A 115,343-nucleotide genomic window follows, 5' to 3' on the forward strand; every position below is an offset into this window, starting at 1 on the left:
TGGCAGGACATCCGGGATCTTCTGCGCGAGGCCGCAGGATGTCGCCCAATGGGCGACACTCGGCGCCAGTTTCTTTATCCTGGCCAGCGACACGATGTTTCTGGGGGCTGGCGCTGCCGCCGGCAAAGCCGGCGCGGATGCTGAGCTGGGCGGTAGCGGCCGCAGCTAGCGCTATCGAAGGTTTGCCAGGCGCCGTCGCCGCCAACTTTTTAAGCTTAAAACTTTTGCCTTGAAAACTGCCGCGGTTTGGATAAGCATTCCTCGATCGATGGCGACTGCCGTTCCGGACGGGCTTGCCGGACATCCATCGTGGTGCATCGGGTGGGATCAAAGGGTTTCAGTCCTTGTCGTTCATGCTGCCCCCAGTCATCCTCCGACACGCGCCATGCGTGCGATGGCGTGCGCGCGCCAGATCCGCGATCCGCATACCGAGAGCATCGCCAACCTTGCCTTCCCGCCCATGTGCGTCTGCCGCGACCGGACAGCGCCCGACCGTATGGCGGCGAGCATGAATTGACGCCCCGCTGGGAGGTGGGGCGGCAAGAAACCGTGCGGGCATCAGCCCGCCCGATCAACAACCAGAGGGAACACCCCAGAGGGACCAACAATGAGCCTGACCCGTCGCAATCTCATCCTCCTCGCGGCCGCCATCGGCATCGCCGCCGGACCGGCAACCGCCTATGCCGCCGATGTGCTCAATGTCGGCGCCTACCCGACCAACCCTCCGTTCGAGTACAAGAACGAGAGCGGCACTTTCGAGGGCTTTGAAGTCGACATCGTCAACGAAGCGGCAAAGCGCGTCGGCATGACCACCGACATCGCCGATCTCGGCTTCCAGGCGCTGTTCGCCGCCACCACCTCGAAGCGCATCGATGTCGCCATCTCGTCGATCACCATCACGCCGGAGCGGCTGAAGTCGCAGTCGTTCACGCAGCCTTACTATGATTCCGACATGGGCATCGCCACCAAGACCGACAGCCCGATCAAGGCCGAGGCCGACCTCAAGGGCAAGATCGTCGGCGTGCTGTCCGGCTCGACCGGCGAGACCTGGGTCAAGGCGCATCAGGAGGCCGATGGCCTCAGCGACGTAAAGGGCTATGACACACAGCAGAACCTTTTGCTCGACCTCAGCGCCGGGCGCATCGACGCGGCTGTCAGCGACATTCCGGGCATGCAGTACTCCTTCACCAAGATGAAGGATCTCACCGTCAAGGAACGCATCAAGACCGGCGAACAGTACGGGCTGATGATGACCAAGGACCACCCGCTGCTCGGCAAGCTCAACGACGCGCTGACGGCAATGAAGAAGGACGGCACGCTGGCCGCGATCCACAAGAAGTGGTTCGGCAGCGACGCGCCCGCCGATTCCTCGACCGCCAAGGAAATGCCGGTGCCGAAGGCCTGAGCGGCGGCCGCCAAGGAGAACGTGCCGGCTCGAAAGGCCGGCACGTTCCGTTTGATACATAGTCTCCCGGAACCAGCGCGGCGCGGCAAAACCGCTTTCGCTGTTCCGGACCTCTGCTCCGGCGTCAAGGGACGCCAAACGGTTCGGGAAAGCCTCCCATGTCGCTGCTCGATACCTTCTTCAACGCCGACGTCATCGCGTCCAGTCTGCCGGCGCTGCTGCGCGGGTTTCTCAACACGCTGCTGCTCGGCCTGCTCAGCATCGGCATCGGCATCCCCATCGGCCTGGTGATCAGCCTGTTGCGGCTTTATGCGCCGAAGCCGCTCCGGTGGCTGGCGGTCGGCTACACCGATATCTTCCGCGCGCTGCCGGTGCTGGTCGTGCTGATCCTGATCTATTATGCGCTGCCCTTCCTCGGCATCCGCCTGTCGTCCTGGGCTTCCGCCGTAACGGCCTTCGCCATCATCATGTCGGCCTATTCGGCGGAAGTGTTCCGCTCCGGCATCGAAAGCATTCCGCGCGGCCAGTTCGAGGCGTCGCAGGCGCTCGGCCTGCCGTTCCTTTTGACCTTGCGCAAGGTGGTGCTGCCGCAGGCGGTGCGCGTGGTCATCCCGCCGATGACCAGCAACTGCGTCTCGATGTTCAAGGACACCTCGCTCGCCTCCACCGTGGCGCTGCCGGAACTTTTGAAAGAAGCGACCAATGCGCAGTCGCTCTACGCCAACCCCTCGCCGCTGATCGGCGCAGCCCTGGTCTATCTCATCTTCCTGTGGCCGATGGTTCGCCTCGTCAGCCTGCTTGAAGGCCGTTTCAAAACCGAGAAGACGCGCTGACCGCGCCTTCAACTTCCCCTCTACCGAGCACTTCGCAGGAGACGACCATGAACAAGCATCAAGCCGCCAATGCGACCGGCACTTCCGGCGCATTCCCTGTTGAAAGAATCCGGGCGATGTTTCCGGCCTTGCAGCGGGCAGGCGACTTCATCTTCCTGGACAACGCCGCCGGCGCGCAGATTCCGCAGAGCGTGCTCGATGCGGTGACCAACCATCTGGTATCGCACAATGTGCAGCGCGGCGGCCGCTATGGCCGCAGCGTCACCGTTGACCAATCGGTCGCCGATGCGCGGACAAGCGTGGCACTGCTGATCAATGCCTACAGCCCATCCGAGATCTGCTTCGGCATGAACGCCACCTCGTTCATCCGCCTGGTCAGCCTCGGCATCGGCCAGATGCTTGGAGAGCGCGACGAGATCGTCGTCACCGACATGGACCACGACGCCAACATCGCGACATGGCTGGCGCTCGAATCCGCCGGCGCCAAGTTCAAGTGGTGGCGCATGCGCGAGGACGGCAATTTGCATGTCGACGATTTGCGCCCGCTGGTTTCAGAACGCACCCGGCTTGTCGCCTGCACGGTGACGGCGCATTCCATCGGCTCGATCGTCGACGTGGCTTCAGTGGCGGGGATTGCCCACGCCGCCGGCGCCGAAGTGTTCCTCGACTGCGTGCATTACGGGCCGCATGGGCTGATCGACGTGCAGGCCTGGGGTTGCGACTATCTCGTCTGTTCCGGCTACAAGAATTTCTCGCCGCATATGGGTTTCCTGTGGGGCCGCTTCGAAACGCTGAAGCGACTGCCGACCTTCCGCGAGGACTTCATCCCCGACGAGCCGCCCTACAAGGTCGAGGCCGGCACCTTCATTTACGAGAACGTGTCGGGCATGGATGCGGCCGTGCAGTATCTCGAGCTCATCGGCCGCAATCTTGCTCCGTCCAACAACCGCTCGCGGCGCGAAAACATCGTCGCCGGCATGGGCGCCATCCGCGACTACGAGCTGGTGCTGGCGCGCGAGATGCTGGCTGTGCTGAAGAGCTGCGGGGCAACAATCTACGGCGTTTCCGAGGAGGCCCGGATCAACGAACGCGTGCCGACCTTCTGTTTCAACATCGGCAAATTGTCGCCGCAGCGGATCGTCGAGGAAATGGCCGAGATGCAGATCGGCATTCGCGACGGCCACATGTACGCCCCGCGCCTGATGAAGCGCCTCAACCTGTCGATGGACAGCGGCGCCATCCGCGCCTCGCTGGTGCACTACAACACGGTGGAGGAGGTCAGGCGCTTCGGCGAGGCGCTGCGCGCCATCATCGCCAAGCTGTCGTGATCTGGCGTCTAGAGAAGCGGCCATTCGGCTACGCGTTTCGGAACGGCGGGAACGGGGCCGTATGCTGTTAGGCAGCTTTCGTCGTCCCGACATCGACAGCAGACGTTCAGCTCGATGGATGCTTGGCCGCCGCATCGCCGCTGTTCTTCTTCGCACTTGATTCGTGCTGCAGCTACCGACTCTTGTCATAACTAGAACTCCAACGCGGATTGATCTTGCCCTTCGTCTGAACGCTCGTTATTCATCACAGCCTTGATATTGCTGGCTTTCGGGGGTTTGGTATGGCCGAGTATGACGGAATAACTGAAGAGCCCGAACCGCTTGCCGTTGGCAAGAGCGTTGTTCCAGCGGGAACCTCCGATAAGCAGATTGAGAAGCACTTCGAGACCGGACGGCTTCGGGTCGTTCAGGAGAAGAATGACATCTTCCTCTCCCACGTGATGACATTCATTAGCGGGACGGGCAATCTATGGAGCAACCTGCAGCCCGAATACCAGCGCCGCCTGCGGTGGGACAACAAGAAGAAATCTCGCCTTATCGAGAGCTTCATTATGAACGTGCCGGTCCCGCCGGTCTTTCTCTATGAGAAGGAGCTTGGACGATTCGAAGTAATGGACGGCCAGCAGCGCCTCAATGCAATTTCTGATTTTTTGGCCGGCGGCTTTGTCCTTGAAGGTCTGGCTATTTGGCCGGCGTTGAACGGCCGCAACTACAGCACCCTGCCGCCATTGGTGCGCCGAGGGCTGGATCGAGCGAAGATTTCAGCCATCACGCTTATGTCCGACAATAACTCGGCTGCGGAAGATAGCTTGGACCTTCGAGCCCAAGTGTTCGAGCGGCTAAATACCGGTGGCGAGAGACTTAATCAGCAGGAACTCCGCAATTCGCTTTACTCCGGCGACTTCAATGCGCTTCTTATCGAGCTGTCCAGGACCCGGGTATTCACCGATGCCTGGGAAATCCCGAACCATGAGGATAACACCCGGGCGGACGGCACCCCAAGCGCCGTTCTCGCCGCGAACACCCTCTTCAAGCGCATGACCGACGTGGAAATCGTGCTGCGCTTCTTTGCTTTCAGGGAGGCAGACAAGTTGTCCGGCTCGGTGCGGTCGATGCTGGACGGCACGATGAAGCGCCTTCGTAGACCGGATGAGGTCACGCTTCAGGCTTTGCGGCAGGACTTCATGGACGCAATTGGCCTATGCACAGAGGTCTTTGGTCCCCACACCTTCCGGCTTCCTCCGGTTGACAACAAGCCAGGCAAGATATCGCGCCCGCTCTATGACGCCGAGATGGTGGCGATATTCAACCTTCGCGCTCGTCGGAATGATTTGCTCAGCAACCGCCAAATCATCAGAGATCGGATACTTGATATGGCGGCACCCGATGCCGACACCTACGACCTGATGGTAGGTCGCGGTAATACGGCGGCCGCCATCGCTGGGCGCATCGCCGCGGTTCGAGAATTGCTCCAAGAGATCATCAATGCCTAAGCTGGACGCCGCAAAATATCTTGCGGATTCCTACCTTGATGAAATTGCTGCCACGATTGAAATCCGCCAGTCGTACACGAATATAGTTGTTGGGATGGCCGGTCGCCTCATGGGGGCGCTCGGGCAAGATGGTGCCGCCAAGGCAACAGTGCAACAGGCGCTGAAGCACAAGGCTGTTGATCCAAGCGCCTTTTACAAGCCGCTCATGGTCCAAGTGAACGGTGTATTTGAGAATTACATCCGCTCCTTGACCAAGGCGATTGTGGAAGAGCGGTTCGAGACGGTTGAACTCTATACCAATCTGGAACAGGGCTTCCGCAACGACCACATCACCCACGCAGCACGCGTCCTCACCTATGTCAAAGCGGGGTCGGTGATGGGCGTCGCCTACAGTTTCGATAATCTCCTCACAAATCTGGGAAAAGGTCTGTCAGGACAAAAGGGATACAAGCTCAACCCCGAGATTTATACGAAGCTCATGGGCAACTGCACAGCAGAGCGGATGGAGAAGCTGTTCTCCGCCCTCATGCTACCCGAGCCGTTCTCAGAGAAACTAGGTCAGAATGCTCAGCTCAAGGCCTATTTCGCTGATAGGGCAAAAGGGCGTGTTGCGGATAGGGCACGCGAACAGTTGGACGAGCAACTTAACCTTAGAAATGACATCGTGCATGGCGATCTCACGCGCACAGTGGACTTGACGGAGCTACAAGACACGCTGGGCTTCTTCCGCGCCCTGATTTCCAGCTTGGACCAACTCGTGCGGACTTAACCATGCAACGCGCGTTCGATCTGACATCAGCCGCCCTCTTCCTTGCCGCGAACCCGAAGGCCGAGCCGTTCATCAAGGCCGTCCGAAAATTCCAATCAACTATTTCGGTCAGCACGGACCTTGCCGAGGTGAAGAAGTCGGTCGAAGAGCTTCAGACCATGCGCGAGGACCTCGGTGACAGGTGGCATATCGCCCGTGCGCTCCTGACCCATGCCGTCGTGGTCTATTGCCGCGCGAGCCATACCAAGGCCGTCGAACGATATGACGTTGGGGTCATAGGCGCATACTCACCCGAACAGCGGGAGGCCCATAAGCTCATCGTCAATCTGTGGGACAAGGTGCTTGCTCACTTCGGCCCAGGTAAAGGATGGCATGAGGAACGCGTGCTCTATCTGGAACAGGACCACGGAGACGCCATTACGGCAATACACCACCGCGTCAACAGCGACAGCATGGTTTTCGATATCCTTGAGAACCTACTTGAGACGGCCATTCCCTACGTTAAGGCAAAGGAAGTTGACCGCGCCAACGAGATTGACGCCGAGCTGACCAAGGCTCCCGAGTTGTTCAAAGTAATCGACCTGACGCCGTTCAACGTTGACGAATTCTACAAGGGCGTACCGGGTGGCATCGAGAATTTTTGGGGCCCGATGGCCTTCATGGCCCAACGGACGGTTAAGAAAACCACCAGAAATTAAGACCCTACGCAAGAGCCTTCAACGATGTGAGGGGGCGCGAGGTTTATGCTTTCAAGGCCGCTTCTGGCGCAAACGTGCCGCCTCACCTGATCGCCCGGCTGTCCACTGGGAATGTAGCTGTAGTCCGCCCAACGGCGGACATGAGGCGCAAAGCGGTCGTCCAGGTCTTGGCAAACGTAAGCCGTCTTTGGGTAAAACTCGGTCGTTCAGAGTAGTTGTGTTTTGACTCTAGAGCTTTGATTTAGCGGCGGATTCAGATTTCAGGTCGATTCGACCTGAAATCCTCCGACTCTAGGCCGCCTTCTTCTTCGCCAACCTCGCCTTGATGCTGGCCACATCGGCGCGCGGCGTCGCTGCGAACAGCGTCCTGGTGTAGCTGTGCTTGGGGTCTGAAAAGACCTCGTCGCGCGAGCCGTATTCGACCGCCTCGCCGAAATACATCACCATCACGTCGTCGGCGATGTAGCGCACCACGGAGAGATCGTGGCTGATGAAGACATAGGTCAGCTGGAATTCGTCCTGCAGGTCGGCGAGCAGGTTGAGCACCTGTGCCTGCACCGAAAGATCGAGCGCCGAGACCGGCTCGTCCAGCACCAGAAGGCTCGGGTTCAGCATCAGCGCACGGGCGATGGCGATGCGCTGGCGCTGGCCGCCCGAGAACATGTGCGGATAGCGGTTGTAGTGCTCGTGACCGAGGCCGACCTTCTTCAGCATCTTCATGGCGAGGTCGCGCCGCTCGGCGGCCGTCTTGTCGGTGTTGATCAGCAGCGGCTCGCCCAGCACGTCGCCGATCTTCTGGCGCGGGTTGAGCGATCCGTAGGGGTTCTGGAAGACGATCTGCACCTTGCGGCGCATCTCCTTGGTCAATCCGCCCCTGGCGATGTCGACCTTGTTGCCGTCGATGAACAGTTCGCCCGATGTCGCCGGATCGATGAGCGTGATGATGCGGGCGAGCGTGGACTTGCCGCAGCCGCTTTCGCCGACGATGGCGAGCGTCTTGCCCTTGTCCACGGTGAACGAGACGCCCTTGACCGCGTGCACCGTGCGCGGCCCGCTGAACAGGCCGCCGCCGATATGGTAGTCGCGAACGATGTTCTTGCCTTCGAGGACGGTGGTGCTCATGCGGAGGCTCCCGCGGCCGAGGGCGCCGGCTCGAACAGCATGTCGGAAACGGTCGGCAGCCGGTCGCCGACCGCGTTCTCCGGCAGCGCCGACAGCAGCGCGCGCGTGTAGTTGCTTTTCGGGCTCTCGAACAGCGACAGCACGTCGGCCTCTTCCATCTTGCGGCCCTTGTACTGGACGATGACGCGGTCGGCTGTCTCGGCCACCACGCCCATATTGTGGGTGATCATGATCAGGCCCATGCCGTATTTGGCCTGCAGCGAAACCAGGAGATCAAGGATCTGCTTCTGGATGGTGACATCGAGCGCGGTGGTCGGCTCGTCCGCGATCAAGAGCTTCGGATTGCAGGCGATGGCGATGGCGATCATGACGCGCTGGCACTGGCCGCCCGACATCTGGTGCGGAAACGAGCTCAGCCGTTCTTCCGGATCGGCAATGCCGACGAGCTTCATCAATTCGATGGCGCGCGCGCGGCGCTGGGCGCGGTCCATGCCCATGTGGAAGCGCAGCACCTCCTCGATCTGGAAGCCGACGGTGAAGCACGGGTTGAGGCTGGCGATCGGCTCCTGGAAGATCATGGAGATATCCTTGCCGACGATCTTGCGCCGCTCGGACGGGCTGAGCTTCAGCAGATCGACGCCGTCGAAGGCCATGCGGTCGGCCTTGACGGTCGCGGTGTTGGGCAGCAGCCCCATCACCGCCAGCATCGCCACCGACTTGCCGGAACCGGATTCGCCGACGATCGCCAGCACCTCGCGCGGCTCGATCGACAGGTCTATGCCCTGCACGGCCATGAACGGACCGGCGGCGGTGTCGAAGGAAACGGTGAGGTTCTTGATCTCGAGCAGGGACATGCTCACGACCTCTTCAGCTTGGGGTCGAGCGCGTCGCGCAGGCCGTCGCCGATCAGGTTAATGGCAAAGACGGTGATCAGGATGGCGAGGCCGGGGAAGGTCACCACCCACCAGGCGCGCAGGATGAACTCGCGTGCTTCGGCCAGCATCGTGCCCCATTCCGGCGTCGGCGGCTGCGCGCCCATGCCGAGGAAGCCGAGGGCGGCGGCCTCGAGGATGGCGTTGGAGAAGGACAGCGTCGCCTGCACGATCAGCGGCGCGATGCAGTTGGGCAGGATGGTGACCAGCATCAGCCTGAAATGGCTGGCGCCCGCGACCTTGGCCGAGATGACATATTCGCGGTTCTTCTCCGCCATCACGGCGGCGCGGGTGAGCCGGGCGAAGTGCGGCTGCAGCACGAAGGCAATGGCGATCATGGCGTTGACCAGCCCAGGTCCGAGAACGGCGACCAGCACCAGCGCCAGCAGCAGCGACGGGAAGGCCAGGATGATGTCCATGATGCGCATGATGAGCGTATCCACCCAGCCGCGGCAGTAGCCGGCGAGCAGGCCGAGGATGACGCCGGAGATCAGCGCCGTGGTGACGACGACGAAGCCGATGGCGAGCGAGAAGCGCGAGCCGTAGATCAGGCGCGAGAGAATGTCGCGGCCGACGGCGTCGGTACCGAGCAGGAACTGGACGTTGCCGCCCGCCTGCCAGGCCGGCGGCGTCAGGAAGAAGTCGCGGAACTGGTCGTCCGGCGAATGCGGGGCGAGCAGCGGCGCGAAGACGGCGATCAGGATCAGCAGCGCGAAGACGAAGAGGCCGATCACCGCGCCCTTGTTGATCGAGAAATAGTGCCAGAACTCGGCGAACATCTGCAGCCGGGCGTCCTGCGGCCTGACGACGGTCGCGGCTTCGATTGTGGCAGGGCCTTCGTTGGTCATGTCAATTCGCCCGGATACGCGGGTTGATGACGGCATAGAGCACGTCGACGATGAGGTTCACCGACATGACGATGAGCGCGATCAAAAGCAACCCGCCTTGCACGGTGAAATAGTCGCGCTTGGAAATAGCGTCGATCATCCATTTGCCGATGCCTGGCCACGAAAAAATGCTCTCGGTCAGGATGGCGCCGGTCAGGAGCGTGCCGACCTGCAGGCCAATGGTGGTGACGACCGGGATCAGCGCATTGCGGAAAGCGTGCAGCCCGATGACGCGGCGAGGCGCCAGGCCCTTGGCGCGCGCGGTGCGCACATAGTCCTCGCCGAGGACCTCGAGCATGGCCGACCGCGTCTGCCTGGCGATGACGGCAAGCGGAATGGTGCCGAGCACGATGGTGGGCAGGACGAGGTGCGACAGGGCCGAGCGGAATGCACCCTTCTGTCCGGAGATCAGGGAATCGATGGTCATGAAGCCGGTTACCGGCTTGAAGAAATAGAGAAGGTCGATGCGGCCGGAAACCGGCGTCCAGTGCAGCATGCCGGAGAACACGATGATCAGCAGCAGCCCCCACCAGAAGATCGGCATGGAATAGCCCGCCAGCGCCGTTCCCATGGTCAGTTGGTCGAACCAGGAGCCGCGGCGGATCGCGGCGAAGATGCCGAAGGCGACGCCGATGACGATGGCGAAGATCATGGCGAAGATGGCAAGTTCGACCGTCGCCGGGAACCGCACCAGGAAATCCTTGAGCACCGGCGTCTTGGTGGAAAACGAGGTGCCGAAATCACCGCTGAGGATATTGGCCAGATAGGTCAGGTACTGTCGCCAGATCGGCAGGTCGAAGCCGAACTGGTGCATCAGCGCAGCGTGACGTTCGGGCGACAGGCCGCGTTCGCCCGCGAGCACCAGCACCGGATCACCGGGCAGGATGCGCACGAAGCCGAAGGCGAGGATGGTTATCCCGATGAAGGTCGGGACGATGAGGGCGAGCTTGCCGAGGATATAACGCAGCATGGCGGGCGAGGTGGGACGGCGCTGTGGCGCCGCCCCGTTTCGCGAACCTTATTCGGCGATATCGACGCCGTCGAAGCGATGGATGCCGAGCGGATCCATCGCAAAGCCGGAGACGGTCTTCTGCATCGGCATGAACACCTTGGAGTGTGCGAGCGTCGCCCACGGTGCCTGTTCCTTGAAGATGACCTGCGCCTGTTCGTAGAGCTTGGTGCGCTCGGCCTGGTCGGAAACCGTCTTGGCCTTGTTGATGAGCGCATCGAAGTCCTTGTTGCACCATTCCGCGCGGTTGTTCGAACCGACGGAAGCGCAGCTCAAGAGTACACCGAGGAAGTTGTCCGGATCGCCATTGTCACCGGTCCAGCCGACGATGACGGCGCCGTCGTGATCGACCGCCGAAGCGCGCTTGAGGTATTCACCCCAATCGTAGCTGACGATGTTGACTGTGACGCCGACCTTGGCGAAGTCGGCCTGGATCAGCTCGGCGGTGCGGCGCGCGTTCGGCATGTAGGGGCGCGACACAGGCATGGCCCAGACATTCATCTTGAGGTCCTTGACGCCGGCCTCTTCGAGCATCTTCTTGGCCGCATCCGGATCGTACGGATCGTCCTTCACGTCCTTGTTGTAGGACCACATGGTCGGCGGGATCGGGTTGACGGCCACCTGGCCGGCGCCCTGGAAGACCGCGTCGATGATAGCCTTCTTGTTGATGGCCATGTTGAGCGCCTTGCGCACGCGCACGTCGTCGAACGGCTTCTGCTGGGTGTTGTACATCAGCGCACCGACATTGAGGCCTTCCTGCTCGTCGACCTTCAGGTTCGGATCGGCCTGCAGGCCGGCGATGTCGGCCGGCGCCGGGTAGGACATGATGTTGCATTCGCCGGCCTTCAGCTTCTGCGCACGGACCGCCGGATCGGTGGTGATGGCGAAGACAAGGTCGTCGATCTTCTGCTTGCCGCCCCAATAGTCGGGGTTGGCCTTGTAGCGGATGGCAGCGTCGGTCTGGTAATCGACGAAGATGAACGGGCCGGTGCCAATCGGCTTCTGGTTGAACAGTTCAGGCGTCTTGTCCGCCTGCAGCTTGTCGGCATATTCCTTGGAAACGATTGAGGCGAAGTCCATGCCCAGCGTCGGGATCAAAGTGATCGCCGGCTCCTTGAGGGTGAACTTCACCGTCAGGTCGTCGACCTTCTCGACCTTGGTGATGTTGTCGCCGAACTGGTCATTGTAATACTGGTAGGCAATGCCCGGTATGTACTGGAACCAGGGGCCGTTCTTGTCGACCTGACGCTGGAACGAGAACACCACGTCGTCGGCGTTGAAGTCGCGCGTCGGGGTGAAATAGTCGGTAGCGGCGAACTTCACACCCTTGCGAAGCTTGAACGTGTATTCCTTGCCATCGTCGGAAATGGACCAGCTTTCGGCCAGGCCCGGCGAGACCGTTGTCTTGCCATGATCGAATTCGACGAGGCGGTTGAAGACCGTACGCGAAGACGCATCGAACGTCTGTCCCGCGGTGTAGGGCGCCGGGTCAAAGCCTTCCGGCGAAGCTTCGGCGCAGTAGACCAAGGTTTTTGCGTTGGCCACGCCGCCCAGGACGCTTGCAGCCAGCAACGCGGCTGCAAAAGTCAGTTTCTTCCTCATTGAGCACTCCCTGATGTTTTTCCAAGCCCCTCTATCAGGCTCGCGAAGCGCGCATATAAGCACCGTTTCTCCGGCTTTGGAACACCCAGTTTGCCTACCCCATGGTAAGCGGGAAAAAAATCCTCCCTCCCGCGAAAAAATGGAAAAATTCAGTATTTTTTTCTATTCACAACATTATTAACGACCGCATTTTTTTATTGATCACCAATCTCACGAGATCGACGTCGCGCCCGCTTTCATATGACCGGGGACGCCGGACGATGCAGGGCCGCTGCGCCCATGGCGAGAAAGATTTTCGGCGGCAAATCTTTCGACGGCTTGCCGCTTGGGCAAGGCTTGCACGCCCGCCGATAGAGGCCATACATAGACAAGGCACCAGCGGCAGCGGGGGACGCCTCTGTTGTCAGGAGGCGAGCGCGGCAGGGACGAACAAAACAGGGAGGGACGGTTGGCAAAAGCATCGAACAGGACGGCTCCGCCGAAGACGGCCAAGGCGACCCTGAAGCCGGCCGCGGGCGCCGACAAGCAGCCAACGCCCCCTGCCAAGAACACAAAGGGCGCAAAGGCAAGGGCCGCAGGGAAACCTTCCGCCGGCAAGGCGGACGCTGTTGTCAAACCGGCCACGAAGCCGGCGGCCAAAGCCGTCCCCGCAAAGACGTCGGCGAAGGCCGGAACTGCTAAAACCGGGGCGACAAAGACCAGTTTGACCAAGGCCGGGACGACGAAGACTGGCGCGAGCAAGACCGGGGCGACCCGGACTAGCAAGACTGGGGCCGCACAAGCCGCATCCGTGGCCAAGCCGGCACCGGCGGCCTCGAAACCGGCGGCCGCCAAGCGATTGCCGAAAGCGCTCACCGCCCTGGCCGCAGGCTTGCCGGAAAAACCGTGGCTGGAAAGCTACCCGAAGAACATGCCGGCCGAGATCGGCGCCCTGCCCTACAGCTCCATCGGCGATTTCCTCGTTGCCGCCTGCAAGCAATTTGCAGGCCAGCCGGCCTTCACCTGCATGGGCAAGTCGATCACCTATGCGGAACTCGAACGGCTTTCGGCGGCGTTCGGCGCCTACCTTCAATCGACCGGGTTGCCCAAAGGCGCACGCGTCGCCCTGATGATGCCGAACGTGCTGCAATATCCGGTGGCGATGATGGCGGTGGCGCGCGCCGGCTACACGGTGGTCAACGTCAACCCTCTCTACACGCCGCGCGAGCTGGAACACCAGCTCAAGGATTCCGGGGCACAAGCGATCATCATCCTGGAGAACTTCGCCAGCACCTTGCAAGCGGTGATCGCCAGGACGTCGGTCAAGCACGTCGTCGTCGCGGCCATGGGCGACATGCTCGGCGGGCTCAAGGGAAGCATCGTCAATCTGGTGGTGCGCCGCGTCAAGAAGATGGTGCCGGCCTGGTCATTGCCCGGCCATGTCAAGTTCAACGCGGCGCTGAAGGTGGGCAGCGGCATGGGTTTCAAGCCGGCCAAGGTGGCGGCCGACGATATCGCGTTCCTGCAATATACCGGCGGCACCACGGGAATCTCGAAGGGTGCTATCCTGCTGCACAGCAACGTGCTGGCCAATGTCGCGCAGAATTCGCTGTGGCTGCAGGACGCCTACACGGTCAAGCCAAAACCCGCCCATCTCAACCTCATCTGCGCACTGCCGCTCTATCATATCTTCGCGCTGACCGTGAATGCGCTGATGGGCATGCAAATGGGTGGACAGAACATACTGATCCCCAATCCGCGCGACATCCCCGGCTTCGTCAAGGAAATAGGCAAGTATCCGATCCATATCTTTCCAGGCCTCAACACGCTGTTCAACGCGCTGCTCAACAATGAGGATTTCCGCAAGCTCGACTTCAAGCCGCTGCTCCTGACGCTGGGCGGCGGCATGGCGGTGCAAAAGGGCGTCGCCGAGCGCTGGAAGGCGCTGACGGGCTGCCCGGTCAGTGAAGGCTACGGCCTGTCGGAGACGTCGCCCGTGGCAACGGCCAACAAATTCAGCTCCGGCGAATTCACCGGCACGATCGGCCTGCCGCTGCCGTCTACCGAGATCGCCATCCGCGACGAGGAGGACAACAATTTGCCGCTCGGCGAGGTCGGCGAAATCTGCATCAAGGGGCCGCAGGTGATGGCGGGCTACTGGAACCGGCCTGACGAGACCGCCAAGGTGATGACCAAGGACGGCTTCTTCAAGTCGGGCGACATGGGCTTCATGGACGAGCGCGGCTACACCAAGATCGTCGACCGCAAGAAGGACATGATCCTCGTTTCCGGCTTCAACGTCTATCCGACCGAGCTCGAGGAAGTCGTGGCGCTGCATCCCGGCGTGCTCGAAGTGGCGGCAATCGGCGTGCCGGACGAGCATTCGGGCGAAGTGCCGAAACTGTTCATCGTCAAGAAAGACCAGGCGCTGACCGCCGAGGCCATCACCGCCTATTGCCGTGAGAACCTGACCGGGTACAAGCGGCCCAGATACATCGAATTCAGGACAGAACTGCCGAAGACGCCGGTCGGAAAGATCCTGCGGCGCGCATTGCGCGAATAGGAGCCGGCTTGGACCACGATCTTGCCGGCGCCGATGCCCAGGACCGGTGCCCGCGCCTCGACCCGGCCGAGTTCATCAAGGCCAAGATGCGCCTTGTCCCTGCGCCTGCGCTTCCAGAAATCCGGTTTTACACGGCGCACCCCAGCAGCGGATTGAGACGGCTCGTCGAGCCCGAAGGCGATGCGGAAGACGCACCGGAGCCACAACCGCCCTACTGGGCCTACGCATGGGCCGGCGGCACCGTGCTCGCGCGCTATGTCCTCGACCATCCGACGACCGTGGGGGGACGCCGCGTGCTCGACCTTGGTGCCGGTTCCGGCATTGTCGGCATCGCTGCCGCGAAGGCCGGGGCCCGCGAAGTGATCGCCGCCGAGATCGACCGAAACGGCGTCGCCGCGCTCGGTCTCAATGCAAAAGACAACGGCGTCACGATCTCGGTGATCTGCAAAGACATTACCACCGGTCCGCCACCAGCGGTCGACCTTGTGCTGGCTGGCGACGTGTTCTACGGACCCGATGTCACCCAACGCATGATCCCCTTCCTCGACCGCTGCCTTGCCGCTGGCGTCGAGGTCCTGATCGGCGACCCGCGCCGCGCCGATCTACCATTGTCGCGGCTCAGGCTGCTCGCCGAATATCAGGTGCCGGATTTCGGCGACGCGAAGGGCGCCGCAAGCAGGCCGAGCGGCGTCTTTTCCTTCGAAGCCGAGACGCCGCTAGCGACGAGATCAGATCGTCTCCTTGACCCGCGCTGAAAGGAAATCCGGCAGGTCGACAACCGAATCCAGGATCACGTCGGCAATTCCGGCCAGAGATTCACGCGTGCCGGTGCCCGAGAGCACGCCGACCGCCAGGCCGCAGCCGCCGGCACGAGCCATTTCGAGATCGTGGCGGTTATCGCCGATCATGGCGACCTGCGTCGGCTTCAGGCCGGTGAGATCGCAGAAGGCCTGGATCGTATCCGGCGCCGGCTTGGGATTGGCCACCGCGTCATAGCCGTAGGCGGCGTCGAACAGCTGCGCGACGCCGAGCGTTACCAGCGTTTTTTCCGCGCCGCTGGTCGAATCGTTGGTGGCGACGCCGAGCCGATAGGACCTTGCGTGCAAGGTGCCGAGCGTTTCGACGATGCCCGGCAGAGCCACCGCCATCGCCGAGCCCTGCACCGAGGTGATCTGGTTGAAGCGGGCGACGGCCAGCATCTGGTCTTCGTCGGACAGGCGCGGAAACCACAATTCAACGACGTCGAGATTGGTGCCGGAGGCAAAGATGGAATCGGGCTTGAAGCGCCTGTTGGCGAAATCGAAGCCCGCGGCCGCAAGCAGCCTGTCGGCCTTCCAGCGGTCGCCTTCGGAGGCGTCCATGGCCATGAAGTCGGCAACCCCGAGCCAGGTCGCATTGAAGTCGACAAGCGTTCCGTCCTTGTCGAACAATATTCCCTTGATGTCTGCCAACTCAGTCACTCCGAACCACGCAAATGGTGGATGTGTTCCACCAGGCCGGCGGTCGAGGCATCCCGCTTTGCGGCACTTTCCTTGCCTTCCACGACTGGCAGAAGGCCGGTGGCCAGTTCCTTGCCGAGCTCGACGCCCCATTGGTCGAAGGAGTTGATGTCGAACAGCGTTCCCTCGACGAAGACGCGGTGTTCGTAGAGAGCGATCAGGCGGCCGAGCGTGCGCGGGTCAAGCTTGCGATAAAGAATGGTCACCGAGGGCCGGTTGCCGGAGAAGACGCGGTGCGGGGCAATACGATCGACATCGGCCGGCTTCATGCCCTTGGCCAGCATCTGCGCGCGCGCTTCCTCCAGCGTGCGGCCCCTCATGAAGGCTTCCGACTGCGCCAGGCAGTTGGCGAGCAGCAGGTCGTGATGGTGCTTCAGCTCCGGCTCGTGGCCGTTCGCCGCGGCGAGGAATTCGACCGGAATGAAATCGGTTCCCTGGTGCAGGAGCTGGAAGAAGGCATGCTGGCCGTTGGTGCCAGGCTCGCCCCAGACCAGCGGCCCGGTCGGCGTCGCCACGGGGCCGCCGTCCAGGGTGACGCTCTTGCCGTTCGATTCCATGTCGAGCTGCTGGAGATAGGCCGGCAGCCTGGACAGGCGCTGGTCATAGGGGATGACCGCGCGGGCCGGGTATTTGCAAACGACGCGATGCCACCAGCCGACAAGGCCAAGCAGCACCGGCAGGTTTTTGGCCAGCGGCGCGGTGCGGAAGTGTTCGTCCATTTCGTGCGCGCCATCGAGGAAGGCGCGGAAATCGCGTGGACCAATGGCGATCATCACGGGAAGGCCGATGGCGCCCCACACAGAATAGCGGCCGCCGACCCAATCCCAGAAGCCGAAGACGCGGTCCGGCTCGATGCCAAACTTCGCCACCAGGTCGAGTGCCGTCGAGACCGCGGCGAAGTGCTTGCCGATCGCTTCCTTGCCGAGCGCCTTCTGGACCCAGTCGCGCGCCGTCTGCGCATTGGTCATCGTTTCGACCGTGGTGAAGGTCTTGGAGGCGACGATAAAAAGCGTGCTCTCGGCGGAAAGGCCCTTCAGCGTGTCGTGGATATGGGCGCCGTCGATGTTGGAGACATAGTGCGCGCGCGGACCGTCATGATAGGGCGCCAGCGCCAACGTCGCCATGGCCGGGCCGAGATCGGAGCCGCCGATACCGATATTGACGATGTCGGTGATCTTCTTGCCGGTGGCGCCTGTCGCCTTGCCGGAACGCACCGCTTCGGCGAAGGCGCCCATCGCGTCCAATACGTCGATGACCTCCGCCTTCACATCCTGCCCGTCGAGCATGATGCCCTTGCCGGTCAGGTTGCGCAGGGCGGTGTGCAGAACAGCGCGGCCCTCTGTAACGTTGATCTTCTTGCCGGCGAACATGGCGGCGCGGCGGCCTTCGAGATCGGCGGCGTCAGCCAGATTCTCCAGCAGGTCCATCGTGCGCGCATCGACGGCGCATTTCGACCAGTCGAGCAACAGGTCGCCGTCGCTGGCGGAGAACGTCTTGAACCGCTGCGGATCGGCGGCGAAGGCCTGGCGCATATCGCCGGCTGCCGCGGCGCGATGGTCGCGCAAGGCGGCAAGCTGTTTTTGGAAGGCTGACTGATCCACCGGCGGGCTCCTGGGACTGTTAAATTATCTTAGCAGACCGGATGTTTCCGGCGCGTGTCGTCGCGCCAAACTATTGAGCCGAATTCCGTCCGGTCAATACGCGGCGATGACGCACTGCGTTACACGGGATGCGAAGGCCGAAAGATCACTGGCATAAATCCCAAAGATCAGAAAAATTGATTGGCGCAACCCCTTGTGCCACCGTTACATTCGACTGGTCCAGCCAAACGAAAAAAGCTGGCCATCGAGGAACATTTCCCATGCCACAGCGCAACGACACGGCCATATGGTCCGGCCTGTTCCGGATTTCGGCCGAATCCGGCCAGACTTTGCAGGCACAGATCCGCCAGGCGATCGTGGCCGCTATTCTCGACCGCCAGATCGCCGCTTCGATGCCGCTTCCGTCATGCCGGATATTGGCCGAAAAACTCGGCGTGGCGCGCGGAACCGTGGTGCTGGCCTTCCAGCAACTGGTCGACCAGGGCTTCCTGGTGGCGCGCGAGCGGCGCGGCCATTTCGTCAATCCCGACGTTTTGGCGACGCCGGCCAAGCCGCACCAGAAGGCGCCCGACCAGGCCAACGAGATCGACTGGAAGGCACGCCGGCAGATCGCGGCCAGCGACATGCCGCCGCCGGCCAAGCACGAGAACTGGATCAAGTCGTCCTACCCCTTCGTCTATGGCCAGTTCGATCCGGCGCTGTTCCCGACCGCCGAGTGGCGCGAGTGCAACCGCATGGCGCTTGCCGTGCTGGAGATCCGCAACTGGGCCTCCGACATGGTCGATCGCGACGATCCGCTGCTGATCGAGCAGATCCAGGCGCGGCTGCTGCCCAGGCGCGGCATCTTCGCCAACCCCGACGAGATCATCGTCACGCTGGGCGCCCAGAACGCGCTCTACATGCTGGCGACGCTTTTGATGACCAAGGGCTCGAAGGTGGCGATGGAGGATCCGGGCTACCCCGACGCACGCTCGATCTTCCGGCTCGCCGGCGCCGACATCCAGCCGGTGCCGGTCGACCAGTCCGGCATCGTAACCTCTTCGATTCCCAACGATTCCGGCTTTGTCTTCGTCACGCCCAGCCATCATTGCCCGACCATGGTGCCGCTGTCGGCGGAACGCCGGCAGGACCTTCTGGCGCGCGCCAACCGCTACAACCAGATCATCATCGAGGACGGCTATGACAGCCAGCTTCTCGACGAGGCGCCGCAGCAGGCCTTGAAGAGCCTCGACCGCTCGGGCCGCGTGATCTATGTCGGCTCGATGTCGAAGACGCTGGCTCCGGGCCTGCGGCTTGGCTACATCGTGGCCTCGGCTGGACTAATCGCCGAACTCAGGGCGCTGCGCCGCTTCATGCTGCGCCATCCGCCGGCCAACAACCAGCGCGCGGTCGCGCTGTTCCTGTCGCTCGGCCACCACGAAGCGCTGGTGCGGCGGCTGTCGAGCGCCTTCGACGAGCGGCGCAAGCGCCTGGTCCATGCGATTTCCGCTTTCCTGCCCGAGTGGCGTTCGACCGACTCGGCCGGCGGCACGTCGCTGTGGCTGGAGGGACCGCGCGGCACCGATTCCCGCGGACTGGCCGAGGCCGCCGCCTCGCGCAGCGTCATCATCGAGCCGGGCGACCGCTTCTTCGACCGCACCGAAAAGCCTTCGCGTTTCATGCGCTTGGGCATCTCCTCGATCGCGCTGCAGCATATCGAGCCCGGTATCCGCGAACTTGCAACCGCCGCGGGCCGCAGGCCGGCCGCCGCCTGATCACCTGGGCCTGACCACCTCCCGGGAGCCGCGCAACAGCGGCTCCTGCTTCTTTAGCACTGGCATATGCAACCGGACCGGCTGGCTCATAGGCTGTGCCAATGCCGGCGGCATAGTCGAGGCCTAAAGGGGACGAAGCAGCCGATGGTGGACCAACCGCCGCCCTGCTTCCGAGAAAAGGTGGAGTGCTTCCATGTCAGTGGCTGTCGAAAAGCAGGAAGCGGCCGACCAGCGTTCGCGCCGCTCCGGCGGACGCGAAGCGCGTCGCGCCATGCGGGCGGCGCCGCTCGCCGACGACATCAGGCCGGTTCGCGCCGGCCTTGAGGGGGGGAGCTATGGCCCCCTGCGCGGCACTGATTGCGAGCGCATCCACGAAGCGGTGCTGACCCTGCTGGAGACGGTCGGCTTCGCCAACGCAATCCCGTCCTGCATCGAGGCGCTGACCAAGGCCGGCGCCAGCCATGGCGACGACGGCCGTATCCGTTTCCCGCGCGCACTGGTGCTCGACACGATCAAGCGGGCGGCGCGGCATTTCACGCTGCACGGCCAGGACCCGAAGCACGACATGGTGATCCAGGGCAAGCGCGTGCATTACGGCACGGCGGGTGCTGCCGTGCATCTTGTCGACGTCGAGAAGCGCGAGTATCGCGAATCCTTGCTGCAGGACATCTATGATGCCGCGCGCATCGTCGACGGGCTCGACAACATCCATTTCTTCCAGCGGCCCATGGTGCCGCGCGACATTCCCGATCCGCTCGAAATGGACTTCAACACGCTCTATGCCTGCGTGATGGGCACGTCCAAGCATGTCGGCACGTCCTTCACGGTGCGGGAGAACGTGCAACCGGCGCTCGAAATGCTCTACGCGATCGCCGGCGGCGAGGAGAATTTCCGGGCCCGGCCGTTCGTGTCGAACTCCAACTGTTTCGTCGTGCCGCCGATGAAATTCGCCGAGGACGCCTGCGGCGTGCTCGAGGCCTGCGTCGAAGGCGGCATCCCGATCCTGCTGCTTTCGGCCGGACAGGCCGGGGCCACCGCTCCGGCGGCGATCGCGGGTGCGGTGGTGCAAGCCGTGGCCGAAGTGCTGGCCGGCCTTGTCTATGTCAACACCATCAAGCCGGGCCATCCGGCGATCTTCGGTACCTGGCCGTTCGTGTCGGACCTGCGCACCGGCGCCATGTCCGGCGGCTCGGCCGAACAGGCGGTGCTGACCGCGGCCTGCGCGCAGATGGCGCAGTTCTACGACCTGCCAGGGGGTTCGGCCGCCGGCATGACGGATTCGAAACTGCCCGACATCCAGTCCGGCTATGAAAAAGGCATTACCAATGTGATGGCCGGCCTTTCCGGCCTCAACCTGGTCTACGAATCGGCCGGCATGCATGCGTCCCTGCTCGGCTTCTGCCTGGAAAGCCTGATCATCGACAACGACATGCTGGGCCATTGCCTGCGCTGCGTGCGCGGCATCGAGGTGACGGACGACGCGCTGTCGATCGACACCATCGCCGATGTCTGCCTGAAAGGCCCGGGCCACTATCTCGGCAACGAGCAGACGCTGAAGCTGATGCAGACCGAATATTTCTACCCCGCCGTCGGCGACCGGTTTTCGCCGAAGGAATGGAACGAGAAGGGCCGGCCCGACATATTGCAGCGGGCGATCATCGAGAAGAAGCGCATCCTCGCCGAACGCTTCCCGCGCCATGTGCCGAAGCCGCTCGACGACAGGCTGCGCGCCCGCTTCGGCGACATGATCAAGCTGCCGCGCAACGGCATGGGCGGCTGAGAACGCCCCCCTTTGAAAATAGGTTAATCCGCGCTCAGCCCATAATGGTCGACGACCTCGGTATTGACCAGCTTGGCGTGTAGCGCCATCAGCACGATCTGGGCGTCGAAACTGTCTCCGGCATCGACCGCTGCCTCTATCCGACGCTCCACGTCCTGCCGCGGCTGCGCGCCATGAGAGCGCTCGAATGCCTCAGGCCCAGCAATACAATAGCTGAACAAACACGCCACTTGCGCATAAGCCTGCGGCGGCGGCTCGTCGGGCCAGTGATCCTTCATCAGGTTGACGATGGTGAGCTTTACGCCCTCCGGCACAAGGGCGGGATGCAAGTCGGCTCCGCGCAATGCGGCATCGAGCTGCCTGAGGTCGCTTGAACGGCCGAACATGCCGAGGAAACCGAGGGAAGAGCGTCGTTTGGCCATCATGGTCCAATCTGTTGAGTGGCCTGGCAACGGAATGCAAAATGCCGTGCAGGTGGTTTCTGCCCATGTCAGCTGGCTATTCGTGACAGCGACGCATTATCTGCGCCCCGGTTCGAACAGTTCCACCAGATTGCCGGATGGGTCCCGCAGCAATATCTGGCTGCCGCCCATGCCCTTGACGACGTCGTTCCTGAAAGCCTGGCCGGCAGTTTTCAGCTTGCGAACCACGCCTTCGAGATCCTCGACCTCGATCTGAATGCGGTTCCAGCCACCGGGTTCGGGCACGCTGCCGTCGGGCATCGGCTGCGACGCCCCACCAGGGCCGCCAGCGGCATTGAGCAGAAGCCGCAGGTTGCCCCTGGCAAGCATGGCGAAGGACGGCGCCGGGTGCATGGCGACCGTGAAGCCGAGATGGTCGCGGTAGAAGGCGATCGCCCTGTCGACGTCATTGACGATATAGCGAACGTTGACCGTTTCCATGGTCTCCTCCGTGTCGAAGCTACCCACTCGCCGCAAGCAATAAGACACCCGCCAAAGCCGATCCGGCAAGCGTCGGCAGCATGCCGATTTTCAGCTTGAGGATGGCGATCATGGTAGCGCAGGACAGCAGCGCGGCACGCCAGTCGATCGAGGACAGCACCGGCATCTCCATTCCGAGCCCCGTCGCGCGCACGTCGCGGAAGATGACGTGCAAGGCGAACCACAGGGCCAGATTCATGATGACGCCGACGACCGCCGCGGTGATCGCGCCCAATGCCGCCGACAATGCCTTGTTGCCGCGCAGCGCCTCGATGTAGGGCGCGCCGAGGAATATCCAGAAGAAGCACGGCGTGAAGGTAACCCACAGCGTAAGCAGCGCTCCAAGCGATCCGGCAAACAACGGATATGGCGATCCGGAATGGCGCAAGCCTGCAAGGAAGCCGACGAACTGCAGGACCAGGATGAGCGGTCCTGGCGTGGTTTCGGCAAGGCCCAGGCCATCGACCATTTCGCCTGGCGCAAGCCAGCCAAGAGAACCGACGGCCGCTTGCGCGACATAGGCCAGAACGGCATAGGCGCCGCCGAAAGTGACGACCGCCATGAGGCTGAAGAAGCCGCCGATCTGCGTCCAGACGCTGTTTGCCGATGTGAACGCACAGATCAGCACAACCGGTCCAAGCCAGATCGGCAGCCAGATCGCGATGGTGCGCGGCGCGTGCCATCGCGTCGGCCTGGTGTGGGCCAGTTCGCCGCGCTCGAACATCAGATCGACCGCGCCCGTGGCGTCGGGAGCTTCGTCCTTGCCATGCGCGGCGCCAGAAAACAGGGCCGGCGCGATGCCGTTTCCGACCCATCCCACCAGTCCTGCAAACAGGACGAGGAGCGGAAAGGGGACGTTGAGCACGTAGATGCCGACAAAGGCGCAAAGCGCGATCGCCGCCATAACCCGGTTCTTCAAGGCGCGCCGGCCGATGCGGATCACGGCCTCGACCACGATCGCCAGCACCGCCGCCTTCACCCCGAAAAACAGCGAGTCGACCAGCGGCGCATCGCCATAGAGCGCATAGAGGATGCTCAAGGTCAGCATGACGACCGCCCCGGGCACGACGAAGAGGATGCCGGCGACAAGACCGCCGATCGTCTTGTGCAGCAGCCAGCCGATGTAGATGGCGAGTTGCTGGGCCTCGGGGCCAGGCAGCAGCATGCAGTAGTTCAGCGCATGCAGGAAACGCTGCTCGCCGATCCAGCGCTTTTCCTCGACCAATTCCCTGTGCATGAGCGCGATCTGCCCGGCCGGTCCGCCGAAACTGAGCAACCCGATCTTCGCCCAGAGTTTCGTGGCCTCGCGGAAGCTCGGGACCGCAGGCGCCTCGATGAGGTCGGCACTTTCCTCGGAAAGGAGGGAGCTCATGACGCCTTCGCCCCGGCCGGCCAATTGTGCGTCTCGTCGGTGGCGTCGCGGCACCAGCGGAAGAACGCGTCGTAAAGCAGCATGCCGGCATCCAATTGTTGCAGGTCATCGCGAAACATGCGCGACAAGCCAAGCGAGGCGGCGAGAAATCCCGCCGCCTGCGGAACCAGGTCGAGGCTGGCCGTGTCGGCTGCGCGCACGATCACGGCGAGGCGGTCGAGCGCTTCGGATTCGAGCCCGAACTCCTCGAGCATCGTGTCGAAGGTGCAGCGCTCGCCGCGATGGCTCCAGAACGCATTGTCGATGTCGAAAGGCACGGCCTGAAAACGATCGGCGACATCGGGCACTTCCGCGGCGTCGACGAACAGGAAGACCGCTTGAGGATCGACGAAACGGCGGATCAGCCAGGGGCAGGCGATGCGATCGACTTTGGGCCGGGCCCGCGTCACCCAGACGGTGCGGCCCTTGTCGTCCCGAGGCGGCATCCTGTCGGCGCGGACCAGAAGGCCGTGGGCGTCCCGCCAGGCTTCGAAGCCGCCTTCGAGCGATTCGGCGGCGATCCCTTCATGGCGCAGCCATGCGGCGACGCCTTGCGAGAGCTTTTTTCCCTGCTGGCAAACGACCGCCACGCGGCTACCGGCGAAGTCGGCTGCCCAGGTCTGGACGGTTTTGAAATCGCGCCGGTACGACGCCGGCAGCAAACGTGGATCGGCGTTGTAGTCGTCCTCGGTACGGATATCGAGGATTGCAGGCGAGCCCGGCAAACCGACCATACGGATCAGTTGCGGCACGGTGACGGCGGTTGTTGACGGCATGGCGTCCACCTCCTGAAAGAGAAGCCTGGACGCGAACGTTGGGCTGACGCCTCACGGGGTCGTCGCGATGAACCCCTTGCAGGGATGGTGGATTTGTTGGGCAGGCTTGTCAAGGACGCAATGTCCTCGGTCCATAGCGGGCCACGAAACGAAAAAACGATCGGCGGCCGATCAGGCCGCCGATCGTCGATCGCTATCCGTCAATTGTCGCTTCAAACAATCGATGAATGTCCCGGGGAATAATCAGTGATTGTCCCGGGGCACGCCCTTCGTATGAGCGACGTCCTGGTATTTCACCGCCGGTTTCAGCACCATGCCGCCCGAGAACTGGTCGACCATACCGCGCTGGATTTCCTGCCACGGCGTCTGGTGCTCGGGATAATGGTAGCCGCCATTGTTCTGCAGCTCGGCGCGGCGGCGGGTGATCTCGTCATCGGTGACGAGAATGTTGGCCGTGCCCTTTTTCAGGTCGATGCGAACGCGGTCGCCTGTCTTGAGCAACGCAAGCCCCCCGCCGATGGCGGCTTCCGGCGAGGCGTTGAGGATGGAGGGCGAGCCTGACGTGCCGGACTGGCGGCCGTCGCCGATGCAGGCCAGCGCGTGGATGCCCTTCTTGATGAGATAGGCCGGCGGCTGCATGTTGACGACCTCGGCGCCGCCGGGATAGCCGACCGGACCGGCGCCGCGCATGAACAGGATGGTGTGCTCGTCGATCCCTTGCGCCGGGTCGTCGATGCGGGCGTGGTAATCCTCCGGACCGTCGAAGACCATGGCATTGCCCTCGAAGGCCTCGGGGTCCTTCGGGTTGGAGAGATAGCGCTCGCGGAATTCGGGCGAGATGCCGCTGGTCTTCATGATTGCCGAATCGAACAGATTGCCCTTGAGATTGATGAAGCCGGCATTGGCCTTCAGCGGCTCGGCGACAGTGCGGATGACCTCGCGGTTCTCGTTGACGGCATCGCGGCAATTGTCGCCCATTGTCTTGCCGTTGGCGGTCAGAGCATCCGGATGCGGCAGCAGCCCGGCTTTCATGAGCTCCGCCACCACGGCCGGCACGCCGCCCGCGTGATGGTAGTCCTCGCCCAGATATTCGCCCGTCGGCTGGAGATTGACGATGAGCGGCACGTCGAGGCCGATCTTCTGCCAGTCGTCATTGTGGAGCGGCACGCCGAGATGGCGGGCGATGGCGTTGAGATGGATCGGCGCGTTGGTGGAGCCGCCGATCGCCGAATTGACGACGATGGCGTTCTCGAAGGCCTTGCGCGTCATGATGTCGGAGGGCTTCAAATCCTCGTGCACCATATCGACGATGCGTTTTCCCGTCTCGTAGGCGATCTGGCCGCGCTCGCGATAAGGAGCCGGAATCGCGGCCGAGCCCGGCAGCTGCATGCCGAGCGCCTCGGCCAGCGAGTTCATGGTGGTGGCGGTGCCCATGGTGTTGCAGTAGCCGGTGGACGGCGCCGAGGAGGCGACGATGTCCATGAACTCGTCGTAGCCGATCTCGCCGGCCGACAGGCGCTGGCGCGATTCCCAGACGATGGTGCCCGAACCGGTGCGCTTGCCCTTGTGCCAGCCGTTAAGCATCGGACCGACCGACAGCGCTATGGCCGGAATGTTGACGGTCGCCGCCGCCATCAACAGCGCCGGCGTCGTCTTGTCGCAGCCGATGGTGAGCACGACGCCGTCAAGCGGATAGCCATAGAGCACTTCTACCAGGCTGAGATAGGCAAGGTTGCGGTCGAGAGCTGCGGTCGGGCGCTTGCCGGTCTCCTGGATCGGGTGGCAGGGGAATTCGAAAGGAATGCCGCCCATCGAGACGATGCCTTCGCGCACGCGTTTGGCGAGCTCGATGTGGTGGCGATTGCAAGGCGACAGGTCGGAACCGGTCTGGGCAATGCCGATCAGCGGCTTGCCCGACATCAGTTCGGCGCGCGTCAGCCCGTAATTCAGGTAGCGCTCCAGATAAAGTGCCGTCATGCCCGGATTGTCGGGGTTGTCGAACCACTCCTGCGAGCGAAACTTTTTCTTTCCTGTGGGGGCGCCAGCCATCATGGTCTCCGTATTTGTATGACAAATCGATATGACAACGCGCGGATGCAGGCAAGGGGCACGCGTGATCTGAATCCGGACTTTGGTGCGATAGACATCAATCGGGCCGCACGCTACCAACAATCCGACATTGGTCGTCCGGGAGGTTCTGATGGCTTTGGTGATCGAGGGCGAGGAGCGCATCGCCGCACCCCTCCAGAAAGTTTGGGAAGCGCTGAACGATCCGGCGGTGCTGAGAGAAAGCATCCCCGGCTGCCAAAGCCTGGAAATGAAGTCGCCGACCGAGATGGCGGCGACGGTGGTGCTGAAGATCGGCCCGATCAAGGCGACCTTCAACGGCGAGGTGACGTTGAGAAATCTCAATCCCCCGCATGCCTACACGATCCAGGGCGAAGGCAAGGGCGGCATCGCCGGCTTCGCCAAGGGCGGCGCCGACGTGACGCTGACCGAGGATGGACCTGGCACCACCGTTCTGAAATATGCGGCCAAGGCCGAGGTCGGCGGCAAGATCGCCCAACTCGGCAGCCGGCTGATCGAGTCGACCTCGAAGAAATTGGCGGGACAATTCTTTTCGAGCTTCGGCGAGAAGGTGGGTGCTGCTTAGGCTGGTCTATCCAGCGCTAGCGCCGCCTGGACGAAAATTACTCGAAGACGATGCTCGGCACGGCGTCCGCGGCCGCGCCGCGCTCTTCGTTGACCCGGTCCCAGACCTTCGAAGCGATATCGCGATAGATCTTCGCTTCGGCACTGTCGGGCTTCGATGCCACCACCGGCGCACCTTCATCCGAGCTTTCGCGGATGCCCATCTCCAGCGGCACCTCGCCAAGGAAGGTGACGCCGAGGCGCTCGGCCTCGCGGCGTGCGCCGCCATGGCCGAAGATGTCGTAGCGCTTGCCGGTGTCGGGGGCGAGGAAATAGCTCATGTTCTCGACGATGCCGAGCAGCGGCACGTCGACCTTCCTGAACATGTTGAGGCCCTTGCGAGCATCGATAAGGGCCAGATCCTGCGGCGTCGAGACGATGACCGCGCCGGCCAGCGGCACCTGCTGGGCCATGGTGAGCTGGGCGTCACCGGTGCCGGGGGGCATATCGACGACGAGCACGTCGAGCGGCCCCCATTCGACTTCGCGCAGCATCTGCGTCAGCGCCGACATCACCATCGGACCGCGCCAGATCATCGGCGTTTCCTCGTCGACGAGGAAGCCCATCGACATCACCTTGAGACCGTAATTCTGCATCGGTTTCAGGATCTTGCCGTCGACGGTCTGCGGCCGGCCGTGAATGTTGAGCAGCCTTGGCATGGACGGGCCATAGATGTCGGCATCGAGCACGCCCACCTTCAGCCCGTTGGCGGCGAGGCCGAGGGCCAGATTGACGGCCGTGGTCGACTTGCCGACACCGCCCTTGCCGGACGCAACCGCGATGATCGCCTCTATGCCGGGCACGCCGCGCTTGCCCTGGCTGTGCGAGGCAGGCGCATGGGGCGCCGGGCGCGGCGCGGCAACGGGCGGGGCGGGACGTGGCGCCGGGCGCGCCGCGACAGGCGCCTCCATGCCGCCGCCCTTCTTCTCCGCCGTCAAGGCGACGACGGCGCCAGCGACACCTGGAATAGCTTTCACGACACGCTCGGCCGCGGCGCGCAATGGCTCCATCTCCTGCGCCCTGGCGGCCGGAACGGTGATCGAGAAGAACACTTTCGAATCGGCGATGAAAATCTCGGAAACCATGCCGAGGTCGACGATGTTGCCGGTGAAATCGGGGCCATTGACCGTTTTCAGGCGCTCGATGACGGTTTCCTTGGTGACGGACATGGCTGTTGCTTCCCTGGCGTTCGGCTGCTGCTCACATAGTGCAGATCGCCGGCGGCTCCAAGCGCCAGGCCGCGACATCAGCCTGCCAGGCGAACCGCCAGATAGGTCAGTGCCGAAATCGCCGCCGTCGCCGGCAAGGTGACGACCCATGCGATGACGATGTTGCCGGCTATGCCCCAGCGCACCGCCGAGACACGGCGGGCGGCGCCGACGCCGATGATGGCGCCGGTGATGGTGTGCGTGGTCGAAACCGGAACACCGAGCCATGTCGCAGCGAAGAGGGTGATGGCGCCGCCGGTCTCGGCGCAGAATCCCTGCATCGGGTTGAGCCTGGTGATCTTCGAGCCCATCGTGTGGACGATGCGCCAACCGCCGAACAGCGTGCCCAGCGCCAATGCCGACTGGCAAGTCAGGACCACCCAGAGCGGCACGTAGAAATCCGTTCCGAGCATGCCTTGGGAATAGAGCAGCACGGCGATGATGCCCATGGTCTTTTGCGCATCGTTGCCGCCATGACCGAGCGAATAGAGGGAGGCGGAAAAGAACTGCATGACACGGAAGGTACTGTCGACGGCGAACGGCGTCTGGCGCACGAACAGCCAGGAAACCACCAGGATCAGGAGAAGCGCCAGGACAAAGCCCGTCGCCGGCGACAGGACGATGGCGGCGACCGTCTTGCCGAGCCCCGCCCAGACGATGGCACCCGTGCCGGCCTTTGCGACGCCTGCCCCCACCAATCCGCCGATCAACGCATGCGAACTGCTCGACGGGATGCCGGCGATCCAGGTGACGATATTCCAGACGATGGCGCCGACCAGGGCGGCGAAGATCACCGCCGGGGTGACGATGCTTGCATCGATGATACCTTTGCCCACGGTTTCGGCGACATGAAGGCCAAAGAACATGAAGGCGATGAAATTGAAGAAGGCCGCCCAGAACACCGCGTAATGCGGTCTCAGCACCCGGGTCGAGACAATGGTGGCGATCGAGTTGGCGGCGTCGTGCAGGCCGTTGAGGAAATCGAAGAACAGCGCGACGGCGACGAGGCCGACCAGCAAGGGAAAGGCGATCGCGACTTCCATCGCTAGACGTTCTCGATGACGATGCCGCTGATCTCGTTGGCGACGTCCTCGAAGCGGTCGACCACCTTCTCCAGTTGGCCATAGATCTCCGAGCCGATCAGATAGGCCATCGCATCGCTGCGGCCGTGCCGCCTGAAGAGATCCTTCAGGCCCTGCTCATGCAGATCGTCGGCTCGGCCTTCGGCACGCATGACTTCCTCGGCGAGTTCGTTCAAGCGCGCACTGTTGGCGCCGACCTTGGCCAGCAGCGGGATCGCCTCCGCGACGAGCCTGGCGGCATCGACAATGACGGCGCCCATTTCCTGCATCAGCGGATCGAATTCCCTCTTCTCGAACAGCCGCACCGTCTTGACGGTCTTGTGCATCATGTCGATGGCGTCATCCATCGACTGGATCAGGTCCTTGATATCGCCGCGGTCGAAAGGCGTGATGAATGAGCGCCGCACGGCAAGCAGGACTTCGGCGGTGATATGGTCGGCCTCGTCCTCGAGATCGACGATCTTTTGGCACCAATGCTCGATGTCCTTGCCCAGGAGGAGCTGCTGCAGGGCCTCCGCGCCACCGACCACCGTGCGGGAATGCCGCTCGAACAGGTCGAAGAAGCGATCTTCGCGCGGCAACAGCTTGCGGAACCAGCCCAGCATGTTCGTCCCTCCCGGCGCACCAGTTCCATCCACATAGCGCCGCATGCGCCCATGGGGAACAGTAAGCCGGCTGAAAGATGTGGATGCAGCCAATTGCAGGCACCGCTCGCAATTGGCTGGCCGCCGGCAAAGCGGGGCTCGTCAGGCGACCGGAGCGACCTATTTCCAAGGAGACGCCGGGGACGACAAGCAGCGAAGGAGAAACGATCATGCTTGCAAACAGCAACGCGACGGCCAACCTCGCGGTGAAAGACCTGGCGAAGGCAAAGGCTTTCTATGAGGGGACGCTCGGCCTGAAACAGGTGCATGACGAGGGTGGCGAACTGATCGTGTACAAAAGCGGCGACACCACGATCAATGTCTATCGCTCTCAGTTCGCCGGGACCAACAAGGCGACGGCGGTGACGTGGACGGTCGGCGATGAGATCGACACAGTCGTCAGCGGGCTGAAATCGAAGGGCGTTGCCTTCGAGCACTACGAGATGCCCGGCCTGAGCCTGGAAGGCGACATCCATGTCGGCCACGGCATGAAGGTCGCCTGGTTCAAGGATCCGGACGGCAACATCCTCAATCTCGTCGACCGATAAGTTTCTGCGATCAAGCATCGGCTTGGGGCGATCGACATCGCAGTGGCCGGCAGCCCTCTGGCGCGGTGCGGCGGCGGCGGTTAGCTTCAGATATGATCGACAAGCTGGAATTTTTCATCGCGCTGGCCAAGGAAGAGCATTTTGGGCGGGCTGCCGAAGTGTGCGGCGTCACCCAGCCCACCTTGTCGGCCGGCATCAAGCAACTTGAGGGTCAGCTGGGCGTGATGCTGGTCCTGCGCGGCTCGCGCTTCCAGGGCCTGACCCCGGAGGGCAAGCAGGTGCTGGTGTGGGCGCGCCGCATCGTCGGCGATACCAGAACCATGCGCGAGGAGATGCGGGCGGCGCGGCACGGCTTGTCGGGACGTATCCGCATCGCCGCCATTCCCACCGCGCTCGCCATGGTGGCGCGGCTGACGACGCCATTCCGCGAAAAACACCCCGGCGTCACCTTCTCGGTACTGTCCCGGACCTCGATCGAAGTGCTGTCGCTGCTCGGCAATTTCGATATAGACGCCGGCATCACCTATCTCGACAACGAACCGCTCGGACGAGTGACCAGCGTACCACTCTACGATGAGCGCTATCAGCTGATCACCGCCATCGGAAACCCCTATTCCGACCGCGACAAGGTGACATGGGCCGAGATCAGCCACCTGCCGCTCTGCCTGCTGACCCCGGACATGCAGAACCGCCGCATCATCGACCAGCACCTGGCCGAGGCCGGTGTCGAGGTCCGGCCGACGCTGGAATCCAATTCGATGATCGTGCTGTTCTCGCATATCCGCACGGGCAAATGGTCCTCGATCATGCCGCTCAACCTCACGGAAACGTTCGGCTTTTCCGAACCTATCAGGGCTATCCCGATCGTCGAGCCGGACGCCAGCCACACGGTCGGGCTGGTGGCCGCGTTGCGCGAACCGCATACGCCGCTGGTTTCGGCGCTGCTGGACGAGGCGATGGCGCTTGCAGACGATTTCCGCGCCCACCGGTAGGTTAGGGAATGCAGGCGCTGGAGCTCGATAGAAAATTTCTATCGAGCGACGGATCAGCTTTATTGATTTCAGGGGTTTCTCCTGATTTTGTAAAGACTTAGCGATAAAGCCACCGACCAGGGAGGGCGCTGCGTGACGATGCAGCCTGCAAGTACCGAGATCGCATCGCGCACGGCCGCGATCATCCAGGAGCTGAAAGATCTCGAAGGTCCGCTGCTGCCGATCCTCCATAACATTCAGGAAGAGTTCGGCCATGTGCCGCAGGCAGCACTCCCGGTCATTGCCGACGGACTGAACCTTTCCAGAGCAGAGGTGCACGGCGTCGTCACCTTCTATCACGATTTCCGCGCCCGCCCGGCAGGCCGGCATGTGCTCAAGCTCTGCCAGGCCGAAGCTTGCCAGTCGATGGGTTCCGACGTGGTCGCCGCCAGGATCAAGCAATTGCTCGGCATTGATTTCCACGAGACGGCGAAAGACGGTTCGGTGACCCTGGAGCCGGTTTATTGCCTCGGGCTGTGCGCCTGCTCGCCCTCGGCGATGCTCGATGGCGAGGTGATCGGGCGGCTCGACAACGAGAAGATCGGAGAAATCGTCGCAAAGGTGCGCTCATGATCCCGCGCATCTACATTCCCGGCGACTCCGGCGCGCTGGCGCTCGGTGCCGAAAGGGTCGCCAAGGCAGTTCGCGCTGAACTCGCCGAGCGCGGCGTTGAGGCCAAGATCGTCCGCAACGGGTCGCGCGGCGCCTATTTCCTAGAGCCTATGGTCGAGGTCGCCACAGCAAACGGCCGCGTCGCCTACGGGCCGGTGAAGCCTTCCGACGTCAAGAGCTTGTTCGACAGCGGCTTTCTCACCGGCGGCCATCACAAGCGCTGGCTGGGCGCGCCGGACAAGATCCCGTTCCTGGCCAAGCAGACCCGTCTGACCTTCGCGCGCTGCGGCATCAACGACCCGCTGTCACTCGACGCCTATAATTCGCTTGGCGGGCTGAAGGGCCTGCAGAACGCGGTGGCCATGGCGCCGGCCGAGATCGTCAGCCAGGTTACGGAGTCCGGCCTGCGCGGCCGCGGCGGCGCCGGCTTCCCGACCGGCATCAAATGGAAGACGGTGCTCGATACGACATCCGAGCGCAAATACATCGTCTGCAACGCCGACGAGGGCGACAGCGCCACCTTCGCCGACCGCATGATCATGGAGGGCGATCCCTTCGTGCTGATCGAAGGCATGGCGATCGCCGGCATCGCCACCGGCGCGACCAAGGGCTTCGTCTACATCCGCTCGGAATATCCGCATGCGGTGGCGGTCATGAACAAGGCCGTCGAAGTCGCCCGCAAGGCCGGGGTGCTCGGCGTCAACGTGCTCGGTTCGCCCAACGCCTTCGACATGGAGATCCGCGTTGGCGCCGGCGCCTATGTCTGCGGCGAGGAGACCTCGCTTCTGAACAGCCTGGAAGGCAAACGCGGCGTGGTGCGCGCCAAGCCGCCGCTGCCGGCAATCCAGGGCCTTTTCGGCAAGCCGACGGTGATCAACAACGTCATCTCGCTGGCTTCGGTGCCTGTCATCATGGACAAGGGCGCCGCCTACTACAAGGATTTCGGCATGGGCCGCTCGCGCGGCACAATCCCGATCCAGATCGCCGGCAACGTCAAGCGCGGTGGCCTGTTCGAGGCGGCTTTCGGCATGACACTGGGCGAAATCGTCGACGATATCGGCGGCGGCACGGCCACCGGCCGGCCGGTGAAAGCGGTGCAGGTCGGCGGTCCACTCGGCGCCTATTTTCCGCGCGATTTGTTCGACACGCCGTTCGATTATGAGGAATTCGCCAAGCGCGATGGACTGATCGGCCATGCCGGCATCACCGTGTTCGACGACACCGCCGACATGCTGAAGCAGGCGCGCTTCGCCATGGAGTTCTGCGCCATCGAAAGCTGCGGCAAGTGCACGCCCTGCCGCATCGGCTCGACGCGCGGGGTGGAGACCATCGACAGGCTCGCCGCCGGCATCGAGCCGGAGAAGAACCTCGCCCTGGTCACCGATCTCTGCAACACGATGAAGTTCGGATCGCTCTGCGCGCTGGGCGGCTTCACGCCCTACCCGGTGATGAGCTCCATCACGCATTTCCCCGAGGATTTCAAGCCCGCGCCGGCGCGCGTGGCTGCTGAATAGGAGCTGGCAGATGAACATCAAGGCCGACTTCCCGACGCTTATCGAAGAGATCGATTACGGAACTCCGCAATCGAAAGCTGAGAAGCGGATCACGCTGACCGTCGACGGCCGCAGCATCAGCGTGCCGGAAGGCACGTCGATCATGCGCGCCGCGATGGAAAGCGGGGTCGAGATCCCGAAGCTATGCGCCACGGACATGCTGGACTCGTTCGGTTCCTGCCGCGTTTGCCTGGTCGAGATCGAAGGGCGCGGCGGCACGCCGGCGTCCTGCACGACGCCTGTCGGCGAAGGCATGGTGGTGCGCACGCAGTCGGAACGGCTCGACGCCATTCGCCGCGGCGTCATGGAGCTCTATGTCTCAGACCATCCGGTGGGCTGGAACGAGAAGGCCGGCACCGGCGCCAGCGAGTTCGACGCGGTGACGAAGTCGGTCGGCCTGACCGAGAATCGCTACGGCGTCGAAGGCCGCAATCACGTCAAGGAGGATGGCGTCGCGCCCGGCCACGGCTCGCTGGCCGTCGACTACATCGCGCGTGACGAATCCAATCCGTATTTCACCTATGATCCGGCGCAATGCATCGTCTGTTCGCGTTGCGTGCGGGCCTGCGAAGAGGTGCAGGGTACGTTTGCGCTGACGATCGAGGGCCGCGGCTTCGAATCGCGCATGGTCGCCGGCATGCACGAGGATTTCATCGCTTCCGAATGCGTGTCCTGCGGCGCCTGCGTGCAGGCCTGCCCGACCGATGCACTGCGCGAGAAGACAGTGCTCGCCAAGGGCCTGCCGGAACGCTCGGCCGTCACTACCTGCGCCTATTGCGGCGTCGGCTGCTCGTTCAAGGCCGAAGTGAAGGACGACGAGGTCATCCGCATGATGCCCTACAAGGAGGGCAAGGCCAATCACGGCCATTCCTGCGTGAAGGGCCGCTTCGCCTATGGCTATGCCACCCACAAGGACCGCATCCTGTCGCCGATGATCCGCGAGAAGGTGAGCGATCCCTGGCGCGAAGTGAGTTGGGAGGGGGCGATCGCCCACACGGCCAAGGAGTTCCGCCGCATCCAGTACCAATATGGACGCACGGCGATCGGCGGTATCACCTCGTCGCGCTGCACCAATGAGGAGACCTATCTGGTCCAGAAGCTGGTGCGCCAAGGCTTCCGCAACAACAATGTCGATACCTGCGCGCGCGTCTGCCATTCGCCGACCGGCTACGGGCTCGGCCAGACCTACGGCACCTCGGCCGGCACGCAGGATTTCGATTCCGTCGAATTCACCGACGTCGCCGTCATCATCGGCGCCAATCCGGCTTCCGCACACCCGGTTTTCGCCTCGCGGCTGAAGAAGCGGCTGCGCCAGGGCGCCAAGCTGATCGTGCTCGACCCGCGCCGCACCGAGATGGTCAAGTCGGCGCATATCGAAGCCGACTACCACCTGCCGCTGAAGCCCGGCACCAATGTCGCCGTGCTGACGGCGCTGGCACATGTCATCGTCACCGAAGGCCTGTTCGACGAGGCCTTCATCCGCGAGCGCTGTGACTGGACGGAATTCCAGGACTGGGCGTCCTTCGTCGCCCTGCCGGAGAACAGCCCCGAAACCGTCGGCAAGCTGTCCGGCGTCGATCCCGAACTGATCCGCGGTGCTGCGCGTCTCTACGCCAAGGGCGGCAACGGGGCGATCTACTACGGCCTTGGCGTCACCGAGCACAGCCAGGGCTCGACCACGGTGATGGCGATTGCCAATCTCGCTATGGCCACCGGCAATATCGGTCGCCCGGGCGTCGGCGTGAACCCGCTGCGCGGCCAGAACAACGTGCAGGGCTCGTGCGACATGGGCTCCTTCCCGCACGAACTGCCAGGCTATCGCCATGTCTCGGGCGACGCGGTGCGCGACATCTATGAAAGCCTGTGGGGCGTGAAGCTGGACGACGAACCCGGCCTGCGTATCCCCAACATGCTGGATGCCGCCGTCGACGGCTCCTTCAAGGGCATCTACATCCAGGGCGAGGACATCCTGCAGTCCGATCCCGACACCAAGCATGTCGCCGCCGGACTGGCCGCGATGGAATGCGTGGTCGTGCACGACCTTTTCCTCAACGAGACGGCGAACTACGCGCATGTGTTCCTGCCGGGCTCGACCTTCCTTGAGAAGGACGGCACCTTCACCAATGCCGAGCGCCGCATCAACATGGTGCGCAAGGTGCTGGAACCGAAGGCGCGTTACGCCGATTGGGAAGCGACGCAGGAGCTTGCCCGTTCCGTCGGGCTGGACTGGAACTATGCGCATCCGTCCGAGATCATGGACGAAATCGCCAAGACGACGCCGAGCTTCTCCGGCGTCTCCTTCGAGTTGCTCGACCGCCTCGGATCGGTGCAGTGGCCCTGCAATGAGAAGGCCCCTCTCGGCACCCCGGTCATGCATGTCGACGGCTTTGTGCGCGGCAAGGGCAAGTTCATCCGCACCGAATATGTGGCGACGGACGAGCGAACCGGGCCGCGCTTCCCGCTGCTTTTGACCACCGGCCGGATCCTGTCGCAGTACAATGTCGGCGCGCAAACGCGGCGCACCGACAATATCATGTGGCACTCCGAGGACCGGCTGGAGATCCATCCGCACGACGCCGAGAACCGTGGCCTGCGCGACGGCGACTGGGTGCGGCTGACCAGCCGCTCCGGCGAGACGACGCTGCGCGCGCAGATCACCGACAGGGTGTCACCGGGCGTGGTCTATACGACCTTCCACCATCCCGACACGCAGGCCAACGTCATCACCACGGACTTTTCGGACTGGGCGACCAACTGTCCGGAATATAAGGTGACGGCGGTGCAGGTCGGTGCCTCCAACGGACCATCGGAATGGCAACGCGACTATGACGAGCAAGCGCGCAACAGCCGCCGCATCGCCCCGCTGGAAGCGGCGGAGTAGACTTGGACGAGACATTCGACAATAAGAGCTTCAATCTTGATGGTTGATCGACCACCATTGCGTCGAGCTTCACTCGATACCCCTTCCCCGATCGACCGGGATGAGGAAAGGCTTGAGGGGTGCGTCTCGTGACCCGCAAACGCCCCGCCATCACCGAAATGTCCCGTCTCGCTCGCCGCGCCAGCGGCACGGCAGCGGCCCGCCGCATGGTGCCGGAAGAAACGCCGGTGGCGTTCTCCTTTGCCGGCACGGCGCACGCGGTGATGATGGCGAGCCCGGCCGACTTGAAGGATTTCGCGCTCGGTTTCTCGCTGACCGAAGGCATCATCGCTTCACCCGAAGAGATCGAGGCGATCGAGGTCGAGGATCTCGGCGCCGGCATCGACATCCAGATTCGACTGAAGGACCAGGCCAACACGCGCTTCGAGGCGCGGCGGCGCAGGCTCGCCGGACCGGTTGGCTGCGGGCTCTGCGGCATCGAATCGATCGAGGAAGCGATGCGCGCGGTCGATTCGGTTGGTGCGTCTAAACTTACGCTTGATGCCGGCGACATCGTCCGTTCCGTCAAGCTTCTCTCCAGGATGCAGCCGCTGCATAGCGAGACGGGCGCGGTGCACGCCGCCGGCTTCTATATCCCCGGCAAGGGCACCGTCATTGCGCGCGAGGATGTCGGCCGTCACAACGCACTGGACAAGCTGGCCGGTGCATTGGCCAAGGCCGGCATCGACGGCGCGACCGGCGCGGTAGTGGTGACGTCGCGCGTCTCCGTCGAGATGGTGCAGAAGACGGCGACGATCGGCTCGCCTTTCATCATTGCCGTCTCTGCGCCGACCGCGCTCGCCGTCCGCACCGCCGAACAAGCCGGCATGACGCTGGTGGCCTTGGTTCGGGGCGACGATTTCGACATTTTCACCCATCCGGACCGGGTGGTTCGCGGAGTTGCCAAACATGTCGCATGACGAAGACCACATCATGAGCACCAGCGAGAAGCTGGTGCGGATGGCCAACCAGATCGCGGTCTTTTTCCACTCCAGGCCGCGCGAAGAAGGCGTGGCCGGGGTGGCCGAGCATATCAACAAATTCTGGGAGCCGAGGATGCGGCGTCAGTTCTTCGAGATGCTGGACAGCGGCGGCGACGGCTTCGATGAACTCGTCGTGGCTGCCTCGACCAGGATCAAGCGGCCGGTCTCGCCCGCCGAGGCCGATCTGAAGCTCGGGCTCAAGCTTCCCCCAGGCGACGTAGCCGCCCAGCAAAAATAGCCATTGGTTCGCGTCCGCTTATATTTCCTTCCGCTAAAGTTTAAGCTGCCGCAGGCGACGCAGCTCTGCTATGGTCGACGATCCGAAATCGCCAGGCCGGGCGGAACAACTCGTGAGGCCGATCGAGACCCGATACGCCCGTAGCGGCGATGTGCGGATCGCCTATCAGGTGGTCGGCCAAGGCGCGTTCGATCTCGTCTTCGTGCCGGGCTTCATCTCCAACCTCGACCTGCATTGGGAGGATGAAGGCTATAGCAGGCTGCTGAAACGGCTTTCCGCCTTCTCAAGGCTGATCCTATTCGACAAGCGCGGCACCGGCCTGTCCGACCGCGTCGATGCCAACCATCTCCCCAGCCTCGAAACGCGCATGGACGACGTGCGTGCGGTGATGGACGCGGCCGGCAGCGGCCGCGCGGCCCTGCTCGGCGCCTCGGAAGGCGCTCCGATGGCCATGCTGTTCGCCGCCACCTATCCGGAGCGGACACGCGCCCTGGCGCTCTATGGCGGCTATGCCCATTTCCACCGATGGGTGATGCCGCCGGAACGGCTGGAGGCATTCATCGCGACGACGGAAACCGCCTGGGGCACAGGCGCCACCTTGCCGCATTTTGCGCCCGGCCGCGTCGAAGACAGTCACTTTGCCGCCTGGTGGTCGCGATTCGAGCGGCTGTCGGCAAGTCCAACGGCGGCGGCGGCGCTGGCGCGAATGAATGCCGGCATAGACGTGCGCGGCATACTCTCGGCGATCAGCGCGCCGACGCTGCTGATCCACCGCCGCAACGACGCGCGCGTCGATCCCGATGCCAGCCGCTTTCTCGCCCGGAAAATCCCGAACGCCCGGCTTGTCGAAATCCCCGGGCGCGACCACCCGGTGTGGACCGGTGATGTCGACCGGGTCGCCGACCTGATCGAGGAATTCCTGACCGGCGAGCCGGCCGTGGCCGACAGCGAGCGCGTGCTCGCCGCATTGCTGGTGACGCGTATCTACGATACGGCGCGCCTCGGCGACCGCATGTGGAGCGAGCGCAGCCAGCGATTCCAGGAGACCTGGCGATTGCTGGTGGGGCGCCATGGCGGACGTGTCGCAGGCACGCATGGCGAGCTGATGATCTCGCGCTTCGACGGTCCGGCGCGCGCCATACGCTGCGCGGCGGCATTGCGCGAAGCGGCGCAGGAGATCGGTGTGGCCAGTGCACAGGGCGTGCATGTCGGCGAGATCGAGATGCGCGGACCGCCGGTCGGCTTGACTGCACGCGTGACCATACAACTTGCGGCCCATGCCAGCCGCGGCGAGATCCTGGCGTCGCGGCTGGTTTCCGACCTGGCGACCGGCTCCGGCCTACACTTCATCGATGGCGGACGCATTGCGCTCGACGAGTTGGACGAGCCGTTGGCGTTTGTTCTTGCGACGTCCGAGCAGCATCTGGAACCCGCCTGCCGATCCAAGCCCAGGCCTGCCGAACCGGCCGCGCTGACGGCGCGCGAAAGCGAGGTGGTGAGCCTGATCGCCGACGGCAAAAGCAATGCCGCGATCGCCGCCGAGCTCAACCTCAGCGAGCATACGGTCAAGCGTCACGTCGCCAACATATTGCTCAAGCTCGACCTGCCGTCGCGGGCGGCGGCGGCCGCGTTTTCGGCACGCAACCCTGGCCCGCACGGGCCATAAAGGCCATGGCGCTTTCGGGCGAAGCGGCCGATGGCGTCGGGGATTATCAATTCTTCCCATGCAGGCCAGGCGATATCGCCGTGACGGTACTGCGAAGGGAGGATGAAATGGTGAAATCAAGTCGCAAGACCAGATTGCTCGTCATCGCGGCCGGCGTCGGCGCCTTGCTGGCCCTGGCTCCGGCGCGGGCCGAGGATGCCTCGGCGACGGCAGCATACAAGGACATAGAGGCCACGCTCGGCTCCGTACCGGACATGTTCAGGACTTTGCCTGACGTGGCGGTCGCCGGTGCCTGGGCCGAGATAAAGTCGATGCAGCTCAACCCCAAGACCGCACTCGACGGCAAGACCAAGGAACTCATGGGGCTTGCCGTCGCCTCGCAGATTCCTTGCCAGTACTGCGTCTACTTCCACACCGAGGCCGCCAAGCTCAACGGCGCGACCGACGAGGAGATCAAGGAAGCGGTGGCGATGGCCGCGATCGTTCGCCACTGGTCGACGATGCTCAACGGCAGCCAGGTCGACCTCACAGCCTTCAAGAAGCAGACCGACGACGTGTTCGCGGCCGTGAAGGCCAAGTCGCAGTGACACTATCGCTGCACGGCGATGACCGCCGGGCAGCACTTTGCTCATCAACCGCCCGATCGGGAAGACGGGCCCATGGAGGACGAAATGCTGACCAAGACACAGACCGTTGACGGCGCGGCAATCAAGAAAGCCATCGAAGGGCGCGACGGACAGATGCTGTCGAGCTTTTACGCCGACGATGCGGTGTTGCGGGTCGTCGACCGCAATAATCCGCCGAGCAAGCCGCGCGAGATCCGCGGCCGAGCGGCGATCAGCACATTCTGGGACGACATCTGCAGCCGGGCAATGACCCACAAGGTCGATACCACCATTGCCGATGGCGACAATCTCGCCTTCACGCAAGCCTGCGCCTACCCGGACGGGACCAAGGTGTTCTGTGCGGCGATGCTGGAACTCAAGGGCGGGCGGATTGCACGGCAGACGGTCGTGCAGGCCTGGGACGAGTAAGCGGCATCAGCCGCATCTTCGGAGGAGGAAAACATGTTCAGCGCCAGATGGCAGATCGACGCCAGGTTCGGACACAAGCAGACCGTGCTCGACCTCTTGCGGAAATGGGAATCCGAGATCGGTTCGCAGGTCGGCGTCGCCGACCTGAAGTTCCAGATCATGACGGGTTCGATCGGCGCGCGGGAGGCGACGGTCGAATCTCACCACCAGGTCGAAAGCCTGGCCCAGTTGGAAGAGTTCTTCGCCAGGATCGGCAAAATCGACGCGCATGCCAAATGGGGCAAGGAGATCGAGCCTTACGTCGTGTCGGGCACCAGCCTCTGGCAGATTTTCCGCATCGTCGAATAATGCATGTCGCCCAAAGGTGCCCATAGAACAACGATCTGAAGCGCGCCGCATCGGTCCCTTTCGACGCGACGCGCTTTCGCTACCATGACGGCTTCCGCCTGCCCGCTATGGCTCTCCCGGGCCATTTCCCCACTGGCCCTTTCGGGCGAAGCAGCGAGGAGCCGGATCGGTGCAATGTGCTCTCCTGCACCATCCTGCGCACCCGACGGATGGACGGCACAAGCAAAGCAACAAGATAAATCGTCGCGTCGAAACCATATGGCGCGGGCGCGATCAGGGAGGAAACCGATGACCGACGAAACCTATGCAAAACTGCGTGAAGGCTTGCGCGGAGAGCTGATCCTGCGCGGCGGAGCCGGCTATGAGGAGGCCCGCAAGGTCTACAACGGCATGATCGACAAGAGTCCGGCGCTGATTGCACGCTGCGTCGATGTCGCCGACGTGATCACCGCTGTAAGGTTCGCGCGCATAAACGACCTCCTCATCGCCGTGCGCAGCGGCGGCCACAACGGCGCGGGATTGGGGATTTGCGACAACGGTCTCGTCATCGACCTGTCGATGATGAAAGGCGTCCATGTCGACCCGAAAACCCGCACCGTGAGGGTCGCGCCCGGCTGCACTTCGGGCGACGTGGACCACGCCACCCATCCTTTCGCGCTCGCCGTTCCGTTCGGCATCGTTTCGACCACGGGCGTCGCCGGCCTTACCCTCGGTGGAGGAACCGGCTATCTCACGCGCAAATACGGCCTCACCATCGATAATCTGATCGAGGCCGATCTGGTGCTGGCCGATGGCAGCATGGCGAAGGCCAGCAAAAGCGAGAATCCCGACCTGTTCTGGGCGCTCCGGGGCGGCGGCGGCAATTTTGGCGTGGTAACCAGCTTCCTGTTCCAGGCTCATCCGGTGAACATGATCTTCGGCGGTCCGGTGTTCTGGGACGCCAGGCACGCGTCGGCGGTCATGCGTACCTATCGCGACTACCTGCCGGAAGCGCCGGAAGACCTCGGCGCTTTCGTCGGCCTCAAATCCGTCCCTTCGAGCGATCCTTTCCCGCGCGAGCATTGGGGCAAGCGCGCCTGTGCCATCATCTCGTGCTACAACGGCACGGAGGAGGACGGGCGCAAGGCCATGGCGCCGCTGCTGGACACCTTGCCGCCGCCAATGTTCAACTGGATGGGCGTAATGCCGTTCCCGGCGATGCAGTCGCTATTCGACCCGCTCCTTCCGAAAGGCCTGCAATGGTACTGGAAGGGCGATTTCGTCAAGTCGCTTCCCGACGAAGCGATCGCGACCCATATCGCACAGGCCGCCCAGGCGCCCAGCGAATTGTCGCTCATGCATCTATACCCGATTGACGGCGCCGTCCGCCGCGTCGGCAAGGACGAGACCGCCTGGAACGCGCGTGACGCAAGCTGGTCGATGGTCATCGCCGCCATCGACCCCGATCCGGGCAAAGCCGCCGACCTGACCGCGTGGGCACGGAATTACTGGGCGAGCGTCCATCCCCATAATGGCGAGGGCGGCTACGTGAACTTCATGATGGACGATGAAGGAGACGCGCGCTTGCAGGCGAGCTATGGCGGGAATTACGAGCGGCTGAGCCAGGTTAAGCGAACCTACGACCCATCCAATGTCTTCCGGGTCAACCTGAACATCAAGCCCGCGACGTCGGCGATGCCGGGCCGGACGGCCGCGTAGTGCCGGGGTCTCGCCGCTGATGCCGTTCGGCGGCCGTGCCTGTCAAATGCAGCGCAATCGCGAAGTGGAATGGCGCTGACGACCCTCTCAAGCGGGGTCGCCGGCGCCGGCCACAGCCATATAAGATCTGCCTTTGCCGGAAGGAGACAGATTACCCGTGCGCCACCATCACATGGCGCACGGCGGTATAATCCTCCAGCGCGTAGAGCGACATGTCCTTGCCGTAACCGGACTGCTTCAGCCCGCCATGCGGCATCTCGTTGGTCAGCATGAAGTGGGTGTTGATCCAGGTGCAGCCATATTGCAGGCGAGCGGCCGTCGCCATGGCGCGCGAGACGTCCCTGGTCCATACCGATGACGCCAAGCCATAATCGCTGTCGTTGGCCCAGTTCACCGCCTCGTCGACTTCCGTGAAACGGGTGACCGAGACCACCGGGCCGAAGACTTCGCGGCGCACGATCTCGTCCTCCTGCAAGGCGCCGGCGACGACGGTCGGCTGGTAGTAGAAGCCGGTGCCCTCGCCCGGCTTGCCGCCGGTGGTGATCTCGATGTGCTTCAATTCCGAGGCGCGCTCGACGAAGCTCGAGACACGATCGCGTTGGCGGCGCGAGATCAGCGGGCCGATCTCGTTCTCGGCATCGTCCGGCAGATTGTACTTGATGGTCGACACGGCCGAGGAGAGATCGGCGACGAGCTTGTCGTAGACCTTCTTGCCGGCATAGATGCGGCAGGCGGCGGTGCAGTCCTGGCCGGCATTGTAGTAGCCGAAGGCGCGCAGGCCGTTGACCACGGCGCCGAGGTCGGCATCATCGAAGACGATGACCGGGGCCTTGCCGCCGAGTTCCAGATGCGTGCGCTTGACCGACTTGGCGGCCGCCTGCAGCACCTTCTTGCCGGTGGCGACATCGCCGGTGATCGAGATCATGTTGACCTTGGGATGGTTGATCAGCGTATTGCCGACGCTCTCGCCGCGTCCGAGCACGACATTGACGACCCCTTCGGGCAGGATTTCGGCCAGGATCTTCGCCAGTTTCAGCGCCGTCAGCGGCGTCTGTTCCGACGGTTTGAAGACGACCGTATTGCCGCCGCCGATCGCCGGCGCCAGCTTCCAGGCCATCATCATCAACGGGTAATTCCACGGCGCGATGGAAGCGACGATGCCGATCGGATCGCGCCGGACCATCGAGGTGTGGCCCGGCAGGTATTCGCCGGCTACCTGGCCTGGCATGGAGCGGACGGCGCCGGCGAAGAAACGGTAGCAGTCGACGATCGCCGGGATTTCATCATTGAGCACGGCATTGATCGGCTTGCCGCAGTTCAGCGCCTCGAGCGCCGCGAATTCCCTGGCTTCGGCCTCTATGCGGTCGGCGATCTTAAGGAGATAGCCCGAGCGCTGCGCGGGCGTGGTTCGCGACCAAGCCGCGAACGCTTTCCCGGCAGCCGTCACCGCCGCCTCGATCTGCGCCGGGCTCGCCTCGGGGAGATTGAGAATGGTCGCCCCGGTCTTCGGATTGAGGACCGGCTCCTCGGTCTCGGTGCCTTTCTCGAACTTCGAGCCGATCAACATCTGGGTGTCCATTGGATTCTCCATTGGCAATAGTGAGTAGTGAATGATGAATAGTGAGTAGTGAGTAGTGAGTAGTGAGTAGTGAGTAGTGAGTAGTGAATAGTGAGTAGTGAGTAGGTTTCTGCCGCGTATTCACTATCCAAAACTACTATTCACCATCCTCCCATTCACTACTCACTACTCACTACTCACTGCTCACTATTTCATTTCCCGCTGCCGGCGATCTGGTCGCCGTCGCGGGTCAGGTAGTAGGCGGCGAGGATCGGCAGCAGCGTCACCAGCACCACCACCATCGCCACGACATTGGTGACCGGGCGCTGGCGCGGGCGGATCAGTTCTTCAAGCATCCAGATCGGCAGCGTCTGCTGCTGGCCGGCGGTGAAGGTGGTGACGATGACCTCGTCGAACGACAGCGCGAAGGCCAGCATGCCGCCGGCAAGCAGCGCCGTGGCGATGTTGGGCAACACGATATGCCGGAAGGTCTGGAAACCATCCGCGCCGAGATCCATCGAGGCCTCGATCATCGAGCCCGAGGTGCGGCGGAAGCGGGCAACGGCATTGTTGTAGACGACAACCACGCAGAAGGTGGCGTGGCCGAGCACGATCGTCCAGAACGAGAACGGAATGTCGGCCAGCGCGAAAGCCGAACGCAGCGCAATGCCGGTGATGATGCCGGGCAGCGCGATCGGCAGGATGACCAGCAGCGAAATGGTTTCACGGCCGAAGAATTTCGTCCGTGACACCGCGGCGGCGCACAGCGTGCCGAGAACCAGCGCGATGGCCGTTGAGATGGCGGCGACGCGCACCGAGAGCGACAGCGCTTGCCACACGTCCGGCCGGTTCCAGGTGACGGCGAACCACTGCGTGGTGAGCCCCGGCGGCGGCCAGACGAAGCTCTTCTCTTCGGTCGTGAAGGCATAGACGAAGATCAGCAGGATCGGTAGATGCAGGAACAGCAACCCGCAGGCCGCAGCGATCTTCAGGCCAAGCGGAGCCGATTGGGCACGGTCAGAGCGCATCGAAGGCCCCCATGCGCTTGGCGCCCCAGAGATAGAAGCCCATGATGACGATCGGCACCACCGTGAAGGCGGCGGCGAGCGGGATGTTGCCGGCCGTGCCTTGCTGCGAATAGACGGCCTGGCCGATGAACAGGCGCGACGTGCCGATGATCTGCGGGATGATGTAGTCGCCCAATGTCAGCGAAAAGGTGAAGATCGAGCCGGCGACGATGCCGGGCAGCGCCAGCGGGAACAGCACATTGCGAAAAGTCTGGCCGGGCGACGCGCCAAGGTCGGAAGAGGCTTCGACCAGATTGCCGGGCACGCGCTCGAGAGCTGCCTGCACCGGCAGGATCATGAAGGGCAGCCAGACATAGACGAAGACGATGAAGGTGCCGGTGAACGACACCGACAGCGAGTTGCCGCCGACGACCGGCAGCGACAGCCACGCATCGAGCAACCCCAACAGGTTCAGCTTGGCGAGCAGCCAGGTGAGAATGCCTTCCTTGGCCAGGATCAATTTCCAGGCGTAGATCTTGACCAGGTAGCTCGACCACAGCGGCAGCATGACGCCGAGATAGAACAGCGCTTTCCAGCGGCCGCGCGCATAGCGCGCCGCGTAATAGGCAATGGGGAAAGCGACGACAGCCGAGGCCAGCGTCACCAGGGCCGCCATCGTCACCGTGCGCAGAATGATGTCCAGATTGGCGGCCTGCAACAGGTCGCCATAGGTCTTCAACGTGAACTCACGGTTGATAAGCCCGGAGAACTCGTCGATCGAGAAAAAGCTCTGCGCCAAAAGAGCGAACAACGAGCCGATATAGACGATGCCGAGCCACAGGACCGGCGGCAGCAGCATAAGCAGAAGGAGCAGTTGCGGCCTGCGCCAGAAGAGGTCGGAGAGCGCGCCGCGTATGCCGCCGCTGCCGGGCAGGATGGCAGGGGCTGGGCTGGGGTTGAGCGCGGCAATGGTCATGGGGCCGCCGTGTGCTGAAGAGAATTATATGAGAGGCCGCGTTCTGCGTCGCCCCCCTCTGTCCTGCCGGACATCTCCCCCTCACGGGGGGAGATTGGCAATTTCTCAGCCTCGCCAATTCTGCGACGTTGGAAATTGGCGAAACCCGAAAGGGCAGCCAATCTCCCCCCTTGCGGGGGAGATGTCCGGCAGGACAGAGGGGGGTGCTTCGCGCAAGCCTTCATCACACCGCCTCGTCCATCAAATGCAGGCTCTCCCGGTTGAAGGTGAGCACCACCGCCTCGCCTTCCCTGGGCAAGGCCGTGCCGGCAGGCACGATGGCGTGCAATTTCAGACCGTCGGCATCGAGCGCCAGCCTGGTGGTCGCCCCGAGATAGTTAGTTGAGACGAGGCGCGCGGCGACGCCCTCGCCTTTCGCGGCGCGGCCGACGCGGATGGATTCGGGTCGCAGGCTGCCCCAGCGGCGCTGGCCGCAATAGCGCTGGACGAAATCCGGCGGCAGCACGTTGGAGGAACCGACGAAATCGGCGACGAAGCGAGTGCTCGGCCGCTGGTAGATATCTTCCGGCGTGCCGATCTGCATGATCCTGCCGTCGTTGAAGACGGCGACGCGATCGGCCATCGACAGCGCCTCGCCCTGATCGTGGGTGACGAAGACGAACGTTATGCCGAGCGCCTTTTGCAGCGACTTCAGCTCTTCCTGCATGTTCTCGCGCAATTTGAGGTCGAGCGCGCCGAGCGGCTCGTCGAGCAGCAGCACCTTGGGCTGGTTGACCAGTGCGCGGGCCAGCGCGACGCGCTGGCGCTGACCGCCGGAAAGCTGGCCAGGGCGGCGGGCGCCGTAGCCGGGCAGCCTGACCAGCGACAGCGCCTCTTCCGCTGCCTTGTGCCGCCCGGCCTTGCCGACGCCCTTGACCATCAAACCATAGGCGACATTGTCGAGCACATCGAGATGCGGGAACAGCGCATAGTCCTGGAAGACGGTGTTGACGTTGCGGCGATAAGGCGGAACGCCCTCGGCGCGCTCGCCGAAGATCGAAATCGAACCCGCCGTCGGCTGCTCGAAGCCGGCAATGAGGCGCAGGCAGGTCGTCTTGCCGGAACCGGACGGCCCGAGCATGGCGAAGAACTCGCCAGGCACGATTTCGAGGTCGACCGTGTCGACGGCGCGCACGCTGCCGAAATGGCGCGAGACTTTTTGAAAGGAAACGGCTGAGGTCATGGGGTGTCAGTCTCTTGCCGATTGGGTTCTCTTCGGTCGCCCGCAATCGTGGCTGGACGGCGAACGCGCGCCACTTACCTCCTCTCGATGCGGGAGGTCGCGGCGAAGTCGCGGGTGGGGGTGCTCTGGCACAGACCGCCGCGACGCCCCGCCCCGACGCTGCGCGTCGACCCTCCCCACAAGGGGAGGGTGAAGAAAATCATCGCCCGCCGATGACGCCGATATAGTCCGACACCCAGCGGTAATAGGGCACGCACTGGTCGTTCTGGGTGGCGCATTTGGTCACCGGCGTCTTCCAGAACTTGATCTTGTCGAAGTTTTCGTAGCCGTTGGTCTTGCAGCCTTCGTCGGTCAGGAGCTCGTTGCCCTTGCAGGCGGCGGGGACGACCGGCAGCGAGCCGAACCAGGCCGAGACGTCGCCCTGCACCTTGGGCGAAAGCGAGTGTTCGAGCCACATATAGGCGCAGTTCGGATGTGCCGCGTCGGCCTCCATCATAGTGGTGTCGGCCCAGCCGGTGACGCCTTCCTCCGGCACGGTCGAGGCGATGGGCTTCTTGGCCGCGATCAGCGTGTTGACCTGGTATGGCCACGAGCCGGAGGCAACCACGCCTTCGTTCTGGAAATCGTCGACCTGGATGGCGGCGTCGTGCCAGTAGCGGCCGACCAGCGTGCGCTGGACGCGCAGCAACTCAAGCGCGGCCTTGTACTGGTCCTCGTTCAACTCATAGGGGTCCTTGATGCCGAGCTCCGGCTTGTGGAACATCAGGTAGTTGGCGGCATCGGCAATGTGGATCGGGCCGTCATAGGCCTGGACGCGGCCCTTGTTGGACTTGCCGTCCGGCAGCTTCATCTCCTCGAAGACGATGTTCCAGCTCTTGGGCGCTTCCTTGAAGACATCGGTATTGTACATCAGCACGTTCGGCCCCCACTGGTAGGGAACGCCGTAATGCACCTTGTCGACGGTGAACCAGGGGGCGTCCTTGATGCGGTCGTCGACCGTCTTCCAACTCGGGATGAGATCGGTATTGATCGGCTGCACGCGCTTGCCGGCAACGAGGCGCAGCGATGCATCGCCCGAAGCGGTGACGAGGTCGAAGCCGCCCTCGTTCATCAGCGAGACCATCTCGTCCGACGTGTTGGCGGTCTTGACGTTGACCTTGCAGCCGCTTTCCTTCTCGAAGGCGGTGACCCAGTCATAGCCCTTGTCGGTCTCGCCACGCTCGATATAGCCCGGCCAGGCGACGATATTGACCTCGCCTTCACCCTTGCCGAGTTCCGTGACCTGAGCGATGGCCTGGCCGGAGAAGGTCAGCGCGACCGTCAATGCAGTGCATGACTTCAGGAATGAATTCATCGTCGATCTCCCATTGATAGGGCCCGCGCTTCGGCGGCGGCTTTGTTCCCTGACGCGAAGGTGCTGTGAAAATCCCGGTTTCGCAAATTCATTTATCAGAAGGGGGATATCGGTTTTTCCGATAGATCAGCGGCCGTTCTTGTCGGGGCGCTGGCGAACCATGCGCTGCGACTGCGCGAGGCCGATGAAATCGCGCGCAGCCTGCGGCAGGCCGGAGCCGCGGCGCCAGACCATCCCGACCTGGACGACGGGTAGGGCACCGGAGACGTCGCGCGATTCGATGCGGTCGCCTTCCAGCGACCATGGCCGGTAGACGAGGTCGGGCAGCAGCGCCACGCCCGCGCCGGTGGCGACAAGGCTGCGCACCGCTTCGACCGAACGGGTGCGGAAGGCGACATGCGGCTTGGCGCCGATTGCCGTCAGCAGCTTGCCGGTGTTCTCCTCGATCTCGTCGACGGTCAGCATGATCAGCGGCTCCGAAGCGATGTCGCCGATGCCGATGATGTCGGCGCCGGCGAGCGGATGCCCGAGCGGCAGCCACAGGCGGTAAGCCGAGACTTCGAGGATTTCGGATTGCAGCGCGGTTCGGTCGCGCAGATTGGACGTGACCATCACGGCGATGTCCAGCTTGCCGCCGATCAGCAGATGCTCGAGATAGTCGCCATTGTCCTCGATGGCGGAGACCTCGACGCCGGGATAGGCACGGCGGTAGCGGGAAAGCAGGTCCGACAGCACATAGCCGGCGACCAGCGAGGTGACGCCGAGCTGCAGCCGGCCGCCCGCTGTCGCCTGCTCGCCGAGGAAGGCGCGGCGCGCATCGGACACATCGGCCAGGATCTTGGTGGCGTGACGCAGGAACTGGTGGCCCTTGTGGGTGATGTTGAGGCCGCGCGGATGGCGGTCGAACAATTCGACGCCGAGATCGCCTTCGAGTTCCTTGATCGCTTCGGTGACCGAGGATTGCGAAATGGAGAGGTTCTGCGCGGCACCCGACACCGTGCCCTGCTCGGCGACGGCGATGAAGAACTGCAACTGGCGGATGGTGAAAGTCATGGCCGGACTAAACACGGCGGAGACGACACTGGGAAGTGGAAACGGATCGGCAACTTGACGGCCCCCAGAATCGTAACTTAATAAGTTACATGAAACGCAACAGCCGGCTGTCTTCCATCTTGCACATTCTGGTCCACATGGCCGAGAAGCCCGAGCGGGCGCTGACCTCGGAGCAGCTTGCCACCTTCATCCATACCAATCCGGTCGTGGTGCGCCGCACCATCGCCGGATTGCGGGATGCCGGCATCGTCACCTCGTCACGCGGACACGGCGGCGGCTGGCTGCTCGGGCGCCCGCCCGACGAGATCTCGCTGGCCGAAATCAGCGCCGCGCTTGGCGAGACGCTGCTGCCGTTCGGCACCGAGCCGGAGAGCCCCGGCTGCCTTGTCGAGCAGGCCGTCATCGCCGTCCTCGACGATTTTCGCATCGCGGCGGAGAAGCTGCTGGCGGAAAAGCTCAGCCGTATCACGCTGGCCGACCTGACCGCCGACTTCCGCCGCCGTTACGACCTCATCGGAGTCTCCAGCCATGCAGTATGATCTTGCCGTCGTCGGCGGCAGCTTTGCCGGCCTGTCCGCTGCCATCCAGGCGGCCCGGGCCCGGCGCAACGTCCTGGTGATCGACGCCGGCCAGCCCCGAAATCGGTTCGCCGCGCATTCGCACGGCTTCCTCGGCCAGGACGGGCGCACGCCAGGCGCCATCCTGGAGGAGGCAAGACGGCAGTTGCTAGCCTATCCGACGGCTCGCCTTGTCAACGGACGTGCGGACAAGGCGGTCGCCAATAGCAGCAGCGACTTCGAAATCAGCACAGAGGGCGGCGAGACCTTTGGCGCCGCGCGGCTGGTTCTGGCCACCGGCGTGCGCGACATCCTGCCGGAAGTTCCCGGGCTTGCCGGGCAGTGGGGCAAGACCGTGCTGCACTGCCCCTATTGCCACGGCTACGAGGTTTCCGGCGGGCCGCTTGGCGTGCTGGCGACCGGGCCCATGTCCCTGCATCAGGCGCAGTTGATCGCCGACTGGGGCGACGTCACGCTGTTCGGCAATCGCCTGATCGAGCCCGATGCCGAACAGATGTCTGCCCTGGAAGGCAAGAATGTGAGGTTCGAACCCGCTGCGGTCGCCGAACTGCGGGAGGATGGCACGGGCGGCTTGACGGTGATCCTCGACGACGGCCGAAAGGCCGGGGTTCGCGCGATATTCACCGCGCCGCGCAATAGCATGGCGAGCCCGGTGGCCGAACAGCTCGGTTGCGGCTTCACGGACGGTCCCCTCGGCCCGGTGATATCAATCGATGACAGGCAGCAGACGACGGTCCCCGGCGTCTTCGCCGCCGGGGACGCGTCACGCGCGATGCACAACATCGCCTTCGCCGTATCGGGCGGCGCCTTCGCCGGCATATGCGCCCACCAGTCGCTGGTATTTGGTTAGCTCAGGCTGCGTTGCCCGCGACGCTGAGCCGCGCACCGGCCTGCGCCAGGCCGGCAGCGATGTCGCGCGGCGGCGGCCGGTCGGTGGCGAGCTCGGAAAAGCCATCGAAGCCGCAGACCTGGACCAGGCCCTGGCGCCCGAACTTGGAATGATCGGTGACGACGAGCGAACGCTGGCCGCGCGACAGCACCATGCGGGCGAACTCGGCCTCGTCGAGATCGTAATCCATGACACCCGTCACCGCATCGACGGCACCCGTCGAGATCACCGCATGGCTGACCGAGAAGCGGCTGACGAAGTCGATGGCCGAGGCGCCGAAGGCGGCGCCGGAATCGCTGCGCAGCTCACCGCCGGCCATGTAGACCTTGTTGCCGTTGACGGTGGCCAGCGTGCGGGCGATGTCGGATGAGTTGGTGACGACCGTCAGCCGCCGATGGCCGAGCAGTTCACGCGCCAGGAACGAGGTGGTCGTTCCCGTGTCGAGCATGATCGATTCGCCGTCGCGGATGGTGGCGGCGACCATGCGGGCGATGAGGCGCTTGGCCTCGGCGTTCTCTCGCATGCGCCGTTCGAACGGCGCTTCGCCGATCGTCGACGGCAGGCCGACGGCGCCATGCATCTTCAGGAGCGAGCCGTCGCTGGTGAGGGGCTTGACGTCGCGGCGCACGGTCTCCAGCGAAACGCCCAGCCGGTCGGCCAGGCTGGCGATGGTGACGGTGCCTTCCTCCTGCAGAAACCGCAGGATTTCGCCGTGCCGCTTGGAATGGCTCATCGGGTCATTTCCAGTCGCGCCATGATGCAGTGACCGCTTCTATGGCAAATCTGCCGCATATTACAAGGAATCTCGAAAGAATACGGGCAGGAAAGCAGAAAAAGCCACAGAATCTCGTTGACAACGTGGCTTACCCGGCGTGACACTGATGCCGTGTCAGGCTCGCACTGCCACGGAAAAGCGATAGCGGAGCCTGATCCGAATTTGTGTGCCCCAAGGTCTGGAAACTGCCTGACGCGAGGGCGACTGGAAGAATTTTCTCATCCGCGGGGGCGGATGCCGGCCTCGAAGAGCCCGGCACGTGGGGCTCGTCGGTGCGGCGCGGGATACCGATCCCGAATGCCGCGCCGGCGAGGTCTTTGCCAGAACGAGCGTCCGGACAAACGGCGGGTCGCCACGGCGGCGCCGCCCCGTCGGCGCCTTGCCGTACGAAGGGCGAATTCATGACGGCCGAGGACCGCATCCGCGCCCTGCCTTGCTGGACAGGCAGCGTCGAGATCGAGCCGCTGCCCGGCGGGCTGAGCAATGCCAATTATCGGGTTAAGGACGCGGCCGGGAGGCATGTCGTGCGTTTCGGCAGGGACTATCCCTTCCACCACGTCTTTCGCGAGCGTGAGGTGATGACCGCACGCGCCGCGCATGCCGCCGGTTTCGCGCCGGCGGTCCGCCATGCCGAACCCGGCATTCTCGTGACGGAATATCTCGGCGCCAAGACCTGTCTGGCTGAGGACGTGCGCGCCAATCTCGGCCGTGTCGCCGCCCTGATGCGCGGCTTTCACCGTGAGATGCCCAACCACGTCTCCGGTGCCGGCTTCATGTTCTGGGTGTTCCACGTCATCCGCGACTATGCGCGCACGCTGGAGGACGCCGGCAGCCGCAAGGCGAGCGACCTGCCGCGTCTGCTGATGCTGGCCGACGAGCTCGAACGCGCCCAGAAACTGCTGCCGATCGTGTTCGGCCACAATGATCTTTTGCCGGCGAATATTCTCGACGACGGCAGCAGGCTATGGCTGATCGACTTCGAATATGCCGGCTTCAATACCGCGATGTTCGACCTTGCCGGCGTCGCCTCGAACGCCGGCATGAGCGACGAGGAATCCTTCGCCTTCCTGACCGCTTATTTCATGAAGGAGCCGGACGAGGCGATCCGCCGCTCGCATGCAGCCATGCAATGCGCCTCGCTGCTGCGCGAGGCGATGTGGAGCATGGTTTCGGAACTCTACCTCGACGTGCCCGGCATCGACTACGTCGCCTACACGGAAGAGAACCTGACGCGGCTCGATGCCGCGCTGGAAAACTACCGGACAAAATACGGGACCTGAATTCATGACCTTGCCAACCCAGGCAGCGATCGTCGTCATCGGCGGCGGCATTATCGGCTGCTCGACGGCCTACCATCTGGCCCGCGACCACAAGGCAGATGTGGTGCTGCTCGAACAGGGCAAGCTGACCTCGGGCTCGACCTGGCACGCCGCCGGCCTGGTCGGGCAGCTGCGCTCGTCGGCCTCGATCACCCGCGTGCTCAAATATTCGGTCAACCTCTACAAGGGCCTGGAGGCCGAGACCGGCCTTGCCACCGGCTGGAAGATGAGCGGGTGCCTGCGCCTTGCCACCAATGCCGACCGCTGGACCGAGTACGAGAGGCTGGCGACGACAGCGAAGAGCTTTGGCATGGACATGGAGTTGCTGTCGCCGGCAGAGGTCAAGAACATGTGGCCGCTGATGGAAACCGGCGATCTCGTCGGCGCTTCCTGGCTGCCGACCGACGGTCAGGCGAGCCCATCCGACGTCACCCAGTCGCTGGCCAAGGGCGCGCGCATGCATGGCGCAAGGCTTTACGAGGAAGTGCGCGTCACCGGCTTCGAGATCAAAGGCGGCCGCATCATTGCGGTGAAGACCAACATGGGCGACATCGCCTGCGACAAGGTGGTGAACTGCGCAGGACAATGGGCACGGCAGGTTGGCGCCATGGCCGGCATCAACGTGCCGCTGCAGCCGGTGAAGCACCAGTTTATCGTCACCGAGAAGATCGACGGGCTGGCGACCGATGTCCCGACCATCCGCGACCCGGACCGGCGCACCTATTTCAAGGAAGAGGTCGGCGGGCTGGTGATGGGCGGCTATGAGCCAAACCCGCAGGCCTGGACGACAGATCTCCCCGGAGGCGACGTGCCCAATGACTGGGAGTTCCGGCTGTTCGACGACGACTATGATCATTTCGAACAGCACATGAGCCAGGCGATCGCGCGCGTGCCGGCGCTGGAAACCGTCGGCGTCAAGCAGATGATCAACGGGGCCGAGAGTTTCACGCCGGACGGCAATTTCATCCTCGGCGTGGCGCCCGAATGCGCCAACATGTTCGTCGGCGCCGGCTTCAACGCCTTCGGCATCGCTTCGGGCGGCGGCGCCGGCTGGGTGCTGGCGCAATGGGTGGTCGATGGCGAGGCGCCGTTCGATCTGTGGGTCGTCGACATCAGGCGCTTTTCCAGCCTGCACCGCGACCGGCACTGGGTCCGCGAGCGCACACTGGAAGCCTATGGCAAGCACTACACGATCGGCTTTCCGCATGAGGAGTATCTTTCCGGCAGGCCGCGCATCGTTTCGCCGCTGTACAACAGGCTGAAACAGCATCGCGCCGTGTTCGGTTCGAAGCTCGGCTGGGAGCGGCCGAACTGGTTCGCCCCCGAAGGCGTCGAGCCGCGTGACGTCTATTCCATGGGCCGGCAGAATTGGTTTTCAGCCGTCGGCGACGAACATCGCCATGTGCGCGAGAAGGTCGGCATCTTCGACCAGTCGTCCTTCGCCAAATACGAGCTGACCGGGCCCGACGCGCCGAAGGCGCTGGACTGGATTTGCGCCAATGACGTCAACAAGCCGGCCGGCCGGCTGACCTATACGCAGCTTCTCAACACGCGCGGCGGCATAGAGGCCGATCTCACCGTGTCGCGGTTCGGCGAGGACAGGTTCTATATCGTTACCGGCACGGGCTTCCGCACCCATGACCTGTCCTGGATCAGCGACCATGTCGAAAAGGAGCTCGACATCACGCTCACCGACGTCACCGAGGATTTCGGCACGCTGTCGCTGATGGGACCGCGCGCCCGCGAAGTGCTGGCCGGCGTGACCGATGCCGACGTTTCCAACAGCGGTTTCCCATTCGGCCATGCCCGCGAGATTGTCGTTGCCGGCCACACCGTGCGGGCGTTGCGCGTCACCTATGTCGGGGAACTCGGCTGGGAGCTGCACGTGCCGATCTCCGCAACCGGCGAGATCTTCGACGCGTTGATGTCGGCAGGCAAGCAACATGATATCCGCCCGGTCGGCTACCGGGCCCTGGAATCGCTGCGACTGGAAAAGGGCTATCGCGCCTGGGGCTCCGATATCACCCCCAACGACACGCCGCTGGAAGCCGGCCTCGGCTGGGCGGTGAAGCTTCGCAAGAACACGGATTTCGTAGGGCGGCGCGCCTTGGAGAAAATCACTGGCGGGCCATTGAAGAAGCGTTTCGCCGGCTTCACGGTCGACGATCAGGACATCGTGCTCGTCGGGCGCGAGACGATCCTGCGCAATGGCGAGCCGGTCGGCTATCTCAGCAGCGGCGGCTATGGCTACACCGTGGAGAAGAACATCGGCTACGGCTATGTGCGCAATGCCGACGGCGTGAGCGACGATTTTCTCGCCTCGGGCCGCTATGAGCTGGTCGTGGCGATGCAGCGCACGCCGGCAAAGATCCATCTCGAGCCGATGTATGATCCGGCCGGGAACAGGATCAAAGCCTGATCAGTTCACACGCAAGGCGAGGCAGCGGCTGGGCACCGTGTCGGCCTCGCCCGGCATCGAGACGTACGGGCGCGTTTCCTCGATGCGGGTGACCAGCCCCTGCGCCTCCAGCTCCGCGACCCGCGCGTTAAAGCCCAGATCCCAGATCGTATTCTTGACCGTCAGCACGATCACGCCGCCCGGCCGGCAGATGCGGATCAGTTCGTCCAGCCCTTCGGCACCGACATGGCCCGAGGTAAAGACGCCGGCCGAGATCACCCCGGCATAGGCATTGTCGGCAAAGGGCAGCGGCCCGCCAAGCGCCAGGCAATGCAGGGCCGAATAGACGCCCTTGCGCTCTGCCTGATCCAGCATGCCTTGCGAGATGTCGAGCGCCTCGACCTCGGGATAGCCGGCAATGTCGAGCCATTCGCCGATGAGCCCGGTGCCGGCCCCGGCATCGAGCAGCGGGGCCGAGCCACGCGGCAGATGCCTTGCCAGCAAGGCCAGGCAGATGGTGGGATGACGATAGCCGGCGGCCGACATGTCGCTGTCGTAGGTCTGCGACCAACGGTCATAGAGCGCCGCCACGTCTTCCGGGCGCTTGGCCGCGTAGGCAGCGCCAAGCGCGCCCTTATGCTTGCTGTCGGTCACTTTCGTCCTGTCCGCCATGCCCTAAATTGGTCTCGCACAGATGATAGCCAAAGCACGAATTTTGTGGAACCGTCTCTGCGACAAATAACAGCGGGGGAGCGGGCATGACAATGGACGAGGCACGGACAAAACTTGCCGCCATTCCCATGCTGGCCGGCTATAACGGGACGCTGGAGCGGCTTGGCGGCCTCACCAACCTGGTTTTCAAGGCCGGGGACTTCTGCCTGCGCATTCCAGGCAAAGGCACCGAGGAATATATCAACCGCGCCAATGAGGCGGTGGCGGCGCGCGAAACGGCTAAGGCAGGCGTCAGCCCCGAGGTGCTGCATGTCGATCCGGGCACCGGCGTGATGGTGACGCGCTTCATCGCCGGCGCCGTAACCATGTCGCCGGAAAAATTCAGGGTTCGGCCGGGCAGCCCGGCGCGTGCGGGAGAGGCCTTCCGCAAGCTGCATTCGTCCGGTGCGGTGTTTCCGTTCCGTTTCGAACTGTTCGCGATGATCGATGACTATCTGAAGGTGCTGTCGACCAAGGAGGTCGCCCTGCCCGCCGGCTATCACGACGTGCTGCGCGAGGCCGGTGGCGTGCGCGCGGCGCTGTCGGCCCACCCGCTGCCCGTCGTCGCCTGTCATTGCGACCCGCTGTGCGAGAATTTTATCGATGCGGGTGACAGGATGTGGATCGTCGACTGGGAATATTCAGGAATGAACGATCCGCTCTGGGATCTTGGCGACCTCTCCGTCGAAGGCAAGTTCGATGCCGCGCAGGACGAGGAGATGATGCGCGCCTATTTCGGCGGCGAGGCGAAACCGGCGGAGCGCGGCCGCATCGTCATCTACAAGGGGATGTGCGACCTGTTGTGGACACTGTGGGGACTGATCCAGCTCGCCAACGACAATCCCGTCGACGATTTTCGGGCCTATGCCGACGGCCGCTTCGCGCGCTGCAAGGCGCTGATGGAGACGCCGGAATTTTCACGGCACCTGGCGGCGATCCGCGAGGGCTAATTCACGCCCTTCGGCACGTTTTCAGGCGGCACCGTCGTGTCGACCACCTTCTGGCGATGGAAGATGAACAAGCCGGCCAGCACGACGATGACCGAGCCGATGAGGATGCGCGGGCCGGGAACGTCGCCGAAGAACGCCAGCCCGAAGACCACCGCCCATAGAAGCAGCGTGTAGTGCAGCGGCGCCAGCGTCGAGGCCGGGGCCAGCTTGAGCGCCCGCGTGATCATCAGATGGGCACCGCAGGAGACGATGCCGAGCAGCAGCATGGCGCCGAAATCGAGCGCCGACGGCGTGTGCCAGGCGCCGATGGTCAGGGCGCCGCCGACCAGCAGCGTGCCGATGGTCTGCCATGTCACCAGATTGGTGTCGCTGGTGCCGCGCAAGCGCCGGTTGAGGATGATGGCGAAAGCGAAGGCAATGCTGCCCGCCAGCGCGAAGCCCGACGACAGCGAGAAAGCCGCCGAGGAGGGCTTGAGCATGATCAGCACGCCGCAGAAGCCGAGCAGGATCGCCATCCAGCGGCGCCAGCCGACCTTCTCGCCAAGCAGGAGATGCGAGAGTGCCGCCACATAGATCGGCCCGGCCATATAGAAGCTCATCACATCCGCAAGCGGCAGATAGACGACGGCGGCATAGAAGAGCCCGGTATCGAGCGTGGTCATGATGACGCGCAGGACCTGCAATTCGGGCCTTTCCATGCGGAACAGCTTGGCGGCGCCCTGGTGGGCGATCATCGGACCGAGCACGAAAAACGCGCCGATCGACCTGATCAGAACCACCTGGCCGACGGAAAAGCTGGCGACCAGCCATTTGCCCATGGCGTCGTTGAGCGCAAACAGGAAGTCGCCGGCCAGCATCAGCAGAATGCCGGCCAGAAGCACGTTCCTGATTGTGGTATTCTGCGCCACGGGTTGCGTCATGCCGATCCCTTGCCTGTCCAAGCCGCGTCGTAGACGGAAGCGGCCGCTTTGACGAGGAGAAATCCGGGAATCGGCAAGGCCAGCGCCGGAAATCGGCTGGGTCTAGGACGAGACGTGCCGCCGGTTCACCAATGCCGGCCTGCCGGGGATGGCAAGCCTGGTGTCCTGCCTGGTTCGTTCCGCCACCACTTTGCCCCTGGCGATGACGCAAATGCGTTCGGGGCGCAGGCGAATAGCCTCGACCGGATTGCCGGCGTCGAGAACGACCAGGCTGGCGCGCTTGCCGACGGCGAGGCCCAGATGATCGAGCCCCATGATGGCGGCATTGACGTTGGTGACCATGTCGAAACAGCGCGCCACGTCGGCCGGGCTCGACATCTGGGCGACGTGAAGCCCCATGAAGGCGACGTCGAGCATGTCGGCGGTGCCCAGCGAATACCAGGGATCGAGCACGCAATCCTGGCCCCAGCCGACGCGGATGCCCAGCGCCAGCATCTCCTTGACCCGGGTCATGCCGCGGCGCTTGGGAAACGTGTCGTGGCGCCCCTGCAGCATGATGTTGATCAAAGGATTGGGGATGACGGAGACGCCCGCCTCGGCGATCAGCGGCAGGAGTTTCGAGACGTAGTAATTGTCCATGGAATGCATCGAGGTAAGATGCGAGCCGGCCACCTTGCCCTGAAGGCCGAGACGCTGCGTCTCATAGGCCAGTTGCTCGATGTGACGCGACAGCGGGTCGTCGGTCTCGTCGCAATGCAGGTCGACCATCAGGCCGCGTTTTGCCGCGATCTCGCAAAGCTCGGTCACCGAGCGGGTGCCGTCGGCCATGGTGCGCTCGAAATGCGGAATGCCGCCGACGATATCGACACCCAGATCCAGCGCGCGGATGGTGTTTTCCCGTGCACCGGGCGAGCGGTAGAGCCCATCCTGCGGAAAGGCGACCAATTGCAGATCGATATAGGGCGCCACCGTCTTCTTGACATCGAGCAGCGCCTCGACCGCCAGCAGCCTGTCGTCGCAAACGTCGACATGGGTGCGGATGGCGAGCAATCCCATCGACACCGCCCAGTCGCAATAGGCGAGCGCGCGATCGCGCACCGCTTCATGCGTCAGAAGCGGCTTCAGTTCGCTCCACAGAGCAATGCCTTCAAGCAGCGTGCCCGAGGCGTTTATCCGCGGAATGCCGTAGGAAAGCGTCGCATCCATATGGAAGTGCGGGTCGACGAACGGCGCAGAGACCAGATTGCCCCGCGCGTCAATCGTCGTGCCGGCGTTGCCATCGAGCTTCGGCTCGATCGTCGCGATCGTCTCGCCGACGATGCCGATGTCGGCAACCCTGCCGTCAGGCAGTGTGCCGCCGCGAACGATAAGGTCGAAATCCATCTGTGTCGTCCCCGAAGAATCAGCACCTGTCGGCTGCCGCCGTGATCGCGGTGGGCGAAAAATCTTGCCACGTGGCGCCGCCCCTCATCCGCCTGCCGGCACCTTCTCCCCGTATAGAGACGGGGAGAAGGGAGATGCTGCGACCTCGCCGCCATTTTTGCAACGTCTACAATTGGCGAAATCTTTGGTTATAGCCCTTTCTCCCCGTCACTTACGGGGAGAAATGTCCGGCAGGACAATGAGGGGCAGCACGAACCTGGCCGATTCGAGCGCTACTCCGGAACGTGCCTCACCGCACCCTTGTCGGCGCTGGTGGCGAAGGCGGCGTAGGCGCGCAACGCGGTCGTCACCTTGCGCTTGCGTTTTTCTTCGGGCTTCCAGGCCAGGGCGCCCTTGGCCGCCATCGCCGCCCGGCGGCTGGCGAGCTCCTCATCGCTCACGGCGAGGCGGATCGAGCGGTTGGGGATGTCGATCTCAATCGTGTCGCCTTCCCGCACCAGCCCGATCGTGCCGCCTTCGGCGGCTTCCGGCGAGACATGGCCGATCGAGAGCCCCGACGTGCCGCCGGAGAAGCGCCCGTCGGTGATCAGCGCGCAAGCTTTGCCCAAGCTTTTCGATTTCAAATAGCTGGTCGGATAGAGCATTTCCTGCATGCCGGGGCCGCCGCGCGGTCCTTCATAGCGGATGACGACGACGTCGCCGGCCTTGATCTCATTCGACAGGATCGCCTTGACCGAGGCATCCTGGCTTTCGAACACCCGCGCCGGGCCGGTGAATTTCAGGATCGACTCGTCGACGCCGGCCGTCTTCACGATGCAGCCGTCGAGCGCCAGGTTGCCCTTGAGCACGGCAAGGCCGCCGTCTTTGGAAAAAGGCGTCTTCGCCGAGCGGATAACGCCCGTCTCGCGGTCCAGATCGAGCTCGTCCCAGCGACGATCCTGGCTGAAGGCGACCTGCGTCGGCACGCCGCCGGGCGCGGCGAGGAAGAAATCTCGCACGTTCTGGCTTGAGGTGCGCGAAATATCCCAATGATCGAGCGCCTCGCCGAGGCTTGATGTGTGCACGGTCGGCAGGTCGCGGTTGATCAGTCCGGCTTGGTCGAGCTGGCCGAGGATCGCCATGATGCCGCCGGCGCGGTGGACGTCCTCCATGTGCACGTCGGACTTGGCCGGCGCCACCTTGCACAGCACGGGCACCCGCCGCGACAGCCGGTCGATATCCTCCATGGTGAAGTCGACCTCACCCTCATGCGCCGCGGCTAGGATGTGCAGCACGGTGTTGGTCGAGCCACCCATCGCGATGTCGAGCGTCATGGCGTTCTCGAACGCGCCCTTTGAAGCGATGCTGCGCGGCAGCGCCGTCTCGTCGTCCTGCTCGTAATAGCGTTGGGCGAGATCGACGATCAAGTGTCCGGCCTCGACGAACAGCCGCTTGCGGTCGGCGTGCGTCGCCAGTGTCGAACCGTTGCCCGGCAGCGACAGGCCGAGCGCTTCGGTCAGGCAGTTCATCGAATTGGCGGTGAACATGCCCGAGCAGGAACCGCAGGTCGGGCAGGCGGAGCGCTCGATGACCTTGACGTCCTCGTCGGAGATCTTGTCGTCGGCGGCGGCGACCATGGCGTCGACCAAGTCGAGCGCCTGCGCCTTTCCGGCGAGCACCACCTTGCCCGCTTCCATCGGCCCGCCGGAGACGAAGACGGTCGGGATGTTGAGGCGCAGCGAGGCCATCAGCATGCCGGGCGTGATCTTGTCGCAATTGGAGATACAGACCATGGCGTCGGCGCAGTGGGCGTTGACCATGTACTCGACGGAATCGGCGATGAGCTCGCGCGACGGCAGCGAATAGAGCATGCCGTCATGGCCCATCGCGATGCCGTCATCGACGGCGATGGTGTTGAATTCCTTGGCGACGCCGCCGGCCTTCTCGATCTCGCGCGCGACCAGCTGGCCGAGATCCTTCAGGTGGACGTGGCCCGGCACGAACTGGGTAAAGGAGTTGACCACGGCGATGATCGGCTTGCCGAAATCGCTGTCCTTCATGCCGGTGGCGCGCCAGAGGCCGCGGGCGCCGGCCATGTTGCGGCCATGGGTGGTGGTGCGGGAGCGATAGGCAGGCATGAACTTTCCTTAGCTGGCTGGCTGCGCCCGATGCGGAGCGTCGCGGCCCTGAATATGGATCGCAGGCGTTATAGACCGGCAATTATTGTCTGGCCACATTTTTGCAATGCGCCAGATTCTCCAGAAAAATTCAGAGTTTGCGAAAAAAGATGGCCTCCCGTGTCGGATCGCCTACCGGGCGCCCGTCCTTGGATCAACGGCAAGGGAGTGGGACCATTTTCTCAGACAGCCGTTCCATTGTAGCAGCAAGAAGCAACCGAGGAGCACGACATGCAAAAGATCACCACCTGCCTGTGGTTCGATGGACAGGCCGAAGAGGCGATGAACCACTATGTCTCCATCTTCAAGAATTCGAAGGTGCTGAGCGTCATGCGTTGGCCCAAGGGCCACGCCGATGAAGGCAAAGTGCTGCTGACCACGTTCGAGCTCGACGGCGTGCCGTTCCAGGCACTCAACGGCGGACCGCAATTCAAATTCAATGAGGCGATGTCACAGTCGATCGACTGCAAGACGCAGGAAGAGGTCGACTATTTCTGGGAGAGGCTCACCGAGGGCGGCGAGCCCGGCCCCTGCAGCTGGCTGAAGGACAAGTTCGGCGTCTCCTGGCAGGTGGTGCCGGAACAGCTGCCGCGCCTGCTCCAGGATCCGGACCGGGAAAAGGCCGGCCGGGTGATGAGTGCGATGATGAAGATGGGCAAGATCGACATCGCCAAGATCGAAGAGGCGGCGAAGGGGTGAGAAGTGGTCCGCGTAAGCGGACGGAAAGCCAATTGATTGGCTTTTCCGAGCTTCGAACGCCCTGAGCCTGCGAAGGGCAGGGCTGTCCATTGATTTTTGAGGCCGGCGCTGCCCCTCATCCGCCCTTCGGGCACCTTCTCCCGTGAACGGGGAGAAGGGAAGACCGCCCCTCAAGCCGCCTTGTCGCGGACCTGATAGTCCTTGATCGTGGCGAAGCGGATCGCTTTCCAGCGCTCGGCTTCGTAGTTCAGCGAGAAGGCGTGCTGGGCGAGGAACACCGGGTCGTTGTCGAGGTCGCGGGCGATGTCGCCGCGATGGGCTTCGATGAAGCGCTGCACTTCCGTCTTGTCGTCAGCCGAGATCCAGCGGCAGACTGAAAAACGCGACATCTCGAATTCGACCGGCAGCGTGTATTCGAAGTTCAGCCGCTCCTTCAGCACGTCGAGCTGCAGCGCACCGACGACGCCGACGATGGCCGGCGAGCCGTCTTCCGGCGAAAACAGCTGCACGACGCCCTCCTCCGCCATCTGGTGCAGCGCCTCCTTCAGCTTCTTGGCCTTCATCGCATCACCGAGCCGCACACGACGCAGGATTTCCGGGGCGAAGTTCGGCACGCCGCGGAACAGGATTTCCTCGCCCTCGGTCAGCGTGTCGCCGATGCGCAGCGTGCCGTGGTTGGGGATGCCGACGACGTCGCCGGCAAAGGCCTCGTCGGCGGTGACGCGGGTGCGGGCGAAGAAGAATTGCGGCGCAGACAGGCTCATCGGCTTGCCGGTGCGCACCAGCTTGGCCTTCATGCCGCGCTCGAGCTTGCCCGAGCAGACGCGCACGAAGGCGATGCGGTCGCGGTGGTTGGGATCCATGTTGGCCTGGATCTTGAAAACGAAGGAGGTCATCTTGTCCTCGGTCGCCTCCACCATCCGGGTGTCGGCATCCTGCGCGCGCGGCGGCGGCCCGAAAGCGCCGAGCGCCTCGATCAGGTCGCGCACGCCGTAATTGCGCAGCGCCGAGCCGAAATAGACCGGCGTCAGATGGCCCTCGCGAAAGGCGTCGATGTCGAGCGGACGGCAGGCTTCGCGCGCGAGTTCCAGCTCCTCGATGAAGGCCTCGCGCTCGTTTTCCGGCAACAGGCCGGCGACGCGGTTGGAATCGGGACCGTTGACCGGAGTGCGTTCCTTCTCGTCATCGCCCTTGCGCACGGCGTTCAGCGCCAGGTGGTAAGTGCCCGAAAACGTCCTGCCGCGGCCGATCGGCCAGGTGATGGGCGCGGTATCGAGCGCCAGCTTCTGCTCGATTTCGTCCAGTATCTCGAAGGGATCGCGGCTCTCGCGGTCCATCTTGTTGACGAAGGTGATGATCGGGATGTCGCGCAGCCGGCAGACCTCGAACAGCTTCAGCGTGCGCGGCTCGATGCCCTTGGCGGCGTCGATGACCATGACCGCTGAGTCGACCGCCGACAGCGTGCGGTAGGTGTCGTCGGCGAAATCCTCGTGGCCGGGCGTGTCGAGCAGATTGAAGACATTGTCCTCATACTCGAACGTCATCACCGAGGTGACGACCGAAATGCCGCGTTCGCGCTCGATCTTCATCCAGTCCGATCGGGTCTGGATGCGGTCCTTCTTGGCCTTGACCTCGCCGGCAAGCTGGATGGCGCCACCGAACAGCAGCAGCTTTTCGGTGAGCGTCGTCTTGCCGGCGTCCGGGTGGGCGATGATCGCGAAAGTACGGCGGCGCGATACCGCCTGTTCGATGTCTTCAGCCAATTTATGGAATCCTGTCTGTGGCGCGGGCTTCTAGCAGCGCTTTCCCGGCCTGTCGAACAGATTTGCCCGGATTGGTCCGCCGGCTCTTGAGATAGGGACGACGCGATGGCATCAGAAGACCTGTTCGATGGAGATCCTGCATGAGCAAGAAAGTGATCGTCATCGGCGCCGGCATCATCGGCGCCTCGATCGCCTGGCACCTGGCCAAGGCGGGCGCGCAGGTGACGGTCATTGCCGACAGCGCTGCCGGCGGCGTGGCGACGCCGAACTCGTTTGCCTGGATAAATGCCAGCTGGGGCAATCCGGAACCGTATTTCCGGCTGCGCATCCGCTCCATGGCGGAATGGTCGCGGCTGGCGCAGGACCTGCCCGGCCTTCCGCTCGCCTGGTGCGGCGGGCTGTGCTGGGACTTGCCGGCGGACAAATTGGAGGCCTATGCGGCGGAGCATTCGTCCTGGGGTTATGGCATCAGGCGCGTCGACCGCGCCGGCGCGGTCGGCATCGAGCCCAATCTCGCCGAGCTTCCCGACTTTGCCTTACATGTCGCCGAGGAGGGTGTCGCCGAACCGGTCGCGGCGACGAAAGCGCTGCTGGCCGACGCCGAACAGCGCGGCGCGCGCATCGTCTCCAGCACGGTTACAGCGCTTGTTCAGACCGGGGGCAGGACGACGGGCGTGGACACCGCCCATGGCCTGCTCGCCGCCGACGAGGTGGTGATCGCGGCTGGCGTCGGCTCGCCAGAGATTGCCGCGACGGCCGGCATAAGGCTACCGATCGAAATGCCGCCCGGCCTGATCGTCCATTCGCGGCCTTACAAAAAATTGCTCAACGGGCTGGTGCTGGCCGAGCGGCTGCACATGCGCCAGACGGCGCAAGGCCGCATCATCGCCGGATCAGATTTCGGCGGTGCCGATCCGGGGATGGATGCGGCGGCGACGGCGCGCGAGCTGTTTGCGGCGCTGCAGGCCATGCTGCGCGGCGGTGACGGCCTAGAGCTCGATTTCCATACGCTCGGTTACCGGCCGACGCCGATCGACGGCTTCCCGATCATCGGCCGCGCCGAGGGCATGGACGGCCTCTATATCGCGGTCACGCATTCCGGCATCACGCTGGCGCCGGCGGTCGGCTTGTTCGCCGCGCGCGAAATCCTCGACGGCGAGCGCGATCCGCTGCTGGCGCCCTATGGATTGGGTCGGTTCGCTCAATAGCTTGGTGGACGGCTCTCTACGGCAATTCGCGCCGCGAGGAGGCTACCCGGCCAGCGCCAGCTTCGCCGGGACCGGCGCAAACGGCTGAATATTCACGCCATCCCTGGTCATGGTGACGAAGCTCGATGGCGGGATCGCCTGCCAGTCGCCGCCTTCACGGTCGAAAGGTTCGGAGACGATGCAGCGGCCGCCGCCCTTGGCAGCGGTATAGAGGGTGGGCGCGTGATCATCCGTGGCGTAGCGGACCGCGTGGAGGGCCTGCCCGTCGGAAAAGGCGGCCGTCAGCTTCAGCGCCGGCTCGATGCCGGCACGCCGCGAAGCCTCCAGCACGCGGCTGGTGGCACGGGCGACGGCGCCTTTCGGATCGGCGGCCAACCCTTCGTCGATCATCAGGAGAAAAAACAGCTCGGAATCGGTGGTGCCCTCGCGCTGGTCGAAGACGGCGTCGGACAGCGAATTTTCCAGCGCGCGGCGGATCTTCTCGAAGCCGCCGATCTGGCCGTTGTGCATGAACGACCAAGGGCCCGAGATGAAGGGATGGCAATTCATGCGGCTGGTGGCGCCGCCGGTCGAGGCGCGCACATGGGCGAGAAACAATCCGGATTTGATCTGTCGGCACAAGCTCTTCAGATTGGGATCGGACCAGGCCGGCAGGATGTCGCGGTAGAGGCCGGGCTCGGACCGGTCGCCATACCAGGCAAGGCCGAAACCATCGCCATTGGTCGGCGACTTGGCTTCCTCGGCGCAATGGCTCTGGGCGATCAGCGAGTGGCAGGGCGCCGTGAGGATGTCTTCGAGGAAGACCGCTTCACCGAGATAGGCCGCCCACCGGCACATCGCTTCTTCCGTTCCTAGGCGTGGTCCGGAAGGGCCTTGGGCTCCTTGACCGCGTGCGAACCTCTGTTGTGCGTCCGCTCGTAAAGTTCGCGGACGATTCGGCTGGCGGTAGTCTCGAACAGAAATGGCAAGAAAGCGTGAACGAGGGCGGCCCCGGCGGCCGTCAGCAGGCGCGAGGAAAACCAGGCGGCAAAGGCCATGTGACCGAAATAGGTTTCGCCGACCTTGGCCGGATGGGAGGTGAAAATCCTTGCGACCGACATGCTGCTTCCCCTTCAGCGCTTAAAGTTCCTGATATGGGGTATCCTGGCACGGTTCGTCGGTTCATCGGTCTCAAAATGTCCTTGTATTTTGCTTGTTCGTGGGACAAACATCCCACATGGCCATCGAAATCGACGAAATCGATCGGAAATTGCTCGCCGAATTGCAACGCGACGGCACGTTGTCGGTCGATCAGCTGTCCGAACGGGTAGCCTTGTCGCGCAACGCCTGCTGGCGGCGCGTCAAGCGGCTGGAGGAGGATGGCGTCATCACCGGCCGGGTGGCGTTGGTCGATGCCGAGAAGCTCGGGCTCGGCCTCTCCGTGTTCATCCTGGTTCGGACCTCAAATCATGATCCCGAGTGGTTGCAGAAATTCCGGGCGGCGGTGACCGGGTTTTCCGAGATCACGGGAGTCTACCGCATGTCCGGCGACCTCGACTATGTCTTGCGCGCCCGCGTCGCCGACGTGAAGGCGTATGACCGGCTCTACCAGCGGCTGATCGCCAAGGTGGCGCTGTCGGACGTTTCGGCGTCCTTCGTGATGGAGGAGATCAAGGAGACCACGGTGGTGCCGATGGAAGTGCGCTAAGGGTTGGCTCCGGCCATAGTGATGCCCGAAAGAAAGCCGTTGATAGGATTGCGGGCGAATTGACCGACTCGGCAATCGCGCCGATAGGATCGATTTTATGCGCGCAGCCATCCAAAATTCCTCCGTCATCGGCCCGACCGTCGGCTTCGTAAGGTTGCCGCATGCGGAAGGACTCCCCCTCCCTGCCTATGAAAGCACCGGCGCCGCCGGCATGGACCTGCGCGCGGCGGTGCCCGACGATCGGCCGCTGCTGATCCTACCGGGAAAACGTGCGCTGGTGCCGACCGGACTGATCCTGGAAATTCCCGAAGGCATGGAAGGCCAGGTGCGGCCGCGCTCCGGCCTTGCCTTCAAACACGGGCTGACCGTCCTCAACACGCCGGGCACGATCGACAGCGACTATCGCGGCGAGGTGAAAGTGCTGCTGGTCAATCTCGGCGACGAGGATTTTGCGGTGACGCGCGGCATGCGCATCGCCCAGATGGTGTTCGCCGCGGTGACGCAGGCGGGCGTCGAAGAGCGCGACCTGGCCGGCGGCACGGCGCGCGGTTCGGGCGGGTTCGGCTCGACCGGCACGGCCTGATGAACATACCGAAACTTGTCATCTTCGACTGCGACGGGATTCTGGTCGATACCGAGAACCTGGCCAACCGGCGTCTCGCCGAATGGCTGAGCGAAGCCGGGTATCCCACCAGCTTTGAATATTGCCGCAAGAACTTCTCCGGCCGCAGCATGGTCTCAGTGCAGAAGCAGATCGAAGAAGAGACCAGCGTCAGGCTCGGCGCAGACTTCGTCGAGCGCTGGAATGCAGGGCTGCCGGACCTGTTCGCCCATGGGGTCGAGGCGATTCCCTATGTCCGGGAGTTCGTCGAGGCTGTCCGCGCGGCCGGCATCGCCTATTGCGTCGCCACCTCGGCCAGGGTGTCGAAAATGCACATCACGCTTGGCCAGACCGGCCTGCTGCCGCTGTTCGAACATGCGATGTTTTCCTCGACCATGGTCGCGCGCGGCAAGCCGTTTCCGGACCTCTTCCTGCATGCGGCCAAGACGATGGGCTTTGCGCCTGCCGACTGCATCGTCATCGAGGACAGCGTCGCCGGCACGCAGGCCGGCATCGCCGCCGGCATGCGGGTATTTTCCTATCATGGCGATCCCTACAGCGACCGTGACGGCTTGATGCGAGCCGGCGGCATCCTGTTCGACGACATGCGCACACTGGCCGGACTGGTGCCGATCCACTGATCGGCGCCGGTTTTGACGGGGTTGCAGGGACGCGCCGGACGAATTGTCAGCAGAGAACGCGAAACGCTTCTGAGCCAACCGCATTCGTTTGCCCGGGCAAGGCGGGCAAGCTAAAATCCGCGCCATCGCACTCAACACGATGGGGGAACTTCCATGAACAAGGGCAAGATCTTTCGCGACCTGCATGCCTCGACCTTCGTCATGCCCAACCCTTGGGACGTCGGCACGACGAAGCTGCTTGGATCCTTCGGTTTCAAGGCGCTGGCGACGACCAGCGCCGGTTTCGCCTTCTCGCGCGGCCTGCCGGACGGCGCGGTGACCTTCGACCAGATGATCCATCATTGCCGCGAGGTGACGGCGGCAACCGAGCTGCCGGTTTCGGCCGACCTCGAACGCGGCAAGGGCGACAGCGCCGAGCAGGCCGCCGAAACCATCTTCGCGGCTGAAGCCGCCGGCCTTGCCGGCTGCTCGATCGAGGACCACACCGGCGACCCGAACAAGCCGATCTATGATTTTTCGCACGCGGTGGAGCGCGTCGCGGCGGCGGCGGAAGCGGCCCGCGCGCTGAAACGCGATTTCGTCTTCACCGCGCGGGCGGAGAACTTCCTCTGGGGCAAGTCCGACCTCGACGACACGATCAAGCGGCTGCAGGCATTCGAGAAGGCGGGCGCCGACGTGCTCTACGCGCCGGGCATCGGCGACGTCGAGATGGTGCGCACGGTCTGCTCGGCCGTGAGCAAGCCGGTCAACGTCATGGCAAGGCCCGACTTCACCATTGCCGATCTGACCGCGGCCGGGGCAAAGCGCGTTTCGCTTGGGCCGTGGCTCACCAACTTCGCCTATGGCATGCTGGAAACGGCGGCGCGCGAGATCCAGCAGGACGGCACGTTCGGCTTCGCCCGCGCCGCCATGCCCTTCGGCAAGTTGCAGGCGCTGTTTGGCAAATCGGGATAAGCGGGCCGAACACATGACGCTGACCGTCGTCGACATGCACACCGGCGGCGAGCCGCTGAGGATCGTCACCGGGGGTTACCCCGATATCCCGAAGGGCACGATCCTGGAAAAGCGCGCCCATGTGCGCGACCATCTCGATCATCTCCGGAAAATCCTGATGTTCGAGCCGCGCGGCCATTACGACATGTACGGCGCGCTGCTGGTCGAGCCCGATTTGCCGGGCGCCGACCTTGCCGTGCTGTTCATGCACAATGAGGGCTATTCGACCATGTGCGGCCACGCCATCGTCGCGCTCGGCCGCTATGCCGTGGACGAAGGGCTGGTGGCCAAGCAGGAACCGGTGACGATGGTCAACATCGAGGCGCCCTGCGGCATGGTGATTGCCTCGGTCGAGGTGCGCGACGGCAAGGCAGGTGCTGTGTCGTTCGAAAGCGTGCCGGCTTTCTTGTTCGCACGCGACCGCAAGATCGAACTGCCCGGCTACGGCGCGATCGGCTTCGACATCGCCTATGGCGGCGCCTTCTATGCCCTGGCCGACTGTCACCAGTTCGGATTGGAATTCGGCCGCGATCGGGTGCGCGATTTCGTCGATGCGGCGACGGCGCTGTCCGAAAGGCTGAAGCAGGAATTCCACCTGTCGCACCCCGACCATGCCGACCTCGCCTTTCTCTACGGCACCATTTTGACGGACGGGCGGGATACGTTTTCGGGTGAGCCGACGAAAAACGTCTGCGTCTTCGCCGAGGCGCAGGTCGACCGGTCGCCGACCGGCTCCGGCGTCACCGCCCGGCTGGCGGCGATGCATGCCAAGGGCGAGATCGCAACAGGCCAGACACGCACTTTCGAGAGCATCGCCGGCTCGCGCTTTTCCGGCGCGGTGGCGCGGACGGCGAAAGCCGGACCGCATGAAGCGATCATCGCCCGCGTCGGCGGCCGCGCCTACTATTGCGGCCGGGCGGAATTCATCGTCGAGCCCGACGACGAACTGGGGCGCGGCTTTCTGCTGCGGTAGGGACTGGCGCATCAACGGGACGGCTTGCTCCCCCGATCGGGCCGGGCCGAGATCGCCTTGTGCAGATGCACCATCATGGCTGCGGCGAAGAGCGGCGTCGCCAGGTTGAGCACCGGCACGGCAAGGAAGGCCGCTATCACCAGGCCGGCGAGAAAGACCGTCCCGGCATGGTGCCGGCGCAAGGCCCTGGCCTCTTCTTCCGGACGGAAGCGCATAGCGGCGAATTCGAAGAACTCGCGCCCAAGCAGGTAGCCGTTGACGATGAAAAAGGCGGCGATGTTGATGCCCGGCACCAGCAGGAGCAGCAGGGCAACGATGTTGCCCAAAACGACGACGCCGAAGAACTTTATCGCCAACACCAGCGAGCGCAGCGCCGGCATGGCGCGGCCGGGCGGATCGCCGGGATAGTCGGTACGCTCCACCACTTCGGCGACATCGTCGAGGAACAGCCCGGCGACGACAGCCGTGACCGGCGCGACGAGCAGCGCCATGCCGAAGGCAAGCGCGATGGCCGCGATGATGCCGCCCAGCCAACCGGCCCAGGACGGCAGGCCGGGAAAGAGTGTGTGCAGCCATGGCAGCGCCAGCCACTCGACGAGGCTGGTCAGCCCGAACCACAGGCCGACCAGAGCAAGCACAGTCAGGCCTAACGTCTTGAGGAAGACGGCGCGCAATTCGGGCGAGAACAACTGGCCGGCGGCGGCGCGGGCGGCGCTGGAGATCACGGTGCTTCCTCGCTTCGACGGATTGCCCCTGGGAGGATAGGCAGCAGGTTCGCCGGTCACAAGCTCTATTGCCTGCCGTGGGTCAAGGCGGTCGTTTCAGGTTTCGAACTCTCCGCATCACCCCTCTTGCGAGCGCCGGCGCCGCCCCTCACTGTCCTGCCGGACATCTCTCCCCGTAGAACGGGGAGAGAGGAGCTGGCGGCAACCCCGGTGCCTCCATCGCAACGTGGTGATTGGCGAAATCAGTGATGACAGCGCCCTTCTCCCCGTCACTTACGGGGAGTTGGAGGAGCGGTCCGCGAAGCGGACGAAAAGCCAACTGCTTGGCTTTTCGAGTGACGAACGCCGGCAGGCGGATGAGGGGCGGCGCTACCTCGACAATCGGAGCCATTTGGTCTGAGGCGATTGCCCTGTCTGCCTATTGTGCGAGCGCCGGCTTGCGGGTGGGAATGGTCATGGCCGCGACGCCGGCGACGACGAAGGCCATGCCGAGCCAGGCCGTCGAACCCAGGCTTTCGCCAAGGAAAACGGCACCGATGCCGACGCCGATCGGCACGCGCAGATAGGCCTGCGAGGTCGTGCCGACCGAGCCCAGCGTGTGGATCAGGCGGAAATAGATGACGAAGGCCAGCGCGGTCGAAAACACCGACAGGCCGAGCAAGGCCAGGATCGACGCCGTCGACGGCGCCAAGGTCCAGGGCTGGTCGACGGCGAGGCTGAGCGGCACCAGGATGACGGCGCCGCAAAGCATCGAGCCGGCGGCGGGCAGCATCGGATCGAGGCCCTTGAAGCCTCGGCCGAAGATCGCCGCCCCCGCATAGCAGACCGTTGCAAGGACGATGGCAAGCTGCGCCCAGAGTTCATGGCCGAGACCGCCCAGCGCCTGTGTGCCCACGATGAGGCAGATGCCGGCAATGCCGGCGCCGACGCCGATCAGTTTGCGCAGCGTCACCCGTTCGTGGCGGGTGATGAGCGCGGTCAACAGGAAGGTGAAGATAGGCGACGTCGCGTTGAGGATGGTGGCGAGGCCGGCATCCACCGAGCGCTCGGCGGCGGCGATCAGGGTGAACGGGATGACGCTGTTGAGGCACGCCTGGAAGGCGAAACGACGCCAGCTCGCTGCATCGCCTGGCATGGCGAGCCCGCGCCAGCGGATGATGGCCAGCAGGATCGCGCCCGCGATCAAGGTGCGGGCGGCGATGAACGTCACCGGCGGGATCGTCTCGACGCCGATCTTGATGAACGTATAGGAGGCGCCCCAAAGCACCGCCAGGAGGGCGAGCAGCGCCAGATCGGTGTTCATGTCGTTTCTTGCAGGCATAAGCTTGCCGCCCTCGGACCGGGATCGAACGGCCCTTTTTAGGCAAAGCCGCGGTAAAATGCTTCGGCCACGACCGAATTGTCGTAGCGCCTAGGCGTCAGGCGATATGAACATGGCCTAGGCAAACCGGTTGCAAATCGCTAGACCCGCGCCCGGCCGGCATGGCAAGAAGCCGGCGCGGATTTTGGCGGAGACATTGATGCCGGACTATGACGTGCTTTGCATCGGCAACGCGATTGTCGACATCATCGCCCAGTGCGAAGAGGAATTCCTGGAGACCAACGGCATCATCAAGGGCGCGATGAACCTCATCGACACGCACCGCGCCGAACTGCTCTACAGCCGCATGGGCCCGGCGATCGAGGCGTCCGGCGGCAGCGCGGGCAACACGGCGGCCGGCGTTGCCTCCTTCGGCGGCCGCGCCGCCTTCTTCGGCAAGGTCTCCAACGACGCGCTCGGTGAGATCTATGCGCATGACATCCATGCCCAGGGCGTCGCCTTCGACACCAAGCCGCTTCAGGGCGAGCCGCCGACGGCGCGCTCGATGATCTTCGTCACCCCCGACGGCGAGCGCTCGATGAACACCTATCTCGGCGCCTGCGTCGAGCTCGGGCCGGAGGATGTCGAGGCCGACAAGGCGTCGGGCGCCAAGGTTACCTATTTCGAGGGCTATCTGTGGGATCCGCCGCGCGCCAAGGAGGCGATCCGGCAGACGGCCAAGCTGGCGCACGCGGCGGGCCGCGAAGTATCGATGACCTTGTCGGATTCGTTCTGCGTCGACCGCTACCGCGACGAGTTCCTCGAGCTGATGCGCTCGGGCACCGTGGACATCGTCTTCGCCAACAGCCACGAGATCAAGTCGCTCTACCAGACCTCGTCCTTCGACGAGGCGCTGGCCCGGATCCGCAAGGACTGCAAGGTCGCCGCCGTGACGCGCTCGGAAAAAGGATCGGTCATCGCGCGCGGCGACGAGACCGTCGTCATCCAGGCGACCGCCATCAAGGAGCTGGTCGACACGACAGGCGCCGGCGATCTCTACGCTGCCGGTTTCCTGCATGGCTACACGCAAGGCCGCGACCTCAAGACCTGCGGCGATCTCGGCTCACTGGCGGCCGGCCTGGTGATCCAGCAGATCGGGCCGAGGCCAAGGCAGAATCTGCGTCGCGAGGCCGAGCTGGCGGGGCTGCTGTAGGGGGGCGGTGAAGCTGCCGATCTCCCCCCTCCTGGGGGAGATGGCCGGCAGGCCAGAGGGGGGCGCTGTCCGGCTGGCATCTCCAGGGTTCTACACTGCCGCCAAGCCCGAAATGAACGGCATGAGCGTACTGTCATGTCGGGGCGCCAGTTCGAAGAGTATGGGCACGCGGAAGGGAACCACCGCAACCTAGCGATCCTTCGCGCCCCCCTCTGCCCTGCCGGGCATCTCCCCCACGAGGGGGGAGATCGGCAGCTTCACCGTCGCGCGGCTGTCACACATCGCACCTACACGCAATCTGGGCGCCCTTTGACTGACATTTGGGCGCCCTTAACCAGTTGGGGTGCCAAGATGCAAGAAAGCAAGCTGTCGGGCGGCCGGATTTGTTGCCGCCGCGATTTCCGCTTTCCACATTAGAAATTCAGCAACGGGCGCAGTCGGGGAGGAGCGCTCGCGGCCAGAAGACAGATGCATGAACAGATTTCACATAACCGGTCTTAAACAAGACGACTTCGCGGACATGGTCGCGGAGAAGGTCGAGCGGGCGCTTGCCCACTATGACGAGGCCATCAACAAACCCACCATGGTCTCGGTCAGCAAGATCGCTGGCAGCATAGCGTCCGCCCTCACCTTGTTGTCGCCGAAGCATCAGCGCGCCATCGATGCCATCCATGCCGACCTTCCGGGGCTGGCGTCGAAATTCGTGCGTGCGCTGGCCGTGGAAGCCGCGCGCCGCAGCGAAGCCGGCACCGCGGGCGCCACAAATCCGTCGGCGGGTTTCGACGGCCCCGCCTCCCCGCTTCCGCGCACCCAGTCCGACGATCTCGAATCGATGCTGATCGAAGACTGGGCCGGGCGGGTCGCCGGTTCGACCTATCTGGAGGAACACCTGCGCATTGCCCGCTCGACCCTGCACCGCTGGCAAAGGCGGGGCGAGGTGGTCGCCTTGCGCAAGGGCGGCCGCAAGCACGTCTTCCCGCTGGCGCAGTTCGTCGACGGCAGGCCGGTGGCGGGTATTCGAGAGGTGCTGTCGTTGATCGGCAATCCGAGGCTGGCATGGCTGTGGCTGACCCGCCCCTCGGCGCTGCTCGACGAGCGCATTCCCATCGACCTGCTGCGGCAAGATCAGGTCAAGGAGGTCATCGAGGCGGCGCGGGTGTTTTCCGCAGGTTAAGCATGATCAGATCCGCCGCTGCTTTCGCATCGGACGCGCGAACCCTCCCTCAGGTCCCCGCCGTGTAGGCCGCGATCGCCGCCATGTTGACGATATCGCTGTCCTTGGCGTTCAGCGAGACGATCTGCACCGGCTTGTTCAGCCCGACCAGCAGCGGGCCGATGACCGTCGAGCCGCCGAGCTCCTGCAGCATCTTGGTGGAGATCGAGGCAGAGTGGAAGGCCGGCATGATCAGCACATTGGCCGGGCCGGTCAGCCTCATGAACGGGTATTGCGCCATGGCACGGGCGTTGAGCGCGACGTCGGCGGCCATCTCGCCGTCATACTCGAAATCGACGCGGCGCTTGTCGAGGATGCGCACGGCTTCCTGGATGCGCTCGGAGCGCTCGCCGTGGGGATGGCCGAAGGTGGAATAGGCGAGCATGGCGAGCCTCGGCTCATAGCCCATGCGGCGGGCAAAGCCTGCCGCTTCCTCCGCGATATCGGCGATCTGCTCGGCGTTCGGCATGTCGTGCACGGCGGTGTCGGCGACGATCACGGTGCGGCCGCGCGCCAAAACGATCGACACGCCGATGACGCGATGGCCCGGCTTGGCGTCGATGACGCGCCTGACATCGTCGAGCGCGGTGGAATAGTTGCGGGTGACGCCGGTGACGATGCCGTCGGCATCCCCCAGCGCCACCATGCAGGCGGCGAAATGGTTGCGGTCGTTGTTGATCAGGCGCTGGCAGTCGCGGAACAGGAAGCCTTTGCGCTGCATGCGCTCGTAGAGATAATCGGTATAGACCGAATTGCGGCGCGACAGGCGAGCATTGATGATCTCCAGCCCCTGCTTGTCGAGGTCGATGCCGGCGTGCCTGGCGTTCTCCTTGATGACGTCGTCGCGGCCGAGCAGGATGGCGGTGCCGAGCCGCTGGTTCACATAGGAGACGGCGGCGCGCATCACTTGCTCCTCCTCGCCCTCGGCGAAGACGATGCGCTTGGGCTGGCGGCGCACACGGTCGTAAATGCGCTGCAAGGTCGAGGCGATCGGATCACGGCGGGCCGACAGCTCCTGCGCGTAGCGGTCGAGATCGAGGATCGGCTTGCGGGCGACGCCAGAATCCATCGCCGCCCTGGCGACGGCCAGCGGAATGGCCGAGATCAGGCGCGGATCGAACGGCACCGGGATGATGTAGTTGGGGCCGAATTTCGGCCGGTTGCCCTGGTAGGCTGCGGCGACGTCGTCGGGCACGTCCTTGCGTGCCAGGTCGGCAAGCGCACGCGCGGCGGCGATCTTCATGTCGTCATTGATGGTGGTGGCCCGCACATCCAGCGCGCCGCGGAAAATATAGGGGAAGCCGAGCACGTTGTTGACCTGATTGGGATAATCCGAACGCCCGGTCGCCATGATGGCGTCGGTGCGGATCTCCGCCACTTCCTCGGGCGTGATCTCGGGATCGGGGTTGGCCATGGCGAAGATGATCGGGTTCTTGGCCATGGAACGCACCATGGCGGTGGTCAGCGCGCCCTTGGCGGAAAGGCCGAGGAACACGTCGGCGCCGTCCAGCGCCTCGGCCAGCGACCGCGCGTCGGTCTTGACCGCATGCGCCGACTTCCACTGGTTCATGCCTTCGGTGCGGCCCTGGAAGACCACGCCCTTGGTGTCGCACAGGATGATGTTTTCGGGCGCAAAGCCCATCGCCTTCATCAGCTCGATACAGGCGATGCCGGCCGCACCGGCGCCGTTGCAGACCATCCTGGTGGTCTTCATGTCGCGGCCGGTGATCTCCAGCGCGTTGATCAGGCCGGCGGCCGAGATGATGGCGGTGCCGTGCTGGTCGTCGTGGAAGACCGGGATGTCCATCAGCTCGCGCAACCGCTGCTCGATGATGAAGCATTCCGGCGCCTTGATGTCCTCCAGGTTGATGCCGCCGAAGGAGGGCCCAAGGAAGCGCACGCAGTTGATGAACTCGTCGGCGTCCTCGGTGTCGACCTCGAGGTCGATGGAATCGACGTCGGCGAAGCGCTTGAACAGCACCGCCTTTCCCTCCATGACCGGCTTGGAGGCCAGCGCGCCGAGATTGCCCAAGCCCAGGATCGCGGTGCCGTTGGAGATGACGGCGACCATGTTGCCGCGCGACGTGTAGTCGAAGGCGCGGCTGGGATCCTCCGCGATGGCCAGTACCGGCACGGCGACGCCAGGCGAATAGGCGAGGCTCAAATCGCGCTGCGTGGCCATCGGCTTGGTGGCGACGATCTCGAGCTTGCCGGGCCGCCCCATGGCGTGGAATTCGAGCGCTTCCTGCGCGCTGACGGACGGACCGCTGTTTTCGGTTTTCCTTGCCATGATGCTTTTGATTTCCTCGCCATGCGGCACCTCCTTGAGGCGGGTGCCTTGTGTGATTCCGAATTAAGACTACGCGCCGCCGCGTGTAAACCGCCAAGCGTTACCGAACTGGCGTCGGAAGGACGCATGGCGTTCAATGGTGGTTGATCTCCGTTCTTCCCCTGCTTTTCCAATGGCCGGCATTAAACCCCGCCGCCACATCTGCTAGCGTGAGCGCATGAACATGCACATTCAAAACGAACCGGACGCTCCCGAGGCGATCACGCCGGCAGCCGCTGGCGGCGTCACGCCGATGATGGAGCAGTTCATCGAGATCAAGGCGGCGAACCCGGATTCGCTGCTGTTCTACCGGATGGGCGATTTCTACGAGCTGTTCTTCGAGGATGCGGAGAAGGCGAGCCGGGCGCTCGGCATCGTGCTGACCAAGCGCGGCAAGCATCAGGGACACGACATCCCGATGTGCGGCGTGCCAGTGCATGCGGCGGACGACTATCTGCAGAAACTGATCGCGCAGGGTTTCCGCGTCGCCGTCTGCGAGCAGATCGAGGATCCGGCCGAAGCCAAGAAGCGCGGCTCCAAATCGGTGGTGCGCCGCGATGTGGTGCGGCTGGTGACGCCTGGCACCATCACCGAGGACAAATTGCTGGCGCCGTCGGAATCGAGTTTCCTGATGGCGCTGGGACGAGTGAAGGGCGGCGGCGATCCAAGAAGTGGGGAGCGCGGCGGCGCGACCGGGACCCAAGGAAGCTTTGCCCTGGCCTGGATCGACATTTCGACCGGGGCTTTCCGGGTCACAGACACCACCGCCGACCGGCTGCTGGCCGACATCTTCCGCGTCGATCCGCGCGAACTGATCGTCGCCGAGCCGGTGTTCCACGATCCCGAATTGCGATCGGTATTCGACGTGCTCGGCCGCGTCGCCAACCCGCAGCCGCCGAGCCTGTTCGATTCGGCCTCGGCGGCCGCGCGCATCGCCCGCTTCTTCGAGGTGGCGACGCCGGACAGCTTCGGCGCGTTTTCGCGGGCCGAGCTGTCGGCGATCTCGGGCGCAATCGCCTATGTCGAAAAGACGCAGAAGGCCGAGCGGCCGCCGCTGTCGCGGCCCGAGCGCGAGGAGGCCGGCTCGACTTTGTTCATCGACCCGGCGACGCGCGGCAACCTGGAACTCCTGCGCACGCTGTCGGGCAGCCGCGAAGGCTCATTGTTCAAGGCGATCGACCGCACGGTGACCGGCGGCGGCGCCAGGCTGCTCGCCGATCGGCTGATGGCGCCGCTGACCGATCCGGCGGCAATTGCCGCGCGGCTGGATTCGGTGTCGTTCTTCCGTTCCGAGACGCGGCTTTGCCAGGCGGTGCGGGCGAGCCTGAAGAGCGTCGCCGACATGCCGCGCGCGTTGTCGCGGCTGGCGCTCAACCGCGGCGGCCCGCGCGACCTCGGCGCGCTGCGCGCCGGCTTCGAGGCGGCCGGCGCGATCGCGGAGATCTTTGCCGCGACCGCCCTGCCCCAGGAATTGGCGGCGGCGCTCGCCGCGATCCGGGCGCTGCCGCACGCGCTTGCAGGGCATCTGACGCAGGCACTTGGCGAGGAACTGCCGCTGCTGAAGCGCGACGGCGGCTTCATCCGAGGCGGCTACAACGCCGAGCTCGACGAGATGCGGGCGCTACGCGACGAGTCGCGAAAAGTGATCGCCGGGCTGGAGCGTTCGCTGATCGAGGAGACCGGCATTCGGTCCCTGAAGATCCGGCACAACAATGTGCTCGGCTACTACATCGAGGTGACCGCCAACCATCACGCGGTGATGACCGGCAGCGATGGCGCCAAGGCGCGCTTCATCCATCGCCAGACCATGGCCAACGCCATGCGCTTCACCACGACGGAGCTGGCGGAGCTGGAAACAAAGATCGCCAATGCCGCCGACCGGGCGCTGAGCATCGAGCTTGCCGCCTTCGACGCGCTGACGGCGGAAGCGGTCGGCGAAGCGGAGAAGATCCGCGCCGCGGCCGATGCGCTCGCCGTGCTGGACGTGTCGGCGGCGCTCGCGCTTTTGTCGGAAAGCGAGGCCTGGTGCCGGCCGCTGGTCGATGCCAGCCTTGCCTTCGAGATTTCGGGTGGGCGCCATCCCGTGGTCGAACAGGCGCTGCGGCGCTCGGGCGAAGGGCCGTTCGTGGCCAATGACTGCGACCTGTCGCCGGAGGGCAGCGCCAAGAACGGCGCGATCTGGCTGCTGACCGGCCCCAATATGGGCGGTAAATCAACATTCCTGCGGCAGAACGCGCTGATCGCCATCCTGGCCCAGACCGGCTCTTTCGTCCCGGCGACATCGGCCCATATCGGCGTCGTCGACCGCCTCTTTTCCCGCGTCGGCGCCTCGGACGATCTGGCGCGCGGCCGATCGACCTTCATGGTCGAGATGGTCGAGACGGCGGCGATCCTTAACCAGGCCGGCGAACGGGCGCTGGTAATCCTCGACGAGATCGGCCGCGGCACCGCCACGTTCGACGGCCTGTCGATCGCCTGGGCCGCGGTGGAATATCTGCACGAGAAGAACCGCTGCCGGGCGATCTTCGCCACGCATTTCCACGAAATGACCTCGCTTGCCGGCAAGCTGGCGCGGCTCCACAACGTCACCATGCGGGTCAAGGAATGGGAGAACGACGTCGTCTTCCTGCACGAGGTCGGCAAGGGCGCGGCCGACCGCTCCTACGGCGTCCAGGTGGCGCGGCTGGCCGGCCTGCCGGAGGCGGTGGTGGACCGTGCCAAGGAAGTGCTGCACCAGCTCGAGGAAGGCGAGGTTTCGGGCAAGACCAACCGGCTGGTCGACGACCTGCCGCTGTTTTCAGTGGCGGTGAAGCGGGAAGCGCAGAAGCCGGTCAAGAGCGACGCGCTGGGCGTCGCACTCAGTGACATCAATCCCGATGAGATGACGCCGAGGGAAGCGCTGGAAGCGCTTTATCGGTTGAAGGGGTTGGCGGGGATGTAAATTGAACCTGCTGGCATGGCGGTATCGCCGAAACCGCCAATCTCCCCCCTCGAGGGGGGAGATTGGCAGCTTCACCGACAACGCTCAGATCATCTCCAGCCCGCGTTTGCGGCTCGGCGGCGGGAAGGCGCGGTCGAGGTCGGCGAGGTCTTCGCGCGTAAGCTCGATGTCGAGTGTCGCGACATTCTGGCGGACATGGTCCTGGCTGCTGGCCTTGGGAATGGCGATGACGCCATCCTGGTGCATCACCCAGGCCAGTGCGATTTGTGCCGCGGTCGCACCGTGGCGGTCTGCGACCGCGTCTAAACTGGCATTGCGCGCCAAGGCGCCCTGCTCGACCGGCGAATAGGCCATAAGAGGAATTCCGCGTTTCCGGTTCCAGGGCGCCAGATCGAACTCAAGGCCGCGCCGGACCAGATTGTAGAGCACCTGGTTGGTCTGGACGTTGCCGCCGTCGGGCAGGCCGACCAGCTCTTCCATCTCCCCGGTGTCGAAATTGCTGACGCCCCAGTGGCGGATCTTGCCGGCTTTCTTCAGCGCCTCGAAAGCTTCGACGGTTTCGGCCAGGGGCACGCTGCCCGGCCAATGCAGCAGATAAAGATCGATACGGTCGGTCGCGAGGCGCTTCAGGCTGTTTTCGCAGGCGCGCTGCGCACCGGCGCGCGAGGCGTTGGACGGCAGCACCTTCGAGACCAGGAAGACCTCGGCACGCTGCCCGGCAATGGCTTCGGCCACCACCTCCTCGGCGCCGCCGCTGGCGTACATTTCGGCGGTGTCGATCAGCTTGACGCCGAGATCGAGACCAAGCTTGAGGGCATTCACCTCCTCCGCGCGACGGCGCGAATCCTCGCCCATTTTCCAGGTGCCCTGGCCGAGAACGGGGATGACTTCGCCGCAGGGCAGCGTGGTGGTTCTGACGCTCGATGGCATGGCAGGCTCCAGTTGAGACGGGATCGCATCACAGGCCGGACGAGAAATTCAGAGGCGTTCTCGCCGAGCCGCGAAAGCTTACTTCACCGGATGGGCGGCGAGCCAGTCCTGCATCTGCTTGATCTCGGCTTCCTGCGCCGCGATGACCGCCTCTGCCAGCTTGCGGATCTCGGGGTCCTTGCCGTTGGCGAGTTCGACCCTGGCCATGTCGATGGCGCCCTGGTGGTGAGGGATCATGCCGCGGACGAAATCGACGTCGGCATCGCCGGTGTATTTGGAGGCCATCATGTCGGCGTGCATCTTGTCCATCGCCGCCTTGTAGCCTGCGGTCGATGGGCCTTCCGCCCCCGTAGCCATGCCGGCCATGTCGTGCTTCATCTCTTCGCTCTGTGCGGGAACGCTTTCGAGGAAGACGGCAACCAGCATTCCAGCCGCCATCAGCAGCAGCACGATTTTCTTGGCCAAGGTCATTGATGGTCTCCTGTTGATCGGGTTTCGTATTTGGGGGATCGGCTCAAAGTTTCAATGTCCTCAGCCGCAACGCATTGGCGATCACTGAAACCGAGGACAGGCTCATCGCCGCCGCCGCCAGCATCGGCGACAACAGCGTGCCGGTCAGCGGATAGAGCACGCCGGCCGCGACCGGCACGCCAAGCACATTGTAGAGGAAGGCGAAGAACAGGTTCTGCCTGATATTGCGGATGGTCGCCTGCGCCAGTGTGCGGGCACGCACGATGCCGTTGAGGTCGCCCTTGACCAAAGTGATGCCGGCGCTTTCGACGGCGACATCGGCGCCGGTGCCCATGGCGATACCGACATCGGCGGCGGCCAAGGCCGGTGCGTCGTTGACGCCGTCGCCGGCCATGGCGACGCCGGCGCCCTTGCCGCGCAATTCCTCGACCAGCGCGCCCTTCTGTTCCGGCAACAGGCCGGCGCGGACTTCGTCGATGCCGAGACTCCTGGCGATCGCGTTTGCCGTGCGCTCATTGTCGCCGGTCGCCATGATGATCCTCAAGCCGCTGTCGTGCAGGGCCTTGATCGCCTCGGCGGTGGTCGCCTTGACCGGATCGGCGACGGCCACGATGCCGGCCAATTTCCTGTCCACGACGACGAACATCGCCGTCTTGCCATCGCCTTGTAGCGCTTCGGCCGCGGCCGAAACGGTGGACACGTCGGCACCGAGATCACGCATCATCGCGGCGTTGCCGAGCGCTACATTCCTGCCCGAAACGGCACCGGAAACACCCTTGCCGGTGACCGCCTCGAAGCCATTGGCTTCGGCGACCCTTACACCGCGGGTCGCGGCGCCTTCGACAATAGCCTCGGCCAGGGGATGCTCCGAGCCCTTCTCCAGGCTCGCGGCGAGGCCCAGCAATTCCTCCTCCGAAAACCCATCGGCCGCCACGACATCCGTCAGTTTCGGCCGGCCTTCGGTCAGTGTCCCCGTCTTGTCGACGATCAGCGTATCGACGGAAGCGAAGCGTTCGAGCGCGGCGGCCTCCTTGATCAGCACGCCGGCGTGGGCGCCACGTCCGGTGGCGGTCATGATCGACATCGGCGTGGCGAGGCCGAGTGCGCAGGGACAGGCAATGATCAACACCGAGACCGCCGAGACGATGGCGAAGATCAGGCTGGGCGTGGGCCCAAAGATCGCCCAGGCGACAAAGGCAGCGATGGCGACCAGAACGACAGCCGGGACGAAGTAGAAGGAAACGCGATCGGCCAACCCTTGTATCGGCGCGCGCGAGCGTTGCGCCTTGGCGACCAGCTCGACGATGCGCGAGAGCGTGGTCTCGGCGCCGATCCGCTCGGCGCGCATGATCAGCGAGCCATTCTTGTTGAGCGTGCCGCCGGTGAGGGCATCCCCTTCGGCCTTCTCGACCGGCAACGGTTCGCCGGTGATCATCGATTCATCGATGGAAGAGCGGCCTTCGAGCACGGTACCGTCGACCGGCACGGCATCGCCGGGCCGGATGCGCAGGCGCTCGCCGGCCTTGACGCTGTCCAGCGGCACATCGCTCTCGGAACCGTCCTCTCCTATGCGGCGGGCGGTCTTGGGCGCAAGGTCGAGCAGGGCGCGGATCGCCGAGCCGGTCTTTTCGCGGGCGCGCAGTTCCAGCACCTGGCCGAGAAAGACCAGCGCGACGATGACGGCTGCGGCCTCGAAATAGACCGGCACCGCCCCGCCATGGCCGCGGAACTGATGCGGAAAAATGTCCGGGAACAGCGTCGCGACGACGCTGTAGAGATAGGCCGCACCGACGCCGAGCGAAATCAGCGTCCACATGTTCGGGCTGCGGTTGCGGATCGAGTCCCAGCCGCGATGAAAGAACGGAAATGCGGCCCAAAGCACGACCGGGCTTGCGAGCGCCAGCTCGATCCAGACCTTTGTCCGGTCCTCGATCAGGTTCTCGAACGACAGACCGATCATCGGCGCCATGGCGACGATGAGAAGGGGCACCGAGAGCACCGCACTGACCCAGAACCGCCTGGTGAAATCGACCAGTTCGGGATTTGGCCCCTCATCGCCTGTCGGCACGCCCATCGGCTCGAGCGCCATGCCGCAGATCGGGCAGGAGCCGGGCTTGTCGCGGACGATCTCGGGATGCATCGGGCAAGTGTATTGGGTGCCTTTCGGCATCGCTTCCGGCGCCGGTCTGTCGCCGAGATAGGTTTGCGGCGCCGCCTCGAATTTCGACTTGCAGCCGGCGGAGCAGAAATAGAAGCCCTGGCCGTCATGGCGCAGAAAATGCTTTGCCGTGGCGCGGTCCACGCTCATGCCGCAGACGGGGTCGGTGGCGGTCAGGTATTGTTTCGGCTCGGCTTGGAACTTTGTCCGACAGCCTTCGCTGCAGAAATGATAGAGGCGGCCAGCATGCTCCGATACCGGCTTGCCGGCGGCTGGATCGACGATCATGCCGCAAACCGGATCGCGCGTGACGGCGCCGGCATCCACGGCCGCGCCTTTTGCCGCGCAGCAACCACCATGCGCGTGATGATCGTGATCTGAATGCGTCATTTCGAATGCCTCTATCAAACTGCTTCGAGCCGGAGGTAGTCCTTCCAGTAACTGGAAGGTCAAGGACTGGCTTGAATTTTATTGTCGCGGGTGTCCCGCACCATGGAAACGCGTCAACCCGCCCCCATACCCAGCGCCGCGGAAACGCGCTATAGACGCCGCCCAAAAGGCAAGGCCAACCGGTACCATGGCGAAAATCTCCCTGAAGCTCGATGAACTGATCGACGGCGACGCCTTGCGCCGCGAGATGACCGCGCTGACGGCGGCCACGACCGGGGACGGCTCCGGATCGGCCGCCCGCGCCGGGGTTCTCCAGCTTCTCAAGGGCCGGCTCGCCGCGGGCCGCAAAACAGCCGAGGCCATGCTGAAGCAGGATGGCGGCGGCAATGCCTGCGCCGAGCGGCTGTCGCATCTGATGGATGAGCTGATCCGGGCGCTCTACGATTTTGTCGCGACCCATGTCTACCGGGTAAAGAACCGGTCGGTGGCCGAACGCATGGCCGTCGTCGCGGTCGGCGGCTATGGGCGCGGCACGCTGGCGCCGGGATCCGACATCGACCTCCTGTTCCTGTTGCCCTACAAGCAGACGCCGTGGGGCGAACAGACAGTCGAATACATGCTCTACATGCTGTGGGACCTGGGGCTGAAGGTCGGCCACGCGACCCGCAACATCGAGGAATGCCTGCGGCTGTCGCGCACCGACATCACCATCCGCACCTCGATCCTGGAAGCGCGCTTCCTGTGGGGTGAGCAGAAGCTCTACGACGAACTGATGCTGCGCTTCGACCATGAGGTGGTGCGCACCACCGGACCGGAATATGTGCAGGCCAAGCTCGCCGAACGCGACGAGCGCCATGCCAAGGCCGGCGAAAGCCGCTATCTGGTCGAGCCCAACGTCAAGGACGGCAAGGGCGGCCTGCGCGACCTGCAGACGCTGTTCTGGATCGGCAAATATTTCTACCGGGTGCGCACCGGCGAGGAGCTGGTCGAGAAGGGCGTCTTCACGCAGGCCGAATACCGCGAATTCCAGAAGGCCGAGGATTTCCTGTGGGCCGTGCGCTGCCACATGCATTTCCTCACCGGCAAGGCCGAGGAGCGGCTGCATTTCGACATCCAGCGCGAGATCGCGGAGCGGCTGGGCTACACCACGCATCCCGGCCTGTCGGCGGTCGAGCGCTTCATGAAGCACTATTTCCTCGTCGCCAAGGATGTCGGCGACCTGACCCGCATCTTCTGCGCCGCGCTCGAAGAGGAGCAGGCCAAGCATGTGCCGGGCTTCAACCGCATCTTCCTCACCTTCCAGCGCCGCAAGCGCAAGCTTGCCGGCACGTCGGATTTCATCGTCGACAACCACCGTATCAACATCGCCGACGACCAGGTGTTCGAGCGCGATCCGGTCAATCTGCTCAGGCTGTTCTGGTTCGCCGACAAGCACGGGCTGGAGTTTCACCCCGACGCGCTGAAGCTGCTCACCCGCTCGCTCGGCCTGGTCAACAAATCGCTCCGGCGCGACGAGGAGGCCAACCGGCTGTTCCTCGACATCCTGACCTCGGACCGCAACGCCGAGCTCAATCTGCGCCGCATGAACGAGGCGGGGCTGCTCGGCCGGCTGATCCCCGATTTCGGCAAGATCGTCGCCATGATGCAGTTCTCGATGTACCACCACTACACGGTCGACGAGCATCTGATCCGCTGCATCGGCGTGCTGGCCGAGATCGAGCGCGGCGACGGCGAGAAGGTGCATCCGCTGTCGCATTCGCTGATGCCGGGACTGAGAAAGAGCCGCGAGGCGCTCTACGTCGCCGTGCTGCTGCACGACATCGCCAAGGGCAGGCCGGAGGACCATTCGGAAGCCGGCGCCCGGATCGCCCGGCGCATCTGCCCGCATATGGGACTTTCGACCACCGACACCGAAACGGTGGCCTGGCTGGTCGAGAACCATCTGGTCATGTCGATGACGGCGCAGACGCGCGATCTCAACGATCGCAAGACGATCGAGGACTTCGCCTCGATCGTGCAGTCCGTCGAGCGGCTGAAGCTGCTTCTCATCCTCACCGTCTGCGACATCAGGGGCGTCGGACCGGGCGTCTGGAACGGTTGGAAGGGCCAGTTGCTGCGCACGCTGTACTACGAGACCGAACTGCTGCTCACCGGCGGCTTCTCGGAAGTGTCGCGCGCCCAGCGCACGGCGGCGGCGCGCGAGTGCCTGGCCGAAGCGCTCGCCGGCTGGCCCGACAAGATCCGCAAACGCTATGTCGGCCTGCACTATGAGAATTACCTGCTGACCGTCGACCTGCCGGACCAGCTTCGCCACGCCGAATTCATCCGCGAGGCGGATGCGTCCGGCAACAAGCTTGCCACCATGGTCAAGACGCACCAGTTCGAGGCGGTGACCGAGATCACCGTTTTGGCGCAGGACCATCCGCGCCTGCTGTCGGTGATCGCCGGCGCCTGTGCGGCGGCCGGCGGCAACATCGTCGACGCGCAGATCTTCACCACCTCGGATGGCCGCGCACTGGACACGATCCTGATCTCGAGGGAGTTCGACCGCGACGAGGACGAGCGCCGGCGCGCCGAGCGCGTCGGGCGGCTGATCGAGGACGTGCTGTCGGGCAAGAGCTGGCTGCCGGAGATGATCGAGAAGCGCACCAAGCCCAAGCGCGGCGCCAAGGTCTTCCGGATCGCGCCGCGCGCCGAAATCCGCAACACGCTGTCGAACCGATTTTCGGTGATCGAGGTCGAGGGGCTGGACCGGCCGGGTCTGTTGTCGGAGATCACCGGAACGCTGTCCGACCTGTCGCTCGACATCGCGTCGGCCCACATCACCACCTTCGGCGAAAAGGTGATCGATACGTTCTATGTCACCGACCTCACCGGCCAGAAGATCGACAGCCCGTCACGCACCACCACCATCCGCAACCGGCTGACGGCGACGCTCGAGGGCACGGCCTCCGAACGCGGCAGCAGGACCAAGGCGGCCGCCGAGTGAGCGCCACCATCACTTTGTCCCAATCGCGCAGGCAGTCTCCAAACGCATGAGCCTCGTCAAGAAATTCGCAACGGTCGCTTCCGGCACGCTGATGAGCCGCGCGCTCGGTTTCGGCCGCGAGATGCTGATGGCGGCAGCACTGGGCACCGGACCGGTGGCCGACGCCTTCAACGCCGCCTTCCAGTTTCCCAACACCTTTCGCCGGCTGTTCGCCGAAGGCGCCTTCAACGCCGCCTTCGTGCCGCTGTTCGCCAAGGAGATCGAGACGCACGGCACCGACGGCGCCAAGCGCTTTTCAGAGGAAGTGTTCGGGGTGCTGTTCACGGCGCTGCTGGCGCTGACCATCGCCATGGAACTGGCGATGCCGCTGATCGTGCGCTACCTGGTGGCGCCGGGTTTCGCCGACACGCCGGGGAAGTTCGAGACGACCGTCACGCTGGCGACGATCATGTTCCCCTATCTCATCTGCATGTCGCTGGCCGCCATGATGGCGGGCATGCTGAATTCGCTGCGCCGCTATTTCGCCGCGGCGATCGCGCCTGCCTTTCTCAACATCATCCTGATCAGCGTGCTTGGCTATGCCTGGTATCATGGGCTGGATGCGCATGCCGTCGGCTTCAGCCTGTCCTGGGGCGTTCTGGCGGCGGGCCTCGTGCAGCTCGCCATCGTCTGGGTGGCGGTTCGCAACGCCGGCATCTCGATCGGTTTCCGCCGGCCGAAGATGACGCCGAACGTGAAGCGGCTCCTGATCCTGGCGCTGCCGGCGGCGATCACCGGCGGCATCACCCAGATCAACCAGCTGATCGGCACCGCCATCGCCTCGGCGCAGGACAGCGCCGTCTCCTCGCTCGCCTATGCCGACCGCGTCTACCAGCTGCCACTTGGCGTGGTCGGCGTCGCCGTTGCGATCGTGCTGTTGCCGGAACTGTCGCGGGCGCTGAAGTCGGGCAATCTGATCGAGGCGGCCAATCTGCAGAACCGCTCGGTCGAATTCACCTTGTTCATGACCTTGCCGGCTGCGGTGGCGCTCTGGGTCATGTCTGAGCCGATCGTGCGGCTGGTCTATGAGCGCGGCGCGTTCGCCGCCAACCATTCGACGCCTGTCGTGGCGGCGATCCTGGCGATCTTCGGGCTCGGCCTGCCGGCCTTCGTGCTGATCAAGGCGTTCACCCCGGGCTATTTCGCCCGCGAGGACACACGCACGCCGATGATCTTCGCCGCCATCTCGGTGGCGGTGAACGTCGCCACCGCGCTGACGCTGTTTCCGAGGATGGGCGCGCCCGGCATCGCCGTGGCCTCGGCGGTGGCCGGCTGGGTCAACGCGCTGATGCTGCTCGGGGTGCTGATCCGGCGCGGCCATTGGGGCCGCGACGTGCCTCTTTTGAAGCGCATTCCGCGTCTGGTGCTCTCGGCGGCGGTGATGGGCGTCGCCCTCTATTTCGCCGAACACTGGCTGAGCGCCAGGCTCGGCTCCGGCTCGCCGCTGGTCGTCAAGGCGACGACGCTGCTGGGGCTGGTGGCCGGCGGGGCGCTGCTCTACTTCGTCACGGCCTTTGCCAGCGGCGGCGCCGATTTCGGCATGATCCGCCGCAATGTGAAGCGCGGCTCAGGCAAAGCGACACCACCAGCCGTAAACGCCGAGCTGGACGAGTAGGCCGGGCAGCCCGACTGCAATAGCAGTCTTGATCGCAGCGTCATGTTCGTCCATAAGCGCGCCGTCGCAAGACTTTCGCCGCACGCGGTTTCCAGCCGCGTGATTGGCTCCGAAAAGTCTGCAACTTTTCGGAATCACGCTTATACGGCCCTCCACAAGCCACGAGGAAACCATGTCCGCCTTCAAGCCACTCGTCTTCTCCGGCGTCCAGCCGACCGGCAATCTGCATCTTGGCAACTATCTCGGTGCCATCAAGAAATTCGTCGCCCTGCAGGAGACGTCCGACTGCATCTACTGCGTCGTCGACCTGCATTCGCTGACGGCCCAGCTGGTTTATGACGACCTCAAGGACCAGACGCGCTCCATCACCGCGGCATTCCTGGCCTCCGGCATCGATCCGAAGAAGCACATCGTGTTCAACCAGTCGCGGGTGATGCAGCACGCCGAGCTCGCCTGGATTTTCAACTGCGTGGCGCGCATCGGCTGGATGAACAAGATGACGCAGTTCAAGGACAAGGCCGGCAAGGACCGCGAGAACGCCTCGCTCGGCCTGCTTGCCTATCCCTCGCTGATGGCAGCCGACATCCTGCTCTACCGCGCCACCCATGTGCCGGTCGGCGAGGACCAGAAGCAGCATCTGGAACTGACGCGCGACATCGCCCAGAAATTCAACAACGACTTTTCGGACCGCATCGCCGGTCTTGGCGTCGGCGTCGAGATGCAGGTCGGAGAGGAAATTGTGAACGGCTACTTTCCGATCACCGAGCCGGTCATCGGCGGGCCGGCGGCGCGCATCATGAGCCTGCGCGACGGCTCCAAGAAGATGTCGAAGTCGGACCCGTCGGATCTGTCGCGCATCAATCTGACCGACGATGCCGACGCCATCTCCAAGAAGATCCGCAAGGCCAAGACCGATCCGGAAGCCTTGCCGAGCGAAGTGGACGGCCTCGCCACCCGGCCGGAAGCGGAAAACCTGGTCGGCATTTATGCCGGCCTTGCGGACATATCGAAAGAGGCGGTGCTGAAGGAGTTCGGCGGCCAGCAGTTTTCGGTGTTCAAGCCGGCACTGGCCGACCTGGCAGTCGAAAAACTGGCTCCCGTCGCCGCCGAAATGCGCCGCATTTCCGATGACCGCGCCTATGTCGACGCGGTACTGCGGGACGGCGGCGAGCGCGCCGGCGTGCTGGCCGAAGCGACGATGAAGACGGTGCGCGACATCATCGGGCTGCTGCAGGACTGATCCGCATCCTTATGCCCCGCACCATACCGGCCAAAGACCGGCGGCTTGCCGCCGGTCAGCCGCAGTGGCAGATTGCGGCCGAAATGACATCGAGTAAATAGACATGGTCTCCAAACGCCTCAGCCGCGAAGCCGGACATCGCCGGAAGTTCCTGGCGATCATCGACGATACGCCCGAATGCGAGCGCGCCGTCGCCTACGCCTCGAAGCGGGCGCTGAGCACCAGCGGCGTGCTGGTGCTGCTCTATGTCATCGAACCGGACGATTTCCAGCACTGGCTGGGCGTCGAGAAGATCATGCGCGAGGAGGCGACCGCCACCGCACGCACCGCGCTCGACAGCTACGCCAACAAGGTGCGCCAGAAGCTCGGCATCGAACCCGAGATGGTGGTGCGCGAGGGCAAGCCCACCGAAGAGATCCACAAGCTGATCGAGGAAGACCAGGATATTGCCATCCTGGTGCTGGCGGCCGGCGCCGGCAAGGAAGGGCCCGGGCCGCTGGTCGGCGCGGTGGCCGGCAAGGGCGCCGCCTTCCCTATCCCGGTGACCGTGGTGCCGCAAAACCTTTCGGACGAGGAGATCGACAGCCTCGCCTGAAGTGTATCGATATTCGGGTGATGCCGGCCTACAAATGGCGGGTTCCTGCGCTTCCGGTGCTCACGTACTTCAAGTACGCTCCGCTCCGGTTCTCGGAAACCACCATTTTCGACTCGGCCTGACCCGAATCTCGACACACTTCATAGTGGCAGGAGTCGCAAAAACATTCCGCCAGCCAGCCATTCGGGCGACGCGTTTCGCTTGAATGTCCAGCCGATAGGGCTTATTTAGAATTATTCCAAACTATTTGCCCGAGACGGGCACGGAGACGGCCATGTTCATCCAGACCGAATCGACGCCAAACCCGGCGACGCTGAAATTCCTGCCCGGCAAGGAAGTGCTTTTGGAAGGCACCGCCGATTTCCGTGATGCCGATAGCGCGGCGACGGCCTCGCCGCTGGCCGGCCGGCTGTTCGAAATACCGGGCGTCACCGGCGTCTTCTTCGGCTACGACTTCATCACCGTGACCAAGGACGGCCCCGACTGGCAGCATCTGAAGCCAGCGATCCTGGGCGCCATCATGGAGCATTTCATGTCCGGCGCGCCTGTCATGGCCAACGCCGGCCCGGCCGCGGAGACCAGCCAGACCGGCGAGTTCTATGACAAGGCCGACGAGGAACTCGTCATCACCATCAAGGAGTTGCTCGACACGCGGGTGCGCCCGGCAGTGGCCCAGGATGGCGGCGACATCACCTTCCGCGGCTTCGAGAACGGCACCGTGTTCCTGCACATGAAGGGCGCCTGCGCCGGCTGCCCGTCATCGACGGCAACGCTGAAGCACGGCATCCAGAACCTGCTCCGCCACTTCGTTCCCGAGGTCCAGCAGGTCGAACAGGTCGCCTGACCATTCGTCTTCGCCGAGCGCGGCGACGATTCTCAAAAAGCAAGCAACAAAAAACCGGGCCGAATTGCCCGGTTTTTTGTTGGGGACGTCCGTTGTTGCCTAGACGGTCCGCGTACGAACGGTTTTGACCATGAACCTCGCGGTCACGGTCAGAGAACGATGACCTTGGCGCCGACCTCGGCGCGATCGTAAAGGTCGATGATGTCCTGGTTCATCAGCCGGATGCAGCCCGACGACATCGCCTTGCCGATCGAGTTCCATTCCGGGCTGCCATGCAGGCGATAGCCCATGTCACCGCCCTTGTTGAACAGGTACAGAGCGCGCGCGCCGAGCGGGTTCTTCAGGCCCGGCTCCATGCCGCCGGCGAACTTGGCGAGTTCCGGCTGGCGCTTGATCATCTGCGACGGCGGCGTCCAGGTCGGCCATTCGCGCTTGATGGCGACATGGGCGGTGCCATGCCACTCGAAGCCCTCGCGGCCGACGCCGATGCCGTAGCGAATTGCCCGGCCGTCACCCTCGACGAAGTAGAGGAACTTGTTCTGTGTATCGACGATGATGGTGCCCGGCTTTTCCTTGGTGTCGTAGTTCACCTCCTGCCGGTGATACTTCGCGGGCACCTTTTCGATCGGGATGCGCGGCAGCTGGTAGCCGGCGTCGGTCACCGCGCCATAGCCGTTGGAGAATATCTGCCCGCCAATGGTGCTGCAACCGGCGAGTGCGGTCGACAGCGCCAGTGCGGCAATTACTGCAAGCGACTTCATGCGCATGAGGTGATCCGTGCCCCGCCAAACATCCGCGGCACGAGTCGGCCGCTTTCTTGCCATCATTCATGCTGGCATTTGCTTTGCTTGCCAAGTACGCGATGCCTATATGCAAGACCTCACCTGCCGGTAAGCCAGCAACTGCGGCATTTCGGCAACAGCCTTCACCGGATTGTGAAGGAAATTCAATGGCCATGACTCTCGGGCCAGCAGGAATCGAGGAACAACCATGAATGTCGGCGACGCCGCCCAGCGTTCCGGTCTGCCAGCCAAGACCATCCGCTACTATGAGGAAATTGGCCTGATCGCGCCTGCGCGTGCCGGCAACGGCTATCGCGACTATTCGGGCGACGACATCCATCGGCTGACCTTCCTGCGCCGTGCCCGCAACCTGGGCTTTTCCATCGACGATTGCCGCCAGTTGATGGCGCTTTACCAGGACCGCAGCCGCGCCAGCCACGACGTGCGCGAGATCGCCACCGCCCATGTCAGGGCGATCGAGGAGAAGGTGCGCGAGCTGCAGTCGATGCGATCGACCCTGCAGAAGCTCGTCCAGGCCTGCCATGGCGACGACCGGCCGGACTGCCCGATCATCGATGACATTGCGGGAACCGCGCCGCTCGGCGATAAAGCCGTCACGGTCGCATAGATCCGTGCCGGCCAGGCCCGACGCCTCTCGGCTACGGAGGGAGGATGCCGATGGCCTCGATGACTGTCGAACTGCACAATGTCGAAGGCACCGAAGCCGCCATGGGCTGGGCCGGCGGCCACACGATCGTCGTCGACCGGCCCGAGGGCAAGGCCGGCGGCATGGGCCTGGGCTTCAATGGCGGCCAGCTGCTGGCGCTGGCGATTGGCGGCTGCTTCTGCAACGACCTTCGCTATGTCGCCGACGAGATCGGCGTGAAACTCGGCAGGATCGCCGTCTCGGTGAGGCTTGACCTCGACGGCAAGCCCCTGCTGGCGACCGCGGCAAGGATGACGGTTTCCTGCGAGACCTTGGACGGGTCCGATCCCCAAAGGATCATTGACCGTGCAAGCGTGGTTTCCACGGTCAGCAACTCGTTGCGCCAGGGCGTGCCGGTTACGATCGAAACGACGGGGCCTGGTCGCTCATAAACGCCAGGACTTCTCCCGCGCCGTAGGTCGTCCCGCCACGTTCACCCATCACGGAAAGTGAAGGTGGCCATACGGTTCTCCGTGCCTGCTCATGCTATCGAGCACCCATTGATTTGGGTGGCCACCAAATGAGCGGTACGGGTTCAAATCGTGAACAAAATCTGGCATGGTCCCGTCATGCCAATCATCTCACCGATTCCCCTGAACCCGCTCATCGATGGTCGCCAGTCCGAACGCGCCATGCTGGTGCGGCGCGGGGTGCAGCGCCTGCTCCGCGAAATGGGCGCGCATGTGCTGCCTGAACTGTCGCTGGCGACCGGCCGCCGCGCCGACCTCGTCGCGCTGACCCGCCACGGCGACATATGGATCATCGAGATCAAATCCTCGGTCGAGGATTTTCGTGTCGACCGCAAATGGCCCGACTACCGGCTGCACTCGGACCGCTTCTTCTTCGCCACCCATCCCGGCGTGCCGGCGGAGATTTTTCCCGAAGAATGCGGCTTCATCCTCTCCGACGGCTATGGCGCCGAGATTTTGCGCGAGGCGCCCGAGCACCGCATGGTGGCGGCGACGCGCAAGGCGCTGATGCTGCGGATCGCGCGGGCCGGCGCCGCGCGGCTGCTGGCGGCGGAGCTCGCCGGGGTGGCCGTGCCTGCGCTGGAGGGAGAGAGCGAATAGGCTGGCAGGCAGGAGATAGAACGCAACCGACGGCGCCGCCCCTCATTGTCCTGCCGGACATTTCTCCCCGTATAGAGACGGGGAGAAAGGTGCTGTCGTCGGCGATTCGCCAACTTATGGAAGAAAGCGCCAAGGGGTCGCGTCACCCCTTCTCCCCGTCTCTATACGGGGAGAAGATGCCGGCAGGCAGATGAGGGGCAGCGCGACCTCGAAAAGAGTGCATTGAAGTCGCTGATAGGCCCCTACTCCTCGCCCTCATCCACCTCAGTCGCCGCCGGCGCCATCAGCAGGACGGCCGCGCCGAGCAGCGCTGCGACCAGGGAGCCGGAGAGAATGCCGACCTTGACCGCGTCCTGCAGCGCGACGTCGCTGGCGAAGGCGAGCAGGCCGATGAACAGGCTCATGGTGAAGCCGATGCCGCACAGCAGCGAGATGCCGATCATGTGCAGCCAGCCGGCATGGGCCGGCAGGTCGGCGAGACCGAAGCGGATGGCGAGCGCGGAGGAACCGAACACGCCGACCAGCTTGCCGACGACGAGGCCGGCGGCGACGCCGAGCGTCAGCGGCTCGAACAGCGCGCCGACACTCAAGCCGGCGAGCGAAACGCCGGCATTGGCAAAGCCGAAGATGGGGATGACCACGAAAGGCACTATTGCGTGCAGGCGGTGCTCGAGCCGGTGCAGCGGCGAATGGTCGAGATCGTGTTCGATGCCGGCGGTGCGTTCGAGCGGAATGGTCAGCGCCAGCGCCACGCCGGCAAGCGTGGCATGCACGCCCGACTTCAGCACCAGCACCCACAGGATCGCACCGAGCACGAGGTAGGGCACGAGGCTCATCACCCGCATGCGGTTGAGCACGACAAGCGCGGCGATGACCGCGAAGGCGGCGCCCAGATAGGCAAGCGACAGGCCGCTCGTGTAGAAGATCGCGATGATGATCACCGCACCGAGATCGTCGATGATGGCAAGGGCGGTGAGGAAGATCTTCAGCGAGGCCGGCACCCTATTGCCGAGCAGCGACAGCACACCGAGCGCGAAGGCGATGTCGGTGGCGGTCGGGATCGCCCAGCCGGACAGCGCGCCCGCATTGTCACGGTTGATGGCGACATAGGCCAGCGCCGGCACCACCATGCCGCCGGCCGCCGCGATGCCGGGCAGCACCCTGCGCGGCCAGGTCGAGAGCTGGCCGTCCAGCATCTCGCGCTTGATCTCCAGGCCGACGAGCAGGAAGAATACCGCCATCAGCCCGTCATTGACCCAATGCGACACGCTGAGCGGGCCGAGATAGGCGTGGAGGACGGCAAAATAGGTTCCGGAGAGCGGTGAGTTGGCGACGATCAAGGCCAATGCCGCCGCCACCATCAGCATGATGCCGCCGGCCGCCTCGCTGTCGAGAAATTCGCGCAAGACGGAAACCGGCCGCTGTTTCAAGTCCCGCATTTCACCCTCCGTTGCCTTTCCAAACGCTGGCGCCGCCCCTCACCTGCCTGCCGGCATCCTCTCCCCGTATAGTGACGGGGAGAGGGACGCTGTCATCGCCGGTTTCGCCAATCGCCAGCGTTGCGGAATGGGCGCCAGCGTTGCGGCCAGCCTCTTTCTCCCCGTCACTATACGGGGAGAAATGCCCGGCAGGGCAATGAGGGGCGGGGCCGAGTTCGACAATTGGATGCTTCCCCGTAAGCAGAAACCGGTCCGAAGGAATGCTCAGCGCATCGCGCTCCTAGCGCGGCGCGCGCTTGGCCAGGATGCGCTGCAGGGTGCGGCGATGCATGTTGAGGCGGCGCGCGGTCTCGGAGACGTTGCGCTCGCACATTTCGTAGACACGCTGGATGTGCTCCCATCGCACGCGGTCGGCCGACATCGGATTTTCCGGGGGCGCGGCGCGCTCGCCGGCCGTGCGGGTTAGCGCAGCAAAGACGTCGTCGGCGTCGGCCGGCTTCGACAGATAGTCGACGGCGCCGAGCTTCACCGCCGTCACCGCGGTGGCGATGTTGCCGTAGCCGGTCAGGATGATCGCGCGGGAATCCTCGCGCTTCTCACGGATGGCGGCCACGACGTCGAGGCCGTTGCCGTCGCCAAGCCGCATATCGACCACCGCGTAGGCGGGCGGATTGGCGCGTGCCTTGCCGACCGCCTCCTCGACGCTCTCGGCCGTTTCGACCACGAACCCCCTGGTTTCCATGGCGCGGGCCAGACGGGTCAGGAACGGTTTGTCGTCGTCGACGATCAGAAGCGAGGTGTCCTCGCCCTCAACCATTGCGCCATTGTTTTCATCGCCTGTCATCGTCTTGAAATTCCTGCTGCCTTAATTTTACGCAGATATAGTTTTGCGTGGCGATTGTCCAATTTACGCGGTGTCAAACATCGTCGCGGGCGCCGATTCCGGGTTCAGGAAAACATTTCTGGGCCATGAAATCCGTACCATGGCGCCCTCGCCCAATCCGCTCGAATTGCGAAAGTCGAGCGTGGCGCCCGATCGCTCGAGCAATGTCTTGGCGATGAAAAGGCCCAGCCCCAGCCCGCCGCCGGCCTCCGTGCCCTGGCGTGTCGACATATAGGGCTCGCCGATGCGGTCGATGATCTCGGGCGGAAAGCCGGGACCGTCATCGATGATCGAGAAGGTGACGGTGGCCTCGTCCCAGCTCCAGCGCACGGTGACGCTCTCGCGGGCGAAATCGACGGCGTTCTCCACCAAATTGCCAAGGCCGTAGATGACGCCGGGATTGCGGCGCCCGACCGGCTCGGGGCCGCTGCGCTCGCCGGGCCTGAGCTTGATCGAGATGCCGAAGTCGCGGTGCGGCGCGGTGACCTCCTCGACCAGCGAGGTCAAAGGCAGGCGGGACAAATGCGCCTCTCCCTCGGACGACAGGCTGGTCAGGCGCTTGAGGATCTCGCGGCACCGCTCGCTCTGGGAGCGCAGCAGCGTCACATCCTCCCCATATTTCGCGTCCTTGCCGAGCGCCTTTTCCATCTCCTTGGCGACCAGCGTGATGGTGGCGAGCGGCGTGCCGAGCTCATGCGCGGCGGCGGCGGCCAACCCGTCGAGCGCCGACAGATGCTGCTCGCGCTGGAGCACCAGTTCGGTGGCGGCGAGCGCATTGGCCAGCAGGCGGGCTTCCGCGGCCACGCGGAAGGCGTAAATGGCGGTGAAGGCGATCGAAGACAGCACCGCCATCCACATGCCGGCAACATAGATGAAGGGCATCGCCAGCGGCGCGCCTTCATGCCAAGGCAATGGCAAGTGGAAGAAGACCAGCAAGGTCGCCGCCGTCATCACCAGCCCCCCAAGCACCGCGGTCAGGCGCAAGGGCAGCGACGTCGCCGAAATGACCACGGGCACCGTCATCAGCAGCGAGAACGGATTGGTAAGGCCGCCGGTCATGTAGAGCAGGCCGGCAAGCTGGAGGCTATCAAAGATCAGGATGCCGAAGGCCGCGAACGGCGTGAGCCGGTGCGCGGCCGGGAACCGAAAGGCAAGGAGCAGGTTCATCCAGGCCGAACAGGCGATCAGGGCAAAGCACAGGCTGACCGGCAGTGGGAATTTCAGGCCGTAGGCGACGAAAAGCACCGTCACGCTCTGGCCGACAATGGCAAGCCAGCGCAGCCGGATCAGCGTGTTGAGGCGCAGTCGCTGGCTCTGCTGGAAGTCGGGAGAACGCAATACGTTGATCATGGCCATGAAATACAGCCGCGAAGCGGCGAGCGCTAGGTGGATGACGAAGCGATGGCGTTTGCGCCAATCGCCAAGCAACTACGTCCCGCGCGGCTTGGCGCGGCTGGTGGCGGCGGCGAGCAGCGGATTTTCCGGCCACACGTGCTTGGGATAGCGACCGCGCATGTCGGCGCGCACATCGGCCCAGGAGCCGCGCCAGAAGCCGGGCAGGTCGCGCGTCGTCTGGATCGGCCGGTGCGCGGGCGACAGCAGTTCGAGCGTCAGCGGCACGGTGCCGCCTGCGATTGCAGGGTGCCGGTCGAGGCCGAACAGTTCCTGGACACGAACCGCCAAAACGGGCCATTCGCCGTCATAGCGGATCGGCACGCGACTGCCGGACGGCACGTCGAAATGGGTCGGCGCAAGCGCGTCGATCCGGCGCTGCAAATCGTGCGGCACAAGCGCCGTCAGCCCGGCCGGGACGACACCCGGATCGATGGCCGAGAAGGATGCGGCACCCGACAGGAACGGCAGCAGCCAGTCGTCGAGGCGATCGATAAGTGCCGTGTCGGACATATCGGGCCACGGCGCCCCAAGGCCGCGATGCAGCCAGGACAGGCGCTGGCGCAGCGTCTCGGCCTCCTTGCTCCAGCTCAGCAGCGAAAGTCCATGTTCGCGCAAGGCGTCAAGCATGGCGCGGTCGGCCTCATTGCCGGTTGGCGGAGGCAGCATGCGCTCGGCCAGCGTGATAGCGCCGAGGCGTACGGTTTCGCGCACGCGCACGGCGCGGCGCTCGCGATCGAAGCTCGTTTGCCTGCGGGTTTCGATCCTGTCCGCCAGTGCTGAACGAATATCGTCCTCGCTGATCGCCGCCGCCGCCGTGATGCGCGCATTCTGCGCCTTGCCCTGCAGGTCGGCGACAACCAGAAACGCCTCGCCGGCAAGCGGATCGGCAGCATCGAGCATGGCACCGGAGCCGTTGGCCAACACGAAACGCCCGCGCTCGCCGCGCGCCTTGGCGACGCGGTCGGGCCAGGCATGGATGAGGAGAGGACCAGCGCTGCCACCCTCCCCCTTGTGGGGAGGGTCGGCGCGTAGCGCCGGGGTGGGGGTGCGGCGCCAAAGCCCCCCGCCCCGCTCCGCTTCGCGGATCGACGTTCCGGGGCGAGCCACGGGTCTCGCCCGTCCTTCGGACCCCCATAAGGGGGAGGGTGAAGAGGCCTGCCTCGCCAGGCGTTCGGCGAGTTGCCGCGCGGCGGTGGCGCGCGGCGATCTTTCCTGGCGAAAGCGCATCAGCCGGCGTTCGAGATCGGCGCCGTCACCGCCCAACCCGCGCTCGGTCAGCAGCACCGCGAGCATGGCCGCCTCGCCGGCATGGCCGCCGCGGGCCGCCTCGGCGACCATATGCGCCAGCCGCACCGGCAGAGCGAGCTTGCGCATCGCGGCGCCCGCTTCCGTCAGCCGCCCCGCCTCGTCGATGGCATCAAGCGCGCGCAGCAGCGCCCTTGCCTCGTTGAGCGCCGGGGCCGGCGGCGGATCGAGGAAGGCGAGGCTCGTCGGATCGGCGACACCGAAGGCGGCGCAGTCGAGCAGCAGGCCGGAAAGGTCGGCCTCGAGGATTTCCGGCGGGGTGAAGGCCGGAAGCGACGCCGTCTGTTCGGCGCGCCACAGTCGGATGGCGACGCCGGCCTGCGTGCGTCCGGCACGGCCGGCGCGCTGGTCGGCGGAGGCCTTGCTGGCGCGCACCGTCTCCAGCCGCGTCAGGCCGCTGGCCGGCTCGTAGCGCGGCAGCCGCGACAGGCCGGAATCGATGACGACCCGCACGCCGTCGATGGTGATGGAGGTCTCGGCGATCGACGTAGCCAGCACCACCTTGCGGCGGCCCGCCGGCGCCGGCCTGATCGCCGCGTCCTGCGCCTTGCCATCGAGCATGCCGTAGAGCGGCACGATATCGGTGTCGGCGCCGACCTTGCCGGCAAGCCGCTCGGCGGTGCGCTCGATCTCGCGCTGGCCGGGCAGGAAGGCAAGCACGCTGCCGCTCTCGTCGGCAAGAGCGGAGCGGATCGCCTTGGCCATGGCATCTTCGATTGCGATGCCGGCCGGCCGTTCGTCGTAGCGGATGTCGACGGGAAAGGCACGGCCTTCGCTTTCGATCACCGGCGCGCCCGACAACAGCTTCGCGACACGGGCGCCGTCCAGCGTCGCCGACATCACCAAGACGCGCAGGTCCGGCCGCAGCGCGCCTTGCACGTCGAGCGCCAAAGCGAGGCCGAAATCGCCGTCGAGCGAGCGCTCGTGGAATTCGTCGAAGATCACGGCCGAGATTCCGGGCAGTTCGGGATCGTCAAGGATCATCCGCGCCAGCACACCTTCGGTGACGACCAGTATTCTTGTCCGGGCCGAAGTGCGGTTCTCCATGCGCATGGCATAGCCGACGGTGCCGCCGGGCTCCTCATCAAGCAATTCGGCCATGCGGCGGGCGGCGGCGCGGGCGGCGAGCCGTCGCGGCTCCAGCAGCACGATCTTGCCCGTGCCCAGCCATGGCGCATCGAGCAGCGCCAGCGGCACCAGCGTCGTCTTGCCGGCGCCGGGCGGCGCCACAAGCACGGCGCCGTTGCCGGAGCCGAGCGCATGGCCCAGCGCCGGCAGCACGGCGGATACCGGAAGCTCCGGCAAGGCTTTTGTCGTCATCGCGCCCGCATATCAGCGCTCGTGGTCGCGATGCAACCGGCGCGAGATCAAAGCCGGGTGCGCGAAAACGGGTTCCAGCGCACCGTGCCCAACCGTACTTCCTCGCGCACCATGGTGAGCAGGCCGGACCCACCGACGACCGCGAGGCCGACCAGCGACAGCCAGTCAGGATATTCCCGGAAGAACAGCGCACCGAGGATGACCGCCCAGACCATCTGCGAATAATGCGTCGGCGCGATCCGGTTGGCGGGCGCGTATTTGACGGCCAGCAGCTGCAGCAGTTGTCCGCATGCGGTGAAGGCGCCGGCCATTATCAGCCATGCAAGCTGCCTTGCGTCGGGAAGCGTGAACGAAGTGGCGGCGATGCCGATGCCGTTGAACAACAGGCCGTAGCCGATCAGCACGCCGAGCATGGTCGTGCGCTTTTCCTGCTTTGCCAGCGAGCGCATCAGGATGACGCTGGCGGCTGCCAGAAAGGCCACGCCAAAGGCGGCGAGGTGCCCAAGATTGAGTTCGCGAAAACCCGGTCGCACCACCAACATGACGCCGGCAAAGCCGGCGACCACCGCCAGCCAGCGCCAGGGCCCGACCTTTTCCTTGAGGACGACCGTGGAGAGGATGGTGACGCAGAGCGGCGCCAGGAAGACGAGCGCGTAGACTTCGGCCAGCGGAATGGTGGTGAAGGCATAGACGCTGAGCACGCCCGAGGCGATACCCGCCCAGGCGCGCGCCTGCACCGCCCAGGGTCGTTTGGTGCGCCAGAAATCACGCCAACGCTCGTCCGCCGGCCGGGTGAAGAAGAGCAAACAGCCGGCGAACAATATCGAGAAGAAACCGATCTCGAACACCGTGAACTGCCCGCCCAGGCTTTTGACAACGGCATCGCTGCCCGAATAGCTTGCATAGGCGATCAGGGCGAGCAGGATTCCGTTCGTCACGTTTTTCCATTTCCGGGGAGAGAAGCGTTGAAAATACTGGCGCTCGGCGCGCATCCTGACGACATCGAGATATTCATGTTCGGTACGATGGCGGCCTATGCGGCGCAAGGCGCAGAACTGACTTTTGCCATAGCCACGGATGGTGCCAGGGGCGGCAAGAGCGATCCCACGGTTCTCGCCCGTGTCCGTCGCGAGGAGGCAACGGCCGCGGCCGCGCTGCTCGGGGCGGCGCCGCGCTTCCTCGACTTTCCCGACGGCAGGCTGGTGGCGGATAACGCGTTGATCGGCGCGCTGAAGACGCTGATTGGCGAAACCGGACCGGATCTGGTGATTACCCATGCGTCCAACGACTATCACGCCGACCACCGCGCGCTGTCGGACGCCGTGCGCATCGCGGCGTCGTTCGCCGTACCGGTGCTGCATGCCGACACGATGGGCGGCACCGGATTCTCCCCGACCCACTATGTCGAGATATCAGCCCAGGCCGAGATCAAGGCCAAGGCGATCCGCCTGCACCAGTCGCAGGATCCGGAGCGCTTCGTCGACATCGCCCGCACGCAGAATTTTTTTCGCGCCGGCCAGTGCAACGGCGCGCCGGGATCACAGGCCGAAGCCTTCCGCTTCGAGCCGATGTTTCCCTTTGCAGACATTCGCGACCTGCTGCCGCCGGCGCCGCCGATCCGACCGGTCATGGTGAGCACCAAAAGGGTCGACTGAGCCGGGAGACGGCTGCTCCATCGCGGTGACAGTGCCCGACGACGAGACCACCGGCTGACGCACCGGTGCACACGGCCACATGGGCACGCCCGGGCCGGACCGTTGCTTTTCTTCCCGGAGGGCCACGATGTCGCACCTTTGCGACCAGGACCGGACCGGATCAGACGAATTGAGGGAAGACATCGCCGGAAAAAACAGCATAGGCTATCGCCGGAGCGGCAAATCTTCCCGGGGAGGAAACGGATGGCTTCACGCTATCACGAGGTCTATGACGGCTGGAAACGCGACCCGGAAAAGTTCTGGGCGGATGCGGCGAACGCCATCGATTGGTACACGCCTTACGACAGGGTGTTCGATGCGGAAGCCGGCGTTTATGGCCGCTGGTTTACCGGCGCCACCTGCAACACCTGCTACAATGCCCTCGACCGGCATGTCGCCGGCGGGCGTGCCGACCAGATCGCGCTGATCCATGACAGCGCCATCACCGGCACCGTGAAGACATTCACCTATGCCGAGCTCAAACGCGAAGTGGTGGCGCTGACCTCGGTGCTGAAGAACCGCGGCGTCGGCAAGGGCGACCGCGTCATCATCTACATGCCGATGGTGGCGGAAGCGGCCATCGCCATGCTTGCCTGCGCCCGCATCGGCGCCGTGCATTCGGTCGTCTTCGGCGGTTTTGCCTCGCATGAGCTCGCCACCCGCATCGACGACGCCAGGCCGAAGGTGATCATTTCGGCCTCCTGCGGCCTGGAGCCCGGCCGCGTCGTCGCCTACAAGCCGCTGCTCGACAAGGCGATCGAGATATCCCGCCACAAGCCGGACGCCTGCCTGATCCTGCAGCGCGACCAGCTGCGCTGCGAGCTCAGGGACAATTACGACATCGACTATGCGGACGCGGTCGCGCGCGAGCGGGCGGCCGGCGCCAATGTCGACTGCGTTGCGGTGCTTGCCACCGACCCGCTCTACATCATCTATACGTCAGGCACGACCGGCCAGCCCAAGGGCATCGTTCGCGACAATGGCGGCCACATGGTGGCGCTCGAATGGACGATGGAAAACGAGTTCGGCGTCAAGCCCGGCGAAGTGTTCTGGGCGGCGTCCGACGTCGGCTGGGTGGTCGGCCATTCCTACATCGTCTACGGGCCGCTGCTGCATGGCTGCACCAGCATCCTGTTCGAAGGCAAGCCGGTCGGCACGCCCGATGCCGGCACCTACTGGCGGGTGATCGCGCAGCATGGCGTGGTCGCCCTGTTCACCGCGCCGACGGCGTTCCGCGCCATCAAGGGGCAGGATCCCAGGGGCGAATTCGTCGCCAGATACGACCTGTCGAAATTCCGAACGCTGTTCCTCGCCGGCGAGCGCGCCGATCCCGAAACCATCAAATGGGCGGAGCAAAAACTGAACGTGCCGGTCATCGACCATTGGTGGCAGACCGAGACCGGCTCGCCAATGACCATCAACCCCGCAGGCCTTGGCCTGCTGCCGGTAAAATACGGCTCACCCGGCGTGCCGATGCCCGGCTACGACATCCGCGTGCTCGACGATGCCGGCCACGAGGTGCCGCGCGGCACGCTCGGCAATGTCGTGGTCAAGCTGCCGCTGCCGGCGGGCTGCCTGCCGACGCTGTGGAACGCCGACGCCCGTTTCCGCCAGGCCTATCTCGACGAGTTCCCCGGCTTCTACAAGACGGCCGATGCCGGCATGATCGACGAGGACGGCTACCTCTACGTGATGGCCCGCACCGACGACATCATCAATGTCGCCGGCCACCGGCTGTCGACCGGCGCCATGGAAGAGGTGCTGGCAACGCATCCCGATGTCGCGGAATGCGCCGTCGTCGGCATCGCGGATGCGATGAAGGGCCAGGTTCCGCTCGGCTTCGTCGTGCTCAACGCTGGTGTCTCGCGCGAGATCGGCCTCATCGAGAGCGAAGTGGTGGGGCTGGTGCGCGAGCGCATCGGCCCGGTCGCCGCCTTCAGGACGGTGGTGACGATCAAGCGGCTGCCGAAGACGCGGTCGGGAAAGATCCTGCGCGGCACCATGCAGAAGATCGCCGACAAGGAAGACTGGACCATGCCGGCAACGATCGACGACCCGGCCATCCTCGAAGAGATCACGGCGGTGCTGAAGGAGCGCGGCATCGGGGTCTAGATGATCGGGCGCAGCAGACCCGATCCTTCCGTTTGTTGAGCGGTCGGCGCCAACTGTCACATCTGGCCAATCTTTTGTTGTGCAATGCAACAACAGACTCTAGGGTTTGGCTTGGGGGGGCCATTCCAAAGGCACGGCATGGCTCAGCACAAGGCGACATTCGGCGGCGTCGACATATTGCGTTTCCTGGCCGCCGTCATGGTGATGTTCTATCACTATGGCTTCTGGGTATGGGCATTCCCTGACGGGGTTTCGGCGCGCGCGACCGGCGGCATCCCGCCCCATCCCGAAATGGCCTTCGTGGGCTCCGGCTGGGTCGGCGTGCAGATATTCTTCGTCATCAGCGGTTTCGTCATCGCCTTCAGCGCCGAGAATTCGACGTCGCTGCGGTTTTTCGAGGCAAGGGTGAAAAGGCTGGCGCCGGCGGTCTGGATCTGCGCGCCGGTGACCGCGGCGGTGCTGCTGCTCACCGGTCTGAGCTGGCCAACCGATGCCGTGATCAGGCTCGTTCGCACCGGCCTTTTCGCGCCCTACGGCCCCTGGGTGGACAGCGTCTACTGGACGCTCGGCATCGAGATCGCCTTCTACGCTGTCGTCTGGATCCTGTTGCGGCTTGGCCGCTTTCACCTGGTGGAGACGGTGGCAGTCGCGATCGGCCTCGTCAGCACGCTGTTCTGGTGCCTCTATTATCCGCTCGGCTGGTCCGAACTCGCCGAGACACGCTGGCTGCAGCTCGTCCTGGTGCACCATGGCTCTTTTTTCGCCATCGGCGTGCTCATCTGGCTGATGCGGTTCAAGGCGGTGACGGCCTCGCGCCTGGCCTTCTGCCTGCTGTTCCTGGGCGGGAGCGTGCTGCAAATCGCCAGCTCGGTCGACGTCCACAGCATCAAGGTCGGTGCCGCGATGCCCTATGCGCCGCCGATCCTTGTCTTCCTGGTCGCCATCGCCCTGATGGCGTGGTCACTGCGGCTCGACCTCAGCTGGAGCGGCTGGCGCCGGATCGGCTTGATGACCTACCCGCTCTATCTGATCCACGACGTCATCGGCGCGGCGATGCTCGGCGCGATGGTCCGCGCCGGGCTGCCTTATCTGTTGTCCATGGCAACGGTCGGCGCGACCATGATCGCGGCAAGCTGGCTGGTGGCGACCGAAGCCGAACCGCGCATCCGGCTGCTGCTCGACCACACGGTGTTCCGCTACCGGCTCAGGGCCGCGTAGTCGCGATCCTGTTGACCAATGAGGATTGACCAACGGGCACCTCGGTGCCTTCCTCGCAGGAGCGCACCGTCCAGCCGCAGGGTTCGGAGGCCTGGATAGGGAGTCGCGGCCCTGTACAAAGTTAGGGACCAATCGATGCGGATCGTCAGGATAGCCGAACTGGAAATCGATCCTGACCAGATCGACAGCTACAAGGCCCTGATTGCGGAAGAGATCGAGGCCTCCGTGCGAATCGAGCCGGGCGTGCTTTTCCTTCATGCCGTGTCGGAAAAAGATGCGCCTGAAAAGGTGCGCGTGATCGAATGCTACGCCGATCAGACGGCGTACGAAGCCCATCTGACCACACCGCATTTTCTCAAGTACAAGACGCAAACGGCGAACATGGTGCGGTCGCTTCGGCTTATCGAAACCGACCCGATCGCGCTGTCTGCGAAACCTGGTCAGAACTCAAACTGACCAGGGCTTGGATCGACACCGCCGTCCATCCAGAGCGGACGACCGACCTGCCGTCGAAATCGCTGGCAAGCGAAATAGACTGATCTGCTCTGGGGTCGACCTGCTTCCAATCCATGTCGCCAACCTCAAAGCGCGTCGATTCTGCGCAATCCGATATTGCTCCGGATGTCATTTCATAGACATCGCCAATCAGCCAAAGAAACCGGGCGTCACGGGCTAGCATGGCGTCTTTGGATCGGGCGCGGCTGCTTGAATCCGCCAAGCAGTACGGAAGCTACCTCGTTATAAATTCGACCCTTGAAGATGCCCGTACTTGTTTCGCCGGCTTGTTGGCTTTACGAACGGCAATGACCCTCATCTCTCGCATTGCCGCTCTTGCTTTGCTCGCCATCATTGTGTTCGCGACGCTGTCGCCAATCCAGATGCGGCCCCACCTGGGTGACCCAGATTTCGAACGCGCCCTCGCCTACGTTCTGTTCGGCGTGGCAATGGGGCTCGGCTTTCCAAACCGCTTGGCTGGAACTGTCACTATAGTTGTCGTCGTAGCCACTGTGCTGGAGCTGATGCAGCTCCTCGAACCCGGTCGGCATGCGCGCCTTTCGGACGGCTCACTGAAGGCTTTGGCAGGCATCCTCGGAATAGTTGTCGTCCATCTCAGTCTTTTGGTGGCGAGCCGCTATTGGCCGCGTAAGCTGACATTGCCTGCCGAATGATGCCCGGGTTTAGACTCCCATTGTAGCCCGCCGCGGCCACATAGGCGATGACCTGCCTCGTCACTCAGGCACGGAAATCGCCACGGTTGAACTCAGACCGTTGTCTTGCTGCGCACTTCGGTCTTGTCGAGATAATAGCTCGAGTACTGGCCGAAGAATTTTTCGGACGCTCCGAACGAGCCGTATTTGGCGAGTTTCTTGAGATCGACCTTGTTCAGCACCGCGCCGACGATCTTGTTGGCGACATAGGGTTCGGATTCGAGCATCGACCTCACCATCGCGCGCGGCGTGCGGCCCCATTCGGTGACCAGCACGAAGCCGTCGACAAGCGGCGCGAAGGCCTTGGCGTCGACCACCGGCCCCAGCGGCGGCAGATCGACGACGATGTATTCGAAGGTCTCCTTGGCGTTGTCGATGAAGCGCCGCATGCCGGCCGAGGAGAGAAGCTCGCTGGTATGCGAGAAATTGCCGCGCAGCACGGCCGGAATGATCGCCAGCTTGGTCTGCCGGTCGATCTTGCCGACCGACTGCCAGGTCTGGCCGCTCACCACCGCTTCCATCAGTCCCTGCTCGGCCTCCATGCCGAGGCTGCGGCTCAAGCCCGGATTGCGCAGGTCGCCGTCGATCAGCAGCGTCCTGGCGCCGTTGGCGGCGAGCAGTCCGGCCAGATTGGCCGCGACCGTCGACTTGCCTTCGCCGGGAAGGACCGAGATGACGCCGATGACGCGGCTGCCTTGCCCTTCCATGACGACGTCGAAGGCGATCTTTGCGCTGCGCAGCGTCTCGGAGAACATCGACGCCGGAGCATCGACGCTGACGCGCATGCGCGCGCGCTTTTCGGCCGCGGCCGGCGATTTGGCGGTTTTGAGATCCGGGTCGGCCGGCTTTTCCTCCCTGGCGGTCTTGCCGCCGATGACAGGCAGATAACCGAGGAATTTGAGGCCGACGCGGTCGCGGACATCCTCGCCGGTCCTGAAGAAACGCTCGTTGAATTCGTTCAGGCCGCCGAGCCCGGCACCCATCAACGTGCCCAGCACAAGCGAGAGCGCCAGCACAACCACCGTGCGCGGGCTGGAGGCGCTGAGCGGCGTCGATGCATCCGAGATGATGCGGATCTTGCCGACCGGGAAGGATTGCTGCTGGGCGGCTTCCTCGTAGCGGCCGAGGAATGTCTGGTAGAGCGTGGAGAGCGCCGTCGCCTTCTGGTCGAGTTCACGCAGCTTGACCTGCGACTGGTTGTCGATGGCGCTCTTGCCTTGCGCCGCGGCGACATTGGCCCTGAGCGCGGTCTCGCGCGCCAGCGCCACTTCATATTCGTTGCGATAGCTTTCGGTCAGCTGCTTCAGCTCGCCGAATATCTGCGCCGATATGTCGGCCTTCTCCTTGGCGAGCGCCACCGCCTGCGGATGCTGCGGCCCAAAATTGGCCTCGACATCCTGCTGCCGCTTGGCGACGGCGAGATAGCGCGTCTTGAGCGCCGCGATGACCGAGCTGCTCGGCTGGTCGCTCGATATGGCGGCATCCTTGAAGGCGTTCTCCGAACCGCTTTCAACGATGGACTTGTATTGCTGGTAGCGGGCGCTGGCCCGGGCCGTATCGGCCTGCGCCACGATAAGCTGGGCGTTGAGGTCGGCAAGCTGCTTGGCGCTCATCAGCTGGCCGTCGCTGTTGGCGGACAGGCCGTGCTCGGCCCTGAATTTCTCGACCGCGAGCGATGCCGCCTGCGAGCTTTCGCGCAGTTCCGTCAGCCGGCCCTGCAGCCAGACCGCTGCGCGCTCGGTGGCATCGAAGGAGGCGTCGAGCTGGTCGGCGAGATAGGCATCGGCATAGGCCTTGGTGATCGCGGTCGCCAGTGCCGGGTCCGTCGCCTGGTAGCCGAGCGCGATGACATAGCTTCGCCCGACGCGCTCCGCCTGCACCTCGTTCTGCAATTTGAGGATCGCGTAGTCGCGACGTGAGGTCGCGATCAGCGCATCGCGGGTGGCGGGGTCGAGCTTGGTGACGTCGCCGACGCCCGGCATGGGAGGACTAGGGCGAACATACTGGATCAGGCCGCGGATCAGGCCGATGCCCTGGGCGAGCGCCGACTGGGGCGGGTTCATGAATGCGTCGTTGCGGTCGAGCTTCAGCTTGTCGACGACCACGGCGGCAAGCCTCGTCGAGGTCAGGATTTCGATCTGGCTTAGGATGGCCGAATCGGTCTGCATGGTCGTCGACGCCGCCGAAATGTCGTCGACGATCTTGTTCAGCCCCTCATCGATCAGCACGCTCGAGACCGATTGGTATTTGGGCGGCGTGGTCTGCAGATAGAGCAGGCCCAGGACAAGACCAATGACCGCGCCCAGGACAACCACCTTGGCCTGCCGCGCTGCCATGCCAAGCAGCCGCTCGACATCGATGAAGTCTTCGCCGTCTCCTGCTTCCGAATTCGGCAATGGCATCCTCTTGTCGAGAGGAAAGTTGGCATAGTTCATCTTCGGTCCAATTCCAGAGCCCGTCCATCCCAATCATCGGGATGGGCTCTATCTCACTGTTTGAACATGATCTTTTCCGAAAACCGCCTTGCGCTTTCCGGGATCATGCCTTGGCTCCCAGGCACTTCGAAGATCGGGAGCATTGCCAAAAAGCAACGCAAGTTCCATGCCGGACGCCACAGGGCGTTGCGCGCATCGCACCGTCAGCCGTCCGACAATGCTCCCGAAACATGGGCATTATGCGGCTTCTTCCTGTCGTTCATGCGACCGGACGAACTCCTGGAGCATCTCGAAAACCGGACCCTTCATGTCGTCGCGCGCCAAGGCGAAGGCGATGTTGGCCTGGATAAAGCCCTCCTTCGAGCCGCAGTCGAACATGCGGCCCTTGAAAGGCTGGGCAAAGAAGGACTGCTCCTGCGCCAGGCGGACCATGGCGTCGGTCAGCTGGATCTCATTGCCCGCGCCGCGCTGCTGGTTGCCGAGCAGGGCGAAGATCTCGGGCTGCAGGATATAGCGGCCGTTGATGTAGAAGTTCGACGGCGCATTGGCCGGCGCCGGCTTTTCGACCATCGCCGTCACCTCGAAACCGCCGCCAATGTCGGCGCCGCGGCCGACAATGCCGTATTTGTTGGTCTCGGTCGGGTCACAGCGCTCGACCGCAATGACGTTGCCGCCGGTCTCGGCATAGAGGTCGGCGATCTCGGCCAGGCAGCCGCGGCCGCCGAACGAAACCATATCAGGCAAAAGCAGGGCGAAGGGCTCGTTGCCGATGACCTCGCGCGCGCACCAGACGGCGTGGCCAAGGCCTTGCGGGGATTGCTGGCGGATGAAGCTGGTGGCGCCGGCCACCGGCAGCAGGCTTTCCAGCGACTGCAATTGCGCCTTCTTGCCGCTCTGCTCCAGTGTTCCGATCAATTCCGGATGCAGGTCGAAATAATCCTCGATAACCGCCTTGTTGCGGCCGGTCACGAACACGATGTGCTCGATGCCGGCCTCGAAGGCCTCATCGACGGCGTATTGCACGACGGGCCGGTCGACGACGGGAAGCATTTCCTTGGGCATCGACTTGGTCGCCGGCAGGAACCGCGTTCCAAGCCCCGCCACCGGTATCACGGCCTTCCTGATTTTCTTCATCGCAAATTCCTTCTGAGGAGATCGACTTCAGTCCATTCGCAGGCCAGGAAAAATCCCTCCATGTGCCTGCATCTTCACCTCCCCGCCCCCACGGCAAATTGTGCCGCTACTCGTCGCAACCGCACGGCGATCGGCATGCCCATATGCCTGACCGCCGCCGGGTCGCTGAGCGCCGTCCGGATCGCCTTGAGCGGGGACCGCGCCTTGATGTGCTGGACCATCGACAGGAACGAAGCCGCCTTGCGCAGGCTGCGGCTGCGCCGGGCGAAGGCCGCTTGCGTGGCCGCGTCCATCTGATGGCTTTGAGCGAAAATCGCATCGGCCTTGCGCATCGCCTCGACGTGATGAGGCTCGAGCACGCGCGAAATGGAGCCGCTGCGGATGTGATAGACATAGCCGATGTCAGGCTCGACCACGCACCTGCCGCCCTTGGCCAGGGCGTTGGCCAGGAAAATGTAATCCTCGCCGATGATCAGGTCCTCGTCGTAGCGAAGTCCGTTTTCTTCCAGGAAGCGGCGCTCGAAGATCGGCTTGAGATAGCCGAGATTGAACTTCGATTCGAAGACGACGTTGCCGGCGATATAGCTGGCCAGCGAGATCTCGCCCAATTCCTCCAGATAGCGCGTCGGGAACATCGCATCCTCGATCACGCCGTCCTCGCGGACGACCTGGAGGTTGTCGACGGCGATTTGCGCGCCCGCCCTTTCAGCCCGCGCGATCATGGCGGCGATGCGGCCGGGATAGACCGCGTCGTCGGAATCGAGGACCGCGACCCAGCGACCTCGGGCAGCCTCGAGGCCGGCATTCCTGGCGCCGCCGGGGCCCCTGTTCTGCGCGAGCGCCACGACGCGCACGATGTCCTGCGGATAGGCCCTTGCCACGTCGAGCGTGGCGTCGCGCGACTTGTCGTCGACGACGATGACCTCGACGCTGACACCCTTTTGCGCGATGGCGCTGGCGATCGCCCGGTCGAGGGTCGCTTCGGCGTTGTAGGCTGCAATGACGAAGGAAACGTCCGGGACGAAGCTGACGTCAGGCTGCACGCTTGCCTCCTTCCTGTGGCGAGGGCTGGCCGTAGAGACGAATCTCGCGGATGCCGACAAGGCCGCTGACGACGCCGACATGCATAATGCCGCGCAGCACGCTGCGGTTCCGCCGCACGGGGCTGCCAAGGAAGGGAAACGCCGCGGCGAAGCAATAGGCTGCCTTTGCCGAGGCAATGGCGACCTGTTTGACCAGGCCAATGCCGCTCGCATTGCGCCCCAGGAGATGGCCATGCGTCTGCCCGACGCGGAAGCGGCGGCGGCCAAGCCAGTCGAACGCGGCCCTGGTCCGCGGCACGGCCTCGTCCACCCAAGCCTCCGGAGAAAAGGCGATCGTGCCTCCGGTCTTGTGCATCTGGTCGAAGAATTCGGTGTCCTCGCCGCCGGTCTGGCCACGCGCCAAGCTGAAGCGGCGCCCGCGCAGGCTGTCCGACCCCATGTCGAGCAGCACGTTGCAGGTGTAGCCGGTGCGGATCTCGCCGCGCACCCAGACCGGCAAGGTCGAATGGAAGTCGCCACGCCGCATCCAGTCCGGCGCATCGGCCCCATAGCGCGCCTTGACCGGGCCCAGCACAGCGGCGGCGCGACTTGCCTGGGCTGTTGCGACGAGCTCGGCAAGCCAGCGCGGCGAAGCCGTCTCGTCGTCATCGATGAAGGCGACGAAATCCGACGTGCTGGCGTCAAGACAGGCATTGCGGGCGATCGAGATGTTGCGCGCCGGGCAGTGGTGATAGCTGATCGGCAGCGTCAGTTCCCGCGCCAGGGCCGTCACCAGATCCCTGGCGCTCGGCGTGTCGTCATTGTCGGCGACGATGACCCGGACATCGAAACCGGCCGGCCTGTCCATGGCATCGAGCGAGCGCAGCGTGTGGGCCAATTCCGGCCGGCGGAACGTGCACACGCCGATGTCGATGCGGCGGTTCTTGCCTGTAACCGCCATCACGCGACCCCGCGCTGTTTGCCAAGGCCGAGAAGCTGCAGCCAGAAACCGACGGACCAGCCGAAATGCATGACCATCGCCGAGACGCCGGCAAGCGCGATGTCGGCATTGCGCTGGCTTACCGCCGTCCACAGGCCATAGCCGAGGCACACCGTCGCCCAGATCAAAAGCGGCACCGCCGCCAGCCAGTGCATGAAGGAAAAGGCCGCGAGCACCACCACCGGGAACACCAGCAGCGGCACCATCTGCCGGACCTTCGGGATGACGCGGTGCTTCAGGACGTTCTTGGCGCGACCGCGGCCGTAGCCGAGATACTGGAAATAGAGGCCGCTGAGCGACGCGCGCGGATAGTAGACCATCTGCGTCCTGCCGCTCATCCAGATCCTGTAGCCGGCCTGTCTCAGCCGGTAGTCGAGCTCGGCGTCCTCATTATGGCTGAACGTCTCGTCATAGCCGCCGACGGCCTGTAAGGCAGAAATCCGCATCAGCGCGTGATGGCCGTGATCGACCCATTCTCCGGCGGACAGATGCCTGTGCTTGGAACCGCCGGTGCCGAGCTTTGAATTCTGTGCCGCCGCGGCCGCCTTCTGCACGGTGCCGCTGCCGCTGGTCAGCATCGAGACCACGACCGAATCGGCGCCCGTTGCCAGCGCTTCCTCGACCAGTCGGTCGCAATAGTCGGCGGGATAGCCGCCATGGGCATCGATGCGGATCAGATATTCGGCACCATCGCCGAATCTGGCGACGGCAAGATTGATCGCCGCGCTCTGGATGCGCTTTTCATTGTGGAGCAGGACGATGCGGGGATCTTCCTTCGCACGCTCGCCGACAATGGCCGGGGTACCATCGGTGCTGCCGCCATCGGCAACGACGATCCTGGCGCCGAGCCTCGCGGCCGCGGGGCTGAGCTGGTCGAGCAGCACACCGATATGGGCTGCCTCGTTGAGGCAGGGAATCACGATCAGACTGGAGGGGAGCGCTTGCATCATCGGGCGATCTCCATCCTAGGCCAAAGCCTCGGCCGCGAAGGGTTGGCGCATGGCGGCCAGGCTGCGAAGCTTGTCGACCAGCGCCCGGCAATCGCTGCGATCATAGCTCCATATCCTGGGGTTGCGCGACAGAACGCGCTCCTTCAACGTGCTGAAGCGGCGCTCCTCCATCTTGCCGAGGGCGGCTTCGAGCGCGTCGGGTGAGGCTTCGGGCAACAGAATGCCGATGCCTTGCCGGCCGAGGAACCGCCCGGTTTCCGTGTTGGCCATCGAGATCGGCACCGCGCCGAAACGGCAGCCTTCATAGAGTCGGTTGGGCAGCAGCCATTCGGAATTCTGGCCCGCCTCGAAGAAATCGATCGCCCAGGAGAAATGCACGTCCCGGTAGATCGCCGCCATGTCCTCCGGGTTGCGGTAGGGTCCGCGAAACGAAAGCCAGGGCTCGGCCTCGACGAAGGCGTGGAAATCCGGGAATTCGGTCAACGCCGGGCGGCCGCGCAGCACGATCTCGAACCGGCCGTCGGCGCGGCGCGAGAAATCGGCCAGGAGTTCGAGCGAGCGGCGGCAGCGCAATGCCCCGAACCAGCCGATGCGCCAGGGTGGCGCGACAGGCGCCTCGGCCATCTCATGCTCGGCCGGCAGGATCGCCGCTGCCTCGAAATATTTGTTTTCGACCAGTTCGACCGGCGCCGTCACCTGGCCGTACGGCTCGAAATAATTGGCGGTGAATGCGGGCGAGCTGGTCACCAGCAGCCTTACGTCCCTGGCAAGGTAACGTTCCGTGGCACGCAGCGCCCTGCCGACCGCATCGCTGCGAAGCATCAGGCGATGGATGTCGAGGCATTCATAGACGATCGGCACCGCGGCGCCGAATGCCGTGTTGGCGCGGCGGGCGAGCGCCAGCATTTCCAGGTTGCGCGCGATGATGAGATCGGGCCTCGGCATGCCGCGGAGCCTGGTGCCGATCGAAACCGCCGCCTTGGCGACTGCCGTCAGGCGCTGGGCGAATCGCCCGTCACGCGTCGCGCCGAGATCCAGCGGCCGCAAACCCTCGACGTCGGCAATGCGATTTGCCGTGCGGCGGAAGCCTGCGAGCGTGACCTGGGCGCCACCTGCCCTGAGCATTGTAATCCGCCGGCGCACTGCCGGGTCGGAAACGTCATGCACAAGGTACAAGACATTCAGCATGAAAACTCGACCGCTGTTGGCCCACCCACGGCGAACCTAGTACAGGTCTTGCTGCATCGCAACATTTTTGGTGCAGCGTAGCAAAATCCACGTTTTTTGTTGCACTGCAAAATAAATGCCGTAATTTGGCCGCGGCGGCGGTTGCAGGGTTCCTGGTCGGAACCTGCACAAGAATCAGGAATCCTGAATTTGGAAGCCAATCCATTCGATCCGCCAGAAGGCTCGCTGCGCAAATCCGTCGGGCGCGGCGCGGTCGTGACGGCCTTGTCGCAGTCCGTGCGGGTCGCCACGCAGATCATTTCCGTCATCGTGCTGTCGCGTCTCCTGTTGCCGCAGGATTTCGGCGTCGTGGCGATGTGCGCGCCGGTGCTGGCCTTCATCGCGCTGTTCCAGGATTTCGGCCTCACCCAGGCGACCATCCAGAAATCGGGCATACGGCACGACGAGGTGAACTACCTGTTCTGGATCAATGTCGCCGTCAGCGCCATCCTGGCCTGCGTGCTTGCCGGCGCGGCACCGCTGGTCGCCGCCTTCTACGGCGAACCGCGTGTGGCTGGCCTGGTGGCGGCGCTGGGCCTGCAGATCATGGCCTACGGCCTCGGTGCGCAGCATCTGGCGCTCCTGACCCGCCGCATGCAGTTCGGCCGCCTGGCCATCATCGATGTCGCAGGCGCCGTGGCTGGTCTTGCCGTGTCGATCGCCTGGACATTCGTCGACCGCTCCTACTGGGCACTTTTCGCCGGCACCTTGACCGGAGCCGTGCTGCCGACGCTGTGCTACTGGGCCAGTTCGCGCTGGCGGCCCAGCCTGCCCCGCAAGGTCGCCGGGATCAGCGAGCTGATCAATTTCGGCGCCGGCATAACCGGCTTCAACTTCGCCAATTTCTTTGCCCGCAATCTCGACAACGTGCTGATCGGAAAATACTGGGGCGAGGCGCAGCTCGGCCTCTATGACCGTGCCTACAAGCTGCTCCTATTCCCGCTGAGCCAGATCACGAACCCGCTGTCGAAGGTGATGGTGCCGGCTCTTTCCAGACTG

Annotated in this window: 101 protein-coding genes (2 of these 101 cut by a window edge); 53 read left to right on the forward strand and 48 right to left on the reverse strand. The window is 64.2% G+C overall.

Annotated features, from left to right (window positions below):
• The 7 genes from LB541_RS09925 to LB541_RS09955 form a co-directional block, all read left to right on the forward strand.
• Positions 1-169, forward strand: partial view of an HpcH/HpaI aldolase family protein gene (locus LB541_RS09925; RefSeq protein WP_140649419.1) — the final stretch only. Its footprint begins 608 nt before the window's first position; only the last 169 of its 777 coding nucleotides appear in the window; its start codon lies off the left edge, out of view; the stop codon is at positions 167-169.
• Positions 170-607: 438 nt separating this feature from the next.
• Positions 608-1,405, forward strand: a complete 798-nt coding sequence (locus tag LB541_RS09930) for an ABC transporter substrate-binding protein (protein WP_140496991.1) — start codon at positions 608-610, stop codon at positions 1,403-1,405.
• 158 nt (positions 1,406-1,563) lie between these two features.
• Positions 1,564-2,238, forward strand: a complete 675-nt coding sequence (locus LB541_RS09935) for an amino acid ABC transporter permease (protein ID WP_140556801.1) — start codon at positions 1,564-1,566, stop codon at positions 2,236-2,238.
• Positions 2,239-2,285: 47 nt separating this feature from the next.
• The gene (locus LB541_RS09940) at positions 2,286-3,566 is read left to right on the forward strand and encodes a cysteine desulfurase-like protein (protein ID WP_224618247.1); all 1,281 of its coding nucleotides are present in this window, start codon (positions 2,286-2,288) and stop codon (positions 3,564-3,566) included.
• A gap of 281 nt (positions 3,567-3,847) precedes the next feature.
• Complete coding sequence (locus LB541_RS09945; protein ID WP_224618249.1) at positions 3,848-5,059, forward strand: DUF262 domain-containing protein; 1,212 nt, start codon at positions 3,848-3,850, stop codon at positions 5,057-5,059.
• Positions 5,052-5,828, forward strand: coding sequence for a HEPN domain-containing protein (locus LB541_RS09950; protein ID WP_224618250.1), 777 nt, complete (start codon positions 5,052-5,054; stop codon positions 5,826-5,828). Before LB541_RS09945 ends, LB541_RS09950 begins: the two co-directional genes overlap by 8 nt.
• Positions 5,829-5,830: 2 nt before the next feature.
• A complete protein-coding gene (locus LB541_RS09955) occupies positions 5,831-6,526 on the forward strand; it encodes a hypothetical protein (RefSeq protein ID WP_224618252.1) in 696 nt (231 codons plus the stop codon).
• 291 nt (positions 6,527-6,817) lie between these two features.
• Here the strand turns inward: LB541_RS09955 and LB541_RS09960 are convergent, their stop codons facing one another.
• The 6 genes from LB541_RS09960 to LB541_RS09985 form a co-directional block, all read right to left on the reverse strand.
• Positions 6,818-7,648: a dipeptide ABC transporter ATP-binding protein gene (locus tag LB541_RS09960; protein WP_140556803.1), complete on the reverse strand. Its 831-nt coding sequence runs from the start codon at positions 7,646-7,648 to the stop codon at positions 6,818-6,820.
• Positions 7,645-8,502, reverse strand: a complete 858-nt coding sequence (locus tag LB541_RS09965; RefSeq protein ID WP_140497000.1) for an ABC transporter ATP-binding protein — start codon at positions 8,500-8,502, stop codon at positions 7,645-7,647. Before LB541_RS09965 ends, LB541_RS09960 begins: the two co-directional genes overlap by 4 nt.
• Positions 8,503-8,504: 2 nt before the next feature.
• Positions 8,505-9,359, reverse strand: a complete 855-nt coding sequence (locus LB541_RS09970; protein WP_181171606.1) for an ABC transporter permease subunit — start codon at positions 9,357-9,359, stop codon at positions 8,505-8,507.
• 70 nt (positions 9,360-9,429) lie between these two features.
• Entirely contained in the window at positions 9,430-10,437 is a 1,008-nt protein-coding gene (locus LB541_RS09975) for an ABC transporter permease subunit (protein ID WP_140497004.1), read from the reverse strand.
• 48 nt (positions 10,438-10,485) lie between these two features.
• Positions 10,486-12,078 carry an ABC transporter substrate-binding protein gene (locus tag LB541_RS09980; RefSeq protein WP_140497006.1) on the reverse strand — a complete coding sequence of 531 codons (1,593 nt, stop codon included), beginning with the start codon at positions 12,076-12,078 and terminating at the stop codon, positions 10,486-10,488.
• A gap of 210 nt (positions 12,079-12,288) precedes the next feature.
• A complete protein-coding gene (locus LB541_RS09985; protein WP_224618255.1) occupies positions 12,289-12,819 on the reverse strand; it encodes a hypothetical protein in 531 nt (176 codons plus the stop codon).
• 169 nt (positions 12,820-12,988) lie between these two features.
• Between LB541_RS09985 and LB541_RS09990 the strand changes: the two genes are divergently transcribed.
• Both LB541_RS09990 and LB541_RS09995 read left to right on the forward strand, forming a co-directional pair.
• On the forward strand, positions 12,989-14,620 hold the full coding sequence (locus LB541_RS09990; protein ID WP_411969774.1) for a long-chain-fatty-acid--CoA ligase: 1,632 nt from the start codon (positions 12,989-12,991) through the stop codon (positions 14,618-14,620).
• A gap of 8 nt (positions 14,621-14,628) precedes the next feature.
• The gene (locus LB541_RS09995) at positions 14,629-15,375 is read left to right on the forward strand and encodes a class I SAM-dependent methyltransferase (protein WP_411969773.1); all 747 of its coding nucleotides are present in this window, start codon (positions 14,629-14,631) and stop codon (positions 15,373-15,375) included.
• Here the strand turns inward: LB541_RS09995 and LB541_RS10000 are convergent.
• The gene (locus LB541_RS10000; protein ID WP_140497010.1) at positions 15,349-16,071 is read right to left on the reverse strand and encodes an HAD family hydrolase; all 723 of its coding nucleotides are present in this window, start codon (positions 16,069-16,071) and stop codon (positions 15,349-15,351) included. The two genes, LB541_RS09995 and LB541_RS10000, sit on opposite strands and share 27 nt — an antisense overlap.
• A 5-nt stretch (positions 16,072-16,076) precedes the next feature.
• Entirely contained in the window at positions 16,077-17,720 is a 1,644-nt protein-coding gene (gene pgi / locus LB541_RS10005; protein WP_224618260.1) for a glucose-6-phosphate isomerase, read from the reverse strand.
• Between the two features lie 260 nt (positions 17,721-17,980).
• Here pgi and LB541_RS10010 point away from each other — a divergent pair, with 260 nt between their 5' ends.
• Both LB541_RS10010 and LB541_RS10015 read left to right on the forward strand, forming a co-directional pair.
• The gene (locus LB541_RS10010) at positions 17,981-19,474 is read left to right on the forward strand and encodes a PLP-dependent aminotransferase family protein (protein ID WP_140497014.1); all 1,494 of its coding nucleotides are present in this window, start codon (positions 17,981-17,983) and stop codon (positions 19,472-19,474) included.
• A gap of 193 nt (positions 19,475-19,667) precedes the next feature.
• The gene (locus LB541_RS10015) at positions 19,668-21,254 is read left to right on the forward strand and encodes a trimethylamine methyltransferase family protein (RefSeq protein WP_224618261.1); all 1,587 of its coding nucleotides are present in this window, start codon (positions 19,668-19,670) and stop codon (positions 21,252-21,254) included.
• Between the two features lie 23 nt (positions 21,255-21,277).
• Here LB541_RS10015 and LB541_RS10020 read toward each other — a convergent pair whose 3' ends face one another.
• The 5 genes from LB541_RS10020 to LB541_RS10040 form a co-directional block, all read right to left on the reverse strand.
• Positions 21,278-21,676 (reverse strand): hypothetical protein, encoded by a 399-nt coding sequence (locus LB541_RS10020; RefSeq protein ID WP_140674226.1) that lies wholly within the window; start codon positions 21,674-21,676, stop codon positions 21,278-21,280.
• Between the two features lie 96 nt (positions 21,677-21,772).
• Positions 21,773-22,156, reverse strand: coding sequence for a VOC family protein (locus tag LB541_RS10025; protein WP_224618262.1), 384 nt, complete (start codon positions 22,154-22,156; stop codon positions 21,773-21,775).
• Positions 22,157-22,175: 19 nt separating this feature from the next.
• The gene (chrA, locus tag LB541_RS10030) at positions 22,176-23,567 is read right to left on the reverse strand and encodes a chromate efflux transporter (RefSeq protein WP_224618263.1); all 1,392 of its coding nucleotides are present in this window, start codon (positions 23,565-23,567) and stop codon (positions 22,176-22,178) included.
• Positions 23,564-24,382 carry a chromate resistance protein ChrB domain-containing protein gene (locus tag LB541_RS10035; RefSeq protein ID WP_224618265.1) on the reverse strand — a complete coding sequence of 273 codons (819 nt, stop codon included), beginning with the start codon at positions 24,380-24,382 and terminating at the stop codon, positions 23,564-23,566. Before LB541_RS10035 ends, chrA begins: the two co-directional genes overlap by 4 nt.
• A gap of 243 nt (positions 24,383-24,625) precedes the next feature.
• Positions 24,626-26,431 (reverse strand): IlvD/Edd family dehydratase, encoded by a 1,806-nt coding sequence (locus LB541_RS10040; protein ID WP_140580487.1) that lies wholly within the window; start codon positions 26,429-26,431, stop codon positions 24,626-24,628.
• A gap of 151 nt (positions 26,432-26,582) precedes the next feature.
• Here LB541_RS10040 and LB541_RS10045 point away from each other — a divergent pair, with 151 nt between their 5' ends.
• Entirely contained in the window at positions 26,583-27,035 is a 453-nt protein-coding gene (locus LB541_RS10045; RefSeq protein ID WP_140580489.1) for an SRPBCC family protein, read from the forward strand.
• 37 nt (positions 27,036-27,072) lie between these two features.
• On the opposite strand, the gene LB541_RS10050 is transcribed toward LB541_RS10045, so the two are convergent.
• From LB541_RS10050 to LB541_RS10060, 3 genes are all read right to left on the reverse strand, one after another.
• On the reverse strand, positions 27,073-28,242 hold the full coding sequence (locus tag LB541_RS10050) for an Mrp/NBP35 family ATP-binding protein (RefSeq protein ID WP_140728839.1): 1,170 nt from the start codon (positions 28,240-28,242) through the stop codon (positions 27,073-27,075).
• Between the two features lie 77 nt (positions 28,243-28,319).
• Entirely contained in the window at positions 28,320-29,324 is a 1,005-nt protein-coding gene (locus LB541_RS10055; RefSeq protein WP_140497030.1) for an inorganic phosphate transporter, read from the reverse strand.
• A gap of 2 nt (positions 29,325-29,326) precedes the next feature.
• Positions 29,327-29,968 carry a DUF47 domain-containing protein gene (locus LB541_RS10060; RefSeq protein WP_140550195.1) on the reverse strand — a complete coding sequence of 214 codons (642 nt, stop codon included), beginning with the start codon at positions 29,966-29,968 and terminating at the stop codon, positions 29,327-29,329.
• Between the two features lie 209 nt (positions 29,969-30,177).
• On the opposite strand from LB541_RS10060, the gene LB541_RS10065 reads away from it, so the two are divergent.
• The 12 genes from LB541_RS10065 (at position 30,178) to LB541_RS10120 (ending at position 42,638) form a co-directional block, all read left to right on the forward strand.
• Positions 30,178-30,555: a VOC family protein gene (locus tag LB541_RS10065; RefSeq protein WP_140580493.1), complete on the forward strand. Its 378-nt coding sequence runs from the start codon at positions 30,178-30,180 to the stop codon at positions 30,553-30,555.
• Positions 30,556-30,647: 92 nt separating this feature from the next.
• Complete coding sequence (locus LB541_RS10070) at positions 30,648-31,547, forward strand: LysR family transcriptional regulator (RefSeq protein ID WP_140523710.1); 900 nt, start codon at positions 30,648-30,650, stop codon at positions 31,545-31,547.
• A gap of 132 nt (positions 31,548-31,679) precedes the next feature.
• Positions 31,680-32,159 carry a formate dehydrogenase subunit gamma gene (locus tag LB541_RS10075; RefSeq protein WP_224618275.1) on the forward strand — a complete coding sequence of 160 codons (480 nt, stop codon included), beginning with the start codon at positions 31,680-31,682 and terminating at the stop codon, positions 32,157-32,159.
• Positions 32,156-33,712: a formate dehydrogenase beta subunit gene (locus LB541_RS10080; RefSeq protein WP_224618277.1), complete on the forward strand. Its 1,557-nt coding sequence runs from the start codon at positions 32,156-32,158 to the stop codon at positions 33,710-33,712. Before LB541_RS10075 ends, LB541_RS10080 begins: the two co-directional genes overlap by 4 nt.
• A 10-nt stretch (positions 33,713-33,722) precedes the next feature.
• A complete protein-coding gene (fdhF, locus tag LB541_RS10085) occupies positions 33,723-36,632 on the forward strand; it encodes a formate dehydrogenase subunit alpha (protein ID WP_224618279.1) in 2,910 nt (969 codons plus the stop codon).
• Between the two features lie 158 nt (positions 36,633-36,790).
• Positions 36,791-37,591 (forward strand): formate dehydrogenase accessory sulfurtransferase FdhD, encoded by an 801-nt coding sequence (gene fdhD, locus LB541_RS10090; RefSeq protein ID WP_263483259.1) that lies wholly within the window; start codon positions 36,791-36,793, stop codon positions 37,589-37,591.
• Complete coding sequence (locus tag LB541_RS10095; RefSeq protein ID WP_140817625.1) at positions 37,581-37,892, forward strand: formate dehydrogenase subunit delta; 312 nt, start codon at positions 37,581-37,583, stop codon at positions 37,890-37,892. The genes fdhD and LB541_RS10095 overlap by 11 nt, the downstream gene beginning before the upstream one ends.
• 112 nt (positions 37,893-38,004) lie before the next feature.
• On the forward strand, positions 38,005-39,558 hold the full coding sequence (locus LB541_RS10100) for an alpha/beta fold hydrolase (protein WP_140497048.1): 1,554 nt from the start codon (positions 38,005-38,007) through the stop codon (positions 39,556-39,558).
• A 107-nt stretch (positions 39,559-39,665) separates the two neighbouring features.
• Positions 39,666-40,145: a carboxymuconolactone decarboxylase family protein gene (locus tag LB541_RS10105; protein ID WP_140657857.1), complete on the forward strand. Its 480-nt coding sequence runs from the start codon at positions 39,666-39,668 to the stop codon at positions 40,143-40,145.
• A gap of 18 nt (positions 40,146-40,163) precedes the next feature.
• Complete coding sequence (locus tag LB541_RS10110) at positions 40,164-40,592, forward strand: nuclear transport factor 2 family protein (protein WP_224518980.1); 429 nt, start codon at positions 40,164-40,166, stop codon at positions 40,590-40,592.
• Positions 40,593-40,625: 33 nt separating this feature from the next.
• Positions 40,626-40,940: a hypothetical protein gene (locus LB541_RS10115; RefSeq protein WP_140497050.1), complete on the forward strand. Its 315-nt coding sequence runs from the start codon at positions 40,626-40,628 to the stop codon at positions 40,938-40,940.
• Between the two features lie 288 nt (positions 40,941-41,228).
• The gene (locus LB541_RS10120; RefSeq protein ID WP_140817623.1) at positions 41,229-42,638 is read left to right on the forward strand and encodes an FAD-binding oxidoreductase; all 1,410 of its coding nucleotides are present in this window, start codon (positions 41,229-41,231) and stop codon (positions 42,636-42,638) included.
• A 151-nt stretch (positions 42,639-42,789) separates the two neighbouring features.
• On the opposite strand, the gene LB541_RS10125 is transcribed toward LB541_RS10120, so the two are convergent.
• From LB541_RS10125 to LB541_RS10150, 6 genes are all read right to left on the reverse strand, one after another.
• Positions 42,790-44,217, reverse strand: a complete 1,428-nt coding sequence (locus LB541_RS10125) for a gamma-aminobutyraldehyde dehydrogenase (protein WP_140817621.1) — start codon at positions 44,215-44,217, stop codon at positions 42,790-42,792.
• Positions 44,218-44,408: 191 nt separating this feature from the next.
• Complete coding sequence (locus tag LB541_RS10130) at positions 44,409-45,224, reverse strand: ABC transporter permease (protein ID WP_140523673.1); 816 nt, start codon at positions 45,222-45,224, stop codon at positions 44,409-44,411.
• Entirely contained in the window at positions 45,214-46,179 is a 966-nt protein-coding gene (locus LB541_RS10135; RefSeq protein ID WP_140513016.1) for an ABC transporter permease, read from the reverse strand. Before LB541_RS10135 ends, LB541_RS10130 begins: the two co-directional genes overlap by 11 nt.
• Before the next feature lie 223 nt (positions 46,180-46,402).
• Positions 46,403-47,401, reverse strand: coding sequence for an ABC transporter ATP-binding protein (locus LB541_RS10140; protein ID WP_140817617.1), 999 nt, complete (start codon positions 47,399-47,401; stop codon positions 46,403-46,405).
• Positions 47,402-47,600: 199 nt separating this feature from the next.
• Positions 47,601-48,755, reverse strand: coding sequence for an ABC transporter substrate-binding protein (locus LB541_RS10145; RefSeq protein WP_140559728.1), 1,155 nt, complete (start codon positions 48,753-48,755; stop codon positions 47,601-47,603).
• Between the two features lie 126 nt (positions 48,756-48,881).
• Positions 48,882-49,808, reverse strand: coding sequence for a LysR substrate-binding domain-containing protein (locus LB541_RS10150; RefSeq protein WP_224618281.1), 927 nt, complete (start codon positions 49,806-49,808; stop codon positions 48,882-48,884).
• 89 nt (positions 49,809-49,897) lie between these two features.
• On the opposite strand from LB541_RS10150, the gene LB541_RS10155 reads away from it, so the two are divergent.
• Positions 49,898-50,347: an RrF2 family transcriptional regulator gene (locus LB541_RS10155; protein ID WP_224618283.1), complete on the forward strand. Its 450-nt coding sequence runs from the start codon at positions 49,898-49,900 to the stop codon at positions 50,345-50,347.
• Positions 50,337-51,236, forward strand: coding sequence for an NAD(P)/FAD-dependent oxidoreductase (locus tag LB541_RS10160; protein ID WP_224618285.1), 900 nt, complete (start codon positions 50,337-50,339; stop codon positions 51,234-51,236). The genes LB541_RS10155 and LB541_RS10160 overlap by 11 nt, the downstream gene beginning before the upstream one ends.
• A gap of 1 nt (position 51,237) precedes the next feature.
• Here LB541_RS10160 and LB541_RS10165 read toward each other — a convergent pair whose 3' ends face one another.
• Positions 51,238-52,008 (reverse strand): DeoR/GlpR family DNA-binding transcription regulator, encoded by a 771-nt coding sequence (locus LB541_RS10165; RefSeq protein ID WP_140556827.1) that lies wholly within the window; start codon positions 52,006-52,008, stop codon positions 51,238-51,240.
• Between the two features lie 443 nt (positions 52,009-52,451).
• Here LB541_RS10165 and LB541_RS10170 point away from each other — a divergent pair, with 443 nt between their 5' ends.
• The gene (locus LB541_RS10170) at positions 52,452-53,330 is read left to right on the forward strand and encodes a phosphotransferase family protein (protein ID WP_140497071.1); all 879 of its coding nucleotides are present in this window, start codon (positions 52,452-52,454) and stop codon (positions 53,328-53,330) included.
• Positions 53,331-53,334: 4 nt separating this feature from the next.
• Positions 53,335-55,788, forward strand: a complete 2,454-nt coding sequence (locus tag LB541_RS10175; RefSeq protein ID WP_140624872.1) for an FAD-dependent oxidoreductase — start codon at positions 53,335-53,337, stop codon at positions 55,786-55,788.
• Here LB541_RS10175 and LB541_RS10180 read toward each other — a convergent pair whose 3' ends face one another.
• Complete coding sequence (locus LB541_RS10180) at positions 55,789-56,421, reverse strand: class I SAM-dependent DNA methyltransferase (protein ID WP_181165288.1); 633 nt, start codon at positions 56,419-56,421, stop codon at positions 55,789-55,791.
• Between the two features lie 104 nt (positions 56,422-56,525).
• Here LB541_RS10180 and LB541_RS10185 point away from each other — a divergent pair, with 104 nt between their 5' ends.
• Positions 56,526-57,428 (forward strand): phosphotransferase family protein, encoded by a 903-nt coding sequence (locus tag LB541_RS10185; RefSeq protein ID WP_224618286.1) that lies wholly within the window; start codon positions 56,526-56,528, stop codon positions 57,426-57,428.
• Here LB541_RS10185 and LB541_RS10190 read toward each other — a convergent pair.
• The 3 genes from LB541_RS10190 to ilvD all read right to left on the reverse strand — a co-directional run bounded on the left by LB541_RS10190 (position 57,425) and on the right by ilvD (position 61,848).
• The gene (locus LB541_RS10190) at positions 57,425-58,348 is read right to left on the reverse strand and encodes a DMT family transporter (RefSeq protein WP_140497079.1); all 924 of its coding nucleotides are present in this window, start codon (positions 58,346-58,348) and stop codon (positions 57,425-57,427) included. The genes LB541_RS10185 and LB541_RS10190 overlap by 4 nt on opposite strands.
• Before the next feature lie 102 nt (positions 58,349-58,450).
• Positions 58,451-59,731 (reverse strand): amidohydrolase family protein, encoded by a 1,281-nt coding sequence (locus LB541_RS10195; protein WP_224618289.1) that lies wholly within the window; start codon positions 59,729-59,731, stop codon positions 58,451-58,453.
• Between the two features lie 272 nt (positions 59,732-60,003).
• Positions 60,004-61,848 (reverse strand): dihydroxy-acid dehydratase, encoded by a 1,845-nt coding sequence (gene ilvD, locus LB541_RS10200; RefSeq protein ID WP_140523649.1) that lies wholly within the window; start codon positions 61,846-61,848, stop codon positions 60,004-60,006.
• A 270-nt stretch (positions 61,849-62,118) separates the two neighbouring features.
• Between ilvD and LB541_RS10205 the strand changes: the two genes are divergently transcribed.
• Positions 62,119-62,586 carry a VOC family protein gene (locus LB541_RS10205; protein ID WP_140497085.1) on the forward strand — a complete coding sequence of 156 codons (468 nt, stop codon included), beginning with the start codon at positions 62,119-62,121 and terminating at the stop codon, positions 62,584-62,586.
• 170 nt (positions 62,587-62,756) lie between these two features.
• Here the strand turns inward: LB541_RS10205 and LB541_RS10210 are convergent, their stop codons facing one another.
• A complete protein-coding gene (locus LB541_RS10210; protein ID WP_140497087.1) occupies positions 62,757-64,349 on the reverse strand; it encodes a peptide chain release factor 3 in 1,593 nt (530 codons plus the stop codon).
• 140 nt (positions 64,350-64,489) lie between these two features.
• Between LB541_RS10210 and LB541_RS10215 the strand changes: the two genes are divergently transcribed.
• Positions 64,490-65,557 carry an NAD(P)/FAD-dependent oxidoreductase gene (locus LB541_RS10215; RefSeq protein WP_224618291.1) on the forward strand — a complete coding sequence of 356 codons (1,068 nt, stop codon included), beginning with the start codon at positions 64,490-64,492 and terminating at the stop codon, positions 65,555-65,557.
• A 42-nt stretch (positions 65,558-65,599) separates the two neighbouring features.
• Here the strand turns inward: LB541_RS10215 and LB541_RS10220 are convergent, their stop codons facing one another.
• Positions 65,600-66,394 (reverse strand): class II glutamine amidotransferase, encoded by a 795-nt coding sequence (locus LB541_RS10220; RefSeq protein ID WP_224618295.1) that lies wholly within the window; start codon positions 66,392-66,394, stop codon positions 65,600-65,602.
• 14 nt (positions 66,395-66,408) lie between these two features.
• Positions 66,409-66,657, reverse strand: a complete 249-nt coding sequence (locus tag LB541_RS10225; RefSeq protein WP_140523640.1) for a DUF6356 family protein — start codon at positions 66,655-66,657, stop codon at positions 66,409-66,411.
• Between the two features lie 116 nt (positions 66,658-66,773).
• Here LB541_RS10225 and LB541_RS10230 point away from each other — a divergent pair, with 116 nt between their 5' ends.
• From LB541_RS10230 to LB541_RS10250, 5 genes are all read left to right on the forward strand, one after another.
• Entirely contained in the window at positions 66,774-67,244 is a 471-nt protein-coding gene (locus LB541_RS10230; protein WP_140497095.1) for an Lrp/AsnC family transcriptional regulator, read from the forward strand.
• A gap of 97 nt (positions 67,245-67,341) precedes the next feature.
• Positions 67,342-67,827, forward strand: a complete 486-nt coding sequence (gene dut / locus LB541_RS10235) for a dUTP diphosphatase (protein WP_140759355.1) — start codon at positions 67,342-67,344, stop codon at positions 67,825-67,827.
• On the forward strand, positions 67,827-68,486 hold the full coding sequence (locus tag LB541_RS10240) for an HAD family hydrolase (protein WP_181167621.1): 660 nt from the start codon (positions 67,827-67,829) through the stop codon (positions 68,484-68,486). Before dut ends, LB541_RS10240 begins: the two co-directional genes overlap by 1 nt.
• Before the next feature lie 153 nt (positions 68,487-68,639).
• On the forward strand, positions 68,640-69,440 hold the full coding sequence (locus LB541_RS10245; RefSeq protein ID WP_140759353.1) for an oxaloacetate decarboxylase: 801 nt from the start codon (positions 68,640-68,642) through the stop codon (positions 69,438-69,440).
• Positions 69,441-69,453: 13 nt separating this feature from the next.
• On the forward strand, positions 69,454-70,452 hold the full coding sequence (locus LB541_RS10250) for a proline racemase family protein (protein WP_140759351.1): 999 nt from the start codon (positions 69,454-69,456) through the stop codon (positions 70,450-70,452).
• A gap of 11 nt (positions 70,453-70,463) precedes the next feature.
• On the opposite strand, the gene LB541_RS10255 is transcribed toward LB541_RS10250, so the two are convergent.
• Together LB541_RS10255 and LB541_RS10260 are read right to left on the reverse strand one after the other, a co-directional pair.
• A complete protein-coding gene (locus LB541_RS10255; protein ID WP_140497105.1) occupies positions 70,464-71,177 on the reverse strand; it encodes a sulfate transporter family protein in 714 nt (237 codons plus the stop codon).
• Positions 71,178-71,595: 418 nt separating this feature from the next.
• Positions 71,596-72,480 carry an EamA family transporter gene (locus LB541_RS10260; RefSeq protein ID WP_224618297.1) on the reverse strand — a complete coding sequence of 295 codons (885 nt, stop codon included), beginning with the start codon at positions 72,478-72,480 and terminating at the stop codon, positions 71,596-71,598.
• A 217-nt stretch (positions 72,481-72,697) separates the two neighbouring features.
• Between LB541_RS10260 and LB541_RS10265 the strand changes: the two genes are divergently transcribed.
• Both LB541_RS10265 and LB541_RS10270 read left to right on the forward strand, forming a co-directional pair.
• Complete coding sequence (locus LB541_RS10265; protein ID WP_140523618.1) at positions 72,698-73,690, forward strand: adenosine kinase; 993 nt, start codon at positions 72,698-72,700, stop codon at positions 73,688-73,690.
• 472 nt (positions 73,691-74,162) lie between these two features.
• Positions 74,163-74,864, forward strand: a complete 702-nt coding sequence (locus LB541_RS10270; protein WP_140649443.1) for a hypothetical protein — start codon at positions 74,163-74,165, stop codon at positions 74,862-74,864.
• A gap of 49 nt (positions 74,865-74,913) precedes the next feature.
• Here LB541_RS10270 and LB541_RS10275 read toward each other — a convergent pair whose 3' ends face one another.
• Complete coding sequence (locus LB541_RS10275; protein WP_140497115.1) at positions 74,914-77,193, reverse strand: NADP-dependent malic enzyme; 2,280 nt, start codon at positions 77,191-77,193, stop codon at positions 74,914-74,916.
• 217 nt (positions 77,194-77,410) lie between these two features.
• Between LB541_RS10275 and mutS the strand changes: the two genes are divergently transcribed.
• On the forward strand, positions 77,411-80,173 hold the full coding sequence (gene mutS / locus LB541_RS10280; RefSeq protein WP_140649444.1) for a DNA mismatch repair protein MutS: 2,763 nt from the start codon (positions 77,411-77,413) through the stop codon (positions 80,171-80,173).
• An 84-nt stretch (positions 80,174-80,257) separates the two neighbouring features.
• Here the strand turns inward: mutS and LB541_RS10285 are convergent, their stop codons facing one another.
• From LB541_RS10285 to LB541_RS10295, 3 genes are all read right to left on the reverse strand, one after another.
• On the reverse strand, positions 80,258-81,103 hold the full coding sequence (locus tag LB541_RS10285; protein WP_140630060.1) for an aldo/keto reductase: 846 nt from the start codon (positions 81,101-81,103) through the stop codon (positions 80,258-80,260).
• A 78-nt stretch (positions 81,104-81,181) separates the two neighbouring features.
• Entirely contained in the window at positions 81,182-81,574 is a 393-nt protein-coding gene (locus LB541_RS10290) for a DUF305 domain-containing protein (protein ID WP_140512966.1), read from the reverse strand.
• 43 nt (positions 81,575-81,617) lie between these two features.
• Entirely contained in the window at positions 81,618-84,122 is a 2,505-nt protein-coding gene (locus LB541_RS10295; protein ID WP_140580536.1) for a heavy metal translocating P-type ATPase, read from the reverse strand.
• A 187-nt stretch (positions 84,123-84,309) separates the two neighbouring features.
• On the opposite strand from LB541_RS10295, the gene LB541_RS10300 reads away from it, so the two are divergent.
• The 5 genes from LB541_RS10300 to LB541_RS10320 all read left to right on the forward strand — a co-directional run bounded on the left by LB541_RS10300 (position 84,310) and on the right by LB541_RS10320 (position 91,444).
• The gene (locus LB541_RS10300; RefSeq protein ID WP_140664128.1) at positions 84,310-87,111 is read left to right on the forward strand and encodes a [protein-PII] uridylyltransferase; all 2,802 of its coding nucleotides are present in this window, start codon (positions 84,310-84,312) and stop codon (positions 87,109-87,111) included.
• A 46-nt stretch (positions 87,112-87,157) separates the two neighbouring features.
• Complete coding sequence (murJ, locus tag LB541_RS10305) at positions 87,158-88,765, forward strand: murein biosynthesis integral membrane protein MurJ (protein WP_140556847.1); 1,608 nt, start codon at positions 87,158-87,160, stop codon at positions 88,763-88,765.
• 172 nt (positions 88,766-88,937) lie between these two features.
• Positions 88,938-90,005, forward strand: a complete 1,068-nt coding sequence (gene trpS / locus LB541_RS10310; protein WP_140497129.1) for a tryptophan--tRNA ligase — start codon at positions 88,938-88,940, stop codon at positions 90,003-90,005.
• Positions 90,006-90,108: 103 nt separating this feature from the next.
• Positions 90,109-90,600 carry a universal stress protein gene (locus LB541_RS10315; RefSeq protein ID WP_140497131.1) on the forward strand — a complete coding sequence of 164 codons (492 nt, stop codon included), beginning with the start codon at positions 90,109-90,111 and terminating at the stop codon, positions 90,598-90,600.
• A 274-nt stretch (positions 90,601-90,874) separates the two neighbouring features.
• The gene (locus LB541_RS10320) at positions 90,875-91,444 is read left to right on the forward strand and encodes a NifU family protein (RefSeq protein WP_140497133.1); all 570 of its coding nucleotides are present in this window, start codon (positions 90,875-90,877) and stop codon (positions 91,442-91,444) included.
• Between the two features lie 149 nt (positions 91,445-91,593).
• Here LB541_RS10320 and LB541_RS10325 read toward each other — a convergent pair whose 3' ends face one another.
• Positions 91,594-92,211 (reverse strand): L,D-transpeptidase, encoded by a 618-nt coding sequence (locus LB541_RS10325; RefSeq protein ID WP_140664131.1) that lies wholly within the window; start codon positions 92,209-92,211, stop codon positions 91,594-91,596.
• Positions 92,212-92,434: 223 nt separating this feature from the next.
• On the opposite strand from LB541_RS10325, the gene cueR reads away from it, so the two are divergent.
• From cueR to LB541_RS10340, 3 genes are all read left to right on the forward strand, one after another.
• Complete coding sequence (gene cueR / locus LB541_RS10330) at positions 92,435-92,854, forward strand: Cu(I)-responsive transcriptional regulator (protein WP_140497137.1); 420 nt, start codon at positions 92,435-92,437, stop codon at positions 92,852-92,854.
• A gap of 50 nt (positions 92,855-92,904) precedes the next feature.
• Positions 92,905-93,324: an OsmC family protein gene (locus LB541_RS10335; protein ID WP_140497139.1), complete on the forward strand. Its 420-nt coding sequence runs from the start codon at positions 92,905-92,907 to the stop codon at positions 93,322-93,324.
• Between the two features lie 177 nt (positions 93,325-93,501).
• Positions 93,502-94,002 carry an MmcB family DNA repair protein gene (locus tag LB541_RS10340; protein ID WP_140497303.1) on the forward strand — a complete coding sequence of 167 codons (501 nt, stop codon included), beginning with the start codon at positions 93,502-93,504 and terminating at the stop codon, positions 94,000-94,002.
• Positions 94,003-94,244: 242 nt separating this feature from the next.
• Here LB541_RS10340 and nhaA read toward each other — a convergent pair whose 3' ends face one another.
• From nhaA to LB541_RS10365, 5 genes are all read right to left on the reverse strand, one after another.
• Positions 94,245-95,441 carry a Na+/H+ antiporter NhaA gene (gene nhaA, locus LB541_RS10345; RefSeq protein WP_224618299.1) on the reverse strand — a complete coding sequence of 399 codons (1,197 nt, stop codon included), beginning with the start codon at positions 95,439-95,441 and terminating at the stop codon, positions 94,245-94,247.
• Positions 95,442-95,721: 280 nt separating this feature from the next.
• Positions 95,722-96,285: an ActR/PrrA/RegA family redox response regulator transcription factor gene (locus LB541_RS10350; RefSeq protein WP_140624884.1), complete on the reverse strand. Its 564-nt coding sequence runs from the start codon at positions 96,283-96,285 to the stop codon at positions 95,722-95,724.
• A gap of 63 nt (positions 96,286-96,348) precedes the next feature.
• A complete protein-coding gene (locus tag LB541_RS10355) occupies positions 96,349-97,680 on the reverse strand; it encodes an ActS/PrrB/RegB family redox-sensitive histidine kinase (RefSeq protein WP_140513548.1) in 1,332 nt (443 codons plus the stop codon).
• Positions 97,681-97,752: 72 nt separating this feature from the next.
• Positions 97,753-100,344: an ATP-dependent helicase HrpB gene (gene hrpB, locus LB541_RS10360; protein WP_224618307.1), complete on the reverse strand. Its 2,592-nt coding sequence runs from the start codon at positions 100,342-100,344 to the stop codon at positions 97,753-97,755.
• A 47-nt stretch (positions 100,345-100,391) separates the two neighbouring features.
• Positions 100,392-101,282: a DMT family transporter gene (locus LB541_RS10365; protein WP_140624886.1), complete on the reverse strand. Its 891-nt coding sequence runs from the start codon at positions 101,280-101,282 to the stop codon at positions 100,392-100,394.
• A 27-nt stretch (positions 101,283-101,309) separates the two neighbouring features.
• On the opposite strand from LB541_RS10365, the gene LB541_RS10370 reads away from it, so the two are divergent.
• The 5 genes from LB541_RS10370 to LB541_RS10390 all read left to right on the forward strand — a co-directional run bounded on the left by LB541_RS10370 (position 101,310) and on the right by LB541_RS10390 (position 106,537).
• Positions 101,310-101,999, forward strand: a complete 690-nt coding sequence (locus tag LB541_RS10370) for a PIG-L deacetylase family protein (protein ID WP_224618309.1) — start codon at positions 101,310-101,312, stop codon at positions 101,997-101,999.
• Between the two features lie 243 nt (positions 102,000-102,242).
• A complete protein-coding gene (locus LB541_RS10375) occupies positions 102,243-104,150 on the forward strand; it encodes a propionyl-CoA synthetase (RefSeq protein ID WP_224618311.1) in 1,908 nt (635 codons plus the stop codon).
• 138 nt (positions 104,151-104,288) lie between these two features.
• The gene (locus LB541_RS10380) at positions 104,289-105,368 is read left to right on the forward strand and encodes an acyltransferase family protein (protein ID WP_224618313.1); all 1,080 of its coding nucleotides are present in this window, start codon (positions 104,289-104,291) and stop codon (positions 105,366-105,368) included.
• A 135-nt stretch (positions 105,369-105,503) separates the two neighbouring features.
• Positions 105,504-105,824: a putative quinol monooxygenase gene (locus tag LB541_RS10385; RefSeq protein ID WP_140685083.1), complete on the forward strand. Its 321-nt coding sequence runs from the start codon at positions 105,504-105,506 to the stop codon at positions 105,822-105,824.
• A gap of 221 nt (positions 105,825-106,045) precedes the next feature.
• Positions 106,046-106,537 carry a hypothetical protein gene (locus LB541_RS10390; protein WP_181174365.1) on the forward strand — a complete coding sequence of 164 codons (492 nt, stop codon included), beginning with the start codon at positions 106,046-106,048 and terminating at the stop codon, positions 106,535-106,537.
• 92 nt (positions 106,538-106,629) lie between these two features.
• Here LB541_RS10390 and LB541_RS10395 read toward each other — a convergent pair whose 3' ends face one another.
• The 6 genes from LB541_RS10395 to LB541_RS10420 all read right to left on the reverse strand — a co-directional run bounded on the left by LB541_RS10395 (position 106,630) and on the right by LB541_RS10420 (position 114,305).
• Positions 106,630-109,011, reverse strand: coding sequence for a polysaccharide biosynthesis tyrosine autokinase (locus LB541_RS10395; RefSeq protein ID WP_140497157.1), 2,382 nt, complete (start codon positions 109,009-109,011; stop codon positions 106,630-106,632).
• A 237-nt stretch (positions 109,012-109,248) separates the two neighbouring features.
• Positions 109,249-110,145: a UTP--glucose-1-phosphate uridylyltransferase gene (locus LB541_RS10400; protein ID WP_224618315.1), complete on the reverse strand. Its 897-nt coding sequence runs from the start codon at positions 110,143-110,145 to the stop codon at positions 109,249-109,251.
• 74 nt (positions 110,146-110,219) lie between these two features.
• Positions 110,220-111,188 (reverse strand): glycosyltransferase family 2 protein, encoded by a 969-nt coding sequence (locus LB541_RS10405; RefSeq protein WP_140559748.1) that lies wholly within the window; start codon positions 111,186-111,188, stop codon positions 110,220-110,222.
• Complete coding sequence (locus tag LB541_RS10410) at positions 111,178-112,128, reverse strand: glycosyltransferase (RefSeq protein ID WP_224618316.1); 951 nt, start codon at positions 112,126-112,128, stop codon at positions 111,178-111,180. Before LB541_RS10410 ends, LB541_RS10405 begins: the two co-directional genes overlap by 11 nt.
• Positions 112,128-113,117 (reverse strand): glycosyltransferase family 2 protein, encoded by a 990-nt coding sequence (locus LB541_RS10415; protein ID WP_224618317.1) that lies wholly within the window; start codon positions 113,115-113,117, stop codon positions 112,128-112,130. The genes LB541_RS10410 and LB541_RS10415 overlap by 1 nt, the downstream gene beginning before the upstream one ends.
• Before the next feature lie 15 nt (positions 113,118-113,132).
• Positions 113,133-114,305 (reverse strand): glycosyl transferase family 1, encoded by a 1,173-nt coding sequence (locus tag LB541_RS10420; protein WP_224618318.1) that lies wholly within the window; start codon positions 114,303-114,305, stop codon positions 113,133-113,135.
• A 189-nt stretch (positions 114,306-114,494) separates the two neighbouring features.
• Between LB541_RS10420 and LB541_RS10425 the strand changes: the two genes are divergently transcribed.
• Positions 114,495-115,343 carry the 5' portion of a lipopolysaccharide biosynthesis protein gene (locus LB541_RS10425; RefSeq protein WP_224618319.1) on the forward strand. 648 nt of this gene lie beyond the right edge of the window, so 849 of the gene's 1,497 nt are visible here — the first part of the coding sequence; the start codon lies at positions 114,495-114,497; its stop codon lies beyond the right edge, outside the window.

This window comes from Mesorhizobium sp. BR1-1-15 (assembly GCF_020165475.1).
Lineage (GTDB): Bacteria > Pseudomonadota > Alphaproteobacteria > Rhizobiales > Rhizobiaceae > Mesorhizobium.

What these genes read in the sequence shown, in the direction of transcription:
- LB541_RS09930 (WP_140496991.1), top strand. Translation starts at nt 608, where the DNA reads ATGAGCCTGACCCGTCGCAATCTCATCCTCCTCGCGGCCGCCATCGGC.
- LB541_RS09935 (WP_140556801.1), top strand. Translation starts at nt 1,564, where the DNA reads ATGTCGCTGCTCGATACCTTCTTCAACGCCGACGTCATCGCGTCCAGT.
- LB541_RS09940 (WP_224618247.1), top strand. Translation starts at nt 2,286, where the DNA reads ATGAACAAGCATCAAGCCGCCAATGCGACCGGCACTTCCGGCGCATTC.
- LB541_RS09945 (WP_224618249.1), top strand. Translation starts at nt 3,848, where the DNA reads ATGGCCGAGTATGACGGAATAACTGAAGAGCCCGAACCGCTTGCCGTT.
- LB541_RS09950 (WP_224618250.1), top strand. Translation starts at nt 5,052, where the DNA reads ATGCCTAAGCTGGACGCCGCAAAATATCTTGCGGATTCCTACCTTGAT.
- LB541_RS09955 (WP_224618252.1), top strand. Translation starts at nt 5,831, where the DNA reads ATGCAACGCGCGTTCGATCTGACATCAGCCGCCCTCTTCCTTGCCGCG.
- LB541_RS09960 (WP_140556803.1), bottom strand. Translation starts at nt 7,648, where the DNA reads ATGAGCACCACCGTCCTCGAAGGCAAGAACATCGTTCGCGACTACCAT.
- LB541_RS09965 (WP_140497000.1), bottom strand. Translation starts at nt 8,502, where the DNA reads ATGTCCCTGCTCGAGATCAAGAACCTCACCGTTTCCTTCGACACCGCC.
- LB541_RS09970 (WP_181171606.1), bottom strand. Translation starts at nt 9,359, where the DNA reads ATGTTCGCCGAGTTCTGGCACTATTTCTCGATCAACAAGGGCGCGGTG.
- LB541_RS09975 (WP_140497004.1), bottom strand. Translation starts at nt 10,437, where the DNA reads ATGCTGCGTTATATCCTCGGCAAGCTCGCCCTCATCGTCCCGACCTTC.
- LB541_RS09980 (WP_140497006.1), bottom strand. Translation starts at nt 12,078, where the DNA reads ATGAGGAAGAAACTGACTTTTGCAGCCGCGTTGCTGGCTGCAAGCGTC.
- LB541_RS09990 (WP_411969774.1), top strand. Translation starts at nt 12,989, where the DNA reads ATGCCGGCCGAGATCGGCGCCCTGCCCTACAGCTCCATCGGCGATTTC.
- LB541_RS10010 (WP_140497014.1), top strand. Translation starts at nt 17,981, where the DNA reads ATGCCACAGCGCAACGACACGGCCATATGGTCCGGCCTGTTCCGGATT.
- LB541_RS10015 (WP_224618261.1), top strand. Translation starts at nt 19,668, where the DNA reads ATGTCAGTGGCTGTCGAAAAGCAGGAAGCGGCCGACCAGCGTTCGCGC.
- LB541_RS10020 (WP_140674226.1), bottom strand. Translation starts at nt 21,676, where the DNA reads ATGGCCAAACGACGCTCTTCCCTCGGTTTCCTCGGCATGTTCGGCCGT.
- LB541_RS10025 (WP_224618262.1), bottom strand. Translation starts at nt 22,156, where the DNA reads ATGGAAACGGTCAACGTTCGCTATATCGTCAATGACGTCGACAGGGCG.
- chrA (WP_224618263.1), bottom strand. Translation starts at nt 23,567, where the DNA reads ATGAGCTCCCTCCTTTCCGAGGAAAGTGCCGACCTCATCGAGGCGCCT.
- LB541_RS10035 (WP_224618265.1), bottom strand. Translation starts at nt 24,382, where the DNA reads ATGCCGTCAACAACCGCCGTCACCGTGCCGCAACTGATCCGTATGGTC.
- LB541_RS10040 (WP_140580487.1), bottom strand. Translation starts at nt 26,431, where the DNA reads ATGGCTGGCGCCCCCACAGGAAAGAAAAAGTTTCGCTCGCAGGAGTGG.
- LB541_RS10045 (WP_140580489.1), top strand. Translation starts at nt 26,583, where the DNA reads ATGGCTTTGGTGATCGAGGGCGAGGAGCGCATCGCCGCACCCCTCCAG.
- LB541_RS10050 (WP_140728839.1), bottom strand. Translation starts at nt 28,242, where the DNA reads ATGTCCGTCACCAAGGAAACCGTCATCGAGCGCCTGAAAACGGTCAAT.
- LB541_RS10055 (WP_140497030.1), bottom strand. Translation starts at nt 29,324, where the DNA reads ATGGAAGTCGCGATCGCCTTTCCCTTGCTGGTCGGCCTCGTCGCCGTC.
- LB541_RS10060 (WP_140550195.1), bottom strand. Translation starts at nt 29,968, where the DNA reads ATGCTGGGCTGGTTCCGCAAGCTGTTGCCGCGCGAAGATCGCTTCTTC.
- LB541_RS10065 (WP_140580493.1), top strand. Translation starts at nt 30,178, where the DNA reads ATGCTTGCAAACAGCAACGCGACGGCCAACCTCGCGGTGAAAGACCTG.
- LB541_RS10070 (WP_140523710.1), top strand. Translation starts at nt 30,648, where the DNA reads ATGATCGACAAGCTGGAATTTTTCATCGCGCTGGCCAAGGAAGAGCAT.
- LB541_RS10080 (WP_224618277.1), top strand. Translation starts at nt 32,156, where the DNA reads ATGATCCCGCGCATCTACATTCCCGGCGACTCCGGCGCGCTGGCGCTC.
- fdhF (WP_224618279.1), top strand. Translation starts at nt 33,723, where the DNA reads ATGAACATCAAGGCCGACTTCCCGACGCTTATCGAAGAGATCGATTAC.
- fdhD (WP_263483259.1), top strand. Translation starts at nt 36,791, where the DNA reads ATGTCCCGTCTCGCTCGCCGCGCCAGCGGCACGGCAGCGGCCCGCCGC.
- LB541_RS10095 (WP_140817625.1), top strand. Translation starts at nt 37,581, where the DNA reads ATGTCGCATGACGAAGACCACATCATGAGCACCAGCGAGAAGCTGGTG.
- LB541_RS10105 (WP_140657857.1), top strand. Translation starts at nt 39,666, where the DNA reads ATGGTGAAATCAAGTCGCAAGACCAGATTGCTCGTCATCGCGGCCGGC.
- LB541_RS10110 (WP_224518980.1), top strand. Translation starts at nt 40,164, where the DNA reads ATGACCGCCGGGCAGCACTTTGCTCATCAACCGCCCGATCGGGAAGAC.
- LB541_RS10115 (WP_140497050.1), top strand. Translation starts at nt 40,626, where the DNA reads ATGTTCAGCGCCAGATGGCAGATCGACGCCAGGTTCGGACACAAGCAG.
- LB541_RS10120 (WP_140817623.1), top strand. Translation starts at nt 41,229, where the DNA reads ATGACCGACGAAACCTATGCAAAACTGCGTGAAGGCTTGCGCGGAGAG.
- LB541_RS10125 (WP_140817621.1), bottom strand. Translation starts at nt 44,217, where the DNA reads ATGGACACCCAGATGTTGATCGGCTCGAAGTTCGAGAAAGGCACCGAG.
- LB541_RS10130 (WP_140523673.1), bottom strand. Translation starts at nt 45,224, where the DNA reads ATGCGCTCTGACCGTGCCCAATCGGCTCCGCTTGGCCTGAAGATCGCT.
- LB541_RS10135 (WP_140513016.1), bottom strand. Translation starts at nt 46,179, where the DNA reads ATGACCATTGCCGCGCTCAACCCCAGCCCAGCCCCTGCCATCCTGCCC.
- LB541_RS10140 (WP_140817617.1), bottom strand. Translation starts at nt 47,401, where the DNA reads ATGACCTCAGCCGTTTCCTTTCAAAAAGTCTCGCGCCATTTCGGCAGC.
- LB541_RS10145 (WP_140559728.1), bottom strand. Translation starts at nt 48,755, where the DNA reads ATGAATTCATTCCTGAAGTCATGCACTGCATTGACGGTCGCGCTGACC.
- LB541_RS10150 (WP_224618281.1), bottom strand. Translation starts at nt 49,808, where the DNA reads ATGACTTTCACCATCCGCCAGTTGCAGTTCTTCATCGCCGTCGCCGAG.
- LB541_RS10155 (WP_224618283.1), top strand. Translation starts at nt 49,898, where the DNA reads ATGAAACGCAACAGCCGGCTGTCTTCCATCTTGCACATTCTGGTCCAC.
- LB541_RS10160 (WP_224618285.1), top strand. Translation starts at nt 50,337, where the DNA reads ATGCAGTATGATCTTGCCGTCGTCGGCGGCAGCTTTGCCGGCCTGTCC.
- LB541_RS10165 (WP_140556827.1), bottom strand. Translation starts at nt 52,008, where the DNA reads ATGAGCCATTCCAAGCGGCACGGCGAAATCCTGCGGTTTCTGCAGGAG.
- LB541_RS10170 (WP_140497071.1), top strand. Translation starts at nt 52,452, where the DNA reads ATGACGGCCGAGGACCGCATCCGCGCCCTGCCTTGCTGGACAGGCAGC.
- LB541_RS10175 (WP_140624872.1), top strand. Translation starts at nt 53,335, where the DNA reads ATGACCTTGCCAACCCAGGCAGCGATCGTCGTCATCGGCGGCGGCATT.
- LB541_RS10185 (WP_224618286.1), top strand. Translation starts at nt 56,526, where the DNA reads ATGACAATGGACGAGGCACGGACAAAACTTGCCGCCATTCCCATGCTG.
- LB541_RS10190 (WP_140497079.1), bottom strand. Translation starts at nt 58,348, where the DNA reads ATGACGCAACCCGTGGCGCAGAATACCACAATCAGGAACGTGCTTCTG.
- LB541_RS10195 (WP_224618289.1), bottom strand. Translation starts at nt 59,731, where the DNA reads ATGGATTTCGACCTTATCGTTCGCGGCGGCACACTGCCTGACGGCAGG.
- ilvD (WP_140523649.1), bottom strand. Translation starts at nt 61,848, where the DNA reads ATGCCTGCCTATCGCTCCCGCACCACCACCCATGGCCGCAACATGGCC.
- LB541_RS10205 (WP_140497085.1), top strand. Translation starts at nt 62,119, where the DNA reads ATGCAAAAGATCACCACCTGCCTGTGGTTCGATGGACAGGCCGAAGAG.
- LB541_RS10215 (WP_224618291.1), top strand. Translation starts at nt 64,490, where the DNA reads ATGAGCAAGAAAGTGATCGTCATCGGCGCCGGCATCATCGGCGCCTCG.
- LB541_RS10220 (WP_224618295.1), bottom strand. Translation starts at nt 66,394, where the DNA reads ATGTGCCGGTGGGCGGCCTATCTCGGTGAAGCGGTCTTCCTCGAAGAC.
- LB541_RS10225 (WP_140523640.1), bottom strand. Translation starts at nt 66,657, where the DNA reads ATGTCGGTCGCAAGGATTTTCACCTCCCATCCGGCCAAGGTCGGCGAA.
- LB541_RS10230 (WP_140497095.1), top strand. Translation starts at nt 66,774, where the DNA reads ATGGCCATCGAAATCGACGAAATCGATCGGAAATTGCTCGCCGAATTG.
- dut (WP_140759355.1), top strand. Translation starts at nt 67,342, where the DNA reads ATGCGCGCAGCCATCCAAAATTCCTCCGTCATCGGCCCGACCGTCGGC.
- LB541_RS10240 (WP_181167621.1), top strand. Translation starts at nt 67,827, where the DNA reads ATGAACATACCGAAACTTGTCATCTTCGACTGCGACGGGATTCTGGTC.
- LB541_RS10245 (WP_140759353.1), top strand. Translation starts at nt 68,640, where the DNA reads ATGAACAAGGGCAAGATCTTTCGCGACCTGCATGCCTCGACCTTCGTC.
- LB541_RS10250 (WP_140759351.1), top strand. Translation starts at nt 69,454, where the DNA reads ATGACGCTGACCGTCGTCGACATGCACACCGGCGGCGAGCCGCTGAGG.
- LB541_RS10260 (WP_224618297.1), bottom strand. Translation starts at nt 72,480, where the DNA reads ATGAACACCGATCTGGCGCTGCTCGCCCTCCTGGCGGTGCTTTGGGGC.
- LB541_RS10265 (WP_140523618.1), top strand. Translation starts at nt 72,698, where the DNA reads ATGCCGGACTATGACGTGCTTTGCATCGGCAACGCGATTGTCGACATC.
- LB541_RS10270 (WP_140649443.1), top strand. Translation starts at nt 74,163, where the DNA reads ATGAACAGATTTCACATAACCGGTCTTAAACAAGACGACTTCGCGGAC.
- LB541_RS10275 (WP_140497115.1), bottom strand. Translation starts at nt 77,193, where the DNA reads ATGGCAAGGAAAACCGAAAACAGCGGTCCGTCCGTCAGCGCGCAGGAA.
- mutS (WP_140649444.1), top strand. Translation starts at nt 77,411, where the DNA reads ATGAACATGCACATTCAAAACGAACCGGACGCTCCCGAGGCGATCACG.
- LB541_RS10285 (WP_140630060.1), bottom strand. Translation starts at nt 81,103, where the DNA reads ATGCCATCGAGCGTCAGAACCACCACGCTGCCCTGCGGCGAAGTCATC.
- LB541_RS10290 (WP_140512966.1), bottom strand. Translation starts at nt 81,574, where the DNA reads ATGACCTTGGCCAAGAAAATCGTGCTGCTGCTGATGGCGGCTGGAATG.
- LB541_RS10295 (WP_140580536.1), bottom strand. Translation starts at nt 84,122, where the DNA reads ATGACGCATTCAGATCACGATCATCACGCGCATGGTGGTTGCTGCGCG.
- LB541_RS10300 (WP_140664128.1), top strand. Translation starts at nt 84,310, where the DNA reads ATGGCGAAAATCTCCCTGAAGCTCGATGAACTGATCGACGGCGACGCC.
- murJ (WP_140556847.1), top strand. Translation starts at nt 87,158, where the DNA reads ATGAGCCTCGTCAAGAAATTCGCAACGGTCGCTTCCGGCACGCTGATG.
- trpS (WP_140497129.1), top strand. Translation starts at nt 88,938, where the DNA reads ATGTCCGCCTTCAAGCCACTCGTCTTCTCCGGCGTCCAGCCGACCGGC.
- LB541_RS10315 (WP_140497131.1), top strand. Translation starts at nt 90,109, where the DNA reads ATGGTCTCCAAACGCCTCAGCCGCGAAGCCGGACATCGCCGGAAGTTC.
- LB541_RS10320 (WP_140497133.1), top strand. Translation starts at nt 90,875, where the DNA reads ATGTTCATCCAGACCGAATCGACGCCAAACCCGGCGACGCTGAAATTC.
- LB541_RS10325 (WP_140664131.1), bottom strand. Translation starts at nt 92,211, where the DNA reads ATGCGCATGAAGTCGCTTGCAGTAATTGCCGCACTGGCGCTGTCGACC.
- cueR (WP_140497137.1), top strand. Translation starts at nt 92,435, where the DNA reads ATGAATGTCGGCGACGCCGCCCAGCGTTCCGGTCTGCCAGCCAAGACC.
- LB541_RS10335 (WP_140497139.1), top strand. Translation starts at nt 92,905, where the DNA reads ATGGCCTCGATGACTGTCGAACTGCACAATGTCGAAGGCACCGAAGCC.
- LB541_RS10340 (WP_140497303.1), top strand. Translation starts at nt 93,502, where the DNA reads ATGCCAATCATCTCACCGATTCCCCTGAACCCGCTCATCGATGGTCGC.
- nhaA (WP_224618299.1), bottom strand. Translation starts at nt 95,441, where the DNA reads ATGCGGGACTTGAAACAGCGGCCGGTTTCCGTCTTGCGCGAATTTCTC.
- LB541_RS10350 (WP_140624884.1), bottom strand. Translation starts at nt 96,285, where the DNA reads ATGACAGGCGATGAAAACAATGGCGCAATGGTTGAGGGCGAGGACACC.
- LB541_RS10355 (WP_140513548.1), bottom strand. Translation starts at nt 97,680, where the DNA reads ATGGCCATGATCAACGTATTGCGTTCTCCCGACTTCCAGCAGAGCCAG.
- hrpB (WP_224618307.1), bottom strand. Translation starts at nt 100,344, where the DNA reads ATGACGACAAAAGCCTTGCCGGAGCTTCCGGTATCCGCCGTGCTGCCG.
- LB541_RS10375 (WP_224618311.1), top strand. Translation starts at nt 102,243, where the DNA reads ATGGCTTCACGCTATCACGAGGTCTATGACGGCTGGAAACGCGACCCG.
- LB541_RS10380 (WP_224618313.1), top strand. Translation starts at nt 104,289, where the DNA reads ATGGCTCAGCACAAGGCGACATTCGGCGGCGTCGACATATTGCGTTTC.
- LB541_RS10385 (WP_140685083.1), top strand. Translation starts at nt 105,504, where the DNA reads ATGCGGATCGTCAGGATAGCCGAACTGGAAATCGATCCTGACCAGATC.
- LB541_RS10390 (WP_181174365.1), top strand. Translation starts at nt 106,046, where the DNA reads ATGGCGTCTTTGGATCGGGCGCGGCTGCTTGAATCCGCCAAGCAGTAC.
- LB541_RS10395 (WP_140497157.1), bottom strand. Translation starts at nt 109,011, where the DNA reads ATGAACTATGCCAACTTTCCTCTCGACAAGAGGATGCCATTGCCGAAT.
- LB541_RS10400 (WP_224618315.1), bottom strand. Translation starts at nt 110,145, where the DNA reads ATGAAGAAAATCAGGAAGGCCGTGATACCGGTGGCGGGGCTTGGAACG.
- LB541_RS10410 (WP_224618316.1), bottom strand. Translation starts at nt 112,128, where the DNA reads ATGGCGGTTACAGGCAAGAACCGCCGCATCGACATCGGCGTGTGCACG.
- LB541_RS10415 (WP_224618317.1), bottom strand. Translation starts at nt 113,117, where the DNA reads ATGATGCAAGCGCTCCCCTCCAGTCTGATCGTGATTCCCTGCCTCAAC.
- LB541_RS10420 (WP_224618318.1), bottom strand. Translation starts at nt 114,305, where the DNA reads ATGCTGAATGTCTTGTACCTTGTGCATGACGTTTCCGACCCGGCAGTG.